This is a genomic window from Rhizobium hidalgonense, from assembly GCF_002914525.1.
GTDB classification, from domain to species: domain Bacteria; phylum Pseudomonadota; class Alphaproteobacteria; order Rhizobiales; family Rhizobiaceae; genus Rhizobium; species Rhizobium hidalgonense.
On sequence record NZ_LODW01000055.1, the window covers coordinates 1 to 88,627 of the forward strand.

Genomic DNA, 88,627 nt, shown 5'->3' on the forward strand with positions numbered 1-88,627 from the left:
TTCCGGCAAGATCATGCGCCGCATCCTGCGCAAGATCGCCGAAGACGATTTCGGTGCGCTTGGGGATACTTCGACGCTCGCCGATCCGGCTGTTGTCGACGACCTGATCGGCAACCGGCAAAATAAGGCAGGTAGCGGCGCGTGACACGGACCAAGCATCGGAACTGAAAATAGCCATTGGATTTGATATCGTTCCCCCGGGCACCCAAATCCAACGGCATCTCCCATCTCTGCGGCTGTTATAGCGAAGAGAAGCAGCCGCAGATCCGCCCAATGATCCGTCAGGATGACGCCCTTGTGGCCAAGTCAAGGCGCTTCTGCGGGCGGGCATGTGCTTGATTTCAAGAATTCAGTCCCCATGTTTCAGTTATCATGAATATAACGGTGACATGGCGGGAGCCTCAACGCCTCAAAGCAGGCCTCTAACCCGGACGCGAACTCTCCTGGCGTCGCGTCCGGGCAGCCATTCTCTCAACTAAAATGCGAGACGCAGACGGAGTGCCGAAATGCGCTGCGATCGTAGTCGCGCGTAATCGGCTCAGAGGCGACCATGATGACCTTCAGAAACCTGCCGCCAGAAAATATTACCCTTGACCTCGCGACAAAGGGGAAGCACTCGGCGCTCGCCAAGATCGCTACAAGAATTGCACAGAGAACCGCGCTCGATCATCGGATGGTTCTTCGCAGCATTTGGCGGCGTGAGAGACACGGCTCGACCGGCATCGGCCATGGTATTGCCGTCCCACACGCCTTACTGCACCCGATTTCGTCGCCGGTGACTTGGTTCACGCGATTGGCGCCTCCGATAGATTTCAAAAGTTCCGACCTCAACCCCGTCGATCTGGTCTTCACGATCCTTTGGCCGCGCTCGCAGGCTCACACATTCCTGCCCGCGCTTTCGCAACTGTTTCGTTTCGTGCGGGCGCCGCTCTTCCGAGAGGAGCTTCGGCTGGCCCGATCCGCCGATGAGGTGATGGCGATCCTGCAGAGCGAGGCGTGGGCAAAAAACCAGAGACCGCGGGCCATGGCCGCTCGAAGGGTGGCGGTAAGTTGAACTAGGAGACCGAAAAAATGAAAACTCACAGCCAGACCCCACGAAAGCCCCCAATCGTAATCGGCGACACGGATTATCGGCGATTGAACAAACTTGCGCTTGCCGCGGCAGACCGCCTTCCCGAGATTTCCGATGCCCTTCTGCTTGAGCTCGAACGCGCACGCGTGGCTTCGGACAGCTCAGTGCCTGAGAAGGTCGTTCGGATGGGATCGGCAGTCGAATATAAAACTGACGCCGGGGCTCAACGCATAGTCACGCTCGTATTCCCGGAAGATGCCGACATTTCTGAGGGAAAAATATCCATCCTGACCCCCATCGGCACTGCCCTTCTCGGCCTGTCCACGGGTCAAACAATGGGCTGGACCGCACGAGACAACAGCCAGCACAAGCTCACGGTGTTGGCAGTGAACGAAGATCGGGCGGAAGCGAAGGCGTCCGTTCGTCCGGGACGCTAGGCGTTCCTGCACGACGTAGAGAACGGTCATCGCCGACGTTCGGACCTCGGCACACCTGCCGCTGACGCGTCGGCTCTGCATGGATAGGCCGCCGCGCCCCAGATGATAGGAGCGAAAGATGCTGAATTCTTCACCGGTAGTGGCGAGCGAGCGCATCGTTCACAGACTTCCGAGTCATATCGTGCTTGCAACTGACTTCACTGCGCGGTGTGATCGCGCGCAAGATCGCGCAGTACAACTTGCCATGGAATGGAATGCTAGTCTCACGGCCGTTCATGCGATCGACGATGGCAGCTTGAGTGCCGAGCCCTTGGCCCGCCTCGCCTCCCAGGCTGCTGCGCGCCGAAACGCACGGCGGCTGCGCGAGGAGCTGGCAACGATGAATCTTCGCTCGTCCGTTCAATTCGATATCGGAACACCAGCAACAGTCGTCCAGACAGTGGCGGCGAGAGAGCGGGCCGACCTGATCGTTACCGGTCTTACGACAAGCATGCTATTGGGTGATCTGCCGTTTGGAAGCACCCTCACTGCTTTGACGCGGTCGTCTGCTGTTCCAGTGCTTGTGGTAAAGAAGAAGGTCATGGACGGCGGCGCACGAACGCTCCTGGCCACTGACCTGAGCGCCTCGTCCAGGCCCGCAATGCAGGTTGCGCTGCGCTGGTTCCCCCATGCCCAACTCGGACTATTCCACGCGTTCGATCCGCCGTACCGAATGTGGGCGGAGGACAAGGCGAGTTATGCACGCCATTTCGAACAGTCCGCCCTCGACGAATGCACCAGGTTCGTCACGGAAGCCGCTGGTGAGGCTTTGCAGAACAGGTTCGATGTCAGCGTCAGATGTGGCGACGTGGTACATGCTCTCCGCCTGCTGGTGGATGAGGGTGACGTAGACCTCGTCATTACCGGGACCCATGGCCGCGCCGGCGTCGCCAATCTTCTTTTGGGCAGCGTAGCATCTCGTATTGTTAACGAGATCCAAAGCGATGTGCTTGTGGTCCCGAATAGCCTTGATTGATCTTCTGCGTGGATGGCAGCTGGAGGAGGTTTATCCCAACTCTGAAATCGTTGGAACATTTCCGTTTTCTTCGACCGGCAAAACAAGGCGACCGCCTGATAGATGAAGCCGCTCCGGTTTTGTTCGCGGAGCGTCTCCCTGTCGTACATTGTAGCTTGCGGATTTCGTCCTACTCGGATGAAGGCTGGCGGCCAGTTTTTTCGATCCGTTCAAAAATCGATTGCCCGGCCGTTGATCTCGTAATCGCCGAAGCGGGCCGGCTCGGCGCCGCCGCGGCCGCCGGTTTCTGGCGGCAGCTCAAGCGGCTTCTGGTTCCTGCGCCGCTCCTCGGCTTCGGCAAGGGCGCGCCTGGCAGCCGGGGACAGCACCTTGCGCGGCGGCTCCGATCCCTCGGCCGTCGGCATTTCGCTATTGTCGTTGTCGGCTTCCTGCATGGGCTTCTCCTGCCGGAAATATTGAAAATGGCTGGTGAATAACCAAATCATAATGCGCCGATGCCGCGATTGAAAGCTTGTGACGGCGAAATCAGAGATGGAGATTCGCAATGAACCTTGTTCGCACTGCCATGTTGCTTGCCTTCATGACGGCGCTTTTCATGTTTGTCGGTTTTCTGATCGGCGGTCGGTCCGGCATGATGATCGCCTTCGTCATCGCCGCCGGCATGAATTTCTTCTCCTATTGGAACTCCGACCGCATGGTGCTTTCGGCTTATCGCGCCCAGCAAGTCGACGAGCGCAACGCGCCGGAATTCTTTGCGATCATACGCGATCTCGCCCGCAATGCCGGCCTGCCGATGCCGAAGGTCTACCTCTACGACAGCCCGCAGCCGAATGCGTTTGCCACCGGCCGTAACCCTGAAAATGCCGCCGTCGCCGCGTCGACGGGCCTGCTCCAGGCATTATCTCCAGAGGAAGTCGCCGGCGTGATGGCGCATGAGCTCGCTCACATCCAGAACCGCGACACGCTGACGATGACGATCACGGCCACGCTTGCCGGCGCGATCTCGATGCTCGGCAACTTCGCCTTCTTCTTCGGCGGTAATCGCGAAAACAACAACAATCCCCTCGGTGTCGTCGGCGTTCTCGTCGCGATGATCGTGGCGCCGCTTGCCGCCATGCTGGTGCAGATGGCGATCAGCCGCACACGCGAATATTCGGCCGACCGCCGCGGCGCCGAAATCTGCGGCAATCCGCTCTGGCTGGCTTCGGCACTCGGCAAGATCGCCCGCGGCGCTGCGCACGTGCCGAACGAGGATGCCGAGCGCAACCCGGCGACGGCGCATATGTTCATTATCAATCCGCTCTCCGGCGAGCGCATGGACAATCTGTTTTCGACGCATCCGAACACGGAAAACCGTATCGCTGCGCTCCACGACATGGCGCAGGGCGGCATGAACGTCTCGACGCCGCCGGTTCGGGCTGCTAATCCGTCGCGCAAATCGCGCTCTGTTCCGGATACGGGTCTTGGTCGCGGTGGTTCACAACCGCCAAAAGGTCCATGGTCTTGAATTCAGACGGCACTAAGAAACCATTCCGCAAGCATAAGACCGCCGCCGAGCGATCCACGCCGGCAAAACCGGGCCTGCAGGCCCGGGCTGCGGCGGCAAAAATTCTCGCCGCCGTCGTCGACCGCAAACTGCCGCTCGACGGTGCTCTCGACCATGAACACGGCAATCCGGCCTACAAGGCGCTCGGCGAAAACGATCGGGCGCTGGTCCGCGCCATTCTGAATACGACACTGCGCCATCTGCCGCGCATCGATGCCGCGATTGCAGCACTGCTGGAATCCCCGCTCCCGGAAGGCGCGCGGGCACTGCACCATGTGCTCGCCATCGGGGCGGCGCAGATCCTCTATCTCGACGTACCGGATCATTCGGCCGTCGATCTTGCCGTCGAGCAGGCCAATCAGGATCCGCGCAACCGGCGTTTCGCCAAACTGGTCAATGCCATTCTTCGCCGGCTCGGCCGCGAGAAGGCTGAGGTGCTAGAAGAGATCGGCAAGGTCTCGCCGATGCCGACCTGGTTCATCGCCAGGCTGGAAAAGGCCTATGGCCGGGACACGGCGCTGGCGATTTCGGAATCCCAGCTCGAGCCGGCGGCGATCGATCTGACCGTCAAGTCCGACCCCGAAGGCTGGGCAAAGCGGCTGAACGGCGTTGCCCTGCCAACCGGCGGCGTGCGGCTTGCCGCCTTCGATGGCGGCATCCCTTCGCTCGAAGGCTTCGACGAGGGCGCGTGGTGGGTGCAGGATGCGGCAGCAAGCATCCCGGCCAAGCTTTTCGGCGATCTCTCGGGCAAACGCACCGCCGATCTCTGCGCCGCGCCCGGCGGCAAGACGGCGCAGCTCATCCTTGCCGGCGGAACGGTCACCGCCCTCGACCAGTCGGAAAGCCGGCTCAGACGGCTGCGGTCGAATCTCGACCGGCTTGGCCTTCAGGCTGAAACCATCGTGGCGGATCTGACGACATTCGAGCCGGCGGAGCGTTTCGACGCGATCCTGCTCGATGCCCCCTGCTCGTCCACCGGCACGACACGCCGGCACCCCGACGTGCTGTGGACCAAGGGAGCTGAGGATATCGCCAGGCTGGCGGCACTGCAGGAACGGTTGTTGCGGCACGCGCTGACATTGCTGACGCCTGATGGAACGCTGGTTTTTTCGAATTGCTCGCTCGATCCCGCCGAAGGCGAAGAGGTGGTCGCCCGTGTCCTTGCCGATACGCGTGGGATCGAGCGCGTTCGGATCGATGCCGGTGGTTGGCCCGGCCTCGAAGCGGCGATCACGCCGCTCGGCGAATTCCGCACGCTTCCCACCATGCTGAAAATGCCGGATGGCATCGCCTCGGGCCTCGACGGTTTCTACGCGGCCGTGCTGCGGCGGATGACCTGATTGCAAGCCCACGCGAGTCGCGGCAAATTTCCCTATGGAAGACGTGTCCCATCCGCGCATGGCGTCGGATGAAAGACGTTAATGTGCGTATATTCGAACATTGTTACGAATTAATTCATTGTGGGCGATGAAATCGGCCGCTTTTCACCTATTCTTAACCACGAGGGTCAATAGACAATAGAATATGCAGTCCGGTCGGCGTTTTGCGAGCATGTATGTTCGGGAGGCTTGGCGGCGCGCCTTGCGCCGCGTCGCGTTGCTGCGCCTAAAACTCTTCCGCCATTCGATCAAGGTGCCCGAGCGTCTGATCGTCGCCCCGACCGATCTGCGCAGCATCGATTCGCATGTGGCCGACGAGATCCTCAACGGACGGTTTCTAATGGCCGGGCGGATGCTGGAAACGGGTGGAAAGTCACCCTTCACTTTCACTCTGCCCTCGCGCCCCTTCGCGATCCGCCTTCACAGCTTCGGCTGGCTGCGGCACATGCGGGCAAACAAGTCAGAGCGCAGTTCGACCGCCGCCCGGGCGATCGTCGACAGCTGGCTTTCCATTCATGCCGGCCGCATGGAGGGCATTGCCTGGGAGGTCGACGTCACCGCCCAGCGCGTCATCGCCTGGCTGTCGCATTCGCCGGTGGTGCTGCAGAATGCCGACCGCGGCTTCTATCGCCGCTTCATGAAGTCGCTGGCGTTCCAGGTAAGGTTCCTGCACCGCATGGCACCCTATACGCTGGGCGGCCTAGAGCTATTTCGGCTGCGAATCGCGCTCGCCATGGCCTCCGTCGCCATGCCAGCTCGCGCATCCACCCTCAGAAGGGCGGCGCAGGCGCTCGACCGCGAATTCGATAGCCAGATTCTGCCGGATGGCGGCCATATCTCGCGCAATCCGCGCGTCGGGCTGGAACTGCTGCTCGATCTGCTGCCGCTCAGGCAAACCTATGTCAATCTCGGCCATGACCTGCCGCAAAAGTTGATCTCCGGCATCGACCGCATCTATCCGGCATTGCGGTTCTTTCGCCATCAGGACGGGGATCTGGCGCTGTTCAACGGGGCCACCTCGACGCTGGCAAACGAGTTGATCTCGGTGCTGCGCTATGACGAGACCGCCGGCCAGCCGTTCAAGGCTTTGCCACAGTCGCGCTATCAGCGGCTTTCCGGCGGAAAAACAATCATCATTGCTGATGCCGGCACGCCGCCTTCGGGCGGCGCGCTGCGGACCGTGCATGCCGGCAGCCTGTCCTTCGAAATGTCGTCCGGCCGCCACCGCTTCATCGTCAATTCCGGCTCGCCGAAATTTGCGGGACACCGCTATGTCCAGATGGCGCGCACGACGGCGGCGCATTCGACCGTCATTCTCAACGACACCTCGTCCAGCCGTTTTTCGCCCTCGCCCTTCCTCAATCACGCGATTACCGAACCGGTTAAGACCGTCACCGTCGAACGTGCCGAAACCGAGGATGGACGCGACGGCATCAAGCTCAGCCATGACGGTTATGTCAGGGCGTTCGGGGTGCTGCATGAGCGGGAACTGACACTCAATGCGGCAGGCTCGATCGTGACCGGTCGCGACCGGCTCGTCGTTCGAGAGGGCTATGAGCATGACGAGCCGCTGAAGGCTGTCGCCCGTTTTCATATCCATCCCTCGATCGTCCTGCATCAGAGCGATAGCGAGTCCGTGCTGCTGACGGCGCCGGACGGCGAGAGCTGGCTGTTCTCGGCACCCGGCAATGAGGTGCTGATCGCCGAGGACATCTTCTTTGCCGACAGCTCCGGCATTTGCGGCTCGGACCAGATCGAGATCGACTTCGACCTTGCCGAGAAGACGGAAATCCGCTGGTTTTTGTCCCGCAAGGGATAGCACCTGTTTGCGCGGCGGCGAAGCTGTGCTAACGCGGCCTCAGAATGCGAACGTCCCTCGCGGATGTCTCCCGAAGCCCGAACGGAGTTGGTTTCATGGCCGTCATTTCCAAGAAGATCCCCGCCCCCGACAAGGTCGAAATCAAGACCGCGCTTCTCTCCGTCTTCGACAAGACCGGGATTGTCGAACTCGCCCAAGCTTTGTCTCAGAAAGGTGTGCGGCTACTGTCCACCGGCGGCACATACAAGGCGATCGCCGCTGCCGGCCTTGCCGTTACCGATGTCTCCGAAATCACCGGCTTTCCCGAGATCATGGACGGGCGCGTCAAGACGCTGCATCCGACGGTGCATGGTGGCCTGCTGGCAATCCGCGACGATAGCGACCATCAGGAAGCGATGAAAACGCATGGCATCGAGGCCATCGACCTTGCCGTTATCAACCTCTACCCCTTCGAAGAGGTGCGCGCGGCCGGCGGCGACTACCCGACGACCGTCGAGAATATCGATATCGGCGGCCCGGCGATGATCCGTGCATCGGCCAAGAACCATGCCTATGTGACGATCCTGACCGATCCCAATGACTACGCCGAGTTCTCGGAGCAGTTTTCTGCGGATGACGGCAAGACCGCCTATGCCTTCCGCCAGCGCATGGCCGCCAAGGCCTATGCCCGCACCGCCGCCTATGACGCGATGATTTCCAACTGGTTTGCAGAGGCGCTGTCGATCGATACGCCGCGCCACCGGGTTATCGGCGGGGCGCTGAAGGAAGAGATGCGCTACGGCGAAAACCCGCACCAGAAGGCGGCCTTCTATGTTACCGGTGAAAGGCGCCCGGGGGTTTCGACGGCTGCCCTTCTGCAGGGCAAGCAGCTCTCCTACAACAACATCAACGATACCGATGCCGCCTACGAACTGGTCGCCGAATTCCTGCCGGAGAAGGCGCCGGCCTGCGCCATCATCAAACATGCCAATCCCTGCGGCGTCGCCACCGGATCGAGCCTGGTAGAGGCCTATCGGCGGGCGCTTGCCTGCGACAGCGTTTCCGCCTTCGGCGGCATCATCGCGCTCAACCGGATACTGGATGCCGAAACCGCCGAGGAGATCGTCAAGCTCTTCACCGAAGTCATCATCGCGCCTGATGTTACCGAGGAAGCGAAGGCGATCGTCGCCCGCAAGCCGAACCTGCGGCTGCTGTCAGCCGGCGGCCTGCCCGATCCGCGTGCTGCGGGCCTGACGGCGAAGACGGTTTCCGGCGGCCTGCTGGTCCAGAGCCGCGACAACGGCATGGTCGAGGATCTGGAACTCAAGGTCGTCACCAAGCGGGCGCCGACCGCGCAGGAGCTTGAGGACATGAAGTTCGCCTTCAAGGTCGGCAAACATGTGAAATCGAATGCCGTCGTCTACGCCAAGGACGGCCAGACGGCCGGTATCGGCGCCGGCCAGATGAGCCGCGTCGATTCCGCCCGTATCGCGGCGCTGAAGGCCGAAGAGGCGGCCAAGACGCTCGGCCTTCCCACGCCGATGACGCATGGCTCGGCAGTCGCCTCCGAAGCTTTCCTGCCTTTCGCCGACGGCCTTCTGTCGATGATTGCCGCAGGGGCGACGGCGGTCATCCAGCCGGGCGGCTCGATGCGCGACCAGGAAGTCATCGATGCCGCCAACGAACACGGCGTTGCCATGGTCTTCACCGGCATGCGCCATTTCCGTCATTGAGTGCGGGCGCCCGGCCCGACGGGGCCGGTTGTCATGCCCGATCGGCCGGATAGGGTGTGCGGATGAGCAGCACCAGCCCGCCGGCGAGGAACAGAATCAGCGTTGCCATGCCAAGCCGGGGTGATCCGCTCAGATAGGTCACCAGCGAAAAGAGCAGCGTCGCCATGAAACTCGTGGCGCGCCCTGAAAGCGCGTAGATGCCGAAGTAGCGGCCGGCTTCCTCCAGGCTGACGCTGCGGGCGAGATAAGAGCGCGACGAGGCCTGCACCGGCCCGAAGGCGAGCCCGATCAGCAGGCCGTAGAGGATATAGGCCTTCTCCGCCGCAGTGCCGAAGAGGCCGCCGGAATCCGCCGTCGGCAGCGCCACCAGCCCGAACAGCGTGTAACCCGGCCCAGTCGAGATGATGCCGATGGTGGCGAGAAGCAGCATAGTGAGGCTGATGACCACGGTCACCTTCGAACCGACACCCTTGTCGATGCGGCCGGCGATCAGGCAACCGAAAATGGCGACGACATTCAGGATGATGCCGTAGATGCCGATCTCGATCGTCGCCCAGCCGAACATGCCGGCCGCGAAGATACCGCCGAGGATCAGCAGGCCGTTGACGCCGTCCTGGTAGATCATGCGAGCGACGAGGAATGTCAGGATGCCACGGCGCTCCCTGAGTTCGCCAAGCGTGTTTTTCAGATCCCGCAGGCCGGCGCGGACGGCGGTGCCGAAGGGAAGACCCCTGCCGACATCCGGCGTGAAGAGGAACATCGGCAGGATGAAGATCAGATACCAGACGGCCGAGATCGGCCCGGTGATGCGGGCATCCTCGCCGGTCTTCGGATCGAGGCCGAAAAGCGGGTCGAGGCCGAGGATGGTCTTACCGCTCTCGGGGCTCGCCGCTAGCAGCGTCACGACCGCGATCAGCACGATCATGCCGCCGAGATAACCGAGCCCCCAGGCGGTGTTGGAGAGCTTGCCGACCTCGTGCTTTGCGACCAAGCGCGGCATCATCGAATCGTTGAAGACGATCGAAAACTCGGCCGAGATCGAGGCAAGGATCATGAAAATGACCGGATAAAGCACCGGCGAACCGGGGGCGGCGAACCATAGGCCAAAAAGGCTCGCGATCTTGATGATCGCGAAGAAGCCGATCCAGGGTTTGCGCGCGCCCGACTGGTCGGCGATCGAGCCGAGAATGGGTGACAGCAGGGCGATGATCACCGAGGAGATCGTCGCCATGTTGCTCCACGTCGTCTGCGCCGAAACCGGGTCATCGGTCAGCCGAGAAACGAAATAAGGCCCGAAGATAAAGGTGGTGACCACGGTAAAGAAGGGCTGAGCGGCCCAATCGAAGAACATCCAACCCCAGATGCCCTTCTCCGTGGCTTTCGGCGGCTGCGTCCCTGTCCAGTCAATGCGATTCAACATCCGCTCCCTTTTGCAGCGGACTGTCTCACCTCCCCCGGTCGCGCGCAAGATCGGTCAGGATACCTGCAGCAACGGTAATACGCGCAAGAGTGGGATCGCCGCTGTCGCTGAGGCTCGAAAGCTCTTCGACGATGCGGTTGATGCGAATGCGGTCCTGTGCATGCCAAGCCTGAACCGGAAGCTTCTCTTTGCCATGGTCGGACAGGGCGGAGATGACGATATCGCGTCTGGCGCTGGCGATCTGGTCGATGCTGCGGGCAAGCGCTAGGTTCTCGTAATGGTCGGAGGTGAGAATCCGTCCGCCGGCTGCCAGCAGCCGGGCAATACGGAAGGTCTGTGACACCGCGAAGTAGTTCTCGGCGGCACGCACCAGGGGCTCGCCGGTGCGTTCGGCAATCTGCATGATTTCAGGCACCAGCGCGAAACTCTGAAGGTTGGCAATCTCGGCTGCGAGCTTTTCGGGCACGCCCGCTAGGACGTATTCCGCCTGGCGTGCGTCGGCATCGACGGCCGACTGTTCGGCCAAGGCAGGTTTCAGTTTCTTCAAGGCGGCCTGCAGCCGGCTAATCACTTCGGCCATATCCGCTTTGGTCATGCCGGTCTTCAAGAGCAGGCGCGTCAGTACGATGAAGCTATGGCTGATTTCTTCATAGATGCGGTTCTGTATCTCGCCGGAAACCCTGCCGTCCAGCGTATCTGTTTCGGTCCAGAGCCGGTTCAGATCGAAACCGTCGCGGGCGACAATCGCGGCGCGCACAACTTCCGGTGCCGACGCCGCCGTTGCGTCCATCATGGCGACTGTGAAGCTCGGCCCGCCGCGGTTGATCGCCTCGTTGGCAAGCACCGTCGCGATGATTTCGCGCTTCAGCCGGTGGCCTGATATATCGCCGGCATTCGACTTCTGCATCTTGACGGGGAAATAATTGGAAAGCGTCGCGGTGAAATAAGGATCCTCGGGCAGGTCGCTGGCTGCAAGCGCATCGAAGAGCACGATCTTGGCATAGGACACCAGCACGCCGATTTCCGGCCGGGTCAGGGGCTTGCCGGCGGCATAACGTTCGGCCAGCGTCTGCTCGTCCGGCAAGGTCTCGACCTTGCGGTTCAGCTGGCCGGCGCTCTCGAGCACGCTCATGAAACGGCCAAGCTCCAGCCCGTTGGCCGTGCCCTTGCGTTCCGTCAGCGAGATCGCCAGCGACTGCAGGTAGTTGTTGCGCAGCACCAGCGTCGCCACCTCGCTGGTCATCGAGGAAAGCAGCTGGTCGCGTTTTGCGCGGGTCAGGCGTCCGTCATGCATGGCGGCTGCCAGCGCGATCTTGATGTTGACTTCGACGTCCGAGGTGTTGACGCCGGCGGAGTTGTCGATGGCGTCGGAATTGCAGCGCCCGCCCTTGAGACCATAGGCGATGCGGCCCTTCTGGGTGACGCCGAGGTTTGCGCCCTCGCCGATCACCTTGGCGCGCACCTCGACCGCGGTGACGCGGATCGGGTCGTTGGCGCGGTCGCCGACTTCGGTGTCGGTTTCGGACGTCGCTTTCACATAGGTGCCGATGCCGCCGAACCAGAGCAGGTCGACCGGGCTCTTCAGGATCGCCGTCATGATCTCGAAGGGCGTGGCGACAGTCTTGTCGATGCCGATCGCGGCGACCGCTTCCGGTGTCAGCGTGACCGATTTCATCGCGCGGGAAATGATCATCGCACCCTTGGAGAGCACACTTTTGTCGAAATCCTGCCAGCTTGAGCGCGGCAGCTCGAAGAGCCGCTGGCGCTCGGCGAGCGTCTTTTCCATGTCGGGATCGGGATCGATGACGATATCGCGGTGATCGAAGGCTGCTATCAACCGGATCTTCGGAGAGAGCAGCATGCCGTTGCCGAAAACGTCGCCGGACATGTCGCCGACGCCGGCGACTGTGAAGGGCGTCGTCTGGATGTCGATGTCCATTTCGCGGAAATGGCGTTTAACGGTTTCCCAGGCGCCGCGGGCAGTGATGCCCATCTTCTTGTGGTCGTAACCGGCCGAGCCGCCGGAGGCAAAGGCATCATCCAGCCAGAAGCCGGCTTCCTGCGCCAGCGCATTGGCGGTGTCGGAGAAGGTCGCGGTGCCCTTGTCGGCGGCGACCACGAAATAGGGGTCGTCGCCGTCGAGCCTGACGGTATCCTTCGGCGGCACGATTTCGGAGCCCGATATATTATCGGTGATCGACAACAGCGTGCGGATATAGGTCTTGTAAGCCTCGCGGCCGGCATTGAAGATCTCGTCACGGCTGCCGCCGACGGGGAGTTTTTTCGGGTAGAAGCCGCCCTTGGCGCCGACCGGCACGATGACCGCGTTCTTCACCTGCTGGGCCTTGACGAGGCCGAGCACTTCGGTGCGGTAATCCTCGGCGCGGTCTGACCAGCGCAGGCCGCCGCGCGCCACCTTGCCGAAGCGCAGGTGCACACCTTCGACTTCGACGCCGTAGACGAACATCTCGCGGAAGGGTCTCGGCTGCGGCAGCCCGTCGACCAGTTTCGGATCGAGCTTGAAGGCCAGCATCGGCTTCGGCGAACCATCCGGGTTCTTCTGGAAATAATTGGTGCGCAGCGTCGCATCGACGATATTGACGTAGCGGCGCAGGATACGGTCGTCGTCGAGGCTCGGCACGTCGGCAAGCTCGGCCTCGATCGCCTGGTGCAGTTCGGCCAGCTTCTTCACCCGGGCCTTTTCCGAGAGGCTGGTGTCAAGCGTGCTATGGAATAGCCGGAAAATGGCGGCGGCAACTGCAGGATATTTGTCGAGTGTCGTTGCGATATAGTCCTGCGAGTAGGCGATGCCGGCCTGGCGGAGATAACGTGCATAGGCGCGCAGCACATTCGTCTCGCATGCCGAGAGCCCGGCCGAGAGGATCAGCCGGTTAAAACTGTCATTGTCGATCGTGCCGGCGAAGGCGGCGACGAAGGCTTCCTCGAGGGCGGCGCCATAACGCTGCAGATCGATGTCACGGCCATTGCGGGCCTCAAGCTCCATATCATGCAGCACGACGAGTTTCGTTTCGCCATCGGCGACCGGCACCCCGATGTCGAAGGTGCGTTCGCTGACGACATTGAAACCGAGATTCTCAAGAAGCGGCACGCGGCGCGACAGCGCCAACTGGCCGCCGGCGTGGAAGATCTTCAGCGAGAGCGTTCGGCCCTGCTCTTCCTGACGATGATAGAACTGGATGCGAAGCGGCTCACCAGAGGCGCAGGCGCCGATATCGGCGAGGTCGGCTACGGTTTCTTCAGGCGTGAAGGAATCCTGGAAGGCCTGGTCGACCGATATCTTCGGCGCCTTTGGTCCGGCCAGCGCCTCGAAACGGTCGTCCCAGCGGGCGGTGATCTCCCGGATCACCTGCTCCAGCTTTGCCTGCGGAATGCGCGGCGTTTTGCCGCCGGAGCGGCCGATGATGAAATGCACGCGCGCCACGCCGCCTTCCGGAAAAGCCGGGTAATAGGCAGAGACACGACCGTCAAAGACGGTCTTCAGATAGGTACCGATCCGTTCGCGGACGATCGAATCATATTCCTCGCGCGGCACGTAGACGATCACCGAGACGAAGCGGTCGAAATGGTCGATGCGCGGCAGGACGCGCACACGCGGCCGGTCGGCCAGATCGTTGATCTGTTCGGCAAAACTGGCAAGCAGCGTGGTGTCGATCTGGAAAAGGTCATCGCGCGGATAGGATTCCAGCGTGTTGTCGAGCATGCGGCCGGAATGGCTCATCGGGTCGAAGCCGAAATGTTCCTTCACCTTCTCGATCTTGGAACGCAGCAGCGGGATTTCCGAGGCGAGCGACGTATAGGCCGTCGAAGTGAAAAGCCCGACGATGCGCAGCTCGCCGGTGACGTTGCCGTCGGCGTCGAAGCGTTTGACGCCGACATAATCCATATAGGCTCGGCGATGGACGATGGATTTCACATTCGCCTTGGTGACGATCAGGAAGTCGGGGCCGTCGAGGAAGGCCAGGATCTCAGGCGTCGTCGTCACAGCATCCTTGCCGGTGCGCAGCACCAGCACATCGGGATTGGAGAGGATGCCGAGGCCGGTACCCTTGTCGCGCTCGACCCTGGCATCGGAACCTTTGCCGGAATAGACATATTCACGCATTCCGAGGAAGGTGAAATTCTCGTCGCGCAGCCATGTCAGGAAGGCGACGGCTTCATCGCGATCGACTTTCTTCCGGCTGGCGCCATTGGCTGAGAGTTCGGCGATCACCCCGTCGATCTTGGAAAGCATCGGCTTCCAGTCGGACACCGACAGGCGAACCTGTTCGAGCACGGTTTCGACGCGTTTGACGAGGTCGGCGGCCTGGGCGGAGTTGAGCGGGGCGATATGGAGCTGGATATGGCTGACGCGATTGGCCGGGTCGCTCGGGTGATCGGCGGAATAGAGCCCAGGCGCCTTGCCCTTCTCCACGACCAGGATCGGATGCACGGCCATGAACAGGTCGCGATAGGTGCTCGTCACTTCACCCATGACCGATTCGAACAGGAAAGGCATGTTCCGGTCGGTGACCGACAGCACCGAAACGGCAATGCCATCGGGCGTCACATTGGCGATGGTATCGATGCTGACGCGGGGCGCCTTGCCGTTCCAGGCGGCGAGTTCCTTTGCTGAATGCGCGGCGGAGAGCGCCAGCATTTCAGGCGTATAGAGTTCGAGATCGTCATTGCTGGCCCGTCCGAAGAGAATTTCCGGATCGAGATGCGCTTCGCCCGTCGCCTTGGCGATCTTGCGCGCGCTTTCGATCTGCTTTTCTCGTTTCGGATTGTTTCTGGCAGCCATGAATCGCCTCCCGCAATGGACTGGTTTTCTGCAAGCTAGCAGAAGATTTCGCGAAAAAATCTCTAAAATGCGGCCGTGAGGGATCGTTTTGATGCTTTTTTGGCCCTGAAAATGGGAAATTGTCAGAGATTTTTCCGATTTCGTGGCCAAAACGAACGGGAGGATCCCCTTTTTGTTTTTCGTTTCGCCGCACATTTCCACGCTCACGTGAAGAATGGTTGACAGCGTGACATCAAAAAGATCATCAAACGCGGTCATCATTCGGATCTTGTAGCATGTCGGAAAATGCAGCGGGCGCAGTCATCGTCATCTCCAGTCATGTGGTGCGCGGCTCGGTCGGAAACCGGGCGGCCGTTTTTGCGCTGGAGACGCTTGGTCATCCGGTCTGGGCGCTGCCGACCATCGTGCTGCCCTGGCATCCCGGCCACGGCCGCTCGACGCGGCTGACCTTTGCGGAAGCGGATTTCGACGCGGCGATCGACGATCTGATCCGGGCGCCCTGGATCGGTGAGGTTAGGGCGGTGCTTTCGGGATATTTCGGCAATGCCGCGCAGGCGCGCTCCGTCGCCCGGCTGATCGCTGCGCTCAGGCAAGATAATCCCGATCTGCTCTATGTCTGCGATCCGGTCATGGGCGATCTCGGCGGTCTTTACGTGCCGGAGGCGACCGCGGAGGCCATTCGCGACCATCTCATCCCGCTCGCTTCGCTTGCGACGCCGAACCGCTACGAGCTCGCCTGGCTGTCCGGGGCAGCGCTCGAAGACAACAGCGCGATCATGGAGGCGGCGCTGGCGCTCGGGCCGTCGCGCATGCTCGTCACCTCGGCCGTGCCGATGATGGCAGGGGGAACCGGCAATCTCTATCTTTCCGGCCGTCACGCGCTTCTTGCCGAGCACCGTGTCGTCGAAAACCCGCCGAACGGCCTCGGCGACCTGCTTGCCGCCGTCTTCCTGTCGCGCCTGCTTTCCGGGCTCGAGGACGAAAAGGCGCTGCAGCTTGCCACGGCCAGCGTCTTCGAGGTGCTGGCGCGCGCCGTCAAGCGCGGCAGCAACGAGTTGATGCTGGCGAGCGATGCTTCCAGCCTTTCGACACCGATGGCCATGGTGCAGATGCGCCGGCTCGTACATCCGGCGCAGCGGCGGAAAAAATGACGCATCCGCTCATCCGTTCATTTTGCAGTGCAGCAGTTGATCTTGTCTGCCGCGCGCGCTAATCCAGTAGCATGCAGCGTTTTCCAAATTCCCTTCTGGACGGTTACCGCAACTTCATGAACGGGCGTTATGCCGACGCCCGCGACAGGTATCGACTGCTTGCCGAAAACGGTCAGAGTCCGAGCACACTGGTCATTGCCTGTTCGGATTCACGTGCGGCACCGGAGCTGATCTTCGATGCCGGCCCGGGTGAGCTCTTCGTCATCCGCAACGTCGCCAACATGGTGCCGCCCTACGAGCCGGACGGTCATTTCCATTCGACGTCGGCAGCGCTCGAATTTGCGGTGCAGGCGCTAAAGGTCTCGGATATCGTGGTGATGGGCCACGGCCGCTGCGGTGGCATTCGCGCCGCACTCGATCCGAATGCCGAGCCGCTGTCGCCCGGCGATTTCATCGGCCGCTGGATGTCGCTGGTCAAGCCCGCCGCGGAGCAGATCCAGAGCAATGACGTGATGACGGCCGCCGAGCGGCAGACGGCGCTGGAGCGCGTCTCGATCCGCAATTCGATCGACAATCTCAGAAGCTTTCCCGACATCAAGGCGCTGGAGGAAGCGGGGCAAATGCATCTCCATGGCGCCTGGTTCGATATTTCGACCGGCGAACTCTGGGTGATGGACTCCGAGACACGCGACTTTATTCGTCCCGAAATCTAGGGATCTGCCGCTTTATCAGTTTATTAAGAATTGCTGCTAAGATTGCCGGCAATTGGTCGCGCACGACCGACGTTTTGATCACCCTGGCGATTGGCGATGAAGTTCGAGACCATAAAAAGGGTTATCCTGGCCGCCATCATGCTGCCCTTCGTTTTCATGCTCATTGAAGGCGTCATCGTCATACGGGCTTCGGTCAAGCAATACGGGGATCTCGAGAAAGACCGGCAGTTCGCCGACGTGCTCGCCCGCGGCGGCTCCATCGCCGCCACCGAGATCCTCAGTGAAATCGGCGCCACGCGCCTTTATCTCGCGCATCCCAGCAGCAAGACTGCCGCCGATATGCAGCAAAGCCGCTCGACCCTCGATCGCGAGCGCCTTGCCTTCTATGCCAGCCTCCCCTCCCGCGATACTCTCGAGGACGGGCTTGTGGAAGAATTGTCGATTCTCAGCCTTGCCTACAGCCGCATCGTCGCTGCGCGCAGCGGCGTCGACCAGGGCCGTTATTTCGGCAGCGATCCCGGGTCGATCTATTGGTATGCAGCTCTGAAGCAGCTTGCCGTCGTCGATGCGCTTTCACCCCTGATCAGCGATCCGGTCCTGCTCGAGAAATCCAATCAGCTGATGGGCATCATGCTGACCTATTACGGCGAAAGGCTGATTACCGGCGTCGGCACCCGATACCTCGATCATGGCGTTTCCGCCAGATTTCCGGTGGAGCTGTTCATACAGGGCAAGGTCATGCTCGGTGAGGGCATGGACCATATGGTCTTTCATTCGGCGGCACCGATCGTGCGCGACATCGTCACCTATCTCGGTCGCCGCGACCAGGTAAAGGCGAATGCGATCACAGATGCCATCCTCGCTGGATCGCGGCCAACGCGCGCCGTGCGCGACGTCTGGGCCACTGCACAGAGCGAACGCATGAGTTTTCTGCAGCAGAAGATGATCGAGGCGGCGAGAGATATTCACGAGACCGGCGAAAACTTTTCGACGCGCTCGCATTTACACCTGACGCGGATCCTGGCGCTGTGCGCCGGCCTGCTCATTCTCGCGACATTGGTGATGGTGCTCGCGGCAAGGGGTCTGCGCCTGATCGACCGGCTGACGCGGGACCGGGAGACGCTGGTCGGCGAGTTGCGCAATGCCGCCCAGACCGATCTCCTGACCGGTCTTTACAACCGGCGCGGCTTCGAATTCGCCGCATCGGCCCTTCTGACGCAGGCCGAGCACGGATCACGCTGGATTTCCGTCGTGCTCTTCGACCTCGATCATTTCAAGAAGATCAATGATATCAACGGCCATGATGCCGGCGATGTTGTGCTCCGGCATGTCGCAGGCATCGCGCGGGCGAATTTCCGTTCCTTCGATCTCTTGGTGCGCCATGGCGGCGAGGAGTTCCTGGCACTTCTGCCGGATTCGACGCCAGACGATGCGGCAATTGTTGCCGAGCGGGTGCGGCTGGCGATCGAGGCGGCGGAAATCCCCTTGGAGAACGGGGATATTCTCAAGGTAACGGCAAGTTTCGGATGCGCCGGCCGGGCCAATGAAGCCACCAACCGAAACTTCGAAGATCTGGTCAAACGCGCCGATCTGGCGCTCTACGCCGCCAAGGCCTCTGGCCGTAACTGCGTCGTTTCGGGGCCGATCGTGCCGCAGGAGGAGCGCCGCAAGACGGCGTCCGGCGGCGGCTTTGATTCCCGCATATGAAAAACGCCGCATGTCGCAGCGGCGTTTTTGCGTATGATTGCCGATGACGGCGTAAAGCTCTGGACATTATCCCGGAACCGCGGCGCCGGGTGACATGCATTATCTGCCGGCGTCGATCTGCTGGCCGATATAGGCGATCGCCTGCTGGTAGACGCTGGCGGCGTTCCAGCCCTGGATGGCGACGAAGTTCGGCTCTCCCGGCTGATAACCGGCGCCGGCGCGCCAGCCATGGCCCTTGAGGAAATTCGCCGTCGAGGCCAGCGCATCGGCGCGGGAACCGACCATGTCGACGCGGCCGTCGCCATCGCCGTCGGCGCCGAAGCGCACAACATTGCGCGGCAGGAACTGCGTCTGGCCGATTTCACCATGGGCTGCACCCTTGGCCTGCGGGCTCAGATAACCCTCGGAGACGAGCTGGAGCGCGGCATAGAGCTGGTCGGTGAAATAGTCCGAACGGCGGCAGTCATAGGCGAGCGTCGAAACGGCCGACAGCGTATGCTGGTTGCCCATGTAGCTGCCAAAACCGGTCTCCATGCCCCAGATCGCGATCAGCGGGCCGGCAGGAACGCCGAAGCGGCGTTCGATTGAGGCAAAAAGCGCCTGGTTGGCTGCCTTCATGCCGCGGCCGCGGGAGATGACGGTGGCGCCGCCGCGCTTCTGCATGAACGCGTCGAAGGAGAGCTTGAAGCTTTTCTGGCCGCGGTCCGCGGCGATTGTCGGCTTGTTGTAGTTGACGTTGGCGAAGGCGCGGCTAAGCACCGATTGGCTGATGCCATTGGCCGCTGCCGTCTGTTTGAAATCGGCGACCCAGGCGTCGAAACCGGCGCTGGTATTGCCACATTGCGGTCCCTGCGCGAACGCCGGCACTGCATGGAGGACGCCGATTGCCGCAACGGCCGCGAGAAACAATTTTGTCATGCGCATTGAGAAAACCCCGCTCTCGATCTGCATAGATTTTAGGCGGGCAAGAGAATGCCAGCCGCTCGCGATTTTGTCACGATCACCTTTTGGCGAGCGCTTATGCAGTTGGATTTGCCCCGAAAAAGCCCCGCTCACCGAGCAGGGCTTTAACAGCTTATGGTTTACAAATGGTATCAGGCAGCCTGCTTGCGCGGCTTGACAAGGCCGCGATTGACGAGCAGCTCGGCGATCTGGATGGCGTTCAATGCCGCGCCCTTGCGCAGATTGTCGGAGACCACCCAGATGTTGAGGCCGTTTTCGACCGTCGCATCTTCCCGGATGCGCGAGATGTAGGTCGCGTCTTCGCCGGCGGATTCATAAGGCGTGATGTAGCCGCCGTTCTCGCGCTTGTCGATGACGAGGCAGCCGGGTGCATCGCGCAGGATGTCACGGGCCTGATCGGCGGTGATCTCGTTTTCGAACTCGATGTTGACCGATTCCGAATGGCCGATGAAGACGGGCACGCGCACGGCCGTGCAGGTCACCTTGATCTTCGGGTCGAGCATCTTCTTCGTCTCGGCCAGCACCTTCCACTCTTCCTTCGTGTAGCCGTCTTCCATGAAGACGTCGATGTGCGGGATGACGTTGAAGGCGATACGCTTGGTGAACTTCTTGTTCTCGATCGGATCGGCGACGAAGACGGCGCGCGTCTGATTGAACAGCTCGTCCATGCCGTCCTTGCCGGCGCCGGAGACCGACTGGTAGGTCGAGATGACGACACGCTTGATCTTGGCGAAGTCGTGCAGCGGCTTCAGCGCCACCACCAGCTGGGCGGTCGAGCAATTCGGGTTGGCGATGATATTGCGCTTGGTGAATTGGCTGATGGCGTCCGGGTTCACTTCCGGCACGATCAGCGGCACGTCGGCGTCGTAACGCCAAGCCGACGAGTTGTCGATGACGATGCAGCCCTGCTGGCCGATCTTCGGCGAGTACTTCTTGGAAACCTCGCCGCCGGCCGACATCAGGCAGATATCGGTATCGGAGAAATCGTAATTCTCCAGATTGGAGACCTTCAGCGTCCGGTCACCATAGGAAACCTCGGTGCCCTGCGAACGCGAGGAGGCAAGTGCCACGACCTCATCGGCGGGGAAGCCGCGTTCGGAGAGGATGTTGAGCATCTCCCGGCCGACATTTCCGGTGGCTCCCGCAATTGCTACTTTGAAACCCATTTCTCAAGCTCTCTTTCTCTTCTCTCCTCTTGTCCGGTGAGGGGGAAAGGCGCGACAGATCGCGTCTTCCTGTCCCCAGCCGAGCCGGGGAGAGAGCGGCAGGCCAGAGACGTCAGACGGTTTTCGTCGTCGTTTTGGCCTTGGTTTTGGCAGAAACCGGAACGGCAATATCCACCCCGGCAACCCGTGCCCGGTCATTGCACTCAGCAATGGCGTGTTCGTCGCGAACCATGGAGATTCCTTTTCCGCTGTTGCTCTTAGAAGGTTTTCCACAGGAGTCAAGGTTTTTGCGCTGAAAGACTACGGCCGGAGAGAGTGGTCCGACACTGCGACCTTTTGTCATGCCATTGTCATCCCCGGCAGATATCCCGGCCCGGTTCTCTTCTACTCTGCAACGAAAACGGGGGTTTTCCATGCGTACGCTTCTTGCCGCCTTTGCGGCCACCACCATGCTTGCGGGCGCCGCTCAGGCGACGACGGTCTATCCGCTCGATCGCGCGACGATTCTTGTCGGCTCGCCGTTCGATTTCAAGGTCGAGCTCAATAAGCAGGTCAAGCCTGAAGACGTGAAGATCACCGTCAACGGTCAGGATTACAAGACAATCCTCGGTGGCGAGGCGCAGTTTATCGAGCTGGAAAAAGGCAAGGATGACAAGGCTCTCGGCTCCGCTCTGCTGCTGCGCGGCCTGAAGATCTCAGCTCCTGGCGACTATAAGGTCGAGGTCGCCGCCGGCGACGAAACCAAGTCCGTTACCTGGAACGTCTACGAAACCGCGGCTCAGCCGAAGGCCAAGAACATCATCTTTCTGCTCGGCGACGGTCTTTCCGTTGCACATCGCACCGCCGCCCGCATCATGTCCAAGGGCATGACCGAAGGTAAGGCGAACGGCCGTCTGAATATGGACGATCTCGATCGCATGGCTTTCATCGGCACGTCGGCGACGAATGCCGTTGCGACGGACTCGGCCAACACCATGTCGGCCTTCATGACCGGCCATAAAACCGCCGTCAACGCGATTGGCGTCTACGCCGACCGTACGCCTTCCTCGCTCGACGATCCGCATGTCGAAACGTTCGGCGAAGCCGTCCGCCGTACGTCGAAGAAGTCGATCGGCATCGTTGCAACGTCTGAAGTCGAAGACGCGACCCCGGCTGCTGTCGTTGCCCATACCCGCAACCGCGGCGACAAGGCCGACGTCGTCGGCATGCTGCTCGAGGTCAAGCCGGAAGTTCTGCTTGGCGGCGGCTCGGCCTATTTCCTCGGGAAAGAAGTCGCCGGTTCCAAGCGCAAAAACAACCAGGATTACATCAAGCTGTTCCAGGATGCCGGCTACAAGCTTGCGACCGACAAGAACGAGCTCGCCGCCAATGCATCGGCTGAAGGCAATCTGCTCGGCCTCTTCCACACCGGCAATATGGATGTCACGCTCGACCGCGAATTCCTGAAGAAGGGCACCGTCGACAAGTTCCCCAACCAGCCGGGTCTCGTCGACATGACCAAGGTTGCGCTCGACCGCCTCTCCAAGAATCCTGATGGTTTCTTCCTGATGGTTGAAGGCTCCTCGATCGACAAGATGTCCCATCCGCTCGATTGGGATCGCGCCGTTGTCGATACCATCGAATTCGACAAGGCGATCGGCGTTGCCCGCGAATTCCAGAAGGCGCATCCGGACACACTGATCGTCGTCACCGGCGACCATACGCATGGCGTATCGATCATCGGCACCGTCGACGATGAGAAGCCCGGCACGGAAATGCGCGAAAAGGTCGGCACCTATGCCGAGGCTGGTTTCCCGAACTACAAGGACGAAAACGGCGACGGTTATCCCGATAGGATCGACGTCAGCCGCCGTCTGTTCCTGAGCGCCAATAACGGCCCCGATCACTACGAGACCTTCCGTCCGAAGCTCGACGGCCCCTTCGTTCCGGCTGTCCAGAACGAAAAGAAGGAATATGTCGCCAACGAACAGTATAAGGACGTTCCCGGCGCGGTCTTCGTTCAGGGCAATCTTCCGAAGAGCAGCGAGAGCGGCGTCCATGCGGTCGACGACGTGGTCCTGCAGTCGGCTGGTCCGGGCGCTGAAGGTTTCCATGGCTACCTGGAGCAGAGCGACGTCTATCGCGTGCTCGCCGACACCTTCGCTCTCGGCGCCAAGCAGACGAACTGATCTGAAGCCAATGCGGCAAGATCGCTTGCGCGGCATTGCCTGTTTCACCGATCATGGTCCCGGCCGATTACAGCGCCGCGCGTCTTTCAGAGGCGCAAAAGGACGCTGTAAAACTTTGAAGCTAGCATCGTGCTTTCCGAAAATCGTTACGATTTTCAGGCCGATGCTAGCGGCCGGGATTTCACTCTTGGAGATCGCCATGGAAAAGCTCCCTTCGCTGCATCTCAGCCGCCGCCGGCTGCTCGGCGCTGCCGTTGCGCTTCCCTTTACCGTTTCTACCGTGCGCGCGGCCGATCCTTCGCTCTCTTTCGACGAGCTTTACGGCAAGATCGGTGTGCTCGGCCTGGAATTCTCCGGCAAGGTGAAGCGCCTCGCCGGCCAGGACATCAGCATGAAGGGCTTCATGGCGCCGCCGCTGAAGGCCGAGGCGCAGTTCTTCGTGCTCACCGAAATACCGATGTCGCTCTGCCCTTTCTGCTCCTCGGATGCGGACTGGCCGGATAATATCGTCGTCGTCTATCTCGGGGAGAAGCAGACCTTCGTGCAGCCGAGCCAGACGATCGAAGTGCGCGGCACGCTGGAATACGGCTCGTGGACGGATCCGGAAACCGGCTTCGTCAGCCTGTTGCGCGTTCGCCAGGCCGAATATTCCGCCGTCTGAACCGCTATGCTCGCTCTTACTATCGAAAACCTCTCCGTCACCTTCCCGGGCTTGTCCTCGCCAGCGCTGGCGATCGGCCACCTGTCGATCGATGCCGGCAGCAGGGTCGCCATCACTGGCGCGTCCGGTTCCGGCAAGAGCACCTTCGTCAATATCATTGCCGGGCTGGAGCGGACACGTCACGGATGCGTCCGCTGGAACGACGAGAATATCGTCGGTTTTCCCGAAAGCCGGCGCGACCGGTTCCGTGCCGCCAATATCGGCCTGGTCATGCAGGAATTTCATCTCTTCCCCGGTCTGTCGGCATTGGAAAACGTGTTGTTGCCGGCGCGGCTCGCCGGCGCCGCTTCGGCTGACGTCATCGAGCGGGCGCATGCGCTTTTAAGCACCGTCGGTCTTTCCCGCCCCGGCCAGAAGATCGAAACCATGTCGCGCGGCGAGATGCAGCGCGTGGCGATCGGCCGGGCGCTGCTACGCAAGCCCGGCGTCATCATCGCCGACGAACCGACGGCGAGCCTCGATGCCGAAAGCGGTGAAGCTGTCGGCGATCTGATCCTCGATCTTGCCATGGCCGAAGGCAGCACACTGATTGTCGTTTCACACGATCAGCGCCTGGCCGGCCGCCTCGACCGGCGCATCACCTTCGGTTCCGGCCGGATCAGCGACGATTCCGCGGCAGTGGCGGGAGCGGCTGCATGATCCGTTTCATCCTTTCCGATCTTCGCCGCCTCTGGGCGGGGTCGCTGGTGGTCGTGCTGCTGGTCGCGCTTGCGACCGCACTTGGCGTTTCCGTCGTGCTGCAGGAGCGGGCCCTTCGTCTCGGCAGTGCACGCGCCGCCGATAAGTTGGATCTCGTCATCGGCGCCGGCGGCAGCGAGACGCAGCTTGTGCTGTCCTCGGTCTTCCTGCAGCCCTCGCCTTTGCCGCTAATGTCGGGCGAGGTGCTGGCCAGGCTTGCCGACGATCCCCGCGTCGATTGGGCCGCTCCGATCGGCTTCGGCGATTCCTTCTCCGGCTATCCGATCGTCGGCACGACCGTTGTACTGGCGGAGAACCTGTCCAGCGGCCTTGTCGAAGGCAAGGTTTTCGCACGCGAGGGCGAGGCGGTGATCGGTTCCGCCGTCCAGCTTTCGCTCGGCGGCGAGATCAAGCCGATGCACGGTTTGGCGGAAGAAGGCGGCGAGACACATACCGAACTCGTCTACCATATCGCCGGCCGCATGCGGCCGACAGGCACCGCCTGGGATCGGGCCATTCTGGTGCCGATCCAGGCCGTCTGGCATATCCATGGCATGGAGGCGGAGGAGAGTGCCGATCACGATCATCAGCAGGCTGGGGCCGGTCACGATGCGCATGAGCATCACGGCGAAGCCAACCCGGATGCTCCACTTGAGGAAAGCTGGACTGATGATGCTCCCGGCCTTCCCGCCATCCTCGTCAAGCCGAAGACAATTGCCGACGCCTACAAGCTGCGGCAGCAGTATCGCAGCGGCAATACCGTCGCGGTTTTTCCCGGCGAGGTACTGACCAATCTCTACGCCACGCTCGGCGACGCCAAGCAGATCCTCGTCGCGGTTGCCGCCGGCGCGCAAGCTCTCGTCGCGGCCTCGCTGGTGCTGGTCACGGTCATCCATATCGGCCAGCGCCGCCGACAGATCGGCGCGCTGAGGGCCTTCGGCGCGCCACGCGGCGCGATCTTCGGTATCGTCTGGCTGGAATTCTTCTTCCTGGTGGCCGTCGGCATCGGCCTCGGATTCACTTTCGGCTATGCTGCGGCGCTGATCTTGTCCGGCATGTTCTCTGAGACGAGTGGGATTGCCATGCCGGTCGGCTTCGCTCGTGAAGACGCGAGGCTTGCGGCGTTGCTGCTCGCCTTCGCCACAATACTGGCCGCACTGCCGGCGGTGCTCGCCTACCGGCAATCGCCGGCGCAGGCACTGAGAGCCTAACCAGGGCCGGCTGACGACTCCGCTGCATGCCAAGGCGCGTTTGCCATTAGACTAAAGTCATAATCCCAAAGCCTCTCTCTTTTTGATCTGCCGTTTCTGGCACACTCTCGTCAGGCGTGTCGCGGCCAGGGGTCTGCTTTGAGGAGAGTAGGTCGCGCGCGTTGCTCATCACTCTGTGGAGGACAGACAATGGCAAATGTCGCAAGCATCGACGGCGCGAAGGCCGGGCCGATGACCGGCGAAGAGAAGAAGGTGATCTTCGCCTCTTCGCTCGGCACCGTTTTCGAATGGTATGATTTCTATCTCTACGGTTCGCTCGCCACCTATATCGGCGCGACCTATTTCACCCAATATCCCGAGGCGACGCGCAACATCTTCACGCTGCTTGCCTTCGCCGCAGGGTTCCTGGTGCGCCCCTTCGGTGCGCTGGTGTTCGGCCGTCTCGGTGATCTGGTCGGCCGGAAATACACCTTCCTGGTGACGATCATGATTATGGGTCTGTCGACCTTCCTCGTCGGCATCCTGCCGGGTGCCGCCACCATCGGCATCGCTGCCCCGATCATTTTGATCGGCCTTCGCCTGCTGCAGGGCCTGGCGCTCGGTGGTGAATATGGCGGTGCGGCAACCTATGTCGCCGAACATGCGCCGAACGGGCGTCGCGGCTACTTCACCTCGTGGATCCAGACGACGGCGACACTCGGTCTGTTCCTGTCGCTGATCGTCATCGTCCTGGTTCAATATCTGATGGGTGCGGTTCAGTTCGCCGCTTGGGGCTGGCGCATTCCGTTCCTGGTTTCGGTCGTCCTGCTCGGGATTTCCGTCTGGATCCGGTTGAAGATGAACGAATCGCCGGCGTTCCAACGCATGAAGGCGGAGGGCAAGGGCTCCAAGGCGCCGCTGACCGAAGCCTTCGGAACATGGAGAAATGCCAAGATTGCGATCATCGCGCTTCTCGGCGCCACCATGGGCCAGGCGGTCGTCTGGTACGGCGGCCAGTTTTATGCGCTGTTCTTCCTTCAGAACGTGCTGAAGGTGGATCTGCAATCGGCCAACATCATGGTCGCCATCGCGCTCTTCCTCGCCACGCCGTTCTTCGTCATTTTCGGCGGCCTCTCCGACAAGATCGGTCGCAAGCCGATCATCATGGCGGGTCTTCTCATCGCGGCGGTCACTTATAATCCGCTGTTCAAAGCGATGACCTGGACGGCGAACCCGGCGCTTGCCGAAGCGCAGGCCTCGATCCGCGCGACGGTGACGGCCGATCCGGCGGATTGCAAGTTCCAGTTCAACCCGACGGGCACGTCGAAATTCACCAGCTCCTGCGACGTGGCGACGGCGTTCCTGACGAAGAACTCGGTGCCTTATGACGTCGTGCCCGGTACTGCCGGACAGCCGGCAACCGTGAAGGTCGGCAACGCGACGATTGCCAGCTTCGACGTCGTTGCTGCCGGCGACAAGGCCAAGGGCATGACTGCCGCCTTCGAAAAGGGCGTCAATATTGCCCTCCACGACGCCGGCTATCCGCTGAAGCGCGGTGCCGCCAAAGTGCCGGATGCCAAGCTCGATGCCTTCATCGCCGCCAATCCGGAACTGGCGCTCAATGCCGAAACCGTCCGCGCCGGTGAAAAGGAAACCGTGCCGGCGGCCAAGCTTGTTGAAACCAAGCTGCTGACGGCAGATGAGGCCACTGGCGTCACCGACATGGCGGTCTACAACGTCGCCAATGGCGGCGCGTTCGCCATGACTGCCGATCCCACCCGCGTCAATTGGATAGGCACCATCGCAATCCTGTTCGTCCTCGTCCTCTATGTGACGATGGTCTACGGCCCGATCGCCGCTCTGCTGGTCGAGCTCTTCCCGACCCGCATTCGCTATACCGGCATGTCGCTGCCCTATCACATCGGCAACGGCTGGTTCGGCGGCCTGCTGCCGGCGACAGCCTTCGCGATGAGCGCTGCCGCAGGCGATATCTACTATGGTCTCTGGTATCCGATCGTGTTTGCGTCGATCACGCTGGTGATCGGCCTGATCTTCCTACCGGAAACGAAGAACAGGGATATCCACGCAATGGATTGATGACGCGCGCGCGTCTGAGAAGCTTGAGAAAACGGCCCGGCGCTCACAAGGCGCCGGGTTTTTTCGTGTCAGAGAACAGGCGCTTGGCGATCGGCCAGCCATCCGGCGCCAGCTTGAAGAGCAGGCCGCAGCGGGCAAAGATGATCGCCGTCAGTAGCGAGAACCAGCCGCCGAAGGCAAGGCCGGCGATCACGTCACTTGGATAATGGGCGCCGACCATGACGCGGGTCATGCCGAGCCAGATGGCACAGGCGATGAAGACAACCCGGTAGCGCGGATACAGCAGAGCAAAGGCGGCGAAGAAGGCACCAACTGTCGTGGAATGGCCCGACGGAAAGCTTTCGAAAGCGGCATGGCCTGAAAAGGGCGCGAAGGAAAACATGCCGTAGTCGCGAAAATGATCGGGACGCGCCCTGCCGATCGCCCGCTTCAACAGATTGGCGAGAAGCCCGGAGAAGACCACGGTGGCAAAGAGATAGGCGCCGATCCAGCTGACATAGAGGGCCTGCGCCTTGGAGCGCGCCGTCTTCACGAGCTTGTAGCCTGCCCGGCCCTGAAAGAACAGCAGGATGCTGGTATAGATCAGCCAGGCGGAATCGCCGAAACCGGTCATCATCTCGCCGAGGTGTTTCACCAGCGCAGGAGGTTCGCTGGCGCCGATCGGCGCATCGAAGAGCAGCATGGAAAGGATGACGGCATTGAGCGAGATGAAAAGACAGGCCTGCCAACGCAAAGGCGGCATGGCAGCGCCGCTCCGGCGCCAGCGCCTGTTCAGGGAAGCCCAAAATGCCCGCATTCCGTCGTCCGTTCGAATTTACCGGGTTGAAATTCGGCGCAAAAATACACGAGATTGTGGCTGAGAATAGTCCGTTTCGGATAATTCGACCGGCCCCGTTCAGGCTTCTCGGCTTTCACGAAAAAGCCCTCCGCATGCGTGATGCGAAGGGCTGAACTGTTTCACGGGAAATATATCAGGCGGAAAGCGCCTTGAACTCGGCGAGGATCGCATCGCCCATCTCGACGGTGCCGACCTGCCTTGCGCCATCGGCCATGATGTCGCCGGTGCGGATGCCCTTGTCGAGCACGTTGGCGATTGCCTTTTCCAGGTCGTCGGCTTCCTTCACCAGGTTGAAGGAGTAACGCAGGCACATGGCGAAGGAGGCGATCATGGCGATCGGATTGGCGATGCCCTTGCCGGCGATGTCGGGGGCCGAGCCATGCACCGGCTCGTAGAGCGCCTTGCGCTTGCCGGTCTTGCCGTCAGGCGCGCCGAGCGAGGCCGAGGGCAGCATGCCGAGCGAACCGGTCAGCATGGCGGCGACGTCGGAGAGCATATCGCCGAAGAGGTTGTCGGTGACGATGACGTCGAACTGCTTGGGCTGGCGCACCAGCTGCATGCCGCCGGCATCGGCGAGCATATGTTCGAGCTGGACGTCGGAATATTTCGCCTTGTGCGTCTCGGTTACCACCTGGTTCCAGAGCACGCCCGACTTCATGACGTTGCGCTTTTCCATGGAGCAGACGCGGTTCTGCCGGGTGCGAGCCATTTCGAAGGCGACGCCGGCGATGCGTTCGATCTCGTAGGTGTCGTAGACCTGCGTGTCGATGCCGCGCTTCTGGCCGTTGCCGAGATCGATGATCTCCTTCGGCTCGCCGAAATAGACGCCGCCGGTCAGCTCGCGGATGATCAGGATATCGAGGCCTTCGACCAGTTCCGGCTTCAACGACGAGGCCGCGGCAAGGGCCGGATAGCAGATGGCGGGGCGCAGGTTTGCAAACAGCTGGAGATCCTTGCGCAGGCGGAGCAGGCCGGCTTCCGGGCGCACTTCGTAAGGCACGCTATCCCATTTCGGGCCGCCGACGGCGCCGAAGAGAACGGCATCGGCGGCAAGCGCCTTCTGCATGTCGGCTTCCGAGATCGCCGCGCCATGCGCATCATAGGCAGAGCCGCCCACAAGGCCTTCGTCAGTGACGAAACCGGCATTCATCGCCTCGTTCATATAGGCGATGATCTTGCGGACCTCGCCCATGGCTTCGGGACCGATGCCGTCACCCGGAAGCAGGAAAAGATTGCGCGCTGTCATGAAACCCTCCTGGGAAAAACAAGTTGCGGTTTCTTAGACCCCGGAAATGGGCATTTCAAGCGAGGGAGGGCGTGAATCGGTACGCTTCGCTCTTGGCTGTCATGATTGCTCGCGCATCTGCAAACGGGTTAGAAGGTCGCTTACCTCTTAATGTCCACGGATGTTTCTCATGGTTTCAGCTCCTCTCCACCTCAACACGCCCTTGGCTCTAACGGCACCCGGCTACAGCGCCAGCGGCAAGCCACTCTGGCTGAAGCTCGATGCGCTGCAGCCCTCCGGCAGCTTCAAGCTGCGCGGCGTCGGCCGGCTTTGTCAGCATGAGGTGGAAAATGGCGCGCGCGAGATCTTCTGTGCGTCCGGCGGCAATGCCGGCATTGCCGCCGCCTATGCCGGCCGGGCGCTCGGTGTGCCGGTCACCATCGTCGTGCCGGAGACGACGGCGGCCGATGTACGGCAGACGATCGCCGCAACGGGCGCCAATGTGCTCGTGCATGGCTCGGTGTTCGACGAAGCCAATGCCCATGCGGTCGACCTCGCGAGGAGCCGCAAGGCGAGTTATGTGCACCCCTTCGACCATCCGCTTCTGTGGGACGGTCATGCGACACTGATCGACGAGGTGGTGGCGAAGGGTGCCAAATTCGATTGCGTCGTCACCAGCGTCGGCGGCGGCGGGCTGCTTGCCGGCATTGTCGAGGGGCTGAAGCGAAACGGGCTTACCAATGTGCCGGTTATCGCCGTCGAAACGGAAGGAGCGGCCTCGCTGAACGCCAGCCTCAAGGCGAATGAGCGCATTACCCTGCCCGCCATCACCTCGATTGCCAATTCGCTCGGCGCGCGGCAGGTGGCCGAGCATGTCTTCGACCTGCCGAGACAGCATCCGATCGAAAGCATTGTCGTCAGCGATGCCGATGCGGTTGCCGCCTGCCTGAAATTTGCCGATGCATATCGCATTCTGGTCGAGCCGGCCTGTGGGGCGGCGCTTGCCGTTGCCGATGTGCATGCCGGGCTGCTTCAGCGTTTCGACAATCCGCTGATCGAAGTCTGCGGCGGCATCGGCGTGTCGCTCGAAAAGCTGAAGCTTTGGAAAGAGAAGTTTCTCTGATCTGAAATTAGACCCTTTCCGGGTTAGATTGAATCATTCTGTTGGTTCAAACGGAGTCGGATGGCCGGTCGATCAGCCGGCCCGTTTCAGCCAACCCTCCTGCAGATTTGCCTTGGCAAATCTGCAAGACTCACGAAACGCCGGACGCACTTATCGCTTCGCTATGCGAAGCGGTGCGGCCGGTAGGCCGGGCATCTCTAGCCAGGATCAAAGGCGATCGGCTCGGACGTACCTGGGGGTATGCCCGTCGCCAATCGCCTTTGCCCTGACGAAAACCTGCTCCGGCAGAATGCTTCAATCTAACCCGGAAAGGCTCTAAAGAAAAAGCCGGGCGAAGGCCCGGCTTGATCGATAGCTCATCCGTCTGCGGCTTAAGCGGCCCAAGGGTGCGAAGCGGCGTTCTTCTTTTCGAAGCTGTCGATCGCCTTCCCCTTTTCCAGCGTCAGGCCGATATCGTCGAGGCCGTTCAGCAGGCAGTGGCGCTTGAATTCGTCGAGATCGAACTTGATCAAGCCGCCATCGGGACCGGTGATCTCGAGGTTTTCGAGGTCGACCGTCAGGATGGCGTTGGAGCCGCGCGAGGCGTCGTCCATCAGCTTGTCGAGGTCTTCCTGGCTGACCTTGATCGGCAGGATGCCGTTCTTGAAGCAGTTGTTGTAGAAAATGTCGGCGAAGCTGGTGGAGATCACGCAGCGGATGCCGAAATCGAGCAGCGCCCATGGCGCGTGTTCGCGCGAGGAACCGCAGCCGAAATTATCGCCGGCAACCAGGATCTTGGCATCGCGATAGGCTGGTTTGTTCAGCACGAAATCCGAATTTTCGGACCCGTCTTCGTGATAACGGGCCTCGGCGAAAAGGCCGGTGCCGAGGCCGGTGCGCTTGATGGTCTTCAGATAATCCTTCGGAATGATCATGTCGGTGTCGACGTTGACGACCGGCAAGGGCGCTGCAACGCCCGTGAGCTTCACGAATTTATCCATGACCCATGCTCCATTTCAGCAAATCTACTTCCTGAATTTGCATCTAGTCCAGTTTTTCGCCGAAATGAAGGAGAATCTTTGAAAATGACGGCCACGCGACGTTTCGCGCGGCCTGCCCTCTGCGTATGGACCATTACTTCGTCGGTGCGTTGAGGCCCCAGAGGACGCCGAACGGGTCACGCAACTGGCCGTAGCGGTCGCCCCAGAACATCAGTTCGACCGGCATGACGACTTCGGCGCCGGCAGCAACGGCGCGGTCCCACCAGAAATCGATATCGTCGATGACAAGCTGGATGGCGAAGCCTTCATGGCCTTTGAAGGGATGGCCGTATTCGGGATAGGCATCCGACAGCATGAGGGAGCTGCCATTGATGTAGAGATGCACATGCATCGTCCTGCCGCTCTCGTCGACCGGCACGACATAGGCTTCTTCGGCGCCGAAAGCCTTCTTGTAGAATTCGGCGGCTTTGACCGCGCCGCCGATCGTCAGATAGGGCAGCAGGCCATTCTTGACCGGCGGCAATTTGACCGGATTGTTTTCCGTTGTCGCATCCATGCTTGTCCTCCATTTCGTTTTGAAGCGCCGGCGGAATGCTCGGCTGCTTCAAGGACGTATCATGGAAGCATGATCCGACAGTGTCGGTCGATTTTTTTAGAGATCGATGATCGTGCCGCGGCCGTCGTTCCAGATGCGCATTTCGCGCTGGCCATTGTTTGCCTTGGCGCGCACCGGAGCGGGCTTCATCTTCAGCGAAAGCGCGCGACCGACCATGAGCACGGTCAGGATGCCGCCGACGGCGAGTGTCACCGAAAAGGTGAAAAGCAACATGGCCACGAAAACCGTGGCGCCGGCAAGCATGAGGAAGATGGAGCGAATGTTCTGCATGGGTTTGAGACCTTTCTTCGGAAAGGAATGTGGTCCTTCTTTTTCCTCTCTGCAAGGCAAGCATGGCTTTTTGTTGTCTTGCCGGGCTTCGCGAAGCTTGGCACTAATGATCGATGAGCCAAACCATACGCCGTTCCTTAAATCTGCGCCGCTCGGTGCTGAGCGTGCCCGCCATCAATCTCCGGGCGCTCGAAAAAAGCCATTCGCTTGATTGCGATGCGGTTATTTTCGATCTCGAGGATTCCGTTTCGCCCGAGAAGAAGGAGCAAGCGCGGGAAAATCTGCGCGCCTTTTTTGCCGGTCCGCTGCTTGAGGGCAAGGAAAGGATCATCCGCATCAATTCTTTGTCATCCGAATTCGGGCCGGCGGACCTGGATCTGGTCAATGCGCTTTTGCCCGACGCCGTTCTCCTTCCCAAGGTGGACGGACCTCTAGATATCACCCATATAGCCGATCTACTCGCCGATGCGGATGCGCCGGAGGAGCTGCGCATCTGGGCGATGATCGAGACGCCGCGCGGCGTGCTGAATGCTGGAGCGATCGCCGAATCCGGCCGCACGCCGGGCTCGCGGCTCGATTGCCTCGTCGCCGGGCTCAATGATCTGCGCAAGGAAACAGGCGTCTTGCCGCAGCCGGGACGAGCCTATCTCGTGCCGTGGCTGATGCAGGTCGTCCTTGCGGTCAGCGCCTACGGGCTCGATGCGATCGACAGCGTCTTCAACGATTTCAGGGACGAGCAGGGTTTCGATGCCGAATGCGGGCAGGGGCGGGCCATGGGTTTTGCCGGCAAGATGCTGATCCACCCGGCGCAGATCGAAGCCGCCAACCGGCATTTCGGCCCGGATCCGGCAGCGATTGCTGAAGCGGAGGCGATCATTGCTGCCTTTGCCGATCCGGCTTCCGATGGGCTAAATGTCATCAATGCCGGCGGGCGGATGGTCGAGCGGCTGCATCTTGTCCAGGCCGAAGCTCTGGTCCATAAAGCTCACCTGATTTCTGCAAGAAAGCCCGACTGATGAAACTCTACCGCTTCCTGACCGGTCCCGACGATGCTTCCTTCTGCCACAAGGTCACCGCCGTCCTCAACAAGGGCTGGTCGCTGGAGGGCTCGCCGACCTATGCCTTCAATGCCGCAACCGGCGCGATGCAGTGCGGCCAGGCCGTCGTCAAGACTGTCGAAGGCAAGGATTACCATCCCGAGATGAAGCTCTCCGAGCAATAGCGCGTCCTACCGGACACGGCGTGTTTCAGCGTTCCGCGGCTTCTTCGGCGCTTGCCTCGATCCGCTCCATGTCATCGTCACTCAACCCGAAATGATGGCCGATCTCATGGATCAGGACATGGGTGATGATATCGCCGAGCGTCTCGTCGTTCTCAGCCCAGTAGTCGAGGATGGGACGCCGGTAGAGGCGGATGCGGTTCGGCATCTCGCCGGTTTCCACGGTGAAACGTTCGGAAATGCCCCTGCCCTCGAAAAGACCGAGGAGATCGAAAGGGGTTTCGAGCGCCATGTCCTCGAAAACGTCGTCATCGGGGAAGTCTTCGATCTCGATCGTCAGGTTGGTCGTCAGCTGGCGGAACTCATCCGGCAGATGGCTGTAGGCCTCCATGGCCAGCGACTCGAAGGCGCTGATCGTCGGCGCATGGCGGTCACGCCAATCATCGCTCTGGTCTATGCGGGCCATGAATATTCCTTCCTTTGCGGGCCCATATAGAACCTTTATCGCCGATTTTCGAGTGCGGAATCAAAGGCAGGAATAAATTCATAAAAAATGGCCGTTGACTCTTCATTAGCTCTCTGGAATCTATAAGAACATAACAGGAACAAGACGGAATTGGAGAACGCCATGGCGCAGCACGCCCTGGCGCGCGAGCGGCTTTTTGCGCTCCGCGAAACCATCGCCAGACTCGAAGGGAAGCCCGCGCCGGCGCTTGCGGCAGCGGAGCGGGGAGCCCTAGCGGAAGGGGGAAAGACACCCCGGAGAGCCAGTCTGCCGCCGCTGGCGTTCGGGGTAGAATATCTTGATGAGGCGCTGGAAGGCGGCCTGCCGCTCGATGCGATCACCGAATTCCGCTCGGCTCTGTCGCGTGATGCGGGTGCGGCAAGCGGGCTGGCGATGGCTGTCGCCGCGCGGCTGCAGAAGCAGGAATCCGATGCCGGCAGGCTGCTGCCGTTGCTCTGGGTCGGTGATGCTGTCGGCACGCTGGAGGCCGGTCGGCCCTATGCTCCAGGGCTTCAGGATTTCGGGCTGAACGCGGAGCGGTTTCTCCATGCGGCGCCGCGCAAGCTGGACGAGGCGCTCTGGCTGGTGGAGACCGCGGTGGAAAGCGCTGCTTTTTCGGCCGTCATCTTCGAAGTGCGCGGCAATCCCACCCATTTCGGCCTGACCGAAAGCCGCAGGCTCAGTCTGCGGGCGCGTGCTGCCCGCCGTCCGCTCTTTATCGTCCGCCAGGCCGGGGCGGAGGAGGCTAGCAGTGCGGCTTTCCGCCTGCATGTCGAACCAGCTCCATCGGCTCTGCGGCCGTTGCCTGGGGAATCGAAGCTTTCCGGCAGCATCGGCAATCCGATTTTCCGTCTCACGCTGGAGAAGGGCCGCAATCCGGCCCCGCTCTGCTTTTTTCTGGAGTGGAACCCCCATGAACGCGAATTTCTCCCTGTCGCCGAGCCAAACCTCGTTCGTCCTCCCGGCGAGCAGTCAGCGCATTCTGGCGCTCAGCTTTCCGCATCTGCCAACGGACCGCATCGCCCGCAGGCGATGGGGGCACTCCTGGCGTTCGAAAGGGCGTCCTGAGACCCCCCCTATCGTCTGTTCCGGCAAGCTCAACAATGCCATGCGGCTGACGGCCCTGGACGAATTGGCCGAGAGGCTGGGCCTGAAGAAGGAACAGGGCGTTGCCGAAGCGCGGGCCATGTACCCAACGCTCGAGGTCGCGGAAGAGGATCCGGCCGCCGACCGCCGGCTGCTGGAGGCCATTGCCGACTGGTGCGACCGTTATACGCCGCTGGTGGCCTTCGACGGCAAGGACGGCCTGTTTCTCGACATTAGCGGCTGCGCCCATCTCTTCGGCGGGGAAAAGGCGCTTCTCAAGGATGTGCTGTCGCGGCTTTTTTATATGGGGATTGATGCGCGCGGCGCCATCTCATCGTCGCCGGGCCTTTCCTGGGCCGCGTCGCGCTTCGGGCAAGGCGGGGTGATCGAAGACGAGGAGACGGAGCAGGTGCTGATGTCCCTGCCGGTTGCCGCCTTGCGGCTGGAAGCACAAACCGTCGATGCGCTGAAGAAGCTCGGCCTGAAATATGTCGGCGACGTCATCGATGCCCCGCGCGCGCCGCTGACCCGGCGGTTCGGCCCGGGACTGCTTCTGCGCCTCGACCAGGCGCTGGGACGCGAAGAGGAGCCGGTCTCGCCGCGGCGTCCGGTCGCCAGCCTCTCGGCCGAAAGCCGCCTGATCGAGCCCATCGGCACGGAAGAACAGATCCTTGCCGTCACCCGGCAGGTCGCCCTGTCGCTGCAGCCGTCGCTGGAAACACGGGGGATCGGTGGACGGGTGTTCGAACTGGTGCTGTTCCGCGTCGACGGCAGGGTCTTTCATATCTCCGTCGGCGCTTCGCAGCCGCTTCGCGAACCAAAGTTCATTGCCGGGCTTTTTTCCGAGCGATTGCAGGCGGTTTATGACGATCTCGACGCCGGCTATGGTTTCGAAATCCTGCGGTTGAATGTGCTGCGACATGATCCCTTCAACGCGGCCCAGGCGGATTTCGAGGGCGACCGCCAGGGAGAGATTTCGCTTTCGGCCTTCGTCGATCGGGTCTCGGCCCGGCTGGGTGCGGATTGCCTGCAAAGCTTCCAGCTGCGCGAGAGCCATGTGCCGGAACGCGCCGTCATAACCGTTCCGGTGATGGATCACCTTCCCAGGCGGAAGGCGGCGCAGGATATCCAGCCTCCTTTCCGCCAAGAGCGCCCGCTGCGGCTCTTTGCGACGCCGGAGCCGGTCGAGATCATGCTTGCCGAAGTGCCCGATGGTCCGCCGCAGATTTTCCGCTGGCGGCGCATGCAGCATCAGGTGGCAAGGAGTGAAGGGCCGGAACGGATTGTCATGGAATGGTGGATCGATGGGGATGACGCCGAGGCGCGCGATTATTTCCGCATCGAGGACGAGACCGGACATCGCTTCTGGATCTATCGTCGCGGTTTTTATGGTGGGGAATTCGACCCTCGCTGGTTCATGCACGGGGTATTTGCATGAAGAGCGAACCCGCATTTTTCGAGATCGGCGTGAGAACGAATTTTTCGTTTCTCGAAGGCGCCTCCAGTCCGGAAGAGATGGTGGTGCAGGCCGCGCATCTCAGGCTCGGCGGTCTCGGCATTGCGGATCGGAATTCCGTTGCCGGCGTGGTCAGGGCGCATGCCCAGGCGCTGCAGCTCGAGGAGAGATACAAGAACAGAGACGCGATCTTGGCCCAGGCGGAGAAGGACGGGAAAAGAGAAAAGATTGTCGATCCCATCCGGATTCAGCCGGGCGCCCGTCTGGTCTTTTGCGATGATACGCCTGACATGCTCGCCTACCCACGCAATCGGCGGGGCTGGGCAAATCTTTGCCGCCTGCTCAGCGCCGGCAATCTGAAGGAAGAAGCGGTCAAGGGAACATGCATCCTGACGGAAGCGGAGCTGATGGAATGGGGGGACGAGATGATGCTTGCCCTCGTTCCCCATCGCACTCTGATCGAAAGCCAGGCCGGGCAGTCGGCTCTGGAAGATTACCTCGGTAGGTTTCGCAGGCGGTTCCGCAAGGATTTTTTTATGGCGCTGGCGCCAGCCTATGACGGCCGCGACAGGCAGGTATTTGCGGTGCTTGCCATGCTTGCGGCACGCAATCGCGTGCCGCTGACTGCGACCAACCAGCCGCTTTACCATCATCCCGAGCGCCGGCCGCTTTCGGATGTGGTGATCGCGATCCGGGAGCATGTGGAGATAGCGCAAGCCGGATTCCTGCTGGCGCCGAATGCCGAACGTTATCTCAAGGATTCACGTGAAATGGCCCGGATCTTCCGAGACTATCCCGGTGCGATCCAAAATAGCCGGGCCTTCTTCGGCAAGCTCAGCTTTTCGCTGACGGAGCTGGAGCATAATTATCCGCCTGAGAACGATCCCGGCGAAACGCCGCAGCAGACGTTGGAAAGGCTGACGAGAACGGGAGCGGCAAAGCGCTATCCCGAGGGTATTCCGGCCAAGGTGGCAAAGCAGATCGATTATGAGCTGAAACTCATCGGCGAGAAGAAGTATGCCTCCTACTTCCTGACGGTTCACAGGATCATCCAGCACGCCCGTTATGAGCTCAAGGTCTTGTGCCAGGGGCGCGGATCGGCAGCAAATTCGGTTATCTGCTATTGCCTCGAAATAACGGAAGTCGATCCGCAAAAGAGCACGCTGCTCTTCGACCGCTTCATTTCGATGGATCGCGACGAGCCGCCTGACATTGATGTCGATTTCGAACATGACCGGCGTGAAGAGGTCATCCAGTACATTTATAAAACCTACACAAGGGAACATGCCGGGCTGACGGCGGGTGTGACCACCTACCGGACCCGTTCGGCCGGCCGCGAAGTCGCCAAGGCCTTCGGGCTGTCGGAAGATGTCCAGTCGGCGATCAGCAGCCTTGTCTGGGGCTGGTCGGAGGACAATCTCTCGGAACGGGATGCCAAGGCGGCCGGCCTCGATATCAAGGATCCGGTCACCAGGAACGTGCTGAAATATGCCTCCGAGCTTCTCGGCTTTCCCCGCCACCTCACCCAGCATGTCGGCGGCTTCGTCATCACGCGGGACCGACTCGATGAGGTGGTGCCGATCATGAAGACGGCGATGCCGGATCGTTACATGATCGAATGGGACAAGGACGATCTCGACAACGTCAAGATCCTCAAGGTGGATGTGCTGGCGCTCGGCATGCTGACCTGCCTGCGGAAGGGTTTCTCGCTGCTTGAACTGCATTACGGGGTGAAGAAGACGCTCGCCGATCTCGGCAACAGGGAGCATGGGGAGGAAGGCAAGCCGGTTTACGAGATGATGGGCCGGGCCGATACGCTCGGCGTCTTCCAGATCGAGAGCCGGGCGCAGATGAGCATGCTGCCGCGCCTCAAGCCGAAGCTGTTCTACGACCTCGTCATCGAGGTGGCGATCGTCCGGCCGGGACCGATCCAGGGCGATATGGTGCATCCCTATCTCAAGCGCCGGGAGCAGCGCGCCAAGAATATCCCGATCGAATATCCGAGCAAGGAGCTGGAAGCGGTTCTGGAAAGAACCCTCGGCGTCCCGCTGTTTCAGGAACAGGCGATGCAGATCGCCATCACTGCTGCGGGCTTCAAACCGGCGGAAGCCGACAAGCTTCGCAGAGCCATGGCGACATTCAAGAGAACCGGCACGATCGGCAATTTCGAGACGCGTTTCATAGAGGGAATGGTTTCAAAGGGTTATGCTCCGGAATTTGCGCAGCAATGTTTCAACCAGATCAAAGGTTTCGGTGAATATGGTTTCCCTGAAAGCCATGCCGCCTCCTTTGCGCTGCTCGTCTATGCCTCCTCATGGCTCAAAGCCTATTATCCCGACGTCTTCTGCGCGGCGATGCTGAATTCCCAACCGATGGGGTTTTATGCGCCGGCCCAACTGGTGCGGGATGCACGCGAGCACGGGGTCAAAATCCTGCCGGTCGACATCAACCAATCCGATTGGGATTGCAGTCTGGAAGAGGCCGCTTTCGATCCGAATGCCGTCGATTTCCGTCACCGTGAGATGCGCGGGATCATCAAGGCCCGGCACGCGGTGCGGCTCGGCTTTCGGCAGATCAAGGGCCTCTCGACAGACGAGATGGAACGGCTCGTCAGCAACCGCGGCGAAGGCTACAGCTCGGTGCGCGATCTCTGGCTGCGGTCCGGCCTGCAGAAATCCGTCATCGAGCGACTGGCGGATGCGGATGCGTTCCAATCGCTCAGATTATCACGGCGCGATGCGCTCTGGGCGGTGCGGGCGCTGGATGTGAAGAGCGCGGCCGAGGAGCTGCCGCTTTTCGAGCAGGCCCGTTATGTCGATCTCCAGGCCGAGCCGGCAACCAAGCTGCCGGAAATGCTGCCGGGAGAGCAGGTCATCGAGGACTATCGGTATCTCTCGCTGTCGCTGAAGGCCCATCCCGTCTCGTTCCTGCGCGAGGAGCTTCAAGGGATGGGTATCACGCGCAATGTCGATCTGTTGAAGGTCGCGAACGGGAAGAGGGTGACGATTGCCGGCCTCGTGCTGGTGCGCCAGCGGCCGGGTTCGGCCAAAGGGGTGATCTTCATGACGCTGGAGGACGAGACCGGCGTTGCCAATGCGATCGTCTGGAACAAGATATTCGACACATACCGTTCGGTTGTGATGGGCGCCCGGCTGGTGAAAATCCGCGGCCGGCTGCAAAGCCAGCACGGGGTGATCCATACCGTCGTCGAGCATATCGAGGACATGACGCCGGCGCTCGGGATCCTGCAACGCGAGGCCCGGCGCTTCGGGGTCTGCGAGCGGGCAGACGAAGTGCTGAGACCCGGTGGTGATCCGAGGCAGATAAAACTTGCGCAGGCGCAGGAGAGGGCGGAGCTGCCAAAACGGATGATTGCGACAGGCAGCAATTCCGGCGCGGCGGAGACGGCTGAGGTGATGCCGCGCGGACGCAACTTCCATTAAAATGCGTCGCACCGATCGGGATCCGGCGGCGCGCCTTCATTTGCCTTATGGCGTCATCACCCTGGAAGCACTGCATAATCTCGGAGGATAGGCATTGGATTGTCATTCGGACATCGCGTCCGATGATACGGGGCTCGAATTTTTTCTTGACAGCCACCATCTTCTTTAGCAGAAAACACGATAGTCAGTGTCATGTTTGGAATGAAGACGTGCTTGTCTGCAGCTGCAATTATATAACCGACAAGGAAATCCGGGAGGTTATCACCAACCTTCTCGATGAGGACTGTTGGCAGCTTATCGTGCCGGCGAAGGTCTACCACGCCATGGAAAAGCGCGGCCGTTGCTGTGGCTGTTTCCCCAACGTCGTCGACATCATTATCCAGACGACCGAGGAATATCACGCCCGTCGCCACTCGACGGAGACGGAAATATTTGATTTCATGTCCCGCTTGAAACAATTCCATGAGGAAAACAGGAGAGCGGACATTGAAAGGCGACAAAAAAGTCATCGAGCGGCTTAACGAGGCGCTGTTCCTCGAGCTCGGGGCGGTCAATCAATATTGGGTTCATTATCGGCTTCTTGAAGACTGGGGCTACACCAAGCTCGCCAAGAAGGAGCGCGCCGAATCGATCGAAGAGATGCACCATGCCGACCGGCTGGTTGCGCGCATCATTTTCCTTGAAGGCCATCCCAATCTGCAGACCCTTGCACCTCTGCGCATCGGCCAGAACGTCAAGGAAGTGCTGGAAGCCGATCTTGCCGGCGAATACGATGCCCGTGCTGCCTACAAGAAGTCGCGCGATATTTGTCACGAAGCCGGCGATTACGTTTCCATGAAGCTTTTCGAAGAGCTGCTGATGGATGAGGAAGGCCATATCAACTTCCTCGAAACGCAGCTCGAGCTGCTTGGCAAAATCGGCGAAAGCAAATACGGCCAGCTCAACGCCGATTCCGCCAACGAAGCCGAATAATATTCGAACGAGAAACCGGCCGTCCTGAGCGGCCGGTAGTCCCGCCGCTTGCTGCCGAGCGCAAGCGAGGCATTATCCCGGGATTTCAGTCTTCCGATTGCAGTGCTGCCAGATGCTCGAATTCGGCAACCACCTGGTCGTAGACGGCGCGCTTGAAGGGAACGATCAGGCCCGGCAGTTCCTGCATCGGCTTCCATTCCCAGGCATCGAATTCCGGCTCGTGGCCGCCGGGCGGCGGGTTGATGGCGATCTCGCTGTCGTCGCCCTCGAAGCGGAAGGCGAACCAGCGCTGCGTCTGGCCGCGGAATTTTCCTCTCAGCCCGATGCCGATCAGCGCCGGCGGCAGATCATAATTGATCCAGTCTCTCGCTTCGGCAAGCAGGGTCACCGTCTTGATGCCGGTCTCCTCGTAGAGTTCGCGGTAAGCGGCATCCAACGGATCCTCGCCCTTATCGATGCCGCCCTGCGGCATCTGCCACTGGTGCGGCGAGCCGTCATATTCCGAATTGCCGTCGGGGATGCGCCGCCCGGCCCAGACCAGGCCATCGCGGTTCAGGATCATCACCCCGACGCAGGGGCGGTAGGGCAGATCCTCGGCTTTTACGGTCGCCTGGCTCATCGTCTTCTCCGTTCAGCACTCTTTTCCCGAATTGCTCTCAAGGGTTCCGGGGGTCGTTGGAAAGGGCGGCGACGCCGACGATCTCGATGCCGCGCATCGCCGCCTCCTCGCTCCATTTGGCGATGGCGTCGACACTTTCATCGAAAGCCGAGGCGACGCCGATCGCCTGGCCGTTCTTGCGGGCGATGCGCTCGAGCTCATCAAGCTTCTTCAGGACGGCGTTGATATCGAGCTGGCCGTCGAGCTGCAGGTCGGCGAAGGCGTAGGGCATTTCGGTTCCCTTGGCGACAACAGCCGTCTTCGACTGCGCCGACGTGCCGTCGTCGAGGAAGAGCAGGCCGCGCTTGCCGATATCGCGCATGACAGGCTCCATCGCGTTGGAGTCCGAGAGGAAACGGCCGCCGAGATAATTCATGATGCCGGTATAATTGGTGATTTCGCCCATCGCCTTGTGAAGGTTCTCGATATTGCGGGCGACCGGCTTGGTGGTCAGCAACGTCTCAGGGCCGGGATCATTTGCCGGGTAATCAAATGGCTCGAGCGGCACCTGCAGCAGAATCTCGTGGCCGCCGCGGCGGGCCTCCTGCATCCAGCGCTGCAGGCTGTTGCCGCTTGCGGCAAAGGCGAGGGTAATTTCCTCCGGCAATTCAGCGATGGCGCGCTGCGTTCCGGTCTGGCTGAGCCCGAGGCCGCTGACGACGATGGCGATGCGCACGCCGCGCGCGCCGGACGAGGGGCGGGCATATTGATCCATTGGCCGCCGGCCATCCGGACCGACGATCGGCAGCCTGCCGAAAGGCGTATCTTCGAGCAGCGTTTCATTCGGCTGTGCCGCCATGCGCGGATCCTGGCCGACCTGCATGGCATCGACCAGGACCGGTCCGCTGCCGTCGCGTGGGCGCGGACTGAATTTGGTGACGACCGAGCCATCGCCGGTGACCATCTGTTCGACATTGGCGCCCGAGCGCGGTTCGGCGCGTGGCATGCCGTCCGGCGCCCGATTGGCAGTTGTCGTCGATGGCTGAGTTGTATCGGAGGGCTTTGCGGCCTGCTCGGCCGCCGGCGGTTTGGTGCGTTCGAGCCCATCGCCGCGAAACGCCGTATAGAGCGAAAAGCCGCCTATCGCGAAAAGACAAAGACTGGCGGCGATGCGGCCAAGGCGCAAAAAACCTGGACGCTTGCGGCCGGTTTTGCGGTTGCGGCCCAGAGGCGTATGCAGGTCCGTTCCCAATTTTTCGCCCGCTCCAAAACCGGGAAACCGCAGAAAGGGTCAAGGCCGGGCGATATGCCCGGCCTTGAGATGATGCATTACTTGGCGACGACGGCCTTATCCGGGTTCGGCGGGAAGGCCGGATCGGTCTTCTTGCCGCGCAGCAGATCGAGCGCGTAGTTGAGCTGAACGTCGTCCTTCGGGTCCGGCGGCACATAGGCAACGGAGCCGGAACCTTCGTCGGTCTCGCTCTGGCCCTTGATATGGCCGCGCAGGCTGGATTCGCCTTCGGTCACCATCTTGCCCTGCAGTTCCTCCGGCAGCGGCTCCTCGACCTTGATGTCGGGGGTGATGCCGGTGCCCTGGATCGAGCGACCGGACGGCGTGTAGTAGAGCGCCGTGGTCAGGCGCAGCGCGCCGTTTTCGCCGAGCGGGATGATCGTCTGGACCGAACCCTTGCCGAAGGAGCGCGTGCCGAGAACGGTGGCGCGGCGCAGATCCTGAAGAGCGCCGGCGACGATTTCCGATGCGGAAGCCGAACCGCCATTGATCAGCACGATAACCGGCTTGCCATCCGTCAGGTCGCCCGGGCCGGCATTGAAGCGGCGGGTTTCATCGGGATTGCGGCCGCGGGTCGAAACCACTTCGCCGCGCTGCAGCAGCGCATCGGAGACGTTAATCGCCTGGTCGAGCAGACCGCCGGGGTTGAGGCGCAGGTCGAGGACATAACCCTTCAGCTTGTCGGCCGGAACGGTGTCCTTGATCTTCTTGATCGCCTTTTCCATGTCGGGATAGGTCTTCTCGGTGAAGGAAATGATGCGGAGATAACCGACATCGTCCTCGACACGCGACTTGACGGCCTGGACGGCGACGACGTCGCGGACGATCGTCAGCTCGATCGGCTTGTCGGCACCCTTGCGGATCAGCGTCAGCTTGATCGGCGTGTTGACGGCGCCGCGCATCTTCTCGACGGCGTCTTCCAGCTTCAGGCCACGCACGGACTGGCCGTCGATCTCGGAGATATAGTCGCCGGCAAGAACGCCGGCCTTGGCGGCGGGCGTATCGTCGATCGGGGTGATGACCTTGACGAGCTCGTCTTCCATCGTGACTTCGATGCCGAGACCGCCGAACTCACCCTTGGTCTGGGTGCGCATGTCTTCGGCGTCTTTCGCATTCATGTAGCTCGAATGCGGGTCGAGCGAGGAGAGCATGCCGTTGATGGCGTTCTCGATCAGCTTGTCTTCGGCAGGCGGCGTCACATACTGGGCGCGCACACGCTCGAAGACATCGCCGAACACCGAGAGTTCCTTGTATGTCGAGGATCCGGCCGCTTCCGCCGGCACACCCGCCGAGTAAATGACGCTCATGGCGGTCGCACCCATCAATGCGCCGACCAGAACAAGAGAAGCCCTACGAATCATTGCGTGCCTTTCCAGTGTCTTTGGCGGTCCACCATGGTCGGGAATCGACCGGTTTACCGTCCTTTCGAAATTCAATGTAAAGCGTTGGCCGGTCCGTTTCCAGCGCCAATGCAGTTGCGCTTGCCACTCTTTTCGCGCCCATCACGGCGAGCGGCTCGCCGGAGAAAACGAATTTTCCCTGACGGGTATTGATCGTATCCATTCCCGAGAGAACCAGGTGGTAGCCGTCGCCGGTGTCGAGGATGATCATCTGGCCGTAACTGCGGAAAGCGCCGGCGAAAACCACCAGGCCATCGGCCGGCGCCGTCACCACGGTTTCCGGATTGGTGGCGACCGTCATGCCCATGGCTTCGTGCCCGGTACCGTCGGCATCGCCGAACTGGCGCAGGATATCGCCCGCAACGGGCACCTCCAATTTCGCCTTCAATTCTCCGAACGGATATGCGGGGGCAATGCGGTTTTTATCGGGCACACCGCTGTCGGCCAGGGCCTTGGCCTGGGCGCGCTGCTCGTCGGTCATCAGCTTGCGGTTTTCCTCCGCCTGGCGGGCGGCTGCGGCGGCATCCCGCACCGAAGCGATCTCGGATTCCATCGAGGCAACGAGGCCCTCAAGGCTGGTCGCCTTGCCGGCCAGTTCCTCGGAGCGCTTTTTCTCGGCCGTGAGATCAGCGGCATTGCTGCGGCTGAGCTTGTCGTTTTCGGCAAGCAGCAGATCCATGCGCCGCTCTTCCTCGATCCCGTTCGTCATCGTCGCTGTCAGGTCGGCCTTCGCGGCAGCGCTGGCGGTCTGCAATGCGGCGAGGCTTGCAAGGTCGGCGGCAAGCTTGTCGGTCTCCTTGCGGATGCCCGGCACGACGGCGCCGAGCAGGATGGCGCTGCGCACCGAGGCGAGCGCATCATCGGGGGTGACCAGCAAAGCGGGCGGCGGGTTGCGACCCATGCGCTGGAGAGCTGCCAGCACCTCGGCCAAAAGGCCACGGCGTTCGTGCAGCGAACGGCGGATGCCATCCTGCTTGACGCCGAGATCGGCAAGCTTCTTCTCGCTTTCGAGGATCTGCTTCTCGAGCCCCTTGCGGCGGGCGGCGGAATCGATCAGCGCCTGGCGGATGCTTTGCGTGCTCTTTTCCAGATCGGCGATGCTTTGCTGGAGTTCGCTCACCTTGTCGGAGGAAAGACTTATGGTTTTCGACAGGGTTTCGAGTTCGGCACGGGTCTGGTCGCGTTTGGCGGTGAGTTCGGCGGCCGGATCGGGCGGCGGCCCGGCTGCCGGCTGGGGCGCGGATTGCGCCGACGCTTCCGGGGCTGCATCCTGCGCCCGGACGATGAAGGGATTTGCCGCCACGACGATGACCGCGACACCAAAACCGGCCGCAATAGCCGGCAGGATCATGCGGTGTCGCTTGGTTGCTGTTGTCGTCATGCGGGTCTGGGCACTCTTTCAAATCTCGCGGAGCCTAAGCTGATTTGGCACGCTTTGCCAGAAAGTTCGAAGCAGAATGGTCCGGCGGCTCAACACGGCTGCGTGACAATGCGACGCATCAGACGCGGTGATAGGGGTGGCCGGACAGGATGGTGACGGCGCGATAAAGTTGTTCGGCGATCAGCGTGCGGACGAGCTGATGCGGCCAGGTCATTTTGCCCAGGCACAGCGTGGCGTCGGCACGGTCGTAGAGGGAAGGATCGAGGCCGTCGGCGCCGCCGATGGCGATGGTCAGGTCGCGTTTACCCTGGTCGCGATAGGAGCCCAGCAGGTTGGCGAAGGCTTCGCTGTCGAGCCCCTTGCCGCGTTCATCGAGAAGAATGAGGATGCTGCCATCGGCAAGCGATTTCAACAGCAGTGCCGCCTCCTCGCGTTTGCGGGTTTCCGCGTTGGAGGCGCGGCTTTCGGCGACTTCGGCAACACGGGTAAATTCGAGGCCGACGGCAGGACCGGCCTTGGCGAAACGGTCGAAATAACGGGCCGCAAGATCCTTTTCGGGGCCGGACTTCAGCCGTCCCACCGCAAAAAGACCAACTCGCATGCATCCGCTCCTTGCTGATGCGGCACGTCGGGCGCACGAGGCGCCGCCGGCCGGTTTCTCATGTTTCCGGCCAGCCAATGCCACATTTCAAGCGCCGGACAAATGCCGGCCGCCTGTCAGTGCCGTGTTTCTTCATCCATATCCGGAGCCGCCCACATCTTTTCGATGTTGTAGAACTCGCGGATTTCCGGGCGGAACACGTGCACGATAATGTCACCGGTGTCGATCAGGACCCAATCGCCGCCTTCCTGACCTTCAACGCGGGCCGTGCCGAGGCCGTCGTCCTTAAGGTCGGTCAGCAGATGATCCGAGATTGCCATGACATGCCTGTTCGAGCGGCCGGAGACGACGATCATGTAGTCTCCCAGCGCCGATTTTCCGGCAATGTCGATGGTGACGATATCTTCAGCTTTGGAGTCCTCGAGGCTGGCGAGGACGGTTTCTAGGGCGCGGGCGGCGGCATCGGCGCCACGTTCCGCACTCTTCGGGATAACGGCGAACGTTTTTCCCTTGGCGTGTACTGTTGTCAGTTTATTCCCTTTCCTGGAGTGACAAACCATGCACAACACGAGATCCGATCGAGACCGGATCATGGTTAAGATAGGCATCAAACCATTAATGTTTCAAGACGTGCTAAGATACAGATCGAGCAAAAAACCGATCCGGCGTCCGAATTGAAGAATATTGCCACGCGGGCTGCTTGTGCGGGCGGTGTACAGTTTCCATGCCGCAGCGTAAAGTGCGGCAAATTCCACGATCTCCGGATTCGATGACCGACTCAGCCGCAAAAACCCTCGTGCCCGTCCTGCGAATCAGCTTCCCGGACGAGGATCGGCTCGGCCATGGCAAGATGGAACTGCTGGAACATATCCGCGCGACCGGATCGATCTCGGCGGCGGGGCGGGCGATGGACATGTCCTATCGGCGCGCATGGCTGCTGGTCAGCGAGATGAACCGGATGTTCTCAGAACAGGTAGTGGAATCGCAGCGTGGCGGCCAGAAGGGCGGCGGCGCGGCGCTGACGCCGTTCGGCGAGGAATTGCTCGAGCGTTTCCGCCGGATGGAAAAGACGATGCGCACGAGCCTTTCCGAAGATCTCGCCTGGCTTGAGGCCAAGCGCCACCTGAAGTCCGGCGAGCGCGGCTGATCAGGCCTCGAGGGCAACCGTCTTGATGACGGCGAAGACGGTCTTGCCGGGCCGAAGATCGAGGCGTTCGCAGGACAGCGCGGTGATGCGCGAAAGAATGGCGTCGCCGCCGCAATCGAGCCGGATTTCCACGGTTCCGTCCTCGCTAGGGGACATCTGTTCTATCCTTGCTTCCAGGATATTCAGCGCGCTGAGGCCCTCGGGCCTTGTTGTCGCCAGCATGACGTCGCGGGAGGGAACGCGGATGCGCACCGGTTTGCCCGGCGTTAGGGCCGCGCCGGGGATATGCAGCTGGCAGGATTTCAGTGCGACGGTCGACAGCCGGTGAAGCGCGTCGAAGCTTTCGACCGTGCCCTCGAGCAGTGAGCCCGCCTCTTTCCGGTCGGCCGCCGCTGAGGGGCGGCTCAATATGTCGACGGCCGGGCCTGTCGCTTCCACTTTGCCGTCGCTGAGGACGACCACCTGGTTTGCCAGCCGCGCTACCTCGGTGATCGAATGGCTGACATAGACGATCGGAATGTCCGTCTCGTCCCGCAATCGCTGGAGGTAAGGCAGGATCTCCGCCTTGCGCGCCGCGTCGAGGGCAGCGAGCGGCTCGTCCATCAACAGCAGCCGGGGTGCTGAGAGAAGGGCGCGGCCGATGGCGACGCGCTGCTTCTCGCCGCCGGACAGTTTTGCGGGGCTGCGCTCCAGCAACGGCTCGATGCCGAGCAGGTCGACGATGCGATCGAAGTTTTCGCCGCGTGCCGCTCTCGCCGCGAACCAGCGGCCATAGGAGAGATTGGCGCGGACGCTGAAATGCGGGAAGAGCCGGGCCTCCTGGAAGACATAACCGAAGCGGCGGCGATGTTTCGGGACGAAGGTGCCGGCTGCGGTTTCGGTCAAGGCTTCGCCGTCCAGAATAACGCGACCCTCGTCCGGGCGGGCGAGGCCAGCGATGATGCGGATCAGCGAGGTCTTGCCCGAGCCGGAGCGGCCGAACAGCGCGGTAACGCCGCGCTCCGAAGTGAAGGCGGCGTTGAGCGAAAAGGCGCCGAGCCGCTGTTTTGCTTCGACGATCAGCGTCATTCCGGATCGATCCTTTGGCCGGCGAGACGGGCGAGGAATTCGGAGGCGAGCAGGGCTGCCATGGAAATGATGATGGCGACGAGCGTCAGGCGTAGCGCGCCGGCATCGCCGCCCGGCACCTGGGTGAAGGTGTAAATCGCGGCCGACAGCGTCTGGGTTTCGCCTGGGATATTGGAGACGAAGGTGATCGTCGCGCCGAATTCCCCCATCGCCTTGGCGAAGGAAAGGATCATGCCGGTGATGATGCCGGGCAAGATCAGCGGCAGGGTAATCGTCAAAAAGACCCAGGCGGGACCGGCGCCGAGCGTTCCGGCCGCCTCTTCCAGCTTGCGGTCGACCGCCTCGATCGACAGGCGGATGCTGCGCACCATCAGCGGGAAGGCCATGACGGCACAGGCAAGCGCCGCGCCCGTCCAGCGGAAAGAAAGGACGATGCCGAGATACTGGTCGAGCAGACTGCCGATCGGACCGCGGCGGCCGAACAGGATGAGGAGAAGGAAACCGGTGACGACGGGAGGCAGGATCAGCGGCAGATGAACGATGCCGTTCAGCACCGACTTGCCCCAGAAGCGGCCGCGGGCCAGCAGCAAAGCGACGAGAATGCCGAAGGGCAGGCTCGCCAGCATGGCGACGATCGAGACGCGCAGGCTGAGCAGGATCGCCGTCCATTCCTCGTCGCTCAGGCCGAATATATTCAAATGCGGTGTCTCCCTTGAAATCCAAGGCATGTTGAGGCGAGCCGAGACCAGCCCCTCATCCGCCTGCCGGCACCTTCTCCCCGCTCGCGGGGCGAAGGGGTGTGTCGCGGCCTCTCGGTTCCCGGCTCATGTCTGGTATGGCACGTCCCCTCGCCCCGTTTACGGGGGGAGGGTTAGGGTGAGGGGCAGCTATCGGCACGAACCAGATGACTATCTGCGGCTCGTCTTAGTGAGCCTTGACGCTAAGCTGTCGCCCCTGATTCCGCAATCATCTCAACGTCTCAATCACTTCAGAATGGTAAACCCCTGTGCCGTGAAATAGGCGGCTGCCTTGTCGGATTTCAGGAAGTCGAGATAGGCTGCGGCATCCGGGTTCTTGCTTTCGGCGAGAATTGCGATGGGATAGATGATCGGCGGATGGGAATCGGCCGGGAAGGTACCGACGATGGCGACACCTTTGTCGGCGGCGGCATCCGTCTGGTAGACGATGCCATAGGGGGCTTCGCCGCGGGAGACGAGAGCCAAGGCGGCGCGGACGCTTTCGGCGCCGGCGACCTTGGTTTCCACCGATTTCCAGACGCCGAGTTTTTCCAGCGCAGCCATGCCGTATTTGCCGGCCGGAACCGATTTCGGTTCACCCATGGCCAGCCTGCCGTCACCCAAAAGCGCGGCAAGATCGAAGTCCTGCTTGATCTCGACCGGCTTGGCCTTGTCCTTTTCGGCAACGAGCACGATCCGGTTTCCAAGCAGGTTCGAACGGCTACCGGCCTTGATCAGGTTCTTCTTGGCGACGTAATCCATCCAGTCGCGGTCGGCGGAGATGAAAATATCGGCGGGGGCCGCGTTTTCGATCTGCTTGGCCAGCGCGCCACTTGCCGCATAGGAGGCGACGGCTTCCTTGCCGTTTTCCCTAGTCCAGGCGGCATTGGCGGCATCAAGCGCATCCTTGAGGCTCGCCGCCGCAAAGACGGTGAGCTTTTCGGCCGCGGCGGCCGGCGCTGCAAACGCCGCCGCGCCAAGCCACAGGGCCGATATCGCGGCGGTTGCCAGTTTCATCCATCGGTGGCGATTCTGCATGATTCACTTCCCCAAGGATCGAAATATTGCCACGAATATAACGGGTGGTGCGGTTTGGCTAGGGATATATCTGGAAAAATATGACGGTGTGTTTCACGCAATGTCGATGCGCATGGCTTGGATTTGAAATAGGATTTTCTTGGGTGGAAATACCCGGCGGGCATTCTGCAGAGCGCAAGGCTCGCGGCGCCGTCGCCACCGCGACGATTATCTGCTGATAAAAACGCCACTTCCGGCGCCATTCTCCCGGATAGGATTGCAATCCGCGCATTGCTGCAATGCAACAATCAATCTTCACCTTCGTGCGGAATCTGATAAAACAGACTCATCGAAACGGCTTCTCCTCCTCCCATAGCCGTTCGATAGGGTCGACAACACTCCTCCTCCCAGTTGTCGATCGAGTTTATAAGCCCGACGGATCCTCCCCCGTCGGGCTTTCTCGTTTTCCACCTTCGTTAAAATTTATTCGGCTTCGTCCGAGGCGCCGTTGCGGATTGCCGTCGAGCTCAGGCCGGAGCGCGGTCCGTGGATGAAGGTCCAGGCCGGCGCGGGTTTCTTCCAGAGAACCCGGGCATCATCCTCGTCGACGCGGGCGAAATCGAAGGTCCTCGTCATTTTCGAGGAGAGGTAGGAGAGCGTCGCGCCCGGCCGGTCGATCACCGCGATCGGGAAGGTACGGGCAATCTCCTGCCATTTCTGCCATTTGTGAAAGGTCTGCAGGCTGTCGGCGCCCATGATCCAGATGAAATGCACATGCGGATTGCGGGCCTTGACGCGGGCAAGCGTGTTGGCGGTGTAGCTGACGCCGAGCGCCTGTTCGAAGGCGGTGACCTTGATGCGCGGATCGGGGGCAATGCGCTCGCTTTCGGCAATGCGTTCGGCAAGCGGTGCCAGCTGATTGCGGCTCTTCAGCGGATTGCCGGGGGTAACCATCCACCAGAGCTGGTCGAGGCCGAGCCGCTTGAGAGCGATCTCGGCGACCAGCGCGTGTCCCTGATGCGGTGGATTGAACGAGCCGCCGAACAGGCCGACGACCATGCCGCGCTCGCTGTGCGGCATGCGGAGATAATGCCGGTCCAAACTCTCCGCCGTCACGTCAGGGCCGCGTCTGTCCGGCGCCGTGCACCCGATATTTGAAGGAGGTCAGCTGTTCGACGCCGACGGGGCCGCGGGCGTGCATCTTGCCGGTGGCAATGCCGATCTCCGCGCCCATGCCGAACTCGCCGCCATCGGCAAATTGCGTCGAGGCATTGTGCAGCAGGATCGCCGAATCGACCTCGGTGAAGAACCGCGCGACGACTTCGGGGTCCTCGGCGATGACAGCCTCGGTGTGGTTCGAGGAATAGGTCTGGATATGGGCGATGGCGCCCGATATGCCGTCGACGACGGCCACCGAAATGATCGCATCGAGATATTCGGTCGACCAGTCCTCCTCGGTCGCCGGCTTCATGCCGGGGGCGACCTTCAGCACGGTCGGCGACGCGCGAACCTCGCAGCCGGCTTCTGTCAGAACCTCGAGCAGCGGCGTCAGATGCGTGCCGATCGCGGCGCCATCGACGAGCAGGGTTTCTGCCGCGCCGCAGATGCCGGTGCGGCGCATCTTGGCGTTGACGACGATCTTCTTCGCCATCTCGATATCGGCCGAGCCATCGACATAGATGTGGCAGAGGCCTTCGAGATGGGCAAAAACCGGCACGCGGGCCTCGCTCTGCACCCGGGCGACCAGGCTCTTGCCGCCACGCGGCACGATGACGTCGATTGTCCCGTCGAGGCCGCGCAGCATAGCGCCGACGGCGGCACGGTCGGTAACCGGAACGAGCTGGATAGCATGCTCTGGAAGTCCTGCCGCCTTCAGGCCCTCGACCAGGCAGGCATGGATAGCCCGCGATGAGCGGCGCGAATCCGAACCGCAACGCAGGATCACGGCGTTGCCGGCCTTGAGGCAGAGGGCACCGGCATCGGCGGTGACGTTCGGGCGGCTTTCGAAGATGACGCCGATGACGCCGAGCGGTGTGCGGACGCGCTCGATCTTCAGCCCGTTCGGCCGGTCCCAGGCGGCGATGACTTCGCCGACCGGATCGGCCAGGGCGGCGATGGCGCGGATGCCCTCGGCCATCTCGGCGATGCGCTTGTCGTTCAGCGTCAGCCGGTCGACGAAGGAGGCGAGCATATCGGTGCCTTCGACGTCCTTCAGGTCCTTGGCATTCTCGGCAAGAATATGCGCGCTATTGGCCAGGATCGCATCGGCCATGGCGTTCAGCGCCCGGTTCTTCGCCTCGGTGGACGCAAAGCTCAGCGGTCGCGCTGATGCCTTTGCCTTGCGGCCGATGTCGTTCATCAGCACGTCAATGTCAGGGCTTGGCGCAACGGTATCAAGCATAACTCGCGTCCTTCTTCTGCCTTTCCGATTTCGAACCGATCTGCGCGGTCATCACCATGTCGTCGCGATGGACCATGGCGGCGCGCCCGGCATAACCGAGGATGGCCTCGATCTCGGCCGACTTGCGGCCGGCGATGCGGCGGGCATCCTCGGCGTCGTAACTGACAAGCCCACGGGCGATCTCGCGGCCTTCAGGGCCGAGGATCGCCACCGTGTCGCCGCGGCTGAAGAGGCCGGAAACGCTGCGCACGCCGGCGGGAAGCAGGCTCTTGCCGGCCCCGAGGGCTGTGACGGCGCCGTCATCGACATGCAGCTCGCCGGCCGGCTGCAGTTGGCCTGCGATCCAGGTCTTGCGAGCCGTGACGGGCGTTCCCGAAGGCGCAAACCAGGAAGAACGGGCGCCGTTTTCGATCGCCGACAGCGGGCTGTCGGTCTTGCCGGAGGCGATGATCATGGCGCAGCCCGATGTCGTCGCGATCTTGCCGGCATCGATCTTGGTGCGCATGCCGCCGCGCGAAAGCTCGGAAGCAGCACCCCCGGCCATCGCCTCGATCTCTGGGGTGATTGCGGAAATCGTCTCCAGGAAGCTCGCGTTCGGATCGAGATGCGGCGGCGCGGTATAGAGGCCGTCAATGTCGGAGAGAAGGATCAGCAGGTCGGCGCCGGTCATCGTCGCGACGCGGGCGGCCAGCCGGTCGTTGTCGCCATAGCGGATTTCGCTGGTGGCGACCGTGTCGTTCTCGTTGATAATAGGCACGGCGCCGATCTTCAAAAGCTGATTGATGGTGGCGCGCGCATTGAGATAACGGCGGCGCTCCTCGGTATCGCCGAGCGTCAGCAGGATCTGGCCTGCGACGATCTCGTCGCGCGACAGGCTTTCCGACCAGGCGCGCGCCAGCGCGATCTGGCCGACGGCTGCTGCTGCCTGGCTTTCTTCCAGCTTCAGTGCGCCGGAGGACAGGTCGAGCACCGAACGGCCGAGCGCGATTGCGCCGGAGGAAACGACGAGCACGTCGATGCCTTTGGCCTTCAGGCCTGCGATATCGGCACACATGGCGTCGAGCCAGGCCTTTTTCAGCCCGGCCTTGCGGTCGACCAGCAGCGCGGAGCCGATCTTGATGACGACGCGCCGGTAGCGGCCAAGCGGCTTACGGCTGGTCATCGGCCTCGTCCTCGCCCTGACCCTCGCCCTCATCGCTGACGACCATGTCGCGATGCCTGAGCTTCGGCACCTTGGCGGGCTTCTCCTCGGCATTTTCTTCGACGATGATGTCGCGTAGCGCCCGCAGGACCTCGGTCATACCCTTGCCGGTGACGGCCGAAATCAGGAACGGCGTCTTGCCGCAGGCCTTGGCCAATTCCCTGGCCTTCTTCTTCAATTCGGCATCGTCGAGCACGTCGATCTGCGACAGCGCCACGATTTCAGGCTTATCCGTCAGATCGTTGCCATAGGCTTCGAGCTCGTGCTTGACCGTCTTATAGGCCTTGCCGACCTTTTCCTCCTGGGCGGAGACGAGGTGGAGCAGCACCCGGGTGCGCTCGACATGGCCGAGGAAACGGTCACCGATGCCGACACCCTCATGGGCGCCTTCGATCAGGCCCGGAATGTCGGCAAGGATGAATTCCCGCTCGTCGATCGTGGCGACGCCGAGATTGGGATGCAGCGTGGTGAAGGGGTAGTTGGCGATCTTCGGCCGTGCACGGGTGACCGATGCCAGGAAGGTCGATTTACCGGCATTGGGCAGGCCGACGAGGCCGGCATCGGCGATCAGTTTCAGCCGCAGCCAGAGGGTCTTTTCCTCGCCGGGCAGGCCGGGATTGGCCCAATCCGGCGCTTGATTGGTCGAGGTCTTGAAATGGGCGTTGCCGAAGCCGCCATTGCCCCCATGGGCGAGGCAGTAACGCTGGCCTTCGACGGTGAGATCGCAGATCAGCGTTTCCCGGTCTTCCTCGAAGATCTGGGTGCCGACAGGGACCTTCAGCGTCACGTCGCTGCCATTGGCGCCGGTGCGGTTCCGGCCCATGCCGTGGGTGCCGGTCGTCGCCTTGAAGTGCTGCTGATAGCGGAAATCGATCAGCGTGTTGAGGCCGTTGACGGTCTCCACCCAGACGTCGCCGCCGCGTCCGCCATCACCGCCGTCGGGGCCGCCGAACTCGATGAATTTCTCGCGCCGGAAGGAGACGCTGCCGCCGCCGCCGTCTCCGGATCGGATATAGACCTTTGCTTCGTCGAGAAATTTCATTTTACTTCCAGTATCCGGTGGCGGTTGGACGGCCCGTCTTGGCCCATTCGATATAGGCGGTTCCGACGGAGGTCAAAGATTATCGTGAATTTTGCGAGCTATAACATACAGTACGGCTTCGGTCTTGACGGCAGATACGATCTCGAGCGCATTGCCCGCAGCCTCGAGGGCGCCGATGTCATCGCGCTGCAGGAGGTGACCCGCGGCTTCTCGCGCAACGGTTTTGCCGACATGGTGGCCGGTATTGCCGCCCTCTTTCCCGACTATTTCTGGGTGTATGGGCCGGCCTGCGACATGCATGCCGAAGCGGCTCCGAGCGGGCCGGCGCCGGTGCGCGGCACCCGTTTCCAGTTCGGCAACATGGTGCTGTCGCGCTGGCCAATTGTCTCGATTAGGACGCTGCTTCTGCCGCGCAGCCGCACGATCGGCAAGATCAATCTGCAGCGCGGCGCCACCGAGGCGGTGATCGCAGCGCCGGGCGGAGCGCTCCGCCTCTACTCCGTCCACCTCGACCACGTTTCCGCAGACGAACGAATTCGCCAGCTGCAGTTCCTGAACGCCCATATCAATGCCTTCGTTCACGAGGGCGGGTCGCTGACGGGAGGTGGTGAATTCGATCTGCCGGAGCCGTCGCTGCCGGAGGACTACGTCATCATGGGCGATTTCAACATGGAGCCGGAATCGCCGGAATATTGCGCGCTTGCCGGGGCCGGCGGCGGATATTACGGCCGGATCGCCCGGATCGGCACGCCGGTCGACGCCTTTGCGGCGCTTCAGGCCCATCGGCCGGAGAGCTATAGCTGGATGGATCCCGAAGATCACGGCAAACGCATGCATCTCGACTATTGCTTCGTCAGTTGCGGCCTTGTCAGCCGGTTGAAATCCGCCCGGATCGACACGCAATCCGTCGGGTCCGATCATTTCCCGCTCTGGGTCGCGATCGGCGATTGACGGAGACGCCGTCGTTTGACGGCGTCTCCTTTTACATGAGCATGATGTTGTCCGAAAACCGCTCACACTTTTCGGCATCATGCTGTGTCAGGCAACCTTCCGCGGCTGCAGCATGCCCGGCTGCAGCACGGTTTCGATGTGCGAAACCATGGTATTGCGGGCGAAACAATAGATTTCGCCGCAACCCACCATGCGGAAACCCAGCTTCTCCTGCAGCCGCAGCGACGCCGGATTGTCGGCGAAGACGCCGGAATGAACGGGCGTCTCCGGCATGCGGCGCGAGAAGCGCTCGATGATCGCCCCCACCGCCTCGCTCATATAGCCGCGCCGCCAGTAGTAGCGGTTCAGCCAGTAGCCGAGGTGCCAGCGGCCGTGGCGCAGCTCGATCGAGACGTTGCCGATATGGACATCGTCCTTGCCTGTTATAGCCAGCGGCCAGTCCGGCAGGGTGCCCGAGGTGACCGGCATCAGCCAGTCCAGCGCATCCTGCCGATCGAACGGCGCGGGCACGCGGGATAACATGCGCGTGACCGCGAAATCGGAGAGCGATTCCGCGATCGCAGGCGCATCGCTCAGCCTGTGCGGGCGAAGCGTCAGCCGGGCAGTCGAGATGACAGGCGCGGGGCCGGGCATCATCGGCCTGACCTCAGGCCTTTGCAGCGCGGTCGTGCTCATGCGATGTTCCCCCAGCTTCGCAGCGATATCCAGGTCTTGCGGTCGAGCCTGTACCATTCCACCGGCACGTTGCTGCCGAGCGCCAGCGAGGCGGCAAGCCCCGATCCCTGGAACTGGAAGCCGCACTTCTGAATGACGCGGCGCGAGGCGACGTTCATCACCCGGCAGCGAGCGTCGATCTGATCGACGTTTTCGCGGGTTCTGAACACCATATCGACCAGGGCATGGCAGGCCTCGGTCGTATAACCCTTGTTCCAATGGGGTTCGCCCAGCCAGTAACCGATTTCGACAGTCCTGCCGTCGGTCTGCGGCTCGACACCGCAGCAGCCGATAAAGGCGCCGTTTTCGGCCTTGGTGATCGCATAGACGCATTTGCCAATCTCGCCATTTCGCGTACGCCAAACAAAGTCGGCGGCATCATCGGCGGTATAGGGATGCGGCATACGCGATACCATGGTGGCGACTTTGGCGTTGTTGGCGAGATGGGCAAGGGCGTCGATGTCTTCTTCGTGGGGCGCGCGCATGACGAGCCTTTCCGATAGTAAGACAGGGCAATCGGTCCTTAACCGCTCCGGCCTCAGCCGTTCCATGGGAGACCGCTGGTCTTCCCGGGGAGACCTTGATTGGTCTGCCCTTAACAATTCGCCTTGCATGTTCAGTCCTCCTGTTTGGACAAAGAAAAAGGGGAGATGGCGCCCCATCTCCCCTGATTTCTAGACTGAACCTGATACGGCCAGCCGGGTCGATGAGACGCCGGCTGTTTTAAAGCGCTACCGGCTTATTCCGCTGCTTCCGCTTTCGGCATGACAGACACGTAGACGCGACCGTTGGCCTTCGTTCGGTAGTTCACATTGCCGGCGGTAAGCGCAAAAATCGTGTGATCCTTGCCGAGGCCGACGTTGGAACCCGGATGCCACTGCGTCCCGCGCTGACGCACGAGGATGTTGCCTGCGATGACGGCTTCGCCGCCGAACTTCTTCACGCCAAGGCGCTTGGATTCGGAATCGCGACCGTTGCGCGAGGAACCGCCAGCTTTTTTGTGTGCCATTGGAGTTCTCCTTTAAACCTGAAACCCGTTGATCTTACTTGGCAGCCACGATGTCCGTGATACGGACGACCGTGTGATGCTGACGATGGCCGCGCGAACGCTTCGAATTCTGACGGCGGCGCTTCTTGAAGGCGATGACCTTCTTGCCGCGGTTCTGTTCGACGACTTCTGCCTTGACAGAGGCGCCGGTAACGAAGGGCGCACCGATCGCAGCGTCGGCGCCTTCGCCGATCACGAGCACTTCGGTAAATTCAATGGAATCGCCAGCGGTGGCTTCCAGCTTTTCGATGGTCAGCACGTCGTTGGCTGCCACACGGTACTGTTTACCGCCGGTCTTGATGACTGCGAACATTTTTTATCCTTTCATGTTCGTTCCAGCTCTCCTCGCTGCTTGAGCAAGGCGGCCGTCTTTTTATCAGTCGATGTTAAGCAGGGATTTCAGAGGGCTGGCCTCGAACTCTTTCTGCCGGTGAAATGCCCCACGCGAGCGCGGGACGGGCAAGGCACGGATTACTCCAAACCTATCGCGCAGCCGAGATACGCGAGTGACAAAAAGCTGTCAAGGCAAAAGGATGGAATGCTTCGACTTTTCGGCTTGCCAACCCGTCATATGCTCGTTATGAGAACGCCCGCGCCGAACAAGCGCCGACCAGACCGCGGAGAGGTGGCAGAGTGGTCGAATGCACCGCACTCGAAATGCGGCATACCTGCAAGGGTATCGTGGGTTCAAATCCCACCCTCTCCGCCACTTGGAACTTGGACTCTAAGGTTTCCCCCGCGATCTTCCGATTTGTCTCAGTTAGGTGCCGCTTGCGAGCTGCAAAGCAACGTTCACGAGCGTCAGGCCAATTGATGGGCGCTCGTGAGTCAAGCAAGCGCGTTCTATTTCAGCCGTTCCTATTTCGTGGGTGCCGGCAGGTAAGAGACTGCCGCCCAGTGAGCACTTGCAGGCCAGGCAGGGCGTCAGCCGCCCAGCACTTTCTCGACCCAGGCTCCAACCTCATCGCCGCTGCTCATGTCCGCCTGCACCAGGCCGTCGATCATGAAGGTCGGTGAGACGTGGATGCCGTTCTGCCGGGCGTATTTGCAGTGCCATTTGATCTCCCGGTCGAGATCCGGGATCGCAAAGGCGTCCTTCAGCGCCACACCGCTATAGCTTTCCAGACGCTCAATGATCTGGTGTGACGTCCATATTCGGGCCGCTGGCGTGATGGTCGAACTCGAATTCCTCGCGATGCGCGGCGATGGCGGCCATGACCTTTTTTGCGGTCTCCTTGCCGCCTTCCAGCGTCGAGGCGGCGATGATGCAGCGGACGAGCACGCCGGAATACATGTGCCAGGGTTGCGACTGCTGACGGAGCTTGACGGTGATCCTGTCTCTGCCGGCTTGCTCAAGAAGGGCGTCGAGCTTGTTGAAAGCCCTGACCGAGTAAGGGCAGGTCGGTTCGAGGAAGGCCTCGAAAATACGCGGGCCATTGCCCCAGTTCAGCGGATCGGCGTGCCATGCGGTTCCGGTCATGGTGATGTCCTTTTCGTGGGTGGGATCCGGTATTGTCGGCTTAACGCAGCAGGCTCCAGAACCCATGCTTGTTTCCGTGTTTGCGCTTCAGCTCGATAACATAGGCGTCATGCGGCCGGGCGCTGCCGAAATCGTCGATATGAGGTGCCAGCGACGCGCATTCTGCCAGATGGCGCGCGGCATGCTTGTAACGGCTGGATCGGCCGTAATCGAGCGCGAAACCGATCATCGCCCGCAGCAGCATGGTGGCGGCGAGCGGGTGTTTCTCCTGCAGTATCTCGGCGGCCGGCGTCATCAGCTCGTACAAGTTACCGTCCAGTTCCGCGTGACGGTTGGATATGAGTTTCGCCGCTTCGGCCAGTGCCGGCCAGGTAAGGAAAAAGGCAAGGGCCGGGTGAACATCCGGAAAGCCATGGACGAAGGCGAATGCCTTCTCCTCGGCCTCGATATCGTCGAAGTCGGGGAGCCTTCGCAGGAAAGCGCGAAGGTGCTCGCCATTCAGCGACTGCTCGAAGCATTGCCATTGATAGGCCTGCGCTTCCTCTCCTCGTCCGAGCGCGGCAAGTGCTTCGACGCGGGCGCGCTGCCATTCAAAGGGCAGTTCGAACCGCCCCCTGTGATCGGCGCCGTCCAAAATCGTCAATGCATCCTCGGCGCGTCCAGCCAGGAGCAAACGGTCAGCAATCTCGGCTGCGATCATCGGCGCCCTTAACGTCTGTTCCGGCAGCTGGGCGATGAAGGCATCGACATCATTCTGGGCATCGGCAATTTCCTGCAGAGCGATGCGCGCCGTCATTTGCCGATGGTTGGCGTCGATCTCATCCCTGTAGATCGGCCCATTGCCGAAAACCTCGCGGTCGGCGTCGTCAGGCTTCTCCTCCGCTTCGTTCGACCATTGCACCAGGCGGCTCTTCAAGTGTTCCAGGCCGTCGTCGCCCAGCGCCGGAAGCATCTCGGCGATCAGCGGATCATATTGGCCGTGGTCGTTATCCTGCAGCGCAGTGAAGATCTTGTCGGCAAGGACATCGATACCGATGCCCGCGGCGCTGGCGATGACGCCGGCATCGGCGCATGCCTGATGGAAGGTTTCGATAAAAACGCTGTCGCCGCTGTTGGATCGCTCGAATATGGAATCGGCGACGGCAAGAAATTGCCAGATGAGATCGAACGCCTCCTTCGGATCGTCGGCGGCGACGACGGTGACGATCGTCGATCGCTGCGTTTCCAAGTCCGCGTTAACAGTTTTCACCTTATGCCATTCGATGAAGCTGCGGGCTCGCGCGATGCTGGCCAGGCGCTTGCGCACTTCGCGTGCCACTTCGGCACTGCCTTGATTGCCGGCAAGCTCCATTCGAAGCCGTCGTTTGTGGGCGGCGCTGCCCATGCTGATCTCGATCAGCAGTTCGGCGAGACGTTGGGCGCCGAGGGCTTCCAGGTTTTTCGCGTTGAGAGTTGTCTTTGCTGCCATCGGTCATCGCTGTCGTTTCTGCTGGGACCCTAACCCGGAGACGGTAGGAGGCCAAGCTGTTGTATTAGCTAAAAACTAACGCTGCCTCGTAACGACTCCTAAAGCCGGTTTTGGCACCTTGTTGCCTATCGAATATTGTTTCCAAATTTCTCGCTGGGGTTGATGATGAGTCATAATAAAGACGCCTGGGTAAGCCAGCGCGCTTATTCACTGTGGGAATCGGAAGGCAGGCCGGATGGGCGCGGGGAAAGCCATTGGGCGCAGGCGCTGCGGGAGTTCGAGCAGTTGGAGCTGACCAAGGCCTCGGCCGATGGAAACGATCTTATCGCGAAGCTGAAGGCGGCCGGGCGGCTGATGCGGGTCTATGACGAGGCGGCGCCTGCCGTCGAGGACGATCGGCAGCTGAAGGCGGCCCGTTAGCGTATAAACAAAAGGTTAGAGCGGTTCTGCGCCCCCATGGAAAACCGGAACCGCTCTAAGCACTGTAGCCAACGTCCGAATAGTCAGCTGCATTGCAGGCGCACGATCGGTCTTGCCGGCAGACGCCTTGCCACTTCAACGAAACCTTCATCACGGAACATCGCAAGCGTTCCCGGATAGAGCTCGCCTCCGTTCGAGGCGCGGGCCACTTGGTCGACAGGGTATGCCTCGAGACAATCGGCCCCGTTTGCGCTGGCAAATTCGACGGCATGTTTCAAAAGCAGCCGCGACAGGCCCTGCCGCCGGAACGGCTTGCGGACGATGAAGCAATTGATCGACCAGACCGGCGTGTCATCGACCGGGGCAAAGGGTTTTGAGCGGCGCAGCCGGTCGAACACGACGCGTGGCGCCACGCCGCACCATCCGGCCGGCTCGTTCTCATGATAGGCGAGAATGCCCGGTGGACGCGGCTCTGCGACAAGGCTTCGAAACCAGCTGCGATTTCCCTCACCCCATCCGGCTTTGTAATCGGCATTCGGAAGATACCAGTAGGCGCAGCGGCAGTTGCGGGCGTCGGCGCAATCGTCGAAGACCGCTTCTATTTCGGCCAGGCGGTCTGTTGTGGCGGGGAAGAAAGAGAAGCGATCCGGCATGCGGGCAAATTATGGCGGGGGCAGGCGGTCGGCAAGGATTGCCCGTCCCAGACTATCGACGGGCGGCCCAGCTCAGGCCGCGGCGCAGGATGAGGGGCATGTAGGGATGGTCGAATTCGGCCGCGACATGGCCGAGAGCGGAATAGAAGATGCGGCCGGCGCCGAAATGGCGCTTGAAAACAACAGGCATCACGACATTGCGCGCGGCCGGATCGTAAGCGCCGGTGAAGGTGGTGGTCGCCAGGATTTCGACGGTGGGATCGTAGTGGAGGTAATATTGCTCCGAACGGTAATCGAAATCGGGAATGCCCTCCATGACTGGATCGTCCTGGCGGGTGACGGCGACACGGAAGTCGATGATATTGCCGGGATGGGCAACCCAGGTGACGCCGGAGACATAGCGGAACGGCGCGCTTTCCTTGAAGGAGGTAGCGAGCGCGCCGTGATGGCCAGCAAGCCCGAGCCCGCCGCGCACCGCTTCGACCAGGGCCAAGGCATGGGGTTTTTCGAGCGTTTCGCCGGTGATGATCGGCACCAGCAGATCGGCTTTCACAAGCGTCGGAGATCCGAATATGCCGAGATCGCCGGTGACCTCGACCGCAAAACCGTCCTCGCGCAGGAGATCGGTGACGATCTCAGCGCATTGCTCCGGCTCATGGCCTTGCCAGCCGCCCCAAACGACCAATGCCTTTCTCATTCGCGCGCTCCCTGGCTGATGGCTGCGGACCGTTGCATCATATGATCGTAAAGCCCCTTAAAACGGGTGTTTATGCAAATCACGCGAATAATTCGCCAGTCGCCGATCCGGCATAGAACGCGCAGGGCCGGGCGGTTCGGCATTTGACCTGTTGTCCGTTCGCGCCTAGGGCGGTTCAGCATTCAAGCGCGGACTCTACCTTTTTGTTTTAACGCAATTCCTTCTTTTTATTGACGTGTATCTCGTCTAGGTTTCTTTTATCTCTCGCTAATAATAAGGGTGGTGCATGGCAGGTGAAACGGTTCTTGTGGTCGGCGGCGCCGGTTATATCGGCTCGCATACGTGTCTTGACCTGGCGAACAAGGGCTACAAGCCTGTCGTCTTCGATAATTTTTCGAACGGCCATCGCGAGTTCGTCAAATGGGGCCCGGCCGAGGAAGGCGATATTCGTGATCGCGCCCGGCTGGATGAGGTGCTGGCCGAGCACAAGCCGGCGGCGATCCTGCATTTTGCGGCGCTGATCGAGGTCGGCGAATCGGTCAAGGATCCGGTCTCCTTTTATGAGAACAATGTCATCGGCACCTTGACGCTGCTTTCGGCGGCGCAGGCAGCCGGCATCAACGCCTTCGTCTTCTCCTCTACCTGCGCCACTTACGGTCTGCCGCAGAGCGTGCCGCTCGACGAGTCGCACCGGCAGGTGCCGATCAATCCCTACGGGCGGACGAAATATATCGTCGAGCAGGCGCTCGCCGATTACGACCAGTACCGGAGCCTGCGCTCGGTGGTGCTGCGTTATTTCAATGCGGCCGGCGCCGATTTCGAAGGCCGGATCGGCGAATGGCACCAGCCGGAGACGCATGCGATACCGCTGGCGATCGATGCGGCCCTCGGCCGCCGCCAGGGCTTCAAAGTGTTCGGCAGCGATTACGAGACCCGCGACGGCACCTGCGTGCGCGACTATATCCATGTGCTCGATCTTGCCGATGCGCATGTGCGCGCCGTCGAATATCTCTTGAAGGGCGGCGATTCCGTCGCGCTCAACCTCGGCACCGGCACCGGCACGACGGTGAAGGAATTGCTCGGCGCCATCGAGGACGTGTCGAACAGGCCTTTCCCGGTCGAATATATCGGCCGGCGCGAAGGCGATTCGCATACGCTCGTCGCCAATAACGACAAGGCGCGCGACGTGCTCGGCTGGGTGCCGCAGTATGATCTGTCCGAGATCATCCGCTCCGCCTGGAACTGGCATGCCAAAACCAACCAGCATTAAAACACCGGATCGCCGGCCGAACATTCTGCTGATCACGGCGGACCAGTGGCGCGGCGATTGCCTGTCGGCCGCGGCGCATCCCTGCGTGAAGACGCCAAATGTCGATGCGCTGGCGCGCGAAGGCACACTCTTCAGGCGGCACTATGCCGGGGCCGCACCCTGCTCGCCGGCCCGGGCCACACTCTATACCGGCCTCTACCAGATGAACCACCGCGTCTGCCGCAACGGCTCGCCGCTCGACGCCCGTTTCGACAATCTGGCGCTGGCGGCGCGGCGGGCGGGATACGATCCGACGCTGTTCGGTTACACCGATACGGCGCCCGATCCGCGGGCAATGGATGCCGGCGATCCGCATCTGACCACCTATGAAGGCGTGCTGCCGGGTTTTACCTCGCGCCAGCTTCTGCCCGAGCATGAGAGGCAATGGCTCTCCTGGCTCCGGTCCCGCGGCCATGCCAATGCCGTCAGCCGCGACATCCATATTCCCGTCGGCGCGGAGCCTGGAGAAATTTCCGATGCGGCGCCGGCCTATTCCAGCGATGAGACCCAGACGGCGTTCCTGGCCGGTGAATTCATCCGTTGGCTGGGTGAACAGGACAGGCCGTGGTTTGCGCATGTCTCTTTCCTGCGTCCGCACCCGCCCTTTTCCGTGCCGGAACCATTCAATCGGATGTTCAAGCCAAGCGAGGGGCCGTTTTTTTCGCGAGCGGCCGATCGCGACGTGGAAGAGACAAGTCATCCCTATCTCGCCTATGCCATGCCGCGCACCGACAAGGGTAATTTCATCCACGGCGCAACGGGGCCGCTAGTCGACTGGAACGGTGAGGACTTCGCCGCGATAAGGGCGATCTATTACGGCATGATATCGGAGGTCGATGCACAGCTCGGCCGGATCTGGCAGGCCCTGAAGGATGCGGGCGCCTGGGACGATACGCTTATTGTCTTTACCTCCGATCACGCCGAGATGGCGGGCGATCACTGGACGCTCGGGAAGGGCGGCTTCTTCGAAGGCAGCTATCATATTCCGCTGGTCATTCGCGATCCTTCAAGCGGTGCTGCCGGCGGGATCGTCGACGATTTTACCAGCGCCGCGGATGTTTTTCCGACCCTTTGCGAAAGGCTCGGCGTCGAGGCGAAGAACGGGCTCGACGGCCGGTCGCTAATGCCGTTCGTCAATGGCGGGAGCAGCAGCAGGCCGGACTGGCGGGACGCGGCATTCTGGGAATTCGATTTCCGCGATATCGCCGAGGGCCAGGCGGAGCGGTATTTCGGGCTCAAGCCGAACGAATGCAATCTCGCGGTGATCCGCGATGGGCGGTTCAAATATGTGCATTTTACCGCATTGCCGCCGCTGCTTTTCAATCTGAGCGACGATCCGATGGAGCTCGACAATATCGCGGCCGATCCGGCCTATGCGGCGATCAGGCTTGAATACGCCGAAAGGCTGCTGTCGCTCCGGGCGCGGCATCTCGATCAGACCCTCGCCTATACCGAGCTGACGGAAAAAGGGCCGGTGACGCGCCGGCCCTGATGTTAGAGCGCTTTAAACTGGCACATAATCCTTTCCGAAAATCGATTCCGAGTTTCGGGTTATGTGCTTCACCCCAGATAATCGCGCTTGCCGATCGGCGCACCTTGGTTGCGCAGGATGGCGTGGGCGGTGGTGACGTGGAAATAGAAGTTCGGCAGGGCGAAGACGGTGACATATTCGTCACCGGGGAGCACGATACCGCTCTTTCCAGGCAGGGTGATCTGACGGCTTTCGACGCCCTCCAGCGCCTCCTGTGAGAAGCTGGCGAGATAGGCTTCGGTCTTTGCCAGGCGCTCGCGCAGCTCGTCGAAGGTCTTCTCATTGTCCTCGAATTTCGGGGCATCGGTGGCGGTCAGGCGAGCGAGGGTGAATTTGGCGCTGTCGCTGGCGCGCTGATACTGGCCGGAGAGCGGCAGCATGTCGGGCGCCAGGCGCGCGGCGACCAATATGGCGGGATCGATATTCTTTTCCTTGGCATAGGCCTCGGCCTTGTCGAGGTAGGTCTTCAGGCTGGCGAGGCCGCGCTGGAACATCGGAACGGTGAGGCGATAGATCGAAATGGACATTTGTCCTGTCTCCAAAATCTTTAAATGACCGGCCGCGTCTCGATGTCGAAGACGCCTGCGGCCCCGGCGCTGTCTTTGACTTCCCATAAATGGATGCGCCGCTGATCTTTCACAACAGAGGGAAATCAGGCGCCGATGGTTAAGCCCGCCGCATTGCGTCCTTATCCGTACCTCGTCGCTTCTAAAGAGGCTTGACGTCGTTCCCAGAAAATGGAATGAATATTCCGAAGAACAAATTTTACGGTTTGTTTGTTCCGTTTTGCGCCGCGGGAGAGGTGGCGCGGGAATTGCGCTCCAAGGCAAGTGCCTGGAGCTCCGGCGTGAGGAGGGTGCAGCCGGGCACCGCTTGTGGAGGAAGTGAAAATGAAAAAGTTTATCCTGGGCACTGCGCTGGCGCTCGTCATGTCGACGGCCGCGCACGCAGAAACCGTCGGCGTCTCGATGGCGAAGTTCGACGACAACTTCTTGACCGTTCTGCGCAACGGCATGACCGATTATGCAAAGACGCTTTCCGGCGTGACGCTGCAGGTCGAAGACGCACAGAACGACGTTTCCAAGCAGCAGAGCCAGATCCAGAATTTCATCGCCTCCAAGGTTGATGCAATCATCGTCAACCCTGTCGATACCGACGCAACCACGGCAATGTCCAAGCTCGCCGCCGATGCCGGCATTCCGCTTGTCTACGTCAACCGCCAGCCGGTCAATGTCGACACGCTGCCGGACAAGCAGGCCTTCGTCGCCTCCAACGAGCAGGAATCCGGCACGCTGGAAACCAAGGAAATCTGCCGCATTCTCGGCGGCAAGGGCAAGGCCGTCGTCATCATGGGCGAGCTTTCCAACCAGGCTGCGCGTATGCGCACCCAGGACGTCCATGACGTCGTCAAGACCGATGAATGCAAGGGCCTTGAGATCGTCGAAGAGCAGACGGCCAACTGGGACCGCACCCAGGGCGCCGACTTGATGACCAACTGGCTCTCCAGCGGCATCGAATTCGACGCCGTGATCTCCAACAACGACGAAATGGCGATCGGCGCCATCCAGGCGCTGAAGGCAGCCGGCAAGGACATGACCAAGGTCGTCGTCGGCGGCGTCGACGCCACGCAGGACGCGCTCGCCGCCATGCAGGCCGGCGATCTCGACGTCACGGTGTTCCAGGACGCTGCCGGCCAGGGCAAGGGCTCGCTCGACGCTGCGCTCAAGCTCGCCAAGGGCGAAAAGATCGAGAAGAAGGTCTACATTCCCTTCCAGCTCGTCACGCCTGAAAACGTCAAGGACTTCGTCACCAAGAACTGAGACGAGTGCGGGATGCGGGCTCTGCCCGCATCCTTTCCGCCTGTCCGTATTTGGAGGAGATGATATGGCCGTCAGCCCGACAACTATGGCCGCCGTGCGTGCGAGCGGTGCAGTTCCCAATGCGGAATATCTGTTGAGCGCCGAGGGCGTTCGCAAGGAATTTCCGGGCGTCGTCGCCCTCGACGATGTGCAGTTCCGGCTGAAGCGCGCCTCCGTGCATGCGCTGATGGGCGAAAACGGCGCCGGCAAATCGACATTGATGAAGATCCTTGCCGGCATCTACATACCCGACAAGGGCGATATCCGCCTGAAAGGCGTCGAGATCCGGCTGAAATCTCCGCTCGACGCGCTGGAAAACGGCATTGCCATGATCCATCAGGAACTGAACCTGATGCCGTTCATGACGGTCGCGGAAAATATCTGGATCCGCCGCGAACCGAAGAACCGCCTCGGCTTCGTCGATCACGGCGTCATGCATCGGATGACCGAAGAACTGTTTACCCGGCTCAATATTGATATCGATCCCGATATCGAAGTCCGATATCTGTCGGTCGCCAATCGGCAGATGGTTGAGATCGCCAAGGCGGTTTCCTATAATTCCGACGTGTTGATCATGGACGAGCCGACTTCGGCTCTGACCGAGCGCGAGGTCGAGCATCTCTTCCGCATCATCCGCGATCTCAGGGCTCAGGGCATCGGCATCGTCTACATCACCCACAAGATGAACGAGCTGTTCGAGATCGCCGACGAGTTCTCCGTCTTCCGTGACGGCCGATATATCGGCACGCATGCTTCGACCGACGTTACCCGCGACGACATCATCCGAATGATGGTCGGGCGCGAAATCACCCAGATGTTTCCGAAAGAAGAAGTGCCGATCGGCGAGGTCATGCTCTCCGTTAGGGATCTTTGCCTCAACGGCGTCTTCAAGGACGTCTCCTTCGAGGTGAGGGCGGGCGAGATCCTCGGCGTGGCCGGCCTTGTCGGTTCCGGGCGATCGAACGTCGCCGAAACGCTGTTTGGTGTGACGCCGGCAAGCTCCGGCTCGATCGAGCTCTACGGCAAGCCGGTGACGATTTCTTCGCCGACGGAGGCGATCCGCCACCAGATGGCGTTCCTGACCGAGGACCGCAAAGATACCGGCTGTCTGCTGATCCTCGATATTCTGGAAAACATGCAGATCGCCGTTCTGCAGGACAGGTATGTCAAGGGCGGTTTCGTCCAGCAGGGGGCGATCGAGGCAACCTGCGAAGACATGGCAAAAAAGCTGCGGGTAAAAACGCCCAATCTTTACGAGCGGGTGGAAAATCTTTCCGGCGGCAATCAGCAGAAAGTGCTGATTGGTCGCTGGTTGCTCACCAATCCGCGGATCCTGATCCTCGACGAGCCGACGCGCGGCATCGATGTCGGCGCCAAGGCGGAAATCCACCGGCTGGTGACGGAGATGGCGCGAAACGGCGTGGCCGTCGTCATGATTTCGTCCGAGATGCCCGAGGTTCTCGGGATGAGCGACCGCATCATGGTCATGCATGAGGGGCGCGTGACCGGTTTCCTCAATCGCGATGAAGCAACGCAGATCAAGGTGATGGAGCTGGCTGCGCAGTGATGCGCCGTCTGCGATCGTCCAAGGGAGGTTCGACATGAGTACAAAGGCAGCAGAGGGCGCGGCTCCGCTCGCAACCCGGCAAAGGCGTCGGCGCATGCCGACCGAGCTCAGCATTTTCCTCGTGCTCGTCGGCATTGCGCTGATCTACGAAGTGCTCGGCTGGATGTTCATCGGCCAAAGCTTTCTGATGAATTCGCAGCGCCTGACGATCATGATCCTGCAGGTCTCCGTCATCGGCATCATCGCCGTCGGCGTCACGCAGGTCATCATCACCGGCGGCATCGATCTTTCCTCGGGCTCGGTCGTCGGCATGACGGCGATGATCGCAACGAGTTTCGCCCAGTCGTCGACCTGGGGACGGGCGGTCTTTCCCTCACTGACCGACCTGCCGGCTTTCGTGCCGATCATGGTCGGCCTGCTGATCGGCGCGGCGGCGGGTCTCGCCAACGGCGCGCTCATCGCCTACACGAAAATCCCGCCGTTCATTGCAACGCTCGGCATGTTCGTTTCGGCCCGCGGTGTGGCGAAGTGGTATACGAAGGGACAGCCGGTGTCCGGGATTACCGAGCAGTTTCACTTCATCGGAACCAAAGCCTGGCCGGTCGTCGTCTTCCTGGTGGTTGCGCTGATCTTTCACATTGCGCTGCGTTACACCCGTTATGGAAAGTTCACCTATGCCATCGGCGCCAACCCGCAGGCCGCGCGCGTTTCCGGCATCAACATCGAGGCGCATCTTGTTAAGGTCTACGTGATCGCCGGATTGCTGGCAGGTCTCGCCGGGATCGTTACGGCGGCCCGCGCTGAAACCGCACAGGCCAGCATGGGTGTCGGTTATGAACTCGACGCGATCGCTGCGACCGTCATCGGCGGCACCTCGCTCACCGGCGGCGTCGGGCGCATCACCGGCACCGTCATCGGCACCATCATCCTCGGCGTCATGACCTCGGGCTTTACCTTCCTCAGGATCGATGCCTATTACCAGGAGATCGTCAAAGGTCTCATCATCGTCGCGGCTGTCGTCATCGACGTCTACCGACAGAAGAAGCGCCGCAAGCACTGATCTCAAATGGCGCGATCCGATGATTTTAACGGGGGCTTCGGCCCCCGTTTCGTTTTAGCACCGACCACGGACTTTTAAAAAAGAGGTGGCGAATTCCGTCAGCTTTTCTATTCTGCCATTTCATTCGCCCTCTACAGCGCCACGCTTCTGAAAAGACGCGCAAAGGACGCTGCAGCACTTTGAATGCTGCATAATTTTATTCTTAAATCGATTCCGATTTGAGGAATTAAGCAGTAGGGCAGCCAGGAAGACAGATGCAATTCGTATTTGACGGTCACAACGACGTTCTCCTTCGACTCTGGACACATTCAAAAGACGGCAGCGACCCGATCGCGGAATTCGCAGACGGCACGACGCTCGGCCATATCGATGCACGGAGGGCCAGAGAGGGCGGCCTTTCGGGCGGTCTCTGCGCGATCTATATTCCCTCCGGCGATCTGGTCTTTGCCGATCCGGATGCCGACGGCCGTTATATCACGCCGATGGCGGCGCCTCTCGATCCGCTGCCTTCCCTTGCCATTGCCACCGAAATGGCGGCGATCGCGCTGCGGCTCGACCAGGCCGGCGCCTGGCGGCTCTGCCGGACGGTGAAGGATATCCGCGGCGCCATGGCGGACAATATTTTTGCCGCCGTCATGCATATGGAAGGCTGCGAGGCGATCGGCGCCGATCTTGCGGCGCTCGAGCTATTTTATGCAGCCGGGCTGCGGTCGCTGGGTCCGGTCTGGAGCCGGCACAATGTCTTCGGTTACGGCGTGCCCTTCGCCTTCCCGATGTCGCCGGATACGGCGCCCGGCCTCACCGATGCCGGCTTCGAGCTGGTCAGGGAATGCAATCGCCTCGGTATCGTGGTCGACCTTGCCCATATCACCGAAAAAGGTTTCTGGGACGTGGCGAAGACGACGGACCAGCCGCTGGTCTCCAGCCATTCCAATGCCCACGCATTGACGCCGGTCGCCCGCAATCTGACGGACAGGCAACTCGATGCAATCCGTGAAAGCCGCGGCCTCGTCGGCATCAATTATGCCACCGCCATGCTGCGTCCCGACGGCCGCTCGGACAGCGACACACCCCTTGCCGATATGATCCGTCACATCGACTATCTGGTGAACCGCATCGGCATCGATTGCGTGGGGCTCGGATCGGACTTCGATGGTGCAACCATTCCGGAAGAAATCGGCGATGCGGCCGGCAATCAGAAGCTGATTGCCGCTCTCCGGGAGGTTGGATATGGTGAAGCCGATCTGACGAAACTTGCCCGTGAAAATTGGCTTCGCATCCTGGCACAAGCTTGGCGGGAGGACCACGCTTAAAGCGCTGAGCGCCTCTGGACGCGCCAGGAATGGACAGTAGTTTAATGTGAGATGACCGACAAAACGCTTCGTAATCAAGCAAGAACAGGGGAACAGACCATGATGATCACCAAGCTCAGCCGCAATTTCCGACTGCTTTCCGCAGGCGCCGCTCTTTCGCTGCTGATGATGACCGCACCCTCGGCCTTTGCCGAGACACCCAAGGATACGCTGGTCGAGGGTTTTGCCATCGACGACATCATCACGATGGATCCGGGCGAGGCGTTCGAGCTGTCGACGGCCGAAATTACCAGCAACAGCTACAGCCTGCTCGTCCGTCTGGATATGGACGACACGTCCAAGGTCAAGGGCGATCTGGCCGACAGCTGGAGCGTTTCCGATGACGGTCTGACCTATACGTTCAAGCTGAAGTCAGGCCTGAAATTCGCCTCCGGCAATCCGATCACCGCCGAAGACGTCGCCTGGTCGTTCGAGCGCGCCGTCAAGCTCGACAAGAGCCCGGCCTTCATCCTCACCCAGTTCGGCCTAACCGGCGACAATGTCACCGAAAAGGCCAAGGCGGCCGATGCCAATACCTTCGTCTTCACCGTCGACAAGGCCTATGCGCCGAGCTTCGTGCTGAACTGCCTGACGGCGACCGTTGCTTCCGTCGTCGACAAGAAGCTGGTGATGGAGCATGTGAAGGCAGTGACGCCGGATGCCGAGCACAAATACGACAATGATTTCGGCAATGAATGGTTGAAGACCGGCTATGCTGGTTCCGGCGCCTACAAGCTGCGCGAATGGCGGGCCAATGAAGTCGTCGTGCTGGAGCGTAACGACAATTATTACGGCGACAAGGCGAAGCTCAATCGCGTCATTTATCGCTTTATGAAGGAAAGCTCGGCCCAGCGGCTGGCGCTCGAAGCCGGCGATATCGATATCGCCCGCAACCTCGAGCCGGGTGATATCGACGCCGTTTCGAAGAATGCCGATCTGGCGACGACGAGCGCGCCGAAGGGCACGATCTATTATGTCAGCCTGAACAACAAGAACGAGAACCTGAAGAAGCCTGAGGTCCAAGAAGCCTTCAAATATCTGGTCGACTACGATGCGATCGGCGCGACCCTGATCAAGGGTATCGGCGAAATCCATCAGACCTTCCTGCCGAAGGGCCAGCTCGGCGCGCTCGATGAGAACCCTTACAAGCTCGACGTCGCCAAGGCCAAGGAACTGCTCGCGAAGGCCGGCGTGCCCGATGGTTTCTCGATCACCATGGACGTGCGCAACACGCAGCCGGTGACCGGCATCGCTGAATCCATGCAGCAAACGCTGGCGCAGGCCGGCGTGAAGATGGAAATCATCCCGGGTGACGGCAAGCAGACGCTGACCAAATACCGCGCCCGCACCCACGACATGTATATCGGCCAGTGGGGGTCTGATTATTTCGACCCGAATTCCAATGCCGATACCTTCACCGGCAATCCCGACAATTCCGATGCCGGCACGGTAAAGACGCTCGCATGGCGCAATACCTGGGAAGCGCCGGAACTCGACAAGCAAGCCAAGGCTGCACTTCTGGAACGCGACGCCGGCAAGCGCGCCGCCATCTATCAGGATATCCAGAAGAAATACCTGGCCAACAGCCCCTTCGTCTTCATCTTCCAGCAGACCGAGGTGGCCGGCTACCGCAAAAGCGTGAAGCACTTCAAACTGGGTCCGAGCTTCGACACCAATTTCGTCGGTCCGATCGCCAAGGAATAGTCCGGCAGGATTGGTCGCTTGAGCACCGTCGCAACAACACAGGAGGCGCGGCCCCGAAAGCGCCGTGCCGGTACCTTCGCAAAGGCGGCAGGCCGGTTCCTGTTTGCCGCCGTCACCACCTATTTCGGCCTTCTCGCCGTCACCTTCTTCATCGGCCGCGTCGTGCCGATCGATCCCGTGCTCGCCATCCTCGGCGACCGCGCCCCCCACCATGTCGTCGAGCGCGTGCGGCGGGAGATGGGCTTCGACCTGCCGCTCTATCAGCAGTTCTACATTTATGTGAAAGGCGTCCTGTCCGGCGATTTCGGCAATTCGGTGCTGACGACCAATCCTGTCATGGTCGATATTCGCCGGGCATTCCCGGCGACGGTCGAGCTGGCAACATTGGGAACACTGATCGGCGCTTTCGTCGGTGTGCCGCTCGGCGTGCTCGCCGCGGTGCGCCGCGGCAGCATCGCCGACCAGTTGGTGCGCGTCATCGGCCTGATCGGCTATTCGGTGCCGATTTTCTGGCTGGCGCTGATCTCGCTCGTCATCTTCTATGCGCAGCTGCGCTGGGTGGCCTTTCCCGGCCGCATCGATATCGTCTACGAATATACCTTCACGCCGATCACCGGCTTCTACCTTCTGGACAGCGCCTGGCAGGGGCAGTGGGACGTCTTCTATGACGTCTTCCGCCACATCATCCTGCCGGCTTCGCTGCTCGGCTATTTCTCGCTTGCCTATATCAGCCGGATGACGCGCAGCTTCATGCTGAACGAGCTTTCGCAGGAATATATCGTTGCCGCGCGCGCCAAGGGGCTTTCGGAAACGCGGGTGATCTGGGGCCACGCGCTGCGCAATGCCGCCGTGCCGCTCGTCACCGTCATCGCGCTTTCCTATGCCGGCCTGCTCGAAGGATCGGTGCTGACCGAGACCGTCTTTTCCTGGCCGGGCATTGGGCTGTACATCACCAATTCGCTGCAGAATGCCGATATGAATGCCGTGCTTGGCGGCACCATTGTCATCGGCACGGTTTTCATCGGCATCAACCTTCTGTCCGATCTTCTCTACCGAACGCTCGACCCAAGGACGAAAAACCGATGACGGCTCCCGCCAGCCCCTCTCCAACGATGAGCCGCCGCCAATGGCTGCTGTCCGACCGGCCGCAATCGCGCATGCAGGCCCGTCTCGGCCGCGCCTACGTCACCTGGCGGCAATTCACGGCCAACCGGCTTGCCGTGGTCGGCCTGCTGATCATCGTCGCGCTGCTTTTCATCGCCGCTTTCGCCGACGTGCTTGCCACGCACAATCCTGTCGTCGGCGATCTGCGCAATGCCCGGCTGCTGCCGCCGGGAACGAGCGGCTTCCTGCTCGGTTCGGATGACCAGGGCCGCGATATCTATTCGCGGCTGATCTACGGATCGCGATTGACTCTGCTTGTCGTCGTGCTCGTCGCTGTGATCTCGGCGCCGGTCGGGCTGATCGTCGGCACGGTATCGGGTTATGCCGGAGGCTGGGTCGACGCGACGCTGATGCGCGTCACCGATATCTTTCTCGCCTTTCCGAAGCTGGTGCTGGCGCTCGCCTTCGTCGCCGCGCTTGGTCCAGGTATCCAGAACGCGATCATCGCCATCGCCATCACATCCTGGCCGCCCTATGCCCGCATCGCGCGCGCCGAGACGCTGACGGTGCGGCGTTCCGATTATATTTCGGCGGTAAGGCTGATGGGCGCCTCGCCGATCCGCATCATCGTGCGCCATGTCGTGCCGCTCTGCATTTCCTCGCTGATCGTGCGCGTGACGCTCGATATGGCCGGCATCATCCTGACGGCGGCCGGTCTCGGTTTCCTCGGCCTGGGCGCACAGCCGCCGCTGCCGGAATGGGGTGCGATGATCGCTTCGGGTCGGCGCTTCATTCTCGATCAATGGTGGGTGGCGGCGATGCCCGGCATCGCCATCCTGATCGTCAGCCTCGGCTTCAATCTCTTAGGCGACGGCCTGCGCGACGCGCTCGATCCGAAGGAGAGCGGCCAATGACCACACTTCTGACGGTCGACAAGCTCAAGGTCAGCTACCCCACCCGCACCGGGGTGATCGAGGCGGTGCGCGGCGTCTCTTTCACGCTCGGCAAGGAAAGGCTCGGCATCGTCGGCGAATCCGGTTCCGGCAAGTCGCAGACCGGCCGGGCGATCATGGGGCTGACGCCGAAACACGGCATCGTCACGGCCGACAAGCTCGATTTCAACGGCATTGATCTCATCAATGCCTCGGCCGGCGAAAGGCGCAGGCTGCGCGGCAAACGCATCGCCATGATCCTGCAGGATCCGAAATATTCGCTCGATCCGGTCATGACCATCGGGCGGCAGATCTGCGAAACGCTGCGCACGCATGAAAAGGTCGGCAAGGCGGAGGCGCGCGAACGGGCGCTCGCCATGCTGGAAGCAGTGCAGATCCGCGACCCGCAACGGGTCTTTGACCTGCATCCGCATGAGGTTTCGGGCGGCATGGGCCAGCGCGCGATGATCGCCATGATGCTGATCGCCGGCCCTGAACTGCTGATCGCCGACGAGCCGACCTCGGCGCTCGACGTAACGGTGCAGCTCGATGTGCTCAAAATCATGGACAGGCTGGTGGCCGAGCGCGGCATGGGGCTGATCTTCGTCTCCCATGATCTCCGGCTGGTTTCCTCATTCTGCGACCGGGTCATCGTCATGTATGCCGGAAAAATCGTCGAGGAACTGGCCGCTGCCGATCTCAAACATGCGCAGCATCCCTATACGCAAGGGCTGCTGAACTGCATGCCCGAGATCGGCCAGAACCGTCATCCGCTGCCGGTGCTCGACCGCAGGCCGGAGTGGGCGGCATGAGCGCGGCTCTCGAGATCGACAATCTCAGTGTGGTCTACGATGATTTTCATGCGCTGAAGGATGTCAGCATTGCCGTCCAAGGCGGGGAATCCTTCGGGCTCGTCGGAGAATCCGGCTCGGGTAAATCGACCCTGCTGCGGGCCGTGGCCGGGCTTGCGCCGATCAGTGGGGGCGCGATCAACATCGATGGCGAAGCGCTGAGAGGCTTGAAACGCAGCAAATCTTTCTATCGGCGCGTGCAGATGGTCTTTCAGGATCCTTATGGTTCGCTGCACCCGCGCCAGACCATCGACCGGCTGCTGCTCGAGCCGCTGGCGATCCACGGTATTTCCGACAGCGAGACGCGTATCGCCCGCGCGCTCGACGAGGTCGGTCTGGGCAACGGGTTCCGTTTCCGCTACCCGCACCAGCTCTCCGGCGGCCAGCGGCAGCGTGTGGCGATTGCCCGGGCGCTGATCGTCGAGCCGTCGATCCTGCTGCTCGACGAGCCGACATCGGCGCTCGACGCCTCGGTGCAGGCCGAGGTGTTGAACCTGCTGGAGCAGATCCGGCGCGACCGCAAGCTCACCTTCGTGATGGTCAGCCATGATCTCGGCGTCGTCACCCATATGTGTGAAAGGCTGGCGGTGATGCGCAACGGCGCCGTCGTCGAGCGGCTCACCTCTCGGGCGTTGGCGGAGGGCGCGGTTCATGAGGACTACACGAGAAATTTGATGATCGCCAGCAAGGGTTTCGTCAAAGCCTGAAAGGCAATCTTTTCAACCCGTTGAAAAGAAAAGACCGGCGGCGGCGTTAAGGATAAGATTTCCCTAAAAGACGACCATTCAACTAGACTATTGACAGCCGCCCCGCTTCTGTCATGATCCTGTTAACGATTGTTAGCTTTCGTGATCGATGGAGGTTGAGGCATGTTCTTTCTCGGTGGGATGACCATGGGCTACCTCGATCCACCGGTTAAAGCCGATCGTCGGGAACAGGTTTCGGTCTCCCTAACTGCGGAAAAGGATCGTCGGCTGCTCGAGATCCCCGCCAACCTCGGTCAGGCCGAGGACGCCGTCGAGCGCTCGTGGATCTGGGCATGGCGCACACTCTGCTGAAAAAGACGGGCTGCTGAAAAGTGGGCGGCTGAAAAGGCGAGCTGCTAAAAGGGCTGGTTGAATTTTCTCTTTCGTTCGCTCTGGACGGAAATTTATCTCTACCTAGTTGATAGAGAATGTAAGAAAACAAACGCGAGCCGCACAACCGGCCGCACGAGAACAACGGAGGCGACATATGGCAGATCTGGGTATTTCGCATGCTCACGTGAACCAGTACGGTTCCGTAGAGACCAAGAAGCCGCTGACCACGCGCCACAGGCTTCAAACGGTGCTCCATGGAGCAATCTTCACGGCAGCATTCCTGTTCGTCGTCGCCATGGTTTGCGGCGTCGTCGGCTGATCGGCTATGATAGACGCCGGCAAATGCCGGCGTTGCGGCGGTTTTCGCCTTTCTGGGTGATCGGCATCCGATCCCTTTTTCGTTCTTCCGGACTTCTTCATTCATCACGCGCGGCCGCATCGAAATTCTTCGTGCGACGCATTTCCGTCGTGTGTTTGAATATCGTCGTTTTCGAACCGATGATGCCACCCGGGATCGCGTGTCTTTCCTAAAATCGAAGAACTCTTGCATTTGCCGGAACCAGGGGCCGGCATAGTGCCGTTCACGCACTTTCCAAGCTCACGGGCGCGCTGCTCATGCCTCTTGACTTGAATAATCTCGATAGTGTCCAATTTTCGACATGGCTTTCGCGGAGAGGGTATCGAGCGCCTTGATCACCCGTCGGGCCGCGCCCTGGATCAGGGCTTAAACCCGTTCGCATCGCCTGGCCCAAGCGTCATTTATCCCGGCTTCATCGATCTTCGAAGAAACGGGCTCCGTTCATGTAGCAGTCATGATAAGCAGTGCAAAAGGCTGAGCAAAACAGCCATAACTTTGTTTGGATCCAGAACCGAACCCATGTCTATTTCTAATCTTTCTCCGAGCCTTCCGCGCGAACCCGAGACCAAGCAGATCGATCACAACGATTCGATCCGCTCGACTTATCTTGCCATTGAAGACATCAAGGGGATTGGCGATGCGGTCGCCCGCGGCAGCGTCGACCGGCTGCCGGCTTTTGCCCCCTTCGATTTCTTCGCGCGCCACAAGGAAAACGAGAAGGAAATTCTGCGCGTCTACCGGACCACGGCGACCGACGTCGAAGCCGGCGAGACAATCACGCCGGCGGCGGAATGGCTGCTGGACAATCATTATATCGTTGAAGAGGCAATCCAGGAGGTGCGACGCGACTTCCCCCGCCGCTTCTATCGCGAATTGCCGACCATGACGGTCGGCGGTGTCGAGGTGCCGCGCACGCTCGTGCTTGCCTGGCTCTACGTCGCCCATACCCACAGCACGATCTCGCAGGAAAGCCTGACGGCGCTGGTCGACGGCTTTCAGGCCAGCGAGACGCTGAGGATCGGTGAACTCTGGGCGTTGCCTTCGCTTGTGCGTTACGTGCTGGTGGAAAACCTTCGCCGCATTTCCAGCCGTGTCGAAGCCAGCCGCCGCCTGCGCCGCCGCGCCAACGAGGCGGCCGATGAACTGGTGCGCCTGACCGATCCTGCGGCAGCGGCCAGCTATTTGAAGACGCTGGAACCGCTTGCCGAAGACAATACCTTCTCGACGCAGTTCCTCTATCGCATGCGTGACGGCTCGCAGACATCGAGTCTGGCGATTACCTGGCTCGACGAGCGGCTGGAAGAGCTTGGCCGCAATACAGAAGAGGCGACGACGGCAGAACACAGCCGTCTCTCTTCCGGCAACGTGACGATGGGCAACATCATCCGCAGCCTTCGCGAGATCGATGATGCCGAATGGTCGGTCTGGGTCGAGCAGGTCAGCCATGTCGACAAGCTGCTCTGGGAGCATTCGGATTACGGCATCCTCGATTCCGGCTCGCGCAACAAATACCGCAAACAGATCGAAAAGCTGGCCAAACGCTCGCCGCTGACGGAAATGCAAATCGCCCAACTGGCGCTCGACATGACGGATGCCGCCAAAGCCTCCGACGAGCCGCAGCCGCATGAACCGAATGTCGGCGGTTTCCTGTCCGGCGCGCAGCGGCCAAAGCTCGAAGCGCGGGCGAGTTATCGCCCGACGGTCACCCAGCATTTCGTGCGCGCGGTGCGCCAGTTCAACTGGCTGGCAATTGCCGTGCCCGTCATGCTTTTGACGGTTATCGCCATGGCGATCGTCGGCCGGTTCATGGCCAATGCCGGCATGGGGGCGATCGAAATCGCCCTGCTTCTGATCATGTTCTCACTGCCGGCGTCGGAGGGGGCAACGGGTCTCTTCAATACCGTGCTTTCCTTCTTCGTGACGCCGGCGCGCCTCGTCGGATACGAGTTCAAGGAAGGTATTCCGGAGGATGCGCGCACGCTGCTCGTCGTGCCCTGCCTGATCTCGAACCGCGACAGCGTCGACGATCACGTGCGCAATCTCGAGGTTCATTATCTCGCCAATCCGCGCGGCGAGCTCTATTTCGCGCTGCTCAGCGATTGGCCAGACAGCGAGGCCGAGGAAACGCCTGCCGATCTGGAGGTTCTGGACTATGCCCGGCGTGAGATTGCCAATCTTTCCGCCCGCTATGCCTATGACGGCAAGACGCGTTTCTATCTGCTGCATCGCCGCCGCCTCTATAATCCCTCCGAAGGTGTGTGGATGGGCTGGGAGCGCAAGCGCGGCAAGCTGCACGAGCTGAACATGCTGCTGCGCGGCGACCGCGACACCACCTATCTGCCGGGCGCCAACACCGTACCGGCCAATGTGCAATATGTCATGACGCTCGATGCCGATACGCGGCTGATGCGCGATGCCGTTACCAAGCTTGTCGGCAAGCTCTACCATCCGATCAACCGCCCGGTCATCAATCCGAAAACCGGCCGTGTCGAAAGCGGCTACGGCGTGCTGCAGCCGCGCGTCACCCCGTCGCTGACGACGGGCAAGGACGCCTCGGTCTTTCAGCGCGTCTTTTCGATCAACCGCGGCCTCGACCCTTACGTCTTCACCGTTTCCGACGTCTATCAGGATCTCGCCGGCGAAGGCACCTTCACCGGCAAGGGCCTTTATCATGTCGATGCCTTCGAAGCGTCGCTGAAGGGCCGGATCGACGAAAACTCGGTGCTCAGCCACGACCTTCTTGAAGGTTCGATGGCGCGCTGCGCGCTCGTCACCGATCTCGAACTGGTCGAGGATTTCCCGATCCGCTACGAAGTCGAGACCTCGCGCCAGCATCGCTGGGCGCGGGGCGACTGGCAGCTGCTGCCCTATATGTTCAATCCGAAATACGGCGTCACGGCGCTTGGCCGCTGGAAGATGTTCGACAATCTGCGCCGCTCGCTGACGCCGATCGCCTGGTTCTTCGCCTCCGTCCTCGGCTGGTATTTCATGGGTCCGCTCGGCGCCCTCATCTGGCAGATCCTGCTGATTTTCTGCCTCTTCGTCGCGCCAACGCTGTCGCTGATCAACGGCATCATTCCGCGCACCAGCGATATCATCGCCCGCGCCCATCTCTATACGGTCTGGTCCGATATCACGGCCGCGAACGCGCAGGTCGCACTGCGGATCGTCTTCATCGCCGATTCGGCCGCCATGATGGCCGATGCGATCGGCCGTTCGCTCTACCGCCTGTTCGTCAGCCGCAAGCTGATGCTGCAGTGGCGGACCGCCGCCAGTGTCCAGGCGGGCAGCCAGGGCACGCTGGTCTCCTACTACAAGCAGATGTGGCATGCACCGGTGCTGGCGCTGCTGGCGCTCGGATTTGCCGCCCTGCCAGGCGGCAGCGCCTTCGTCGTCGGCATTCCCTTCGCGCTTTTGTGGATCCTGTCGCCTGTCGTTGCCTGGTATGTCAGCCAGTCGGCAGAAACCGAGGACCGGCTCGAGGTCGCCGATTCCGTGTCGAGCGAACTGCGCAAGATCGCCCGGCGCACCTGGCGTTATTTCGAGACCTTCACCACCGCCGAGCAGAACTATCTGCCGCCCGACAATATCCAGGAAACGCCGCATGTGATTGTCGCGGCGCGTACCTCGCCGACCAATATCGGCGTCTATCTGCTTTCCGTCGTGTCCGGCCGGCAATTCGGCTGGTTCTCCTTCGAGGAGACGCTCGAGCGACTGGAACAGACGATTTCGACGATCGACCGAATGGAGAAATTCCGCGGTCATCTATTCAACTGGTATCACACCGATACGCTGCAGACGTTGGGCCCTCGTTATGTCTCGGCCGTCGACAGCGGCAATCTCGCCGGCCACCTGATCGCCATTTCGTCGGCCTGCCGCAACTGGGCCGAGGCGCCGTCCGCCCACATGCAGGGCAATCTCGACGGTGTCGGCGACACGGCCGGCATTCTCGGTGAAGTGCTGGCGGACCTGCCCGATGACCGTAAGACCGTGCGGCCGCTGCGCCGGCGGCTGGAGGAACGCATCGTCGGCTTCCAGAACGCGCTTGCCGCCGTCAAGCGCGAGCATGAATTCGCCTCGATCCGCATCATCAACCTCGCCGTTCTCGCCCGCGACATCGAAAAACTCGCCGCCAATCTCGACCATGAGGTCAAGTCGAAGCAGAGCGAAGAGGTCACTCAATGGGCGGCATCGCTGGTGAAGGTCTGCGAGGCGCATATTTCAGACAGCACCTTCGACCTCTCCAAGGTCGATGCGCTCAGGCCGCGGCTGGTGGCGCTGCGCGACAAGGCCCGCGATCTCGCTTTCTCGATGGATTTCGGCTTCCTGTTCCGGCCGGAACGGCGCCTGCTGTCGATCGGCTACCGCGTCGAAAGCGGTGAACTCGACCAGGCCTGCTACGACCTTCTCGCCTCGGAATGCCGCCTGACCAGCCTGTTCGGCATCGCCAAGGGCGATCTGCCGACCGAGCACTGGTACCGTCTCGGCCGCCAGGTCGTGCCTGTGGGATCGCGCGGCGCGCTGGTCTCCTGGTCCGGCTCGATGTTCGAATATCTGATGCCGCCGCTCGTCATGCAGGAGCGCGGCGGGGGCATTCTCAACCAGACTAACAATCTGGTCGTCGTCGAACAGATGAATTACGCCCGCAAGCTCGGCATTCCGTGGGGCATTTCGGAGGCGGCATTCAATGCCCGCGACCATAACCTCAATTACCAGTACACGAATTTCGGCGTGCCGACGCTCGGCCTGAAGCGCGGCCTCGGCCACAATGCCGTCATCGCGCCTTATGCATCGCTGCTCGCCAGCCAGTACGACCCGCCGGGCGCGCTCGAAAATCTGCAGCGGTTGCGCAAGGTCGGTGCGCTCGGCAAGTTCGGCTTCCACGATGCCGTCGACTTCACGCCGACGCGCGTGCCGGAAGGCAAGAAATGCGCCGTGGTCTACAACTATTACGCCCACCATCACGGCATGTCGATCGCAGCCGTCGCCAACGTCGCCTTCAACGGCCATCTGCGTGAACTCTTCCACGCCGATCCGGTCATCGAGGCGGCCGAGCTGCTGCTGCAGGAAAAGGCGCCGCGCGACATTCCGGTCATGAGCGGCAAGCATGAATCCGACACGCCGGCCAGCATCCAGGACGATCTGCTGCGGCCGGAGATCAGGAAGATCAGCGAGCCGGCTTCGCGTGACCGCGAACTCGTGTTTCTGTCGAACGGTCATTATTCACTGATGCTGACGGCGACCGGCGCCGGTTATTCCCGCTGGAACGGCCTTTCCGTATCCCGCTGGAAAGCCGATCCGACCGAAGACCGCTGGGGCAGCTTCATCTTCCTGCGCGATACCGCCACCAATGAATGGTGGTCGACGACATCCGAGCCGAAGGGTGTCGAAGGCGAGAAGATCAAGGTCGAATTCGCCGACGAGAAGGCGCAGTTCACCAAGACGGTCGGCGACCTCACGAGCGAGGTGGAGTGCATCATCGCCACCGAGCATGATGCCGAGGCCCGCCGCGTCACCCTGCTCAACATGGGTGGGGAAGACCGTTTCATCGAAGTCACCTCCTACCTCGAACCGGTGATTACCTCCGACGATACCGACAATGCGCATCCGGCATTCGCACGGATGTTCGTCAAGACCGAGATCGGCAAGCGCGGCGATGTCATCCGCGCCGAACGCAACAAGCGCGATCCGAACGAGCCGAACATCAGCATCGCCCATCTGATCGTCGACAATGCCGGCGACACCCGTCACACGGAATTCGAGACCGACCGGCGCAAGTTCATCGGCCGCGGCCGCAGCTTGGCCGATGCGGCCGCCTTCGATCCGGGGGCGACGCTTTCCGGCAGCGACGGCTTCATGCTCGATCCCGTGATGTCGCTGCGCCGCACCGTCCGCGTGCCGGCCGGCAAGAAAGTCAGCGTGATCTTCTGGACGATTGCAGCGCCGAGCCGCGACGAAGTCGACAAGGCGGTCAATCGCTACCGTCATCCCGACGCCTTTACCCACGAGTTGGTCCAGGCCTGGACGCGCACGCAGGTGCAGATGCGCCATGTGGGCGTCACGTCGCAGCAGGCGGCCGCCTTCCAGCATCTCGGCCGTTACCTCGTCTATCCCGACATGCAGCTGCGCAAGGACGAAGCGACCGTCGAGGCCGGCCTTCAATCGCAATCGGCGCTGTGGCCGTTGGCGATCTCCGGTGACTTCCCGATCTTCACGCTGCGCATCAACGACGACATGGATCTCGAGATCGCCCGTGAGGCGCTGCTGGCGCAGGAATATCTGCGCTCGCGCGGCGTCACGGCCGATCTCGTCATCATGAACGAACGCGCCTCTTCCTATGCGCAGGACATGCAGCACGCTCTCGACGCCATGTGCGAAAACGTGCGCCGCATGGGCCAGGCCGACGGCTTGCGCCAGCATATCTTTGCGGTTCGCAAGGACCTGATGGAGGAAAGCACCTATCATGCGCTGATCGCGGCTTCCCGCGTCACGCTGCATACGAAGAACGGCAAGGTCGTCGACCAGATCAACCGCGCCGTGGCGCTATTTGCACCCTCCAAGGAGGAGCTGCAGGAGATGGAACGGGCCGAGCGCAACAAGGTCCCGGTCAAGCGCATCGCGCCGGTGCCGCCACCGGCGGTGCCCGCTGTCGTCATCGAGGAAGAGGGCGACCTCGACTTCTGGAACGGCATCGGCGGCTTTGCCCGCGACGGACGTGAATATGTCGTTCGCCTGCCCGGCGGCCACGCGACGCCGCAGCCCTGGATCAATGTCATATCCAATGACAGGTTCGGCTTCCACGTGTCGGCCGAGGGCGCCGGCTTTACCTGGAGCGCCAATTCGCGCGACTATCAGCTGACCTCATGGTCGAACGATGCGGTGATCAACCGTTCGGGTGAGGCGTTCTATCTCGCCGATCTCGACAGCGGTGCCGTCATGACGCCGTTCGCGGCGCTTTCGCGCCGGCCGGACATCCGTTTCGAAGCCCGCCACGGGCTCGGCTATTCCGTTTTCTCCAGCGTTCAGCACGAGATTGCGCTGGAGCTGACGCAGACGATCGACCGCGAAAGGCCAGTGAAACTGCAGCGCCTGCGCCTGCGCAACACCGGTTCGACCAGCCGCAGGCTGCGTCTCTATGGTTATGTCGAGTGGATCCTCGGCAGCAATGCGGCCCGCACCGCGCCCTTCATCCTGTCTAGATATGACGAGGAGGCCGGGGCGCTGTTTGCCACCAATCCCTACAGCATCGATTATTCCAACCGCACCGCCTTCTTCGCGGCGAGCGAGGCGCTTTCGAGCTTCTCGGCAAGCCGGCGCGAATTCGTCGGCAAGGCGGGGACGATCCAGGCGCCGCAGACCGTCACCTCCGCCGCCTCGCTTTCCGGCACGGCCGACCTCGACGGTGATCCGGCCGCAGCCCTTGCGATCGACGTCGAGCTTAGCGCCGGCGAGGAGCGCGACTTCTTCTTCTTCCTCGGCGATACGCCGACGGAGGAAGAAGCGCGTGGTGTGATCGCCGATATCCGCAAGGTTTCGTTCGACGATACCGTCGAGGCGAATCGGGCCTTCTGGCGGGATTTTACCGGCAGGCTGCAGATTTCGACGCCGGATCGCGGGATGAACAATCTCGTCAACACCTGGCTGCCCTATCAGAGCCTCGGCTGCCGCATCATGGCCCGCACCGCCTTCTACCAGGCAAGCGGCGCCTTCGGCTTCCGCGATCAGCTGCAGGACACGCTGGCCTTCGTGCTGCACGAACCCAAGCTTGCCCGCGGGCAGATCCTGAATGCCGCTTCACGCCAATTCCGCGAAGGCGACGTGCAGCATTGGTGGCTGCCGGGAACGGGCGCGGGCGTGCGCACCTTGATCTCGGACGACGTCGTGTGGCTCGCTTACGCGATCCATCATTACCGCAGCGTCACTGGCGACAGAAGCGTGCTCGACGAGGAGATTGCCTTCCTGGAAGGGCCGGCTCTGCTCGAAGGCCAGCATGACTCCTTCTACAAGCCGGAGATTTCCGAGGACAAGGCGAGCGTCTACGAGCACGCGGCGCTGGCTCTCGATCTCGCTATCGCCCGCAAGGGCACTAACGGCCTGCCGCTGTTCCTTGGCGGCGATTGGAACGATGGCATGAACCGCGTCGGTATCGGCGGGCGCGGCACCAGCGTCTGGCTCGGCTGGTTCCTGGCCGGCGCATTGCGCTCCTTCACTCCCTATGCCGAAGAGCGCGGCGACACGGCACGTGTGGAGCGCTGGTCGGCGCATCTGACCGAGCTGAAGAAGGCGCTCGAAACTGCGGGTTGGGATGGCGGCTATTATCGCCGCGGCACGTTCGACGACGGTGCGCTGCTCGGCTCCAAGGAAAGCCCCGAATGCCGGATCGATTCGATTGCGCAATCATGGAGCGTGCTGTCGGGCGAGGGTGATCCAGCCCGCGCCGTCACGGCGATGGATGCCGTGCTCGACCAACTGGTCGATGAGGATGCCCGCATCATCCGTCTGTTCACGCCGCCCTTTATCAATTCCGCTAGGGATCCCGGCTATATCAAGGCCTATCCCCCGGGTGTGCGCGAAAATGGCGGGCAATATACCCATGCCGCGACCTGGGTGGTGATGGCGCTGGCGGAGCTGAAGCGGGGCGATGACGCGTTGCGCTGCTTCCAGATCCTCAACCCGATCACCCATGCGCTCGACAAGGCTTCGGCGGAAGAATACCGCGTCGAACCCTATGTCGTGGCGGCCGACGTCTACGGGCATGAGCCCTATACGTCGCGCGGCGGCTGGACCTGGTATACCGGCTCCGCCGGCTGGCTCTACCGCGCCGCCGTAGAGGGCATCCTCGGCATCCGGCTGAAGGGCGGGAAGCTCTACGTGCGGCCGTCGCTCCCGTCGGAATGGGACGGTTTTGCGGCAGAGGTGGAACAGGGCGGCGGCAAATACCGCATTTCGGTCTCAAAAGCGTCCAATGACAGCGGCTACACTCTGTCAATCAACGGCTGCGAAGTCACCGATCCCGCAGAGGGATATCCGCTCGGATAACAGCGTTCTCCACGCTGAAAAACACGGCGATTCGCGGCGGCCAAAAGGGAACCCTTTTGGCCGTCGTCGCGTTTGCAAATCGGACAACAGGAGACATCCCCTATGGCAAGCACGCGGACCGAAGCCATCGGCACCGAGCGCACATCCTTCTCCGCCGCTGCATCACAGCGCGACACGCGGCTAGACGTCTTGCGTGGCCTCGCCCTGATCATGATCTTCATCAATCATGTTCCCGGACAGATCTTCGAATATGTGACGACAAAGAATTTCGGTTTCTCCGATGCTGCCGAGGCCTTCGTGCTGATCTCCGGCATTGCCGTCGGCCTTGCCTATGGTTCCGGGTTCCGGCCGGGCAACCGCCTCAAGATGGCGCTCAAGGCGGTCAAGCGCGCCTTTACTCTTTATCTCGCTCATATGATCACCACCTTCATGACGCTGGCGCTGTTCATCTGCGGCGCGTGGCTGTTTCACCGGCCGGGCTTGCTGGTCGAAATCAATATTCTGGCGCTGCTGATGAACCTGAAGGAAGGTATTCCGGCGCTGCTGCTGCTCGGCCACCAGATCGGCTACAACAATATCCTGCCGATGTACGGCGCGTTGATGCTGATGGTGCCGATCATCCTGTTCCTGAATGCGCGCAGCCCGTTGCTGGCACTCGGCGTCTCCGGTACGGTCTGGCTGCTTGCGGGCATCTACGAGGTGGCGCCGCACAATATGCTGATCGAGAGCTACTGGTTTCTCAATCCGCTTTCCTGGCAGTTCCTGTTTTCGATCGGTATCGTTTCGATGCTGCATATCAAGCGCGGCGGCACGATCCCCCGGCATCCGTTGCTGCTTGCGGTTGCGGCCGCTTACGTCGCCCTGTCCTTTATTTGGGTGACCGGCCATCTCTGGGCCCTCGGCAACTCGCTGGCAGCCCTTGGCCTGCCGACTGTCATCACCGGTTTCGACAAGACCTTCTTGTCATTGCCACGGCTGCTTCATGTGCTGGCGCTGACCTACCTCGTCATCAGCATTCCGGCGTTCTCGCGTATTCTACGCCGTCCTGCCGACCATCCGCTGACCATTCTCGGCCGCCATTCGCTGAATATCTTCGTCGCCGGCACGATCCTCGCCATGATCGGCCAAGTGGTGCTTTTTATCACCAACAAGGATCCGCTGGTTGGGCCGCTCTTCGTGGTCGCCGGCATCTCGACGCAATTCGCCTATGCCTATTATCTCGAACGCAAACGTCGAGAGGGCAAGGTCAAGGAGAAACTCGTCACTGAGCCCGCCACCATCCCGGTGCCCGTCCGCGCCGGCGGAACGGCCAACGTCTACCGCCGCAACGATCGGAAATAAGTCTCGGACATCCTGTGAGATGAACTAGCCGGTGGCCGATGGCCGCCGGCTCAATTTTTATGGACGAGAATGTTCACCAATTTGCCCAGGGGATCACGCACATAAAAGCGCCTGACGCCCCAGGGCTCGTCGGCCGGCCCGTACTCGATCGCAAAGCCGGCAACCGACATCGCCTCGAAGGCGGCATCGAGATCGTCGACCTCGATCGAGAGATCGGGTACCGGCGTTCCTGAACCGCCCTCGCTGGCGATGCTGAGCTGGATGGTCATCGGCCTCGCGGCGCCGAAGGTCGTGATCCAGCCGTGATCCATGATGACGTCGAGCCCGAGGATCTCCTGATAGAACCGCCGGGCCGGCGTGATGTCAGGGGCTTCGATATTGGCGACGATGCGCAGGACCTTCATGGGTGTTTCTCCTGTGCTTGGGACAGGCGGAGGGTAGGGAAGAACGGCGGGGGATCAATCGGTCTTTGTCTCACTGGCGAGGTTGGCCGTGTGGCGCCCCTTCTGCCCTGCCGGGCATCTCCCCCACAGGTGGGGAGATTGGACGGGGCGATGGTTTCCCCAAAGAACTGCCCATCACACGAATCTGAACAGAAGGCGATTTGGCAAGGCAACCGGAGCGTTTGATGTTTTGCGGTGGACCAAGCCTCCTGCCAATCTCCACCCTTGTGGGGGAGATGCCCGGCAGGGCAGAGCGACTGTCTTGGAAGTCAAGCGTTTTGCCATGCTTTCTGGT

General features: G+C 61.3%; 75 protein-coding genes, 1 tRNA gene and 1 pseudogene. 42 read left to right on the plus strand and 35 right to left on the minus strand.

Annotated features, from left to right (window positions below):
• Nucleotides 1-550 precede the first annotated feature (550 nt).
• From ATY29_RS15775 to ATY29_RS15785, 3 genes are all read left to right on the plus strand, one after another.
• Nucleotides 551-1,054 (plus strand): PTS sugar transporter subunit IIA, encoded by a 504-nt coding sequence (locus ATY29_RS15775; RefSeq protein WP_097536852.1) that lies wholly within the window; start codon nt 551-553, stop codon nt 1,052-1,054.
• A gap of 17 nt (nt 1,055-1,071) precedes the next feature.
• Nucleotides 1,072-1,509, plus strand: a complete 438-nt coding sequence (gene rnk, locus ATY29_RS15780; protein ID WP_025417384.1) for a nucleoside diphosphate kinase regulator — start codon at nt 1,072-1,074, stop codon at nt 1,507-1,509.
• A 118-nt stretch (nt 1,510-1,627) separates the two neighbouring features.
• The gene (locus tag ATY29_RS15785) at nt 1,628-2,524 is read left to right on the plus strand and encodes a universal stress protein (protein WP_097536853.1); all 897 of its coding nucleotides are present in this window, start codon (nt 1,628-1,630) and stop codon (nt 2,522-2,524) included.
• 209 nt (nt 2,525-2,733) lie between these two features.
• Here ATY29_RS15785 and ATY29_RS15790 read toward each other — a convergent pair whose 3' ends face one another.
• Complete coding sequence (locus tag ATY29_RS15790) at nt 2,734-2,958, minus strand: DUF1674 domain-containing protein (RefSeq protein WP_003567707.1); 225 nt, start codon at nt 2,956-2,958, stop codon at nt 2,734-2,736.
• A 110-nt stretch (nt 2,959-3,068) separates the two neighbouring features.
• On the opposite strand from ATY29_RS15790, the gene htpX reads away from it, so the two are divergent.
• The 4 genes from htpX (at nt 3,069) to purH (ending at nt 8,980) form a co-directional block, all read left to right on the plus strand.
• Nucleotides 3,069-4,031, plus strand: coding sequence for a zinc metalloprotease HtpX (gene htpX / locus ATY29_RS15795; RefSeq protein ID WP_097536854.1), 963 nt, complete (start codon nt 3,069-3,071; stop codon nt 4,029-4,031).
• On the plus strand, nt 4,022-5,410 hold the full coding sequence (locus ATY29_RS15800; RefSeq protein WP_097536855.1) for an RsmB/NOP family class I SAM-dependent RNA methyltransferase: 1,389 nt from the start codon (nt 4,022-4,024) through the stop codon (nt 5,408-5,410). The genes htpX and ATY29_RS15800 overlap by 10 nt, the downstream gene beginning before the upstream one ends.
• A 184-nt stretch (nt 5,411-5,594) precedes the next feature.
• Entirely contained in the window at nt 5,595-7,268 is a 1,674-nt protein-coding gene (locus ATY29_RS15805; protein ID WP_025417380.1) for a heparinase II/III family protein, read from the plus strand.
• 95 nt (nt 7,269-7,363) lie between these two features.
• Nucleotides 7,364-8,980 (plus strand): bifunctional phosphoribosylaminoimidazolecarboxamide formyltransferase/IMP cyclohydrolase, encoded by a 1,617-nt coding sequence (gene purH, locus ATY29_RS15810; protein WP_003567699.1) that lies wholly within the window; start codon nt 7,364-7,366, stop codon nt 8,978-8,980.
• A gap of 31 nt (nt 8,981-9,011) precedes the next feature.
• On the opposite strand, the gene ATY29_RS15815 is transcribed toward purH, so the two are convergent.
• Complete coding sequence (locus tag ATY29_RS15815) at nt 9,012-10,400, minus strand: MFS transporter (RefSeq protein ID WP_003567698.1); 1,389 nt, start codon at nt 10,398-10,400, stop codon at nt 9,012-9,014.
• Between the two features lie 25 nt (nt 10,401-10,425).
• On the minus strand, nt 10,426-15,201 hold the full coding sequence (locus tag ATY29_RS15820) for an NAD-glutamate dehydrogenase (RefSeq protein ID WP_097536856.1): 4,776 nt from the start codon (nt 15,199-15,201) through the stop codon (nt 10,426-10,428).
• Between the two features lie 275 nt (nt 15,202-15,476).
• Here ATY29_RS15820 and pdxY point away from each other — a divergent pair, with 275 nt between their 5' ends.
• From pdxY to ATY29_RS15840, 3 genes are all read left to right on the plus strand, one after another.
• Nucleotides 15,477-16,352: a pyridoxal kinase PdxY gene (gene pdxY / locus ATY29_RS15830; RefSeq protein ID WP_003567694.1), complete on the plus strand. Its 876-nt coding sequence runs from the start codon at nt 15,477-15,479 to the stop codon at nt 16,350-16,352.
• Nucleotides 16,353-16,423: 71 nt separating this feature from the next.
• The gene (locus ATY29_RS15835) at nt 16,424-17,065 is read left to right on the plus strand and encodes a carbonic anhydrase (RefSeq protein WP_097536857.1); all 642 of its coding nucleotides are present in this window, start codon (nt 16,424-16,426) and stop codon (nt 17,063-17,065) included.
• Between the two features lie 96 nt (nt 17,066-17,161).
• On the plus strand, nt 17,162-18,772 hold the full coding sequence (locus ATY29_RS15840; RefSeq protein ID WP_097536858.1) for a GGDEF domain-containing protein: 1,611 nt from the start codon (nt 17,162-17,164) through the stop codon (nt 18,770-18,772).
• Nucleotides 18,773-18,871: 99 nt separating this feature from the next.
• Here the strand turns inward: ATY29_RS15840 and ATY29_RS15845 are convergent, their stop codons facing one another.
• The 3 genes from ATY29_RS15845 to ATY29_RS15855 form a co-directional block, all read right to left on the minus strand.
• Nucleotides 18,872-19,696 (minus strand): lytic murein transglycosylase, encoded by an 825-nt coding sequence (locus ATY29_RS15845; RefSeq protein ID WP_003567688.1) that lies wholly within the window; start codon nt 19,694-19,696, stop codon nt 18,872-18,874.
• Nucleotides 19,697-19,866: 170 nt separating this feature from the next.
• Nucleotides 19,867-20,901 carry an aspartate-semialdehyde dehydrogenase gene (locus tag ATY29_RS15850; protein ID WP_003567686.1) on the minus strand — a complete coding sequence of 345 codons (1,035 nt, stop codon included), beginning with the start codon at nt 20,899-20,901 and terminating at the stop codon, nt 19,867-19,869.
• A 112-nt stretch (nt 20,902-21,013) separates the two neighbouring features.
• Complete coding sequence (locus ATY29_RS15855; RefSeq protein WP_097536885.1) at nt 21,014-21,244, minus strand: hypothetical protein; 231 nt, start codon at nt 21,242-21,244, stop codon at nt 21,014-21,016.
• Between the two features lie 70 nt (nt 21,245-21,314).
• Between ATY29_RS15855 and ATY29_RS15860 the strand changes: the two genes are divergently transcribed.
• From ATY29_RS15860 to ATY29_RS15880, 5 genes are all read left to right on the plus strand, one after another.
• Nucleotides 21,315-23,069 carry an alkaline phosphatase gene (locus tag ATY29_RS15860; protein ID WP_097536859.1) on the plus strand — a complete coding sequence of 585 codons (1,755 nt, stop codon included), beginning with the start codon at nt 21,315-21,317 and terminating at the stop codon, nt 23,067-23,069.
• 199 nt (nt 23,070-23,268) lie between these two features.
• Nucleotides 23,269-23,730 (plus strand): hypothetical protein, encoded by a 462-nt coding sequence (locus tag ATY29_RS15865; protein WP_097536860.1) that lies wholly within the window; start codon nt 23,269-23,271, stop codon nt 23,728-23,730.
• Between the two features lie 6 nt (nt 23,731-23,736).
• Nucleotides 23,737-24,429: an ABC transporter ATP-binding protein gene (locus tag ATY29_RS15870; RefSeq protein ID WP_097536861.1), complete on the plus strand. Its 693-nt coding sequence runs from the start codon at nt 23,737-23,739 to the stop codon at nt 24,427-24,429.
• A complete protein-coding gene (locus ATY29_RS15875) occupies nt 24,426-25,679 on the plus strand; it encodes an FtsX-like permease family protein (protein WP_097536862.1) in 1,254 nt (417 codons plus the stop codon). Before ATY29_RS15870 ends, ATY29_RS15875 begins: the two co-directional genes overlap by 4 nt.
• A gap of 189 nt (nt 25,680-25,868) precedes the next feature.
• Entirely contained in the window at nt 25,869-27,755 is a 1,887-nt protein-coding gene (locus ATY29_RS15880; RefSeq protein ID WP_003567675.1) for an MFS transporter, read from the plus strand.
• Nucleotides 27,756-27,798: 43 nt separating this feature from the next.
• On the opposite strand, the gene lpxE is transcribed toward ATY29_RS15880, so the two are convergent.
• Together lpxE and leuB are read right to left on the minus strand one after the other, a co-directional pair.
• Entirely contained in the window at nt 27,799-28,551 is a 753-nt protein-coding gene (gene lpxE, locus ATY29_RS15885) for a lipid A 1-phosphatase LpxE (protein WP_193550361.1), read from the minus strand.
• Nucleotides 28,552-28,726: 175 nt separating this feature from the next.
• On the minus strand, nt 28,727-29,839 hold the full coding sequence (gene leuB, locus ATY29_RS15890) for a 3-isopropylmalate dehydrogenase (protein ID WP_003567672.1): 1,113 nt from the start codon (nt 29,837-29,839) through the stop codon (nt 28,727-28,729).
• A gap of 169 nt (nt 29,840-30,008) precedes the next feature.
• On the opposite strand from leuB, the gene ATY29_RS15895 reads away from it, so the two are divergent.
• Nucleotides 30,009-30,941, plus strand: coding sequence for a pyridoxal-phosphate dependent enzyme (locus ATY29_RS15895; protein ID WP_003567671.1), 933 nt, complete (start codon nt 30,009-30,011; stop codon nt 30,939-30,941).
• 371 nt (nt 30,942-31,312) lie between these two features.
• Here ATY29_RS15895 and leuD read toward each other — a convergent pair whose 3' ends face one another.
• The 3 genes from leuD to ATY29_RS15915 all read right to left on the minus strand — a co-directional run bounded on the left by leuD (nt 31,313) and on the right by ATY29_RS15915 (nt 32,807).
• The gene (leuD, locus tag ATY29_RS15905; protein WP_025417374.1) at nt 31,313-31,921 is read right to left on the minus strand and encodes a 3-isopropylmalate dehydratase small subunit; all 609 of its coding nucleotides are present in this window, start codon (nt 31,919-31,921) and stop codon (nt 31,313-31,315) included.
• A 133-nt stretch (nt 31,922-32,054) separates the two neighbouring features.
• Nucleotides 32,055-32,477: a VOC family protein gene (locus ATY29_RS15910; RefSeq protein WP_097536864.1), complete on the minus strand. Its 423-nt coding sequence runs from the start codon at nt 32,475-32,477 to the stop codon at nt 32,055-32,057.
• Nucleotides 32,478-32,573: 96 nt separating this feature from the next.
• Complete coding sequence (locus tag ATY29_RS15915) at nt 32,574-32,807, minus strand: hypothetical protein (RefSeq protein WP_003567664.1); 234 nt, start codon at nt 32,805-32,807, stop codon at nt 32,574-32,576.
• A gap of 113 nt (nt 32,808-32,920) precedes the next feature.
• Here ATY29_RS15915 and ATY29_RS15920 point away from each other — a divergent pair, with 113 nt between their 5' ends.
• Both ATY29_RS15920 and ATY29_RS15925 read left to right on the plus strand, forming a co-directional pair.
• Nucleotides 32,921-33,823, plus strand: a complete 903-nt coding sequence (locus tag ATY29_RS15920; protein ID WP_097536865.1) for an HpcH/HpaI aldolase/citrate lyase family protein — start codon at nt 32,921-32,923, stop codon at nt 33,821-33,823.
• The gene (locus tag ATY29_RS15925; protein WP_003567660.1) at nt 33,823-34,029 is read left to right on the plus strand and encodes a DUF1737 domain-containing protein; all 207 of its coding nucleotides are present in this window, start codon (nt 33,823-33,825) and stop codon (nt 34,027-34,029) included. Before ATY29_RS15920 ends, ATY29_RS15925 begins: the two co-directional genes overlap by 1 nt.
• A 25-nt stretch (nt 34,030-34,054) precedes the next feature.
• On the opposite strand, the gene ATY29_RS15930 is transcribed toward ATY29_RS15925, so the two are convergent.
• The gene (locus tag ATY29_RS15930) at nt 34,055-34,492 is read right to left on the minus strand and encodes a metallopeptidase family protein (protein WP_003543974.1); all 438 of its coding nucleotides are present in this window, start codon (nt 34,490-34,492) and stop codon (nt 34,055-34,057) included.
• A 162-nt stretch (nt 34,493-34,654) separates the two neighbouring features.
• On the opposite strand from ATY29_RS15930, the gene ATY29_RS37695 reads away from it, so the two are divergent.
• The 5 genes from ATY29_RS37695 to bfr all read left to right on the plus strand — a co-directional run bounded on the left by ATY29_RS37695 (nt 34,655) and on the right by bfr (nt 41,488).
• Complete coding sequence (locus ATY29_RS37695) at nt 34,655-35,599, plus strand: ImuA family protein (protein WP_003567659.1); 945 nt, start codon at nt 34,655-34,657, stop codon at nt 35,597-35,599.
• Between the two features lie 10 nt (nt 35,600-35,609).
• A complete protein-coding gene (locus ATY29_RS15935) occupies nt 35,610-37,055 on the plus strand; it encodes a Y-family DNA polymerase (RefSeq protein WP_280176732.1) in 1,446 nt (481 codons plus the stop codon).
• Entirely contained in the window at nt 37,052-40,516 is a 3,465-nt protein-coding gene (locus ATY29_RS15940) for an error-prone DNA polymerase (protein ID WP_097536867.1), read from the plus strand. The genes ATY29_RS15935 and ATY29_RS15940 overlap by 4 nt, the downstream gene beginning before the upstream one ends.
• Nucleotides 40,517-40,638: 122 nt before the next feature.
• Nucleotides 40,639-41,037 (plus strand): (2Fe-2S)-binding protein, encoded by a 399-nt coding sequence (locus ATY29_RS37700; protein WP_080687582.1) that lies wholly within the window; start codon nt 40,639-40,641, stop codon nt 41,035-41,037.
• A complete protein-coding gene (gene bfr, locus ATY29_RS15950) occupies nt 41,003-41,488 on the plus strand; it encodes a bacterioferritin (protein WP_133118199.1) in 486 nt (161 codons plus the stop codon). The genes ATY29_RS37700 and bfr overlap by 35 nt, the downstream gene beginning before the upstream one ends.
• Nucleotides 41,489-41,573: 85 nt before the next feature.
• Here the strand turns inward: bfr and ATY29_RS15955 are convergent, their stop codons facing one another.
• From ATY29_RS15955 to rsfS, 6 genes are all read right to left on the minus strand, one after another.
• On the minus strand, nt 41,574-42,107 hold the full coding sequence (locus ATY29_RS15955) for an RNA pyrophosphohydrolase (protein WP_003567649.1): 534 nt from the start codon (nt 42,105-42,107) through the stop codon (nt 41,574-41,576).
• A 37-nt stretch (nt 42,108-42,144) separates the two neighbouring features.
• A complete protein-coding gene (locus tag ATY29_RS15960; RefSeq protein WP_097536869.1) occupies nt 42,145-43,338 on the minus strand; it encodes a divergent polysaccharide deacetylase family protein in 1,194 nt (397 codons plus the stop codon).
• 77 nt (nt 43,339-43,415) lie between these two features.
• Nucleotides 43,416-44,738 carry a S41 family peptidase gene (locus ATY29_RS15965; RefSeq protein WP_003543943.1) on the minus strand — a complete coding sequence of 441 codons (1,323 nt, stop codon included), beginning with the start codon at nt 44,736-44,738 and terminating at the stop codon, nt 43,416-43,418.
• Nucleotides 44,728-46,128, minus strand: a complete 1,401-nt coding sequence (locus tag ATY29_RS15970; protein ID WP_097536886.1) for a murein hydrolase activator EnvC family protein — start codon at nt 46,126-46,128, stop codon at nt 44,728-44,730. The genes ATY29_RS15965 and ATY29_RS15970 overlap by 11 nt, the downstream gene beginning before the upstream one ends.
• A gap of 148 nt (nt 46,129-46,276) precedes the next feature.
• Nucleotides 46,277-46,759, minus strand: a complete 483-nt coding sequence (gene rlmH / locus ATY29_RS15975; RefSeq protein ID WP_003567644.1) for a 23S rRNA (pseudouridine(1915)-N(3))-methyltransferase RlmH — start codon at nt 46,757-46,759, stop codon at nt 46,277-46,279.
• Between the two features lie 116 nt (nt 46,760-46,875).
• Nucleotides 46,876-47,319: a ribosome silencing factor gene (rsfS, locus tag ATY29_RS15980; protein ID WP_003567643.1), complete on the minus strand. Its 444-nt coding sequence runs from the start codon at nt 47,317-47,319 to the stop codon at nt 46,876-46,878.
• Nucleotides 47,320-47,528: 209 nt separating this feature from the next.
• On the opposite strand from rsfS, the gene ATY29_RS15985 reads away from it, so the two are divergent.
• Entirely contained in the window at nt 47,529-47,906 is a 378-nt protein-coding gene (locus ATY29_RS15985; protein WP_003567641.1) for a winged helix-turn-helix domain-containing protein, read from the plus strand.
• Here ATY29_RS15985 and modC read toward each other — a convergent pair whose 3' ends face one another.
• From modC to obgE, 7 genes are all read right to left on the minus strand, one after another.
• Nucleotides 47,907-48,974, minus strand: a complete 1,068-nt coding sequence (gene modC, locus ATY29_RS15990) for a molybdenum ABC transporter ATP-binding protein (RefSeq protein ID WP_097536870.1) — start codon at nt 48,972-48,974, stop codon at nt 47,907-47,909.
• Nucleotides 48,971-49,672 carry a molybdate ABC transporter permease subunit gene (gene modB / locus ATY29_RS15995; protein ID WP_003567638.1) on the minus strand — a complete coding sequence of 234 codons (702 nt, stop codon included), beginning with the start codon at nt 49,670-49,672 and terminating at the stop codon, nt 48,971-48,973. Before modB ends, modC begins: the two co-directional genes overlap by 4 nt.
• Before the next feature lie 285 nt (nt 49,673-49,957).
• The gene (gene modA / locus ATY29_RS16000) at nt 49,958-50,749 is read right to left on the minus strand and encodes a molybdate ABC transporter substrate-binding protein (protein ID WP_025417363.1); all 792 of its coding nucleotides are present in this window, start codon (nt 50,747-50,749) and stop codon (nt 49,958-49,960) included.
• 462 nt (nt 50,750-51,211) lie between these two features.
• Nucleotides 51,212-51,808 carry a nicotinate-nucleotide adenylyltransferase gene (locus ATY29_RS16005; RefSeq protein ID WP_244597410.1) on the minus strand — a complete coding sequence of 199 codons (597 nt, stop codon included), beginning with the start codon at nt 51,806-51,808 and terminating at the stop codon, nt 51,212-51,214.
• 37 nt (nt 51,809-51,845) lie between these two features.
• Nucleotides 51,846-53,129: a glutamate-5-semialdehyde dehydrogenase gene (locus ATY29_RS16010; protein WP_097536872.1), complete on the minus strand. Its 1,284-nt coding sequence runs from the start codon at nt 53,127-53,129 to the stop codon at nt 51,846-51,848.
• Nucleotides 53,122-54,291, minus strand: a complete 1,170-nt coding sequence (gene proB, locus ATY29_RS16015; protein ID WP_097536873.1) for a glutamate 5-kinase — start codon at nt 54,289-54,291, stop codon at nt 53,122-53,124. Before proB ends, ATY29_RS16010 begins: the two co-directional genes overlap by 8 nt.
• Nucleotides 54,278-55,372, minus strand: a complete 1,095-nt coding sequence (gene obgE / locus ATY29_RS16020) for a GTPase ObgE (RefSeq protein ID WP_003567629.1) — start codon at nt 55,370-55,372, stop codon at nt 54,278-54,280. The genes proB and obgE overlap by 14 nt, the downstream gene beginning before the upstream one ends.
• Before the next feature lie 84 nt (nt 55,373-55,456).
• Between obgE and ATY29_RS16025 the strand changes: the two genes are divergently transcribed.
• Nucleotides 55,457-56,323, plus strand: a complete 867-nt coding sequence (locus ATY29_RS16025) for an endonuclease/exonuclease/phosphatase family protein (protein WP_097536874.1) — start codon at nt 55,457-55,459, stop codon at nt 56,321-56,323.
• An 87-nt stretch (nt 56,324-56,410) separates the two neighbouring features.
• Here the strand turns inward: ATY29_RS16025 and ATY29_RS16030 are convergent, their stop codons facing one another.
• The 4 genes from ATY29_RS16030 to rplU all read right to left on the minus strand — a co-directional run bounded on the left by ATY29_RS16030 (nt 56,411) and on the right by rplU (nt 58,398).
• Nucleotides 56,411-56,998 (minus strand): GNAT family N-acetyltransferase, encoded by a 588-nt coding sequence (locus ATY29_RS16030; protein WP_097536875.1) that lies wholly within the window; start codon nt 56,996-56,998, stop codon nt 56,411-56,413.
• Nucleotides 56,995-57,651: a GNAT family N-acetyltransferase gene (locus ATY29_RS16035; RefSeq protein WP_097536876.1), complete on the minus strand. Its 657-nt coding sequence runs from the start codon at nt 57,649-57,651 to the stop codon at nt 56,995-56,997. Before ATY29_RS16035 ends, ATY29_RS16030 begins: the two co-directional genes overlap by 4 nt.
• 125 nt (nt 57,652-57,776) lie before the next feature.
• Nucleotides 57,777-58,046, minus strand: coding sequence for a 50S ribosomal protein L27 (gene rpmA / locus ATY29_RS16040; RefSeq protein WP_003567620.1), 270 nt, complete (start codon nt 58,044-58,046; stop codon nt 57,777-57,779).
• Between the two features lie 34 nt (nt 58,047-58,080).
• A complete protein-coding gene (rplU, locus tag ATY29_RS16045; RefSeq protein ID WP_003543907.1) occupies nt 58,081-58,398 on the minus strand; it encodes a 50S ribosomal protein L21 in 318 nt (105 codons plus the stop codon).
• A gap of 306 nt (nt 58,399-58,704) precedes the next feature.
• Here rplU and ATY29_RS16050 point away from each other — a divergent pair.
• A tRNA-Ser gene (locus tag ATY29_RS16050) sits at nt 58,705-58,794 on the plus strand.
• A 215-nt stretch (nt 58,795-59,009) separates the two neighbouring features.
• Here ATY29_RS16050 and ATY29_RS16055 read toward each other — a convergent pair.
• Both ATY29_RS16055 and ATY29_RS16060 read right to left on the minus strand, forming a co-directional pair.
• Nucleotides 59,010-59,565: pseudogene (locus ATY29_RS16055) on the minus strand (DsbA family protein).
• Nucleotides 59,566-59,605: 40 nt separating this feature from the next.
• Nucleotides 59,606-61,033, minus strand: coding sequence for a DUF6880 family protein (locus ATY29_RS16060; protein ID WP_097536877.1), 1,428 nt, complete (start codon nt 61,031-61,033; stop codon nt 59,606-59,608).
• A gap of 165 nt (nt 61,034-61,198) precedes the next feature.
• Between ATY29_RS16060 and ATY29_RS16065 the strand changes: the two genes are divergently transcribed.
• A complete protein-coding gene (locus ATY29_RS16065; RefSeq protein WP_037091916.1) occupies nt 61,199-61,453 on the plus strand; it encodes a DUF2934 domain-containing protein in 255 nt (84 codons plus the stop codon).
• Nucleotides 61,454-61,536: 83 nt separating this feature from the next.
• Here the strand turns inward: ATY29_RS16065 and ATY29_RS16070 are convergent, their stop codons facing one another.
• Complete coding sequence (locus tag ATY29_RS16070) at nt 61,537-62,106, minus strand: GNAT family N-acetyltransferase (protein ID WP_003567614.1); 570 nt, start codon at nt 62,104-62,106, stop codon at nt 61,537-61,539.
• A 52-nt stretch (nt 62,107-62,158) separates the two neighbouring features.
• Nucleotides 62,159-62,803: a ThuA domain-containing protein gene (locus ATY29_RS16075; protein ID WP_003567613.1), complete on the minus strand. Its 645-nt coding sequence runs from the start codon at nt 62,801-62,803 to the stop codon at nt 62,159-62,161.
• Nucleotides 62,804-63,089: 286 nt separating this feature from the next.
• Between ATY29_RS16075 and galE the strand changes: the two genes are divergently transcribed.
• Both galE and ATY29_RS16085 read left to right on the plus strand, forming a co-directional pair.
• Complete coding sequence (galE, locus tag ATY29_RS16080; protein ID WP_097536878.1) at nt 63,090-64,073, plus strand: UDP-glucose 4-epimerase GalE; 984 nt, start codon at nt 63,090-63,092, stop codon at nt 64,071-64,073.
• Nucleotides 64,051-65,604, plus strand: a complete 1,554-nt coding sequence (locus ATY29_RS16085) for an alkaline phosphatase family protein (protein ID WP_097536879.1) — start codon at nt 64,051-64,053, stop codon at nt 65,602-65,604. The genes galE and ATY29_RS16085 overlap by 23 nt, the downstream gene beginning before the upstream one ends.
• A gap of 68 nt (nt 65,605-65,672) precedes the next feature.
• On the opposite strand, the gene ATY29_RS16090 is transcribed toward ATY29_RS16085, so the two are convergent.
• A complete protein-coding gene (locus tag ATY29_RS16090) occupies nt 65,673-66,170 on the minus strand; it encodes a DUF1993 domain-containing protein (protein WP_003567610.1) in 498 nt (165 codons plus the stop codon).
• A gap of 363 nt (nt 66,171-66,533) precedes the next feature.
• Between ATY29_RS16090 and ATY29_RS16095 the strand changes: the two genes are divergently transcribed.
• The 13 genes from ATY29_RS16095 (at nt 66,534) to ATY29_RS16150 (ending at nt 87,889) form a co-directional block, all read left to right on the plus strand.
• Nucleotides 66,534-67,463 (plus strand): sugar ABC transporter substrate-binding protein, encoded by a 930-nt coding sequence (locus tag ATY29_RS16095; RefSeq protein WP_097536880.1) that lies wholly within the window; start codon nt 66,534-66,536, stop codon nt 67,461-67,463.
• A gap of 64 nt (nt 67,464-67,527) precedes the next feature.
• Nucleotides 67,528-69,069 carry a sugar ABC transporter ATP-binding protein gene (locus ATY29_RS16100; RefSeq protein ID WP_097536881.1) on the plus strand — a complete coding sequence of 514 codons (1,542 nt, stop codon included), beginning with the start codon at nt 67,528-67,530 and terminating at the stop codon, nt 69,067-69,069.
• A gap of 34 nt (nt 69,070-69,103) precedes the next feature.
• Nucleotides 69,104-70,129 carry an ABC transporter permease gene (locus tag ATY29_RS16105; RefSeq protein WP_003567607.1) on the plus strand — a complete coding sequence of 342 codons (1,026 nt, stop codon included), beginning with the start codon at nt 69,104-69,106 and terminating at the stop codon, nt 70,127-70,129.
• A 254-nt stretch (nt 70,130-70,383) separates the two neighbouring features.
• Nucleotides 70,384-71,442, plus strand: a complete 1,059-nt coding sequence (locus tag ATY29_RS16110; protein ID WP_003567606.1) for a dipeptidase — start codon at nt 70,384-70,386, stop codon at nt 71,440-71,442.
• Between the two features lie 99 nt (nt 71,443-71,541).
• On the plus strand, nt 71,542-73,185 hold the full coding sequence (locus ATY29_RS16115) for an ABC transporter substrate-binding protein (RefSeq protein ID WP_097536882.1): 1,644 nt from the start codon (nt 71,542-71,544) through the stop codon (nt 73,183-73,185).
• Between the two features lie 18 nt (nt 73,186-73,203).
• Nucleotides 73,204-74,271, plus strand: a complete 1,068-nt coding sequence (locus ATY29_RS16120; RefSeq protein ID WP_003567604.1) for an ABC transporter permease — start codon at nt 73,204-73,206, stop codon at nt 74,269-74,271.
• Nucleotides 74,268-75,203 (plus strand): ABC transporter permease, encoded by a 936-nt coding sequence (locus ATY29_RS16125; RefSeq protein ID WP_003567603.1) that lies wholly within the window; start codon nt 74,268-74,270, stop codon nt 75,201-75,203. The genes ATY29_RS16120 and ATY29_RS16125 overlap by 4 nt, the downstream gene beginning before the upstream one ends.
• A complete protein-coding gene (locus ATY29_RS16130) occupies nt 75,200-76,033 on the plus strand; it encodes an ABC transporter ATP-binding protein (protein ID WP_003567602.1) in 834 nt (277 codons plus the stop codon). The genes ATY29_RS16125 and ATY29_RS16130 overlap by 4 nt, the downstream gene beginning before the upstream one ends.
• Complete coding sequence (locus ATY29_RS16135) at nt 76,030-76,779, plus strand: ABC transporter ATP-binding protein (protein WP_003567601.1); 750 nt, start codon at nt 76,030-76,032, stop codon at nt 76,777-76,779. The genes ATY29_RS16130 and ATY29_RS16135 overlap by 4 nt, the downstream gene beginning before the upstream one ends.
• 162 nt (nt 76,780-76,941) lie before the next feature.
• Entirely contained in the window at nt 76,942-77,130 is a 189-nt protein-coding gene (locus ATY29_RS16140; protein WP_025417345.1) for a hypothetical protein, read from the plus strand.
• 175 nt (nt 77,131-77,305) lie between these two features.
• Complete coding sequence (locus ATY29_RS36915) at nt 77,306-77,470, plus strand: hypothetical protein (RefSeq protein ID WP_003567599.1); 165 nt, start codon at nt 77,306-77,308, stop codon at nt 77,468-77,470.
• Between the two features lie 558 nt (nt 77,471-78,028).
• Nucleotides 78,029-86,548, plus strand: a complete 8,520-nt coding sequence (locus ATY29_RS16145; protein WP_097536883.1) for a glycoside hydrolase family 94 protein — start codon at nt 78,029-78,031, stop codon at nt 86,546-86,548.
• A 102-nt stretch (nt 86,549-86,650) separates the two neighbouring features.
• Nucleotides 86,651-87,889 carry an OpgC family protein gene (locus ATY29_RS16150; RefSeq protein WP_097536884.1) on the plus strand — a complete coding sequence of 413 codons (1,239 nt, stop codon included), beginning with the start codon at nt 86,651-86,653 and terminating at the stop codon, nt 87,887-87,889.
• 50 nt (nt 87,890-87,939) lie between these two features.
• Here the strand turns inward: ATY29_RS16150 and ATY29_RS16155 are convergent, their stop codons facing one another.
• Nucleotides 87,940-88,293, minus strand: coding sequence for a VOC family protein (locus ATY29_RS16155; protein WP_003567596.1), 354 nt, complete (start codon nt 88,291-88,293; stop codon nt 87,940-87,942).
• Between the last annotated feature and the right edge of the window lie 334 nt (nt 88,294-88,627).

Excerpts from the sequence above, each read along its gene's own strand:
- ATY29_RS15870 (WP_097536861.1), top strand. The coding sequence starts at position 23,737 with ATGCTCGCTCTTACTATCGAAAACCTCTCCGTCACCTTCCCGGGCTTG.
- ATY29_RS15800 (WP_097536855.1), top strand. The coding sequence starts at position 4,022 with ATGGTCTTGAATTCAGACGGCACTAAGAAACCATTCCGCAAGCATAAG.
- ATY29_RS15785 (WP_097536853.1), top strand. The coding sequence starts at position 1,628 with ATGCTGAATTCTTCACCGGTAGTGGCGAGCGAGCGCATCGTTCACAGA.
- ATY29_RS15925 (WP_003567660.1), top strand. The coding sequence starts at position 33,823 with ATGAAACTCTACCGCTTCCTGACCGGTCCCGACGATGCTTCCTTCTGC.
- rsfS (WP_003567643.1), bottom strand. The coding sequence starts at position 47,319 with ATGGTTTGTCACTCCAGGAAAGGGAATAAACTGACAACAGTACACGCC.
- ATY29_RS15955 (WP_003567649.1), bottom strand. The coding sequence starts at position 42,107 with ATGAGCCAGGCGACCGTAAAAGCCGAGGATCTGCCCTACCGCCCCTGC.
- ATY29_RS15910 (WP_097536864.1), bottom strand. The coding sequence starts at position 32,477 with ATGGATGCGACAACGGAAAACAATCCGGTCAAATTGCCGCCGGTCAAG.
- ATY29_RS16110 (WP_003567606.1), top strand. The coding sequence starts at position 70,384 with ATGCAATTCGTATTTGACGGTCACAACGACGTTCTCCTTCGACTCTGG.
- ATY29_RS16130 (WP_003567602.1), top strand. The coding sequence starts at position 75,200 with ATGACCACACTTCTGACGGTCGACAAGCTCAAGGTCAGCTACCCCACC.
- ATY29_RS16145 (WP_097536883.1), top strand. The coding sequence starts at position 78,029 with ATGTCTATTTCTAATCTTTCTCCGAGCCTTCCGCGCGAACCCGAGACC.
- ATY29_RS16155 (WP_003567596.1), bottom strand. The coding sequence starts at position 88,293 with ATGAAGGTCCTGCGCATCGTCGCCAATATCGAAGCCCCTGACATCACG.
- galE (WP_097536878.1), top strand. The coding sequence starts at position 63,090 with ATGGCAGGTGAAACGGTTCTTGTGGTCGGCGGCGCCGGTTATATCGGC.
- ATY29_RS15865 (WP_097536860.1), top strand. The coding sequence starts at position 23,269 with ATGGAAAAGCTCCCTTCGCTGCATCTCAGCCGCCGCCGGCTGCTCGGC.
- ATY29_RS15790 (WP_003567707.1), bottom strand. The coding sequence starts at position 2,958 with ATGCAGGAAGCCGACAACGACAATAGCGAAATGCCGACGGCCGAGGGA.
- ATY29_RS15940 (WP_097536867.1), top strand. The coding sequence starts at position 37,052 with ATGAAGAGCGAACCCGCATTTTTCGAGATCGGCGTGAGAACGAATTTT.
- ATY29_RS16060 (WP_097536877.1), bottom strand. The coding sequence starts at position 61,033 with ATGGCAGCAAAGACAACTCTCAACGCGAAAAACCTGGAAGCCCTCGGC.
- ATY29_RS16090 (WP_003567610.1), bottom strand. The coding sequence starts at position 66,170 with ATGTCCATTTCGATCTATCGCCTCACCGTTCCGATGTTCCAGCGCGGC.
- ATY29_RS15815 (WP_003567698.1), bottom strand. The coding sequence starts at position 10,400 with ATGTTGAATCGCATTGACTGGACAGGGACGCAGCCGCCGAAAGCCACG.
- ATY29_RS16100 (WP_097536881.1), top strand. The coding sequence starts at position 67,528 with ATGGCCGTCAGCCCGACAACTATGGCCGCCGTGCGTGCGAGCGGTGCA.
- ATY29_RS15855 (WP_097536885.1), bottom strand. The coding sequence starts at position 21,244 with ATGACAAAAGGTCGCAGTGTCGGACCACTCTCTCCGGCCGTAGTCTTT.
- ATY29_RS16140 (WP_025417345.1), top strand. The coding sequence starts at position 76,942 with ATGTTCTTTCTCGGTGGGATGACCATGGGCTACCTCGATCCACCGGTT.
- ATY29_RS37700 (WP_080687582.1), top strand. The coding sequence starts at position 40,639 with ATGATACGGGGCTCGAATTTTTTCTTGACAGCCACCATCTTCTTTAGC.
- obgE (WP_003567629.1), bottom strand. The coding sequence starts at position 55,372 with ATGAAATTTCTCGACGAAGCAAAGGTCTATATCCGATCCGGAGACGGC.
- ATY29_RS36915 (WP_003567599.1), top strand. The coding sequence starts at position 77,306 with ATGGCAGATCTGGGTATTTCGCATGCTCACGTGAACCAGTACGGTTCC.
- ATY29_RS16035 (WP_097536876.1), bottom strand. The coding sequence starts at position 57,651 with ATGCAAGGCGAATTGTTAAGGGCAGACCAATCAAGGTCTCCCCGGGAA.
- ATY29_RS15915 (WP_003567664.1), bottom strand. The coding sequence starts at position 32,807 with ATGCAGAACATTCGCTCCATCTTCCTCATGCTTGCCGGCGCCACGGTT.
- leuD (WP_025417374.1), bottom strand. The coding sequence starts at position 31,921 with ATGGATAAATTCGTGAAGCTCACGGGCGTTGCAGCGCCCTTGCCGGTC.
- ATY29_RS16115 (WP_097536882.1), top strand. The coding sequence starts at position 71,542 with ATGATGATCACCAAGCTCAGCCGCAATTTCCGACTGCTTTCCGCAGGC.
- ATY29_RS16105 (WP_003567607.1), top strand. The coding sequence starts at position 69,104 with ATGAGTACAAAGGCAGCAGAGGGCGCGGCTCCGCTCGCAACCCGGCAA.
- proB (WP_097536873.1), bottom strand. The coding sequence starts at position 54,291 with ATGACCAGCCGTAAGCCGCTTGGCCGCTACCGGCGCGTCGTCATCAAG.
- ATY29_RS16005 (WP_244597410.1), bottom strand. The coding sequence starts at position 51,808 with ATGCCGCACAGCGAGCGCGGCATGGTCGTCGGCCTGTTCGGCGGCTCG.
- purH (WP_003567699.1), top strand. The coding sequence starts at position 7,364 with ATGGCCGTCATTTCCAAGAAGATCCCCGCCCCCGACAAGGTCGAAATC.
- rpmA (WP_003567620.1), bottom strand. The coding sequence starts at position 58,046 with ATGGCACACAAAAAAGCTGGCGGTTCCTCGCGCAACGGTCGCGATTCC.
- ATY29_RS16065 (WP_037091916.1), top strand. The coding sequence starts at position 61,199 with ATGAGTCATAATAAAGACGCCTGGGTAAGCCAGCGCGCTTATTCACTG.
- ATY29_RS16150 (WP_097536884.1), top strand. The coding sequence starts at position 86,651 with ATGGCAAGCACGCGGACCGAAGCCATCGGCACCGAGCGCACATCCTTC.
- ATY29_RS37695 (WP_003567659.1), top strand. The coding sequence starts at position 34,655 with ATGGCGCAGCACGCCCTGGCGCGCGAGCGGCTTTTTGCGCTCCGCGAA.
- ATY29_RS15930 (WP_003543974.1), bottom strand. The coding sequence starts at position 34,492 with ATGGCCCGCATAGACCAGAGCGATGATTGGCGTGACCGCCATGCGCCG.
- ATY29_RS15970 (WP_097536886.1), bottom strand. The coding sequence starts at position 46,128 with ATGATCCTGCCGGCTATTGCGGCCGGTTTTGGTGTCGCGGTCATCGTC.
- ATY29_RS16010 (WP_097536872.1), bottom strand. The coding sequence starts at position 53,129 with ATGCTTGATACCGTTGCGCCAAGCCCTGACATTGACGTGCTGATGAAC.
- pdxY (WP_003567694.1), top strand. The coding sequence starts at position 15,477 with ATGTCGGAAAATGCAGCGGGCGCAGTCATCGTCATCTCCAGTCATGTG.
- lpxE (WP_193550361.1), bottom strand. The coding sequence starts at position 28,551 with ATGCGGGCATTTTGGGCTTCCCTGAACAGGCGCTGGCGCCGGAGCGGC.
- rplU (WP_003543907.1), bottom strand. The coding sequence starts at position 58,398 with ATGTTCGCAGTCATCAAGACCGGCGGTAAACAGTACCGTGTGGCAGCC.
- ATY29_RS15920 (WP_097536865.1), top strand. The coding sequence starts at position 32,921 with ATGAGCCAAACCATACGCCGTTCCTTAAATCTGCGCCGCTCGGTGCTG.
- leuB (WP_003567672.1), bottom strand. The coding sequence starts at position 29,839 with ATGACAGCGCGCAATCTTTTCCTGCTTCCGGGTGACGGCATCGGTCCC.
- ATY29_RS15860 (WP_097536859.1), top strand. The coding sequence starts at position 21,315 with ATGCGTACGCTTCTTGCCGCCTTTGCGGCCACCACCATGCTTGCGGGC.
- ATY29_RS15840 (WP_097536858.1), top strand. The coding sequence starts at position 17,162 with ATGAAGTTCGAGACCATAAAAAGGGTTATCCTGGCCGCCATCATGCTG.
- ATY29_RS15845 (WP_003567688.1), bottom strand. The coding sequence starts at position 19,696 with ATGCGCATGACAAAATTGTTTCTCGCGGCCGTTGCGGCAATCGGCGTC.
- ATY29_RS16125 (WP_003567603.1), top strand. The coding sequence starts at position 74,268 with ATGACGGCTCCCGCCAGCCCCTCTCCAACGATGAGCCGCCGCCAATGG.
- ATY29_RS15880 (WP_003567675.1), top strand. The coding sequence starts at position 25,869 with ATGGCAAATGTCGCAAGCATCGACGGCGCGAAGGCCGGGCCGATGACC.
- ATY29_RS15835 (WP_097536857.1), top strand. The coding sequence starts at position 16,424 with ATGCAGCGTTTTCCAAATTCCCTTCTGGACGGTTACCGCAACTTCATG.
- modC (WP_097536870.1), bottom strand. The coding sequence starts at position 48,974 with ATGACGCTGATCGTCGAAGCAAAACAGCGGCTCGGCGCCTTTTCGCTC.
- ATY29_RS16070 (WP_003567614.1), bottom strand. The coding sequence starts at position 62,106 with ATGCCGGATCGCTTCTCTTTCTTCCCCGCCACAACAGACCGCCTGGCC.
- ATY29_RS15895 (WP_003567671.1), top strand. The coding sequence starts at position 30,009 with ATGGTTTCAGCTCCTCTCCACCTCAACACGCCCTTGGCTCTAACGGCA.
- ATY29_RS15875 (WP_097536862.1), top strand. The coding sequence starts at position 24,426 with ATGATCCGTTTCATCCTTTCCGATCTTCGCCGCCTCTGGGCGGGGTCG.
- ATY29_RS15985 (WP_003567641.1), top strand. The coding sequence starts at position 47,529 with ATGACCGACTCAGCCGCAAAAACCCTCGTGCCCGTCCTGCGAATCAGC.
- ATY29_RS15805 (WP_025417380.1), top strand. The coding sequence starts at position 5,595 with ATGCAGTCCGGTCGGCGTTTTGCGAGCATGTATGTTCGGGAGGCTTGG.
- ATY29_RS16075 (WP_003567613.1), bottom strand. The coding sequence starts at position 62,803 with ATGAGAAAGGCATTGGTCGTTTGGGGCGGCTGGCAAGGCCATGAGCCG.
- ATY29_RS15775 (WP_097536852.1), top strand. The coding sequence starts at position 551 with ATGATGACCTTCAGAAACCTGCCGCCAGAAAATATTACCCTTGACCTC.
- ATY29_RS15820 (WP_097536856.1), bottom strand. The coding sequence starts at position 15,201 with ATGGCTGCCAGAAACAATCCGAAACGAGAAAAGCAGATCGAAAGCGCG.
- rlmH (WP_003567644.1), bottom strand. The coding sequence starts at position 46,759 with ATGCGAGTTGGTCTTTTTGCGGTGGGACGGCTGAAGTCCGGCCCCGAA.
- ATY29_RS15850 (WP_003567686.1), bottom strand. The coding sequence starts at position 20,901 with ATGGGTTTCAAAGTAGCAATTGCGGGAGCCACCGGAAATGTCGGCCGG.
- ATY29_RS16085 (WP_097536879.1), top strand. The coding sequence starts at position 64,051 with ATGCCAAAACCAACCAGCATTAAAACACCGGATCGCCGGCCGAACATT.
- htpX (WP_097536854.1), top strand. The coding sequence starts at position 3,069 with ATGAACCTTGTTCGCACTGCCATGTTGCTTGCCTTCATGACGGCGCTT.
- ATY29_RS15965 (WP_003543943.1), bottom strand. The coding sequence starts at position 44,738 with ATGATTCGTAGGGCTTCTCTTGTTCTGGTCGGCGCATTGATGGGTGCG.
- rnk (WP_025417384.1), top strand. The coding sequence starts at position 1,072 with ATGAAAACTCACAGCCAGACCCCACGAAAGCCCCCAATCGTAATCGGC.
- ATY29_RS16030 (WP_097536875.1), bottom strand. The coding sequence starts at position 56,998 with ATGAGCACGACCGCGCTGCAAAGGCCTGAGGTCAGGCCGATGATGCCC.
- modA (WP_025417363.1), bottom strand. The coding sequence starts at position 50,749 with ATGCAGAATCGCCACCGATGGATGAAACTGGCAACCGCCGCGATATCG.
- ATY29_RS16095 (WP_097536880.1), top strand. The coding sequence starts at position 66,534 with ATGAAAAAGTTTATCCTGGGCACTGCGCTGGCGCTCGTCATGTCGACG.
- ATY29_RS16135 (WP_003567601.1), top strand. The coding sequence starts at position 76,030 with ATGAGCGCGGCTCTCGAGATCGACAATCTCAGTGTGGTCTACGATGAT.